This is a genomic window from Mucilaginibacter sp. UYP27 (assembly GCF_040547175.1).
In the GTDB taxonomy this organism is placed as follows: Bacteria; Bacteroidota; Bacteroidia; order Sphingobacteriales; family Sphingobacteriaceae; genus Mucilaginibacter.
The window spans coordinates 1-115,343 of record NZ_JBEPPE010000003.1; the positions used below are offsets into that span (position 1 = coordinate 1).

Consider the following 115,343-nt stretch of genomic DNA (forward strand, 5'->3'; position numbering starts at 1 on the left):
TAGTATTGCTGCTCTCCAATATCTAAATTTCTTAAATAATAAACCCCTTAACCTGATCAAACATGCTCTTGCAGTTTAAACCGCACAACGGGTTAAATCTATAATTCACTAATTGTTATCCGTAAAAATATCATAATGCTTGCTTTTAGTGAAAACAATTTCCATATTTGCTTAACAAAATGAAAGTCCAAATATTAAACAACAATTGGTGGTGGCTTAACGAGAATTCGTAAGGCAACCTCATTTTTTGTTTTTTTATAAAATATACAGAAGGGTTGCCACATGGTAACCCTTTTTTTATGCCTTAATAAATGAAACAGATACTTAATCATCTTTTTGAACATAAGACCTTTACCCGCGAGCAATCGAAAGATATCCTAAAGGATATTGCTTTGGGTAAGTTTAATAACTCGCAAATGGCAGCCTTTATTACGGCCTATTGTATGCGCAGCATTACTGTAAACGAGTTGGAAGGTTTCCGCGATGCAATGCTGGAACTTTGCCTGCCTATCGACCTTGAACAAGGCGAACTGATAGACCTTTGTGGTACCGGTGGTGATGGTAAAGACACCTTCAATATTTCCACCCTTGCATCATTCGTGGTGGCAGGGGCAGGGTATAAGGTGGCTAAACATGGTAACTACGGCGTGTCATCGGGCTGTGGTTCGTCTAACGTGATGGAGCATTTGGGCTATGTATTTACTAACAATACCGACGCGCTAAAACGCAGTGTTGATAAGGCAAATATCTGTTTCCTGCATGCGCCACTTTTTCACCCGGCTATGAAAACCGTTGCACCCATTCGCCGCGAGTTGGGGGTTAAAACATTTTTTAATATGCTTGGCCCTTTGGTGAACCCTGCAAAGCCGCAAAACCAAATGGTTGGCGTGTTTAACCTGGAGCTGGCAAGGATCTATGCATACCTTTACCAAAAATCTAACGTAAAATACACTATCCTGAATGCCCTGGACGGTTATGACGAGATCTCGCTTACCTGCGATTTTAAGACCTTCTCATCCGAAGGAGAAAAAATAAACAGTATTGAGAGCCTTGGCTTTGAGAAACTGGCCGAAGACCAGATAACCGGCGGACATACCGTTGGCGATTCGGCCGAGATATTTATGAGCGTGTTGAACGACGAAGCTACCTTGCCACAAACAAACGTAGTGCTAAGCAACGCCGCAATGGCTATCAAAACCATCCACCCGGAAAAAAGCTTTGCAGATTGTTTTTACGAAGCGGAAGAAGCGCTTGTTAGCAAAAAAGCTTTGCATAGCTTCAAAACTTTGATAGCCAACTAAGCCATGAAGATAAAGGTTTGCGGTTTAAAATACACGGATAACATTAAGGCTGTTGAGGCCTTAAAAGCCGACTATATGGGCTTTATCTGCTATGATAGATCGCCCAGGTTTATTGGGGGGATGGATGATGACGAGTTGGTAAACATCCCAACGGATATCATTAAAGTAGGCGTTTTTGTGGATGAAGATGCTGACAGTATCAGTAAACTGATTTATAAATATAAGTTTGATGCCATACAATTGCACGGAAGCGAAAGCCCCCAGTTTTGCGATATGTACATGCACGAGGTGCAAGTGATAAAAGCGTTTGGGATAGATGAAAAGTTTGATTTTGGACGGTTGGGCGCCTACAAAAATTCAGTTGATTTTTTCCTGTTCGATACTAAAACGCCCATGCATGGTGGTTCGGGCATGGTTTTCGATTGGGCTATACTGGATAGCTACAAACTGGATGTACCGTTCTTTTTATCGGGCGGGTTAAGTTTGGATAATCTGGACGAGGTAAAGCAAATTAAACACGCGGCATTTTACGGCGTAGACCTAAATAGTAAGTTCGAGTTATCGCCGGCTTTAAAAGATATAGATAAATTAAAACAAGCATTTGATAAGGTAAAAGTTGAAGGTTAAAAAGTTGAAATTGTAAAATATTCCTTTCAATCACTATCCCGATAGCTATCGGAACAATAATTTAAATACAATGAAATACGGAGTTAACGAACAAGGATATTACGGGGATTTTGGCGGTGCATACATCCCGGAAATGCTGTACCCTAATGTGGAAGAGCTTAGGCAGGAATATATTAAAATAATGAGCGACCCAGGCTTTATTTCCGAGTTTAACCAACTATTAAAAGATTACGTTGGCCGCCCCTCGCCTTTGTACCGTGCAGACAGGTATTCTGAAAAATATGGCGCTAACATCTTTTTCAAACGCGAAGACCTGAACCACACAGGGTCGCACAAAATAAATAATGCCATAGGGCAGATCTTGCTGGCACAACGTCTTGGCAAAAAGCGCATCATTGCCGAAACAGGCGCAGGTCAGCATGGTGTAGCTACGGCCACCGTTTGTGCCTTAAAAGGTATAGAATGTGTGGTGTACATGGGCGAGATAGATATGGAGCGCCAGGCGCCAAACGTTGCCCGGATGAAAATGCTGGGCGCAACGGTTGTACCGGCAACATCCGGCAGTAAAACACTTAAGGATGCCACCAACGAAGCCATGCGCGACTGGATAGGCAACCCGATAGATACGCATTACATTATCGGCTCGGTAGTGGGCCCGTACCCATACCCGGATATGGTGGCAAAGTTTCAATCCATTATATCCGAAGAAACTAAAAAGCAGCTTTTAGAGCAAACCGGTAACGAAGTACCGCAATATGTAATGGCCTGTGTGGGCGGTGGCAGTAATGCTATGGGTATGTTTTACCATTTCCTTGATGACGAATCTGTAAAACTGGTTGCGGTTGAGGCAGCGGGTAAAGGTGTTGATAGCGGCCACTCGGCGGCTACTACATTTTTAGGCAGGGAAGGTGTACTGCACGGCAGCCGTACCATACTGATGCAAAGCGACGACGGGCAGGTTGTTGAGCCATACTCTATTTCTGCCGGGTTAGATTACCCGGGCATTGGCCCGCAGCACGCACACCTCTACAAAATTAACCGCGCCAGTTACGTGAGCATAACAGATGAAGAAGCCCTTAATGCAGGCCTGCTATGCTCGCAAATGGAGGGCATTATCCCTGCTATTGAAACCGCGCACGCGCTGGCTTATTTAGAAAAAATGACTTTCGAGAAAAACGATAACGTGGTGATCTGTCTATCAGGCAGGGGGGATAAGGACCTGGATACCTATATTAAGCATTTTGGGTTTTGAGTTAATGTCCGAAAGTCAGATGGCCGGAAGTCCGAAAGGTAATCTTTGTCTTTCGGACTTCCGGTCTTTTCGACTGCCATACTCAACTGTATCAATACCGAACACATACTGTTACAGTTACGTACATAGCGTACGCTTTTTTATTTGTATAAACATCTGATAAATAGGTATTTAATACTTTGGTATACGTTTTAACTATTGTTAAGCAAATTACCATCACAATGTTAAAGAACTATTTTAAAATTGCCTGGAGAAACATCATCCGTCATAAGGCACATTCTATTATAAACATATCGGGCTTAAGCGTTGGCATTGGTGCCTGCCTGCTCATATTTGTTATCCTGCAATTCGAGCTTAGCTACAATACTTTTAACAGCAATTTCAAAGACATCTATCACCTCATTACCAAGCAAACTGCCGAGGATGGTGTAAATTACAATCCCGGCGTATCGGTACCGGCCATTGATGCTTTACACTTAGATTTTCCGCAGGTGAAATTTGCCGCTTTAAACAGCAGCTACGGCAGCCAAATGACGGTTCCCGGTGCAGACCCCAATAACGCGGCCGCCGACAAAAAATTCATCGAACCAATTGGTGTGTTTTTTATAGAGCCGCAATTCTTCGATATCTTCCAAACCAAATGGTTAAACGGAACAAAGGATGCACTTTCGCAGCCAAATATGGTCGTCATCAGCAAAGCCATCGCCACCAAATACTATGGCGACTGGAATACCGCCGTTGGTAAAACCATTAAAATGGATAATACCCTAACCCTGCGCGTTGCGGGTGTTGTGGACGATTCGCCAAGTAATAGCGATATCCCTTTGAAAATAATGGTATCATACATCACCTGGAAACAAAGCGGTAAAAGTTATCAGTATAATACTGATTGGGGTTCTATCAGCAGTAACCACCAGGTATTTGCACAGCTGCCTTCAAATCTTAGTCAAAAAAGTTTCGAGTCGCAACTGGTAGGTTTTACCAAAAAGAATTTGAATGAAAAAACACTTTCGGTACGCGAGCATTTGGTACAGCCATTAAGCGCTATGCATTTTGATACCAGGGTGGGCAACACCCTGGGCGACCACCTGACCAGCAAAGCCACTTTAAATACCCTAACATTTATTGCCATTTTAATTATCCTGATGGCATCCATCAACTTCATCAATCTGTCAACTGCGCAATCTGTAGGCCGTTCTAAAGAAGTGGGCATCCGCAAGGTATTAGGCAGCACACGCAAGCAGCTTATAGCACAGGTAATAGGCGAAACAACAATGGTAATCCTGTTCTCGGTAATATTAGCTGTCTCGATGGCAAAAATAGCATTGCCTTATCTTAAAAATATTGCAAGCGTGCCGGATGATATTGCATTATTGAATACAGGCACTGTACTATTCCTTGTTGTTACCATGTTCGCCGTGATACTATTATCTGGTATTTATCCTGCATTGGTCATATCGGGCTTTAAACCGGTTGCCGCGCTTAAAAATAAAATAACTGCCGCCTCTATAGGTGGCATCCCGTTACGCAGGGCCTTGGTTATAGCTCAGTTTGCTATTGCGCAATTACTTATCATCGGTACCATTGTAGCCGTTAACCAGATGAATTTTGTAAATGATGCGGACCTTGGCTTTAATAAAAACGCGGTATTGATTATTCCCGGCTACACTGATAGCCTCAGCCTGAGCAAAATGCAGTCGTTTAAACAGCATGTGTTACAAAACCCGGATGTAAAGTCAATGAGTTTTGCTTCGGATGCGCCATCATCAGACAATAATTGGGGCACTAACTTCTACTATAATAACTCTACTAAGGATGTAACATTTACCACATTTTTAAAATATGGTGATGCCGATTACTTTAAAACGTTTGGGTTGCAATTCGCTGCCGGCCATGGTTACGACCAAAGCGATACTACCCGCCAGGTTGTAGTAAACGAAACCCTGATCCATAAATTGGGTGTGATGAAGGCCGAAGACGCTATTGGTAAAACAATACGCGTTGGTGGCAGAGGGGCATGGGCACCAATAACAGGTGTGGTTAAAGACTTTAAAACCAATTCGTTACGTGACGCGGTTAAACCAATTATAATATCCCCACGCAAGTCGGTACTATCCCAGGCAGCTATCAAGATCCAGACACGTAACCTTACCAAAACAACTAAAGAGATCCAAAAACTTTGGGAAGCTACTTACCCGGAGTATGCTTACAACGGTTTCTTCCTTGATGAAAACATAGCCCAGTTTTACAGGCAGGAAAACCAACTGGCTTTGGTTTACAAGATCTTCGCGTTCATAGCCATTTTTATATCGTGCCTTGGCTTATATGGCCTGGTATCTTTTATGGCGATACAACGCACCAAAGAGGTAGGCGTACGCAAAGTATTAGGCGCGTCGGTATTTAGCATCGTATTCTTGTTCTCTAAAGAGTTTATGATCCTTATCTCCATCGCCTTTGCAATAGCCATGCCGGTAGCATGGTATATGATGTCGGGCTGGTTGCAAAATTTTGCTTACCGAATCCCATTAACAGCCGGGGTGTTTGGGCTGGCGATGGTATCATCAATTGCCATAGCATGGATAACAGTAGGCTATAAAGCCGTGAGGGCCGCATTGGTAAACCCGGTGAAAAGCTTAAGAAGCGAGTAGAAATGAAGATTAGTTGATACATATATTTAATTAACGTTTAAGGACAAGTCCTTAAGCATTAATCGTTGGCTTTAGTATTTACAATTACTATTTAAAACATTATCATGATCAGAAATTACTTTAAAACCGCCTGGCGCAGTTTGATCCGCAATAAGAGTTATACCATTATCAATATCGTAGGATTGGCCGTTGGGATAGCGGCTTGCTTGCTCATCTTTTTGGTGATAAACTTCGAAACAAGCTTTGATAATTATCATGTTAACAAAGATCACATCTATCGCGTATTAGCTAAACGCACTTCATCCGAAGGAGTGAAGTACCGTGCCGGTGTGCCATTCCCAACCAGCAGGGGCATGCGGGTAGATTATTCAAACATCCCGCTTATCGGATCCATATTTGATGATAACAACAAACAATTAAGCATTACAACCAACAACGGCGAAGTAAAGCGCTTTAAGGAAACAGATGTGTTTTTTACCGAACCGCAGCTTATAAAGATGTTTGATTTTGGCTGGCTGGCCGGCGACAAGAAAAATGCACTGGTTGAACCAAATACCATTATCATCAGCAAAAAAGTGGCTGAAAAGTATTTTGGTAAGTGGGTTAACGCAATGGGCAAAACCATCAGGTACAATAACACATTAGACCTAAAGGTTACCGGTGTTATGCAAGACCCGCCAACCAACACCGACTTGCCGATAACCATAGCGGTATCATACAGCACACTTAAAAATACGGAATATAAAAACAACCAGGAAGATTGGGGCAGTACATTCGGCTCACATTCGTGTTTTGTTTTATTGCCCAATAATGTAACTGAAAAAAGCTTTAATCAAAGCCTGGTCGGTTTCATTAAAAAACACAAACCGGATGACGTAAAAAGGGATGCATTCCTGCTACAGCCATTAGCCGCGATGCATTATGATACCCGCGCCGGCCTTTACACCAACCAGGTATTTAGTAAAGACCTTATTAAGGCCTTAAGCCTTATTGGTTTGTTTTTGCTGATAATTGCCTGTGTGAATTTTGTGAACCTGGCTACAGCCCAGGCGGTTAACCGTTCAAAAGAGGTTGGCATCCGTAAGGTTTTGGGTAGCCAGCGCCGGCAGTTGATATTGCAGTTTTTGAGCGAAACATTTATCATCACTTTGTTCTCTATTATCCTGGCTATTGGATTAAGCGAATTAGGACTAACGTCGTTAAATAAACTATTGGAAATACAACTCACCGCTAATTTCATTACCAACCCGGTAATAATCGAGTTCCTAATAGCGGTATTGGTTGGCGTTACCTTGTTATCGGGCATGTATCCAGCATTGATTTTATCGGGCTTTAACCCGATAGCCGCGCTTAAGAATAAGATAACCCGTGGCAAATCAAACGGGATAACCTTAAGGAGAAGCCTGATTGTGTTACAGTTTGGCATTGCGCAGGTGTTGATCATCGGCACCATTGTGATCATCAGCCAGCTCAACCACTTTAAAAACTCAGCTTTGGGTTTTGATAAAGATGCTATTATAACGGTTTCCTTACCAAACGACAGCTTAAGCCGATTGAAACTGAGCGCGCTCAAAAGTGAGATACTCCAGCAACCGGGCGTGAAAAGTTTAAGCTACAGCTTTGCAAGCCCGTCTGACAATATGAACGGGGCAAGCCCTATCAAATACGATAACGCCGAAAAGGAAACAGACTTTAGGGTAAACATGAAATGGGCGGATGCCGATTATTTCGCTCTGTATAATATGAAATTTATTGCCGGCCGCCCGTTCACAAAGGGTGATACTGTAAGAGAATATGTGGTAAACGAAACGCTTTTGAAAAACCTTGGCGTAACCGACCCTAAAGAAGCTATTGGTAAAACTATAAACCTCTGGGACGATAAAAACCTCACACAGAAGATAGTAGGGGTGGTGAAAGACTTTAACGTTTCTTCGTTACGCGAGCAGATCCCACCAGTGTTAATGGGTACGTGGACTGGGCAATATCAAAAGGCAAATATTAAATTAAAACCTGCCAACGTAAAGCAAACGCTTGCCGCGATAGAGAAACTGTGGACAGCCACATTTCCTGAAGAGATTTACGAATACAAGTTTTTGGATGAAAAGATAGCCAGTTTCTATAAAAAGGAAGATCAGTTATCCATCTTGTATAAAATATTCGCGGGCATGGCCATTTTTATCTCCTGCCTGGGCTTATACGGTATGGTATCGTTTATGGCGGTACAGCGCACTAAAGAGGTGGGTATTCGTAAAACTTTGGGCGCATCTGTTGCCAATATTGTGTACTTGTTTTCTAAAGAGTTCACGTTGCTTATCGTGGTCTCATTTGTAATTGCCGCGCCAATTGCATGGTACTTCACGCAGCAGTGGCTGCAGGATTTCACCTACAAAATAAAGCCGGGGATCGGCATTTTCGTTATCTCTATCGGTTCATCTATTATCATTGCTTGGATAACGGTAGGGTACAAAGCCATTACAGCGGCGCTGGTTAACCCTGTAAAAAGTTTAAAAAGCGAATAGAAGAGAGTCAAGACCTTGAGAAGCAAGAATCAAGACAGAATCTGATTTAAAGATAACCTCAGCATCATGATAAAAAATTATTTCAAAATAGGGTGGCGTAACCTTATCAATAACAAGGTTTACAGCGCAATAAACATAATGGGCCTTGCCGCAGGTATGGCCGTAGCCTTGTTGATAGGGTTGTGGGTTACTTACCAATACTCTTATGATAAGTTTTTGCCAAACTTTGGGCAATCCTATCAGGTTAAGCGAAATTTTAATAGCAACGGCGATACGCTAACCTTTACGAGCACGTCGCTGAAGCTTGCAGATGCGCTCCGTACTAAGTTTCCCGAAATTGAATATGTAGCAGAAACCGATGGGGGACGCGGGCACGGCTTAATAGTGGGCAACACAAAGTTGCGCTTAGACGGCAAACAGGCAGGGGCTGATTTTTTAAAGATATTTCGCTTTACATTTTTGCAGGGTAACGCCGATGCACTTAAAGATCCATATTCCATCGTGTTAACCGAAGCAACAGCCAAGGCATTGTTCGGTACAAAAAACGCCCTCAACCAAATGGTTAAGGTAGATAATAAAGACAATTTAAAGGTCACCGGTGTTTTAAAAGACCTGCCTTCAAATTCATCTTTTCATTTCAGCTACATTATCCCGTTTAGCTATTTCGAAATAGCGGATGCGGGTGTAAGGGAAGCGCGTAAACAAAATTTTGGGAGCAATGGATTTGAGCTTTACGCTAAACTTAAAGATGGTATAAAATACAGCCAGATTGCACCAAAGATCAAAAACATGGAGCATTACGAGGATAACGTTAACGCTAAAAACTCTGATGTAATAATGCAGCCCGTACATGACTGGCATTTGTACAGCACATACACAAATGGCAAAGCCCTTAGCGGCTTTATTGAGTATGTGCGTATTTTTAGTATTATTGGTGCATTAGTGCTTATGATCGCTTGTATCAACTTTATTAATCTAACCACCGCCCGGTCAGAAAAACGTGCACGCGAAGTTGGTATCCGTAAGGCAATCGGTTCGCACCGTAAACAATTGATATTGCAATTTTTAACAGAATCAGTTGTGGTTACCTTTATAGCTTTCTTATGTGCAATTGTGCTTGTGCAGCTTACATTACCCTCATTTAATACACTTACAGGCACCGCTATTGTAGTGCCTTATACTAATATTTTATTTTGGGCTATAACACTTGGCTGTACATTCCTTACATCAATACTGGCCGGCAGCAGGCCTGCATTTTACTTATCATCGTTTAACCCGGTGCAGGTACTAAAGGGCACTTTGCAAACAGCCAGATCAGCATCAATATCGCGTAAGGCGCTGGTTGTTTTGCAGTTTAGTTGCTCTATCGTGCTCATTATTAGTACTGTTATTATTTACCAGCAAATACAGCACGCTAAAGACAGGCCTACAGGTTACGCCACTAACAGGTTAGTTACCACCATGACTAATGATGATATTAATAAAAACATGCCAGCATTTAGACAGGAGCTTTTGCAGAGCGGTGCCGTATCAGCCATTACAACGTCATCAAGCCCGGCAACAGGGGTGGACTGGCATGGCGATGTAAGTGATTTCCCCGGCAAAAACGCAGGTGAAACTGTGGAAATGGGACTGATAATGGTATCTGAAAATTATTTCAGGACACTTGGTATGAAACTAAAAGACGGGCACGATTTTATTGGCAACGCAAAAGCTGACAGTACCAACGTGATCTTAAATGAAGCAGCCGTAAAACGTTTGCGGTTAGTTAACCCATTAGGGCAAAGTATCAGGCAATTTGGAAGGCAAATGCATATTATTGGCGTAGTAAAAGATGCGCTAATGGATTCACCTTTCCAGGCAGCAGACCCAAGTATGTTTTTTTTTAATGGTGGCAGCAATATAATTTTCCGGTTATCACCGAATGTTAACACACATGAGGCTATTGAAAAAGTTACCACAATTTTCAATAAATATAGCCCGGCCGATCCCTTTACTTATCGTTTTGTTGATGATGATTACAACCAGAAGTTTAATCTTGAACTGTTAGTAGGAAAACTGGCAGGTGTATTTACTGCGTTGGCGGTATTTATATCTTGCCTTGGCTTATTTGGTTTGGCGGCTTATGTAGCAGAACAACGCACTAAAGAAATAGGCGTCCGTAAAGTTTTGGGTGCATCGGTAGCACAGGTGTGGTGTTTACTATCAAAAGATCTTGTTTTACTTGTGGTGATCAGTTGTGTAATAGCATCGCCAATAGCATTATACTTTTTACAAAACTGGCTTAACAAATACACCTACAGGATAACTATAGGCCCCGGCGTTTTTGTAATATCTGCAATAACTGCAATTACCATAACCATATTAACCATCAGCTTTCAATCCATAAGGGCCGCATTGGCAAACCCGGTGAAAAGTTTACGAAGCGAATAATTAATTGAATTAATAGGATACAACAACCAAACCATGTTAAAAAATCACTTTAAAATCGCCTTAAGAAACCTGTGGAGGCATAGAGTTTTCTCGTTTATAAATATTACAGGATTATCAGTTGGGATAACCGCGTGTTTCTTTATCTCCATGTATGTAATGTTCGAGCTTAGCTATGATCAGTTTCATACCAAGGCAGACCGGATATACCGTGTGGTAACTGATATCAAAACGCCTTCGGAAACGATCAACACCGATGCAACATCGTGGGCGTTCGCACCCAATTTAAAACTCGATTTCCCGGAGATCGAGTCGTTTGTAAGGGTTAGCGGCGGCAGTTATTTGGTAACTAAAGGCAACGTTAAATTTCAAGAAGAAAAAACCCTGTTTGCCGATTCGGCGTTTTTTAAAGTGTTCGACTTTAAACTTATAAAAGGCGACCCTAAAACGGCGTTAAGCGCCCAAGCCAGCGTGGTGTTTTCCGAAACCGCTGCTAAAAAATACTTTGGCAACACCGACCCGGTTGGCCAAACCGTATTGCTAACCGGCGACGCGATTCCCGTTATGGTAACCGGCTTAATGAAAGATCTGCCCGAAAATTCGCAGATAAAGGCAGATATGATCATGTCGATGTCATCACTAACCCAAAAGTTTAGGAAAGGGATAGATGAACAATGGGGTAATTATGGCGCAAACACCTACCTGCTTTTAAAACCGGGTGTAAATTCCAGAGTGCTTCAGTCAAAATTCCCGGCGTTTATCGAGAAACGCAATGGCGAGCAAAGCCGTAAACAACAAATGTTTGCAACCTTAATATTAGAACCCATTAAAGATGTTTACCTGCGTTCTACACATGGTGGTTCGGCAGTAGGCAGCATGAGTAACGTTTACACATTTAGCATTGTAGCCATATTTATATTGCTGATAGCCTGTATCAATTTTATAAACCTAACTACAGCGCGATCTGTTGAGCGCGCCAAAGAGGTTGGGATCCGTAAAGTTGTGGGTGCCGCAAAAGGCGAACTGGCCGCTCAATTTATTGGCGAGAGTGTTGTACTTTGCCTGATAGCATTTGTGATAACCGTGGTGCTATCTGCCTTGTTAATGCCCATGTTTAATCAATTATCTGGTAAGGTGGTTAGCCCCGGCATTTTTTCATCACCATATTACGTGGTTATCTTATTTGGCACATCGGTACTCATTGGTCTTTTGGCCGGCATTTACCCGGCTTTGGTGTTATCGTCGTTTAAACCTATTATGGTTTTAAAGGGCCGGTTTTCATCAGGCACCAAAGGTAACCTGTTAAGAAAAAGCCTTGTGGTAGCACAGTTCAGCATTTCGATAGCGCTTATTATCGGCACCATAATCGTTTATAACCAAATGGACTTTATGCGTAACCGCGACCTTGGTTTTTCTAAAGACCAGATGCTGGTGATGAATACCAACAGCGACCCCGGTAAAGATGCTTTTCAGCAATCGGTAAAAGGCTTGCCCGGCGTTAAAATGGTATCGCAGTCATCAAGCGTGCCAGGTGGGAACAACAGTGGCGCCTACTCAGAAATTGAAAATAAAAAAGGAGACCTACAGGTTGCAAATCTGGACCTGTATTTCGTCGACTTTGATTACCTGAATCAGTTTAAGATCAAGATGGTTGCAGGCAGGCCGTTTTCCCGTGATTTTATTAGCACGGATACATCGCAAGCCATGATACTTAACGAGGAAGCTGTAAAGCTATTCGGTTACAATTCGCCGCAAGAAGCTATAGGCCGCCGTTTTAAGCAGTGGGGGCGCGAAGGTAAAATAGTAGGGGTAATGAAAGATTTTCACTTCCGGTCGTTACAGGAAAAAATAAAACCGCTAAGCATGCGTGTAGAGTTGGGCGGCTTCGACCTGATATCTATTAAAGTTGACGCCAAAAACCTACCTGCAACGCTTGCCGCTATCGAAACTAAGTGGAAAGAGGCTATTCCGAAAAGGCCTTTCAGTTATTACTTTTTAGATGAGTTTTTTGACAGGCAATACCGTGCCGAACAGCGTTTTGGTAAGTTGTTTTTCAACTTCGCTATATTAGCAATCGCCATATCATGCCTTGGCCTACTGGGCCTTGCATCCTACAGTACCTTCCAACGTACCCGCGAAATAGGGATCCGTAAAGTACTGGGTGCATCAACGCCGGGTATTGTAAACATGTTATCATCAGATTTTATAAAGCTGGTAGGGATGTCATTTCTAATAGCCTCGCCGCTTGCCTGGTATTTTATGCACAAATGGCTGCAGGATTTTGCCTATCGCATAGAAATTCAATGGTGGGTATTCGCGGTATCGGGCATATTGGCCATGATAGTAGCCTTGGCAACCATCAGTTTCCAGGCAATAAGGGCTGCGATTGCAAATCCGGTTAAAAGCTTGAGGAGTGAATAGAGAAGCAAGATATCACGAGTAAAGAAACAAGAGAGAGAATCTGTTAAATTATATTAATCATTAAATCTGTAGTAAATGATCAAAAACTATTTAAAAACGGCATGGCGTAATCTGGTTCAAAACAAAACCACATCGCTAATAAGCATGGCAGGGCTGGCAGTGGGGATCTGCTGCTTTCTGTTGCTTACCACTTACCTAATCAACGAGATTAGATACGACCGTTTCCACACAAAGGCCGATAGGATAAGCCGGTTGACCTTCAGTTACAAATCTGCAGACGATGCCGAGGTTAAAACAACCGCGATGACGCCTACAGGGCCTGTGCCTGTTTTTAAGCAGGAGCTTTCTGATATTGAAGATGGCGTACGCGTTGTAAATTATTCAAACCTGCGCGCCGCCGTGGTACAATATGGCGACAAGATATTTAAAGAGAAAAAGATGCTTGCCGCTGATGAATCGTTCTTCAAGATCTTCGACTTTAAGTTTATTTCCGGTGATGCTAAGTCGGCACTGGCAAACTCATCATCTATTGTAATCACAGCATCTACAGCTAAAAAATACTTTGGCGACGACAACCCTATAGGTAAAATATTAATGGTAGATCAAAAGAATAGTATGATGGTAACGGGTGTTATAGAGGACGTGCCCGAATACTCACAGCTCAAGTTCGACCTGATGGCAAGCTATGCGATGATGCCCCGTTCGTTAACCCGCGCGTGGGATTCATCAAACGATTACTCCTACGTACTGTTAAAGCTCCATGCCAACAGGCTGGCAGTTGCTAAACAAATGACCGACTACATCACTAAAGACAGGCCAAAAGCACGCGATAAAATGTGGTTTAACCTGGAACGCCTTACGGATGTGCATTTACGCTCTACCGCGGGTGGTTTAGAGCCTGGTGGCAATATCAAATACATGTACATTTTGGGCTTAGTTGCCATTATATTGCTGACCTTGGCCTGCGTTAACTTCCTGAACCTGGTAACCGCCCGCTCTGCCGAAAGAGCCAAAGAAATTGGTGTGCGCAAGGTAATGGGGGCGATGCGTGGCCAGTTGTTCATCCAATTTATAATGGAGGCAGGGATAATTACGTTGTTTTCGTTGATAGTCGGCTTTGCATTATTAGATGTCGCGTTGCCCGCATTCAGCAATTTTACAGGCCAGCAGCTAAGCCTGCAAACATGGAATTTGTCATGGCTTGCAACCGCATTGGTAGCCTTGTTTGTATTGGTTACATTGTTAGCGGGTACCTATCCGTCACTGTACCTATCGGCCTTTAAGCCCATTATTACGCTTAAGGGCGGCTCGTCTATGCAAGCGGGTGGTAACATGCTGCGTAAATCGTTAGTGGTGTTTCAATTTGTGGTATCGGTATTTTTTATCATTAGCACCTTAATTGCAGGCAACCAGCTACGCTATATGCAAAGTTTAGATACCGGCGTTAACCGCGACCAGGTTTTGGTTTTAGATATGGGCGGTATGCCGTACAGTAAAATTGAAACCTTTAAAACCGAAATAAGCAGGCAAACGGGTGTGTTGGGTTCCACCGCGAGTTACGATTCGCCGGTGAATGTCGGCGGTGGATATTCCATTAACATAGCCGAAGGCAAAAATGCCGACTTTAACCTTTCAGTAACCGCCATCCCGATCGAAAAAAGCTTCACCAAAACATTGGGCATAAAATTAGTTGCGGGCAGCGACCTGGATCTTGGTGACGAACAACAAGTACTGGATACCGCCCAAAGCAAAAGGCGTTTCAGCTTTATACTGAACGAAAAAGCGGTAAAGGCAATGGGTTGGAAACCTGAGCAGGCAATTGGTAAAAAAATTGGGTTGAACGGCCGGATGGGTACTATTAAAGCGGTTGCCAAAGATTTTAACTTTGCATCCTTGCATGAGGAAATTACGCCAATTGTAATGTTCCCCGAGTACGATTGGTTTGGTAAGCTATTGGTGAAAACATCGGGCAAAAACACAGCTAATACCATTGCCGCGATACAGGCCAGCTGGCATAAATTTTATCCAAATGCACCGTTCGAGTACCATTTCCTTGATCAGGAATTTGAGGCCTTGTATAAAACAGATCAGCGTACCGGGTCTATACTTACGGCATTTACCATTGTTACCATATTTATATCGTGCCTTGGTTTGTTTGGTCTGGCGGTATTCTCTACCCGCCAGCGTGTTAAGGAAATTGGCATCCGTAAAGTGTTAGGGGCAGGTGTTTTAAGCATAGTACGTTTGGTATCGTTCGATTTTATCAAACTGGTGCTTATCGCCATTCTAATATCCTCGCCATTGGCCTGGTATGCCATGCATACGTGGCTGCAGGACTTCGCATTCCGTGCCGAGATACATTGGTGGGTGTTTGTCATTGCAGGCGGTGCAGCGGCGCTTATAGCCTTTTTAACAGTTAGCTATCAATCTGTAAAGGCTGCGCTATCAAACCCGGTTAATAGTCTAAGGTCGGAGTAGCTAAAAGAAACAAGATAACAGGAGCCAGGAAGCAGGATGATTTCACCCGCTATCCTGGCTCTTTTCTTTATATCTAATTCCCCCTTTAAAGTTTTCTTCTTGTTTCCTGTTTCTAACTTCTTGGCTCTATCCTTTAAACTGTATCATAACCGAACGCACGCTGTACATAAGCGTACAGTTTTAGCTTTTAGAAATCAATATAATAAACTGATAATAAGCTATTTATAATTTTGGTATATTATTGATACCTGAATACCCAAATCAGTTTGAGAAATTGCAACTCATTTAACTTAATTCATTTAACACAATATTAAACATGTTATCACTTCAGCATATTTCAAAATATTACCAGCTAGGCGGCAACAAAAATTTCGTGATAAACGACATCAGTCTTGATGTTGACCAGGGCGAATTTGTATCTATCATGGGCCCATCAGGTTCGGGCAAATCCACCTTGCTTAACATCATAGGCATGCTTGACGAACCAACCGACGGTTTCCATTACTTTGTTGACCAGCCAGTTCATCAGCTTAAGGAGAAACAACGTGCTGCTTTATATAAACAATATATCGGCTTTGTTTTTCAGGCGTACCATTTGATAGATGAGCTCACCGTTTATGAAAACATCGAAACCCCTTTAATTTACCAGGATGTAAAAGGATCTGAACGTAAGGCCATGGTTGCCGATATGTTGGACCGTTTTAATATCGTAGGTAAAAAAGACCTTTTCCCGGCGCAACTATCCGGTGGGCAGCAGCAGTTGGTGGGGATAGCCCGCGCGCTTATTGCCAAACCAAAAGTAATACTGGCCGATGAGCCTACCGGTAACCTGAACTCTAAACAAGGGGAAGAGATCATGGAGCTTTTCCGTAAGCTGAACAAAGAGGACGGCGTTACCATCATTCAGGTAACACACTCCGAAAAAAACGCCGAGTACGGCACACGTATCATTAACCTGCTGGATGGCAAGGTAGAATCTTCTAAAAAATTCTGAACTACAACATAAAATGCGATACTTTAAATTTTTACTTTTTAGCTTAATGCTTGTACCGGTATTGGCACACAGCCAGGCGGTTGATAGTGTACTTACTTTAAGGCAATGTATTGATATTGCCCTGAAACACAATCTTGATGTACGTAAAAGTGAGCTGACATTACTATCTGCCAGGGTTGATAAAAATCAAGCAAAAGAAAATCTTTTGCCAACTTTAAACGCACAGGTAGACCATGGTATAAATAATGGCCGTAGTGTTAACCTTGTAGATTACAGTTATGTAAACGCATCAACAAAATTTGCCAGTTACAACGCCAATGCCGATTTAGCCTTGTTTAACGGCATGCAAAACCTTAATCGCATCAAACAAACTTCACTTGCCTACAAAGCCGGTGAAATGGACCTGCAACAGGCAAAGGATCTGGTGACTATCAATACCATCACCGCTTACTTACAAGTGCTTAACAATACCGAAGCCTTATCACAGGTGCAAAACCAGGTACAAGTTTCAAAGAAGCAATTGGAGCGGTTACAGATCTTAGAAAACCAGGGTGCCAACAAACAACCTAACGACTTTACCGATCTTAAAGGCACCTATGCAGATAACCAGGTAAGCTACGTAAACCAAAAAGCTACCCTGCAAACATCAAAACTTAATTTGCTACAGATCTTAAATATTCCATACAGGCCTGATATCGTATTCGAAAAAATAACTAACTCAGATATACTTCAGCAAACCGGCACTTCAGAGGACGTTTACCAGACAGCATTAAACCAGTTGGCTTATGTAAAAGCAGCAGTATTGCGCAGGCAAAGTGCCGAGAAGGGGGTGTCGGCAGCAAGAGGTGCTTTATCGCCAACGGTGTCGTTATTTGCCGGTTTAAACACAAATTATTCAAGCGCTACTACCTTAAACGATGGGAGTAATGCTACAATACCTTATGGCAACCAGTTAAAAACCAACTTTAATAACAACTTTGGCGTAAGCGTACGGATCCCGATCCTGAACTATTTCCAGAACCGTAATAAGGTTACGCTTGCCAAAATCGATTTGCAGTCATACAAGTACGTTGAAGAGAACACCAAGATCCAGCTTCGCCAAAATGTAGAGCAGGCATATTTAAATATGAGCAATGCCCTTGAACGTTACAAAGCACTACAAGACCAGGTTAAGGCTTATGCCGAATCTTTCAGAATTGCTGAGATCCGTTTTAACGCAGGGGTACTTAACTCAGTAGAATTTGTACTGGCCAAAAACTACCTGGACAGGGCAAATTTAAATCTGATAAACGCACGTTACGATTGCTTTATTTACAACAAAATATTAGATTATTACCAGGGCAAGTTATCCATATAAGTTGTGATGTTATATCAGAATTATATATCCGGCCCTCGCAATTATGCGGGCCGGATATTTGTCTTTAAAACAAATGCTATATCAATGCGTTAAAACTAAAATCATAAACCATGAAAAAAATCATACTTACTTTAGGCTTATTTATAGCCGTAGCAACCGCAACACAAGCACAGGTTTTACCAAGCGTGCAATTTGGTGTTAAAGGCGGTGTAAATTTATCAAGCTTATCAAATTCAGGAAGTACATTTAGCGCAAGCAACCGTGCGGGTTACCTTGGCGGTATCTGGGCGCGGTTTGGTGCATTAGGTTTTAATTTCCAACCGGAATTATATGTGACCAGTAAAAATGTAAATATCAATTCAAGTAACGGTGCTTCGAGTAATGCAAAATTTACCAGTATAGACGTACCGTTATTATTGGGGACCAAAATTGGAGCATTTGGTTTTGGTGGTAGGTTTTACGCAGGCCCGCTTATGTCTTTTGCAATTAACAGGGATGGTAACTCATTTGGGTCTGCTGCAGGTAATGCCGTAAACCTTCGTTACAAAGACGCAAATTTTGCCGCAACTGTTGGTGCCGGTGTAGATATCAGAAAAATTTCTATCGATCTTCGTTACGAGGCGGGTTTAACTAAACAAGAATACGTAGACGGATCAACAAGCGTTAAAACACGTGTAAGCTTATTTAACCTGAGCTTAGGTTACGCGTTTTTATAAGCGACAAAAATTATTACGAGAGGCCTGTGCAAAATCTGCACAGGCCTCTTTGTTTTATATCGCTTTAAACATTATTAGGTATTTGGTATCACTAAACTTATATTTAGCACAACAAAATGATAACCAATGGCCAAAAGATACCTAAAAGCAACGTTACTAACAGCGTTTTGCTCGTTACAATTCATAGCATCCGCGCAAACTGTAAACATCAGGTTAAACCAGATTGGCTTTTATCCGGATGCACCTAAGATGGCTGTTGTCACAAATGGAAAGCCCGGCAAGTTTTATATCCAAAACAGTAAAGGTAAAACCGTTTTTAACGGCAACTTAAAGCAATCTGTACAGCCGGCTTTTTCAGGCAAATATACTTATGTAGCCAATTTCGGCCTGTTTAACCAACTTGGCCGCTATACGCTTAATATCCCCGGCGTAGGTAGTTCTTACACATTTGAAATTAAGCCGGTTATTTATAAAAACGTTGCTGATGCTGCCATTAAAGCATTTTATTACCAGCGGGCTTCTATCGCTTTAGAAGAGAAATACGCAGGAAAGTGGAAAAGGGCCGAGGGACATCCGGACGATAAGGTGCTTATACATCCATCGGCTGTAAGCGAAAACCGCCCGGCCGGAACAATAATATCCAGCTCTCGCGGGTGGTACGATGCAGGCGATTACAACAAGTACATTGTTAACAGTGGCATCAGTACGGCCACTTTACTTTCGCTTTATGAGGACTTGCCGACCTACATGAAGACTGTAAAACTAAATATACCCGAAAGTAACAACCAATTGCCTGATGTATTAGACGAGGTGCTTTGGAATTTGCGCTGGATGCTTACTATGCAAGACCCGCAAGATGGTGGAGTTTATCATAAACTAACCAATGCCAATTTCGACAAAATGATAATGCCCGACCATGCAACCACTACACGCTACTTAGTGCAAAAAGGCACGGCTGCCACGCTTGATTTTGCAGCGGTGATGGCGCAGGCATCCCGTGTGTTTAAGAATTATCCAGATCAGGTGCCCGGTCTTGCCGATTCGTGCCTGAATGCCGCGGAATACGCTTGGCGATGGGCTATAAACAACCCTGCAGTAGTTTACAATCAAGATGAGCTTAACAAGCATTTTACACCCCAAATTACAACCGGCGCTTATGGCGACAGGCATTTTGATGATGAATGGTTTTGGGCTGCATCCGAGTTATTAGCAACAACCGGTAAAGATGAATATTACAACAACTTGAAAATTGAACAAAACAGTAAGATCAGTATCCCGGCATCATGGGCGCAGGTAAATTTATTAGGTGTTTATACCCTGGCACAGCACGCGGGTCTAAATACTGCTAATTATCCGGCATTAGCAAAAATGAAAGAGTTACTTATAAGCTTTGCGGATTCCATGGTTGAAGACGCCGATGGCAACGCCTACCAAACGGTAATGACCAAAGGCCCTGCCAAGTTTCAATGGGGCAGCAATAGCGATGCCGCGAACCAAGGGGTATTACTGATAAAGGCGTACCAGCTAACGCGCAATAAAAAGTATTTAAATTATGCTTTGGCTAACCTTGACTATATTTTAGGCAGGAACGCTGCGGGTTATTCCTACATAACCGGTTATGGTGCCAAAAGCCCAATGCACCCGCACCACAGGCCGTCGGTTGCCGATAATGTGATCGATCCGGTGCCCGGCTTATTATCAGGAGGTGCGAACCCTGGAATAAAGGATGGGATTAAATTATTTTCAATAGTACCTGATGAAGCTTATATTGACGACGACAGAGCTTACGCAACAAACGAAATTGCCATTAACTGGAACGCACCTATAGCATACCTTGCAAACGCTATTGAGGCCTTACAAAAAGATTTAACTGTTAAATAGTCGACTGGTATTATACCGACGTTATAGCTGTTATTAAAAGGACAATAGCTGCCGATAATCCAAATACCATTGAATACATAAACGATACACCTATCATTTTGCTGATGGTGCGCCAGCGGCTGCGGTTATAAACCACCCGTAACGAGCGATATATGTACCAAATAATAATTAGTGTTGTAGCTGTATTCAAAAGGTTTATAATGGTTTCCCAACTATCGGGTAATAGCAGTTTTAAAATTATTGTAAAAGCCAGAAACGAGAACAGGTAACAATGCAGGTGTATGGCATAAATAATGTGTTCCACGTAAAGTTTATGATTTGTCCAGAATGCTAACTTTAATATCAGCGCGAATAGAGGAAGCAGTAAAAACATCATTTTGGGCACATTGTGCTTAAAGCCTTCCCACAAAATTTCTTTCGCGTTTTTTCCTTTGACTTTCCAGTCGTAATTTTTCTTTATCATATACCGCTTCAGCATATTATCGCGGTCGGCAGCAGGGAGCTTTGCCTGGTAAACTAAATAATCATTATAGGTAACAAATTTGGATAACCTATCATCTCCAAAAGTGAACCCGCCATCTTCATCGTCGTTACGTACTTTCAGTTTAACAGAATCTTTTTCAAGATCGGCATCTATTTCTTTAGCGACCGTATCTGGCACATAGGCTTTAATAGCTTTCGAAAGTTGATCTTTCTGCTTAGCTGTAAGGTTTTTATTATTGCTGATGCCCTTATCAATGGCTGTTTGGGCTTTATCGGCGCTTTTTTGTTCGGTTTGTTTATTAGCTTTTATAGTTTCTTTCTCCTGTTTGTTCCCCTGGAAAAACAAAACAAAAAACACCAAACTGATAAATATGTACATTTTAATCGGGTGCAGGTATTGCGCCCGGCGCCCGGCGAGGTATTCGTTGGTCAACAGCCCGGGCTTCAGGAATAAAGGCCGCATGGTATGAAAAAACTGATAATCGAAATGGAAATAATCGCTCACGGCATGGTTTAGCATGTGGCCAAAGCTTTCCTTCATCTGCAGGTTTTCCTGCCCGCATTTATGACAAAAATTGCCCTCCAAAATGGTTCCGCAATTGAGGCAGTCATTCTCTTTACGGTAGTGTTTTTTCATTGGTTTAGGTTGCTTTTAGGCGTGTTCTATAGCGTGTTTAAGTGCAGCATTATGTTTGTATCTAAACACAAACGGAAATATCACAGCAATAACCAATGCATAAGCTGCAAAAGTTAACCAGATGCTGTGCCAGTCCTTAGTTTGATCGGCATGCGTAAAAAATTTATCAATAAGGTAACCGCTGGCAAAGCTGCCAAACAATGCACCAAAACCGTTTACCATCATCATAAATAACCCTTGTGCGCTGCCGCGGATCTCTGGCGTAGTTTGTGTTTCTACAAATAATGAACCCGAAATATTAAAGAAATCAAACGCCATACCGTAAACTATACATGATAGTATGATCATCCAAAGGCCATTAGCCGGATCGCCGAAAGCGAATAAGCCAAATCTTAATACCCAAGCCAGCATACTAAACAACATCACATACTTGATCCCGAATTTACGCAGGAAGAAAGGTATAGCCAGTATGAACAATGTTTCGGAGATCTGGGAGATAGACATGATAATTGCCGGGTACTTTACCGGGACAAGATCTTTATAAGCAGGGATCTTGGCAAAATCGTGGATATAAGTATCACCATATGCGTTAGTAAGCTGAAGTGCTGCGCCTAATAGCAACGAGAAGGCAAAGAAAATAGCGAACCTTGGTGTTTTAAATAAAGCGAACGCGTTTAACCCCAATAAATTAGCAAATGATTTATTACCCGTGCGCACAGCAAATGGCCTGCACTTGGGTAATGTAAAGGCATATATACCTAAACACAACGATACAGCAGAGGCAATATAAAATTGGTTAGATGATGTTTCGTTGTGTGTTAAACTAACCGCCCATAAGGCTACAATAAAGCCTATGGTGCCCCAGATACGTATTGGTGGATATTCTTTTACAATATCGATATTGTTGTTTTTTAATGCTGAATATGCTACCGTTATAGATAACGACAGGGTTGGCATGTAAAACATCATATTTAATAATATTACCCAAAAAAAAGTATTCGGGTCTTGTACAAGGGGCAAGCAAAATAAGGTTGCGGCGCCAAGTATGTGCATAATACCGTAGAGTTTTTCTGCATTAATAAACCTGTCTGATATGATACCCGTTATGGCCGGCATAAATATGGAAGCGATACCCATCGTAGAAAAAATAGCCCCAAATTGCGCACCTGACCATTGTTTGTTTTGAAACCAGTAAGCCCCGATGGTAAGCAGCCACGCCCCCCATATAAAAAATTGCATAAAATTCATCAGTATTAAGCGAAACTTAATAGTCATACAGCACGGGTTTAAACAATTAATAGTTAAAAAAGCAAAGGCTGAAAATAGTGAAATAAAGCGATATGAGAAAGGTGGTTTTTAAGCGACTTTGAAGTCGTATTTTCATCTAAAAGCTTATCTTCGCCAAACTAAATCTTAATTCATGAATAAATTTTTTACGACCCTTATTGCGGTATGTGCAATTTCTACAGCTGCATTTTCTCAAACAAAAGGTACAACACAATTTGGTATCCAGGTAGGTTACAACGCCACAACGGTTACAGCCAGTGGCTATACCAACACTGACTACCGCAGTGGTTTTAATGCCGGCATCGTGATGGATCACTACTTTTCTGACAGCTGGAGCTTTAAAGCAAAAGCTCTTTACGACCAAAAAGGCTGGAACAATGGTTACGTAATTACACCTGCAGGTACTACTTTTACCAATTTTAAGGTTGATTACGTGAGTATCCCCCTTATGGCTAACTGGCATTTTGGCCGTACCAAAAACTGGTACTTAAACTTTGGCCCGTATGTTGGCGTTTTATTAAACGCTAAAGAAAGTGCCGGCGGCACAGACTTTAAAGATTATTTTAATAGTACCGACGTGGGTTTAGATTTAGGCATCGGTGTAAAATTCCCAGTTACAAATACTACCAGATTCTTTATTGAACTTAACGGCGCCGGCGGGATTACCGATATGGTAAAAAATAACACAGGCCCGGTATTAAGAAACAGTGCATCGTCAGTAAACATTGGTTTCGCATTCTAATAAGAAAATTACCATTTAAAAGAAAAGGAGAATATCGGTTAGATATCCTCCTTTTTTAGTTTTATGACGATTTCCTCTTGGTGAGCTCGTCCCGTATTTTGGCTGCTTTTTCGTAAGCCTCTTCGGATAGTGCCTGTTGCAACATCGTTTTAAGCTCATCCTCACTCAATGTTGTGTAAGTGCCGGTAGCTGATGAATGTGTTTTTTCCTCCGGGGTTTCGCTGATATTTTCCAGGTAAACAAAATCATTTCCTTCTATAACGATGCCGGCTGTAGATAGTATAAACTCGTAAGTGTAAATAGGGCACTCAAACCTTACCGATACCGCAATGGCATCAGAGGTACGCGCATCTATTTCCACCGTTTTTTTACCGTCGAAACATATAAGTTTGGAGTAGAAGATCCCATCTACCAGGTTATAAATAATAATCTCCTGCACAGTAATGTTAAATGCCTGGCCCAAACTCTTGAATAAATCATGGGTTAGGGGGCGGCTTGGCGTCATCTTTTCTATCTCTATGGCTATGGCCTGCGCCTCAAAACTACCTATAATGATAGGCAACCTGCGGCGGCCGCTAATTTCGCCCAATACCAATGCGTATGCGCCCGACTGGGTTTGGCTGTAGGAAAGGCCTACAATATCCAGTTTAATCTTTTTCATGTCGTTACCCATCACAGCGATATCTTATCTTATTTTTTAGGCTGATGCTTTATACTCTTTAACAGCAGCAATTAATTTTGGCAATACTTCAAACGCGTCGCCAACTATACCGTAATCAGCTACCTTAAAAAACGGCGCTTCGGCATCTTTGTTTATCACCACAATAACTTTTGAAGAACTAACCCCGGCAAGGTGCTGAATAGCGCCCGAAATGCCTATCGCAATATACAAATTTGGACTGACAGCTATGCCCGTTTGCCCAACATGTTCGCTATGTGGCCTCCAACCGGAGTCTGATACCGGTTTCGAACAAGCAGTAGCCGCGCCCAACAAATCGGCAAGCTCTTCTATCATCCCCCAGTTCTCGGGGCCTTTCATCCCACGTCCTGCTGATACAACGATCTCCGCATCGGGTAATGATACCTTATCTGTAGAGCGTACAATATCCTTGATCATCTCTTTGAAGTCGGATGCGTTGGCTTCCACATTAAAGTCTTCAACAGGGGCAGCAACGCCACCGTCAACCACTTTGTAAGCGTTTGGTGTAAGAGCGATAACTTTATTGGCCGATGTCAACTCCACAACGGCAAATGCTTTACCTGAGAAGGCTGTTTTTTTAACTGTGAATTTTCCATCTTTCAATTCCGGCAGGGCAACGGCACCATCGGCAACGCCCGCTTGCAGCTTTACACCCAAACGAGGGGCAAGGCCACGGCCGCTGAACGAGTTTGACAGCACCACAATATCGGCACCATTGGCTTTGGCAACCTCGGCAATTACTGATGCGTAAGCCTGGTTGACGAAATTCTTCAACTTATCGTTGCTCACCTTCAATACCTTTTCGGCTCCGTATTTGCCTAAGGCGGCTAATTCGTCGTTAGCAACATTGCCAATAGATATGGCAATTAGGTTGGTGTTATTTTGAGCGGCAATTGCTTTGGCGTATGATACAGCTTCAAAAGTCGATTTTTTGAATTTGCCGGCCGCGTTTTCCGCGTATATTAAAACTGACATAGTGGAATGTTAATGTTAAAACCTTTAATTATATAACCCTTGCTTCGGTATGTAACAAGTCTACCAGTTTGGCGGTGTCATCTGCCGAAACCAAATTCACCTGACCGCGTGGGGCAGGGGTTTCATAACTGATGATCTCTGATAAAGTTTTCACTTCAACAGGCTCTACTACTGTTAGTGGTTTGCTACGGGCACCCATAATACCACGCATATTGGGTATTTTAGGCTCGGCGACTCCTTCGGCACAACCGGCTACAAACGGGAACGGGATGGTCAACACTTCTTTACCGCCTTCAATTTCACGTTCAACTGTTGCTTCGCTATCGGTAGCATCCAGTTTTTTGATTATGGATACCGATGGCAGGTCGAGCATTTCGCCAAGCATACCGGCAACTTTAGAACCATTGTAGTCGATAGACTCGCGGCCTGTCAATATCAGGTCGAAGGGATTTTTCTTCACGTATTCAGCTACCTGGTATGCAACATAAAAGGCATCGTGCGCTTTCGCGTTTATCCGTACCGCATCAGTAGCGCCAATGGCTAATGCCTTGCGGATGGTAGGCTCGGTATTGGCTTCGCCAACGTTGATAACAGTTACGCTGCCTTTGCCGCCGTCGGTTAGTTCAATAGCGCGTGCAAGGGCAATTTCATCGTAAGGGTTTAAAATGAACTGAACACCATTCGTATTAAATTGGGTGTTATTATCAGTAAAGGTTATTTTTGTAGTGGTATCCGGAACATTGCTGATACATACCAGTATTTTGCTCATTATAATTGGTTTATATTTTTACAGGTATTTGTAATTAGGACACTGCAAATTTAAGTTAAAAAAGAGAGAGTTTAAAATGGATACAAGCAGATTAGATAAGCTATTGGCGTTTATACAGAACGAACCCGAAGATGAATTTTTAAAATACGCGCTGGCTACTGAATACCTGCGACTTAACTATAGCGAGAAGGCGCTTAGCTATTACGAAGACCTGGTGAACAACCACCCCGGTTACACCGGCACTTACTATCACCTCGGCAAATTATACGAAGCCCTTAACCGTAAAGATGATGCCATAACCACCTACGAGAAAGGCATGGAGATAACCAAAGCCAAACGAGATATGCACGCCTTTAGCGAATTGCAATCTGTTTACAGATCGGCGAAGGGATTTGAAGAAGACGATGATGATTATTGAGTATAAATAATCAAGATATAAGAATCGAGAGCCAGGAAAAAACAAAAAGCCCGTTTAATAATTAAACGGGCTTTACTGTTATTTAAAGTCTTGGCTCTTGATTCTTTTACACTTTCTTAAAACGGCGGTTCATCCTCCATATCATCCATGCGTGATGGGCGGATAATGAAGTTGCTTGGTTTGGTGTCGAAATCTTGTGAAGGGTTTATACCTGCAAAGGCATTATTGGCAGGTACCGGGAAGCTATCCATTCCCTGGTCAAGATCCGTGAATTTTACATACTTACCAACGAATTTCAACCTGACTTTACCCGTTTCGCCATTACGGTGCTTAGCGATAATGATCTCGCCAACGCCCTGGGTAGGGTTGTTGTCTTCATCCACATCCAGTCCGTAGTACTCTGGGCGGTAAAGGAACAATACCATATCCGCATCCTGCTCGATAGAGCCCGACTCACGTAAATCTGATAACATCGGCCTTTTAGAACCACCCGGCCTGTTCTCTACCGCACGGCTTAACTGCGATAGCGCGATAACCGGTACGTTCAATTCTTTAGCAACGGTTTTAAGCGCACGCGAGATACTACCAATTTCCTGCTCGCGGTTACCGCCACCACCTTTACCTTCGGCCTTGCCCTGCATTAGCTGCAAGTAGTCAATGATAATCAATTGAATATCGTGCTGAGATTTTAAACGGCGGCACTTAGCGCGGAACTCAAAAATATTTAACGACGGGGTATCATCGATGATAAGCGGGGCAGCTTCTAAACGGCCAATTTTAGAGTGGATCTGCTGCCATTCCCATTCTTCCAAAGTACCCTTACGGATCTTCTCCTGCTCTATTTCGGTTTCACCGGATATCAAACGATTAACCAATTGTACCGACGACATTTCCAGCGAGAACACGACTACCGGTTTGTCAAAATCAACCGCGGCATTACGTGCACAGCTTAGTACAAAGGCTGTTTTACCCATTGCGGGGCGGGCAGCTATAATAACCAGGTCGGATTTTTGCCAGCCCGACGTCATACGGTCAAGATCTGTAAAGCCGGATGGAACGCCCGTTAAACCATCTTTTTTGTCTTTCAGTGCTTCAATATCTTTTAATGCCTCATGCACCAAATCGTCCATTTTGCGCGAATCGCGGCGAAGGTTGTTCTGGGCTATCTCAAAAAGGTTTTTCTCGGCCTTGTCAAGCATTTCCAGTACATCACTGGTATCCTCATATGCTGAGTTTATTACATCTGTGGAGATGCGGATCAGCTCGCGCTGAATGTATTTTTGGATAATGATACGCGAGTGGTACTCAATGTTGGCGGCAGATGCTACACGATTGGTTAACTCGGTAATATAGTAGGCCCCGCCAATCATTTCCAGTTCGCCTTGCTGGCGTAACTGCGCGGTAACCGTAAGGATATCTACCGGTGATGTTTTCTCGAACAGTACGGCAATGGCGTTAAATATCTTTTGGTGCTTAACCTCGTAAAAAACCTCGGGTTTTAATACATCTATAACGGATGAAAGGGCGTCTTTTTCAAGCATCAGGGCGCCAAGCACGGCCTCTTCAAGGTCTAACGCTTGTGGCTGTAGCTTGCCATTGCCGGCAAAAGGTTGCGGATTTGTGATCCTGCTTCTACGGTCGGTGTTCAGTTTATAATTAGGGGAGTCGTTCTCAAAATTCATGACGAACAAAAATATATAAAATATGGTCTTAGCTGTTTTTTAAATGATTAACAACAGAGTTATCAACATAACGAAAACATTACCAGTGCTATAAATTTCAACGGTGATAATTAACATCGCATGTGTATAACGTGTTAATATCGTTGTAAGTATCTCATTTACACAGGTGTTGATAAATGTAGCCGCTTGTTAAGTATTGTTAACACTTCAATCGCCCCTTCAACTTAGATAACTATAAAATGAGTTAATATCCCTACTTTTGACGAAATAATTTTATTAAAAATGGCATATAATTCTAAACCTCCGCCACGCGAAGGCAATCAGATGGTTTTTGGTATAAGGGCAGTGATTGAAGCGATATTGGCAGGTAAAGAAATTGAATCGTTATATATACAACGCGGCCTTGGCGGCGGCTTAATAAACGAACTTAAAGACGTACTGAACGAATATCGACTAACTGCGCAGCAGGTACCGGTAGAAAAGCTGAACCGCATCACCATGAAAAACCATCAGGGTGCTATCGCGTTCATTTCGCCCATCATCTATCAAAAGATAGAGAACATTATCCCGGAAGTATTTGAAAGGGGCGAAGTGCCTCTGATTTTGGTACTGGATAGTATTACCGATGTGCGCAACATGGGTGCTATTGCCCGTACAGCAGAATGCGCGGGTGTGCATGCCATCGTTATCCCGGGCAAAGGCTCGGCACAGATAAACCCCGATGCCATCAAGACATCGGCAGGTGCATTGTACAAGATCCCGGTTTGCCGCCATGATAATTTTATGCAGACGGTTAAATTTCTCCAGGAATCGGGCTTGCAGTTGGTTTGCTGTACCGAAAAAACCAACGACTATATCTATACACCGGATTATACCGCGCCAACGGCCATCATTATGGGCTCCGAAGAAGATGGCATCCGTAACGAGATCATCCGCATTAGCGACCATCTTGCCAAGATTCCCATGTTCGGCGAAATAGAATCGCTTAACGTATCTGTATCAACAGGAGTGATACTTTATGAGGCGATTAGGCAGCGCGAAGCACTTAAATAGAATCAAGACGAGACTATAATAAATAAAGAAGCCCGACTATCATTTTAGTCGGGCTTCCTTATTTATTTACTTTTTTCACTTGAATCTTATGTTTTTTTCTCTTGAATCTAACAGTCTTGCTCTCTTCCCTAAATATATTTCGTCCCAAACTTGCTTTTCACATCAGCAACAACTTGTTTGATATTTTGCTCCTGGTCGCGCGGGCAGATCAGGAGGGAGTTATTTGACTCTACCACGATATAATCATGCAGGCCTTGCAATATCACCAGTTTATCGCCGGGTACATTCACCATACAATTGCTGCTATCGTACATAATTACCTTTTCTGACGGTATAACGGCGTTACCTACGTAATCCTTATCGGCAAGCTGATAAATGGATGCCCAGGTACCCAGGTCGCTCCAGCCAAATTCTGACGGCAGTACGTAAACATTTGATGCCTTTTCCATGATGCCATAATCAATAGAAATATTTATACAACGCTGGTAAACCTTATGTACAAATGCTTTTTCCTCGTCGGTATTGTAAACCGAACGGGCTTCAGCGAAAATCTCGTGCATCTCAGGCAGATGGCTATCAAACGATGCTACAATAGCCTTTGCTGACCATACAAAAATACCGGCGTTCCAAAGGAAATCCCCGCTTTGAATAAATGTTTTAGCGATCTCAACAGTTGGTTTCTCAGTAAATGTTTTTACCTTATGGAAATCGTCGTTAAGGGTTTGATCGGTGTATTGGATGTAACCATAACCCGTATCAGGCCTTGATGGTTTAATACCCAGCGTTATAAGGCAATTATTTTCAGTAGCGGTTTTTAAAGATTTTTCAATGGTGGCCACAAAAGCAGCTTCGTCAAGTATCAGGTGATCTGATGGTGCCACCACAATAGCGGCTTCAGGGTTCATGCTTTCAATTTTAAAACAACCGTAAGCCACGCAAGGGGCGGTGTTACGCATAACGGGTTCGGTCAGTATCTGCTGATCTGCCATGCCCGGTAATTGTTCTTTAACAAGGCCTGTATAATTTTCGTTGGTTACAACGTATATATTTTCGGGAGGGCAAACTTTTAGGAAGCGATCATAAGTATTTTGGATAAGCGTTTTGCCGGTTCCCAAAATATCTATGAACTGTTTTGGGTGCGATGTTCTGCTGATTGGCCAAAAACGACTGCCAATTCCGCCTGCCATAATAATGGCGTAGTAATTTTTATTCATTGTGTGTGTTGTAGATTTTAATTTGGCAAATCCGTGCTAAATATGTGCATTAATTTGTAAATTTATTAAAGTGTAAAACTAAAATATTTCTATCCGCATTTTACCAATTTTAAAAGCGATAAATAAACAAATTGTTTTTAATCAAATAATCATTTTAGTATAAAATTTTTAATGAAACCAACCGTTTATTTATAAATTTTTGTTATTTTGAACCATAATTTCCAAAAGTACAAGTAAATAATGATAGAGACTAAGAAGTCGCTTTTTGATAACCTGCAAAATTTTTTCGGGTTTGATAACTTCAAAGGGGAGCAAGAAGCGATCATCACTAATATTTTAGCGGGTAACGATACCTTTGTGATAATGCCTACCGGTGGTGGCAAATCCATGTGTTATCAATTGCCGGCACTCATGAGCGAGGGCACTGCGATTGTGATCTCCCCGCTTATCGCGCTAATGAAAAACCAGGTAGATCAGCTAAGGGCCTTCGGAGGCTCGGACAGTATAGCACATTTTTTAAATTCATCTCTTACCAAGGCAGATATTTTAAGGGTTAAGGACGATGTACTGAGTGGCAAAACAAAGCTGCTTTACGTAGCACCCGAGTCGTTGACCAAGCAAGAGAACGTTGACTTTTTAAGGCTTAACCAAGTATCATTTGTGGCCGTTGATGAGGCGCACTGTATCTCGGAATGGGGGCATGATTTCCGTCCTGAATACCGCAAGATCCGCCAGGTGATCAGCAATATTGGTGACAATATCCCCATTATCGCCCTTACCGCTACGGCAACACCAAAAGTACAGCAGGATATTCAAAAGAACCTGCAAATGAATAACGCCACGGTTTACAAATCATCGTTTAACCGTAATAACCTTTTTTACGAGGTTAGGGCGAAGCGTAACGCTATAAAAGAAATCGTAAAGTTTGTTAAGCAAAACCAGGGCAAATCGGGCATTATCTATTGCCTTAGCCGTAAAAAGGTGGAGGAAGTGGCCGAAGCGCTGAGCCTTAACGGCGTAAAAGCATTACCATACCACGCCGGTTTAGACCCAAAAGTACGTGCCGATACGCAGGACAAATTCCTTATGGAAGATGTTGACGTTATTGTGGCTACGATCGCCTTCGGGATGGGGATCGATAAACCGGATGTGAGGTATGTGATACACCACGATATGCCTAAGAGCATGGAAGGCTACTACCAGGAAACCGGTAGGGCAGGCCGTGATGGCGGCGAGGGTGTTTGCGTGGCTTTTTATTCGGGCAAGGATATTGATAAACTGCAGAAGTTTATGAAGGACAAGCCCGTGGCCGAGCGCGAGATTGGTACACAGATACTGAAAGAAGTTATAGATTATGCCGAATCATCGGTATGCCGCCGTAAGCAGCTACTGCATTACTTTGGCGAGAACTTTAATGAAGCGGGTTGTAATAATATGTGCGATAACTGCTGCGGCCCCAAGGTGCATTTTGATGGCGAGGAGCACCTGCACAGGGCCTTAAGCCTTATCAAACAAATTGGCGAGAAATTCGACGATTGCCACATCATCAATATTTTGATGGGTAAAGACGACGCGCAGGTTAAAAACTACGAGCACGATAAACTGGATTACTTTGGCTCGGGCATAGAGCAGGGCGAGAACCTTTGGAACTCGCTGATGCGCCAGGCTTTACTGAACAACTTCCTGTCGAAAGATATTGACCAATACGGTCTGCTGCATCTTACCAAAACCGGTAACGCGTTCATCGATAACCCGTACAGTATCCGCTTCCTGTTAAACCAGGAAATGGGCCCGACAGATGAAGATGAGGCCGAGGATGGGCCTAAACAAGGTGGCGGCGCATTAGATACTGCGTTATTGCAGATGCTTAAGGACCTGCGTAAAAAGCTGGCCAAACAAAAAGGTTTGCCTCCGTTCGTTATCTTCCAGGATCCGTCGTTAGAGGAGATGTGCACGCACTATCCAATAAACACCGAAGAGCTTAAACAGATCTCGGGCGTAGGAGCGGGCAAGGCAATAAAGTTTGGTGCCCCGTTTGTAGACCTGATCAAAAAATACGTAGAGGATAACGATATTGACCGCCCAATTGATATGGTGATCAAAAGTGCCGCCAATAAATCGGCACTTAAAGTTTTCATTATCCAGAATATTGACCGCCATTTAAATTTGGATGATATAGCGGCATCTAAAGGCTTGACTTACGAGGAGATCCTGAAAGAGGTGGAAACCATTGTAAACTCGGGCACCAAACTTAACCTTAACTATTACATCGACGAGATGATTGATGAGGATAAGCAGGAAGAAGTGTACGACTACTTTAAAACCGCCGAAATAGATTCTATCGACGACGCCCTGGCAGAACTTGGTTCTGACGATTACACTCGCGAAGAAGTGCAGCTTATGCGCATCAAATTTATGTCGGAAATAGGAAATTAGGTTGAAGCATAAAGTTAAAGGTCCAAAGTTTAGGCAGATGATCCGCTTAAAGCTTTGGACTTTTTACTTTCAGCTTATTTAGCTATGATCATAAATTCCGTCCTTCTGTTTAACGCGCGGTTATCTTCTGTTGTATTTGGTGCTATGGGTTGTGCTTCACCGTAGCCTTTATAAACCAGGCGGGTTGCTACAACGCCGTTTGCTGATAGGTATTGATAAACCGAATTGGCGCGTTTCTCTGACAGCGTTACGTTAGCTTGCTCGTTACCAACGTTATCGGTGTAACCTGCAATTTCAATCTTCACCGTTTTGTTTAGCTGTAAAAACTCTACCAGTTTTTGCAACTCGGCTTTTGATTCGGCCTTCAGTTCAAATTTATTGGTATCGAAGAAGATGTTCTTCAAGATCACTTTGTTGCCAACTTCAATAGGAGAGAGGAGCACCGAAATATTAAAGGCTTTTTTATCCTTTAAACCTATTAATGAGAAATTATCAGAGTAAAATAGGTAACCTTCTCTCGAAATATTTAAACCGTAGTTTTTACCAGCACCCAACGTCGCCAAAAACGCTCCACCCTCTGCCGAACTATAATCCTGGAATACAGGAGTGTTTTTTTGCAGGTCGATAATCTCAATGGCCGCCTCTAACGGCGCTTTGGTGTTTTTATCAGCAACCGTGCCTTTTACATACGTAACGATGTTAGGGCGCAGGCTAAGCGGCAATTCAAAGGTATATATGTCATACCCGCCAAAACCCTTTAAGTTGTTTGACGAAAAGAACGCATAAGAGCCATTCGCGGTAAGCGTAAGTCCGTTTTCATCCCCGCTGGAGTTGATAGGGTAACCCAGGTTATCGGGCTTGCCCCATTTACTATCCTTACCTAAGCGGCTCACAAAAAGGTCCTTATTGCCCATACCCGGCCAGCCGTTGCTGCAGAAGTAAAAGGTGCTATCGTCGGGGTGAATAAATGGTGATTGCTCATCATAAGCTGTATTGATCTCGGGGCCCATATTTTCGGGCACGCCCCAGCCTTTATCGCTGAGGGACGATTTCCAGATATCATAACCACCGTATCCACCTTTACGATTGCTCACAAAGTATAACGTGCGGCCATCGGCACTAATAGAGGGTTGTGCCTCCCAACCCGAGGTATTCACGGGGTTTCCCAAGCTGAATGGTTTAGCCCAATCGTCGCCTTTTTTTTGCGAAATGTAAATGTCGCACCTGCCTAAACCATCGGGGCGGTTACAGCCGGTAAAAAATAAGTACTTACCATCCTGAGAGATAGATTGCGCGCCTTCATTATACATAGGCGTATTTATCACGTCGCTCAGGTATTCGGCATTTTGCCAGTTATTATTTAACTTAATACTTTTATAAAAATCTTCGTTATTATCTATCTTACGGGTAAATATCAACGTACCCTCATCCGCGGTAGCAACGGGCAAATATTCGTCGGCAGCGGTATTGATTTCGGCACCCATATTTATCGGCACAAAAGCAACAGGGTGGGTTAACGACTGGATGCCGAACTTGCAATCGGCAACTAATTTCTGCGCATACGCCTGGTTTTGTGCGGTAATATTAGGGTAGGTAAGATATTTTTCTAAATGGTGCTGGGCCGGCTCATACATGGCGCTGGTAATTTCTACCTCCCCAATTTTTAAATATATAGATCGGTTGTACTCAGGGTCTAACTCGATAACTTTCAGGAACTGGGCAATTGCCGGCTTATAAATGCGGCGCATCCGCAACACATCGCCTAATTGGGCATGCGCTTCTACAAATTTAGGGTCGGCCTTAATGGCTTGTTCAAGCTGGGTGATAGCCTCATCATACAAATGCTCATCAATGCTTTGGTTAGCTAAAGCGAAGTATTTAATAGCCTCTTTATCCGTAGTAGAATATGGCCTTTGCTGGGCAGATACGCTTACAGATAACATCACCAATAAAATTAACAGAAGATAGGTTTTGCACATTGGGTACTGATACGATAATCAATACACTAAGTTACAATATTAAGGGATATTTAAGTATTTGTGGGTTTGTAAAGATATTTCCCACTGTGGATTTGCCATTACATATTCCACAATAAGAGGGGTCATCTCGGTGTGTTTAGACCACTCGGGCTGTAAATACAATTTGCAGTTTGGGCCAACAAGCTTCGCATTGTGTTCTGCGAAAGCAAAATCCGATTTATTAAAGATGATGACCTTTAATTCGTGCGCCGCATCGGCAACTACTTGCGTGGGTGCTTTAAATTTCTTTGGCGACAGGCATATCCAGTCCCAGTTACCCGAAAGGGGGTAAGCGCCGGATGTTTCTATAAACGTTTTGATACCTTTTTGCTGCAGATTTTGAGTAAGATAACTTAGGTTGTAGATCAGCGGCTCTCCACCTGTTACTACTACCGCTTTAGACGGGAATTTAGTTGCATTATTTACGATGGTGTCAGAGTGGGTAAGCGGGTGTAGTTCGGCATCCCAGCTTTCTTTAACATCGCACCAATGGCAGCCCACATCACAGCCGCCAAGGCGGATAAAATAGGCTGCTTTGCCGGTATTGTATCCCTCTCCCTGTATCGTATAAAACTCTTCCATTAAAGGAAGCAATGTGCCATCTTCCGGAACCTGGTGTGCCATAATAAGGCGCAAAGGTAATCTTTTTGAGGTTAAAGGTAAATGGCATGGGGTAAATGGTGGGAATTGTGAGATTGAACAGATAATAAGGATGTAGTAACATTGTTTGATTTTTCACGCTTTCGCCCTCACCCTTGCGTTTCAACCATATTAACTTTTTGGTTTTCAAGTAAATTAACTAATATTACCTAAATTCTAACGCATGAAGAAAATATACTTACCTGTTGTATTTTTCACCTTCTTTTGCCTTACCTCATGCGTTGACATTGAGGAGCGCTATAATTTTAATCCCGACGGCTCCTGCACCGTTGCCTATGGTTTTGATATGAGCAGGGCGCTCTCGGTTTTAAACGTTTTAATTTCGGATTCGGTGAGGGCAACGCCGCAGTTTAGCCTGGCAAAAGACACCTCCCTAAACTACTTTAGCACCCTGCCAGATAGCATTGTGCGTAAAATGAGTGCCGATGATATCAAAACGGCTAAGAACAGCTCGCTCCATATTGATATGGACCTTACCAAAAATAAGATGAAGGTAAACCTGGATTACCTTGCCAAAACCCCGGCAGAATTGATTTATTACCTGCACCACGTTTCGGCATTTTCGGTAAAAGTGCCGCAACAGGCAGCATTTGCAGGCCCTAATAAAAAAGTGGTTTTGCAACCAGGTGATCTAAAGGATAACAAAAGCGAATATAAAAGTGAACTTTTATTAGGAGGGCAGGATTATTACACTTATGAAATAACCGACCATAAGTTTTCGCGTATCATCAATAAAACCAAATTTAATAATTTCCTGAAAGGGGCGGGTTCTCGATTGGCAATGGCTAAAGCGATGCTGATAGATATGCCTTACAAAATGGTGTTACGTTTTGCCAAGCCTGTAAAAAAGATAAATAACTCAAAAGCGATCCTATCTGCCGACAGGAGACAGGTAACCTTAATTACCAGTATGGACGAGGTAATCAAAAACCCGGCCTTAATGAACTTGCGAATAGATTTCTAAACATACCAATGAAGTGGTACTCAATTCCCGGCATCGAACTTAATGGCCTTCCATTCATTAAAAAAGCAAAAGCGAGTGGTAAGGATATCCTCATCATCGGGTACGAAAACGAACTGTATGCACTTGGCGCAACCTGCCCGCATGCCGGTGCCGAATTAAGTGGCGGCTGGTGTAAGGATGGCAAATTGATTTGCCCGTTCCATAGGTATAATTATGATCTGAAAACTGGCAAAGGCAACCCCGGTCAAAACGATTACATAGATAGCTATGCCATTGAAATCAGAGCGGGAGAGGTATATGTAGGGATCGAAACTTTTTGGGACAAGGTGTTTAACAGTAAGTAAAGCTTCTTACCAATTAACCTAATAAACTACTCACTAAAAATTACGAATAAACTTCTTTATTAGCCGAAGCCAAAGTGTTTTTTAGTAGACCAATGATGGTCATCAAACCTACGCCACCCGGTACGGGGGTTATCCATGATGCTTTTTGTGATACGCCTTCAAAATCAACATCGCCATAAAGCTTATAGCCGGATTTAGTTATGGTTGATGTTTCCCGGTTCATACCAACGTCGATAACTACAACGCCATCTTTCACCATATCGGCAGTAATAAAATTCTTTTTACCGATGGCAACAATCAGGATGTCAGCATCAAGCGTAAACTTTTTAATATCGGGCGTGCGGCTGTGGCAAATGGTTACGGTACAGTTACCCGGAGTAGTATTACGCGCCATCAGGATACTCATTGGCGAGCCCACAATGTTACTGCGGCCAACAACCACGCAATGTTTACCCGCGGTTTCCACGCCATACTCTTTTAGCATCAGGGTGATACCGTAGGGGGTAGCAGGGATAAACGAAGGCAGGTTGCGTTGCATACGGCCCAAATTAACGGGGTGGAAACCATCCACGTCTTTCTTAGGGTCGATGCACTCGGTTACTTTCTCAGGATCGATATGTTTTGGGAGCGGAAGTTGTACGATGATACCGTCGATATCCGCATCAGCATTTAACTCCGCTACTTTTGTAAGCAGTTCATCCTCGCTAACATTATCTTCATAACGTACCAGGGTAGATTTGAAGCCTACCTTTTCGCAGTTCTTCATCTTGCTGGCAACATAAGTTTCGCTGCCCCCATCATGGCCTACCAAAACGGCAACCAAATGTGGTTTGCGGCCCGTGCGCGCTAAAATTTTAGCCGCTTCTTCGGCAATTTCACCTTTAAGTTTTTCTGATACGTATTTTCCGTCGAGTAACTGCATTTTTTATAAAGTCAAGAGTCAGGATAGAGGAGTCAGGAAATAACCGGATCGGTCTTGGTTCCTGGCTCTTGTTTCTCAATTCTAATAATTAATCAAGTTTCAAAACCGCCATGAACGCGCTTTGTGGTATCTCTACGTTACCAACCTGGCGCATGCGTTTTTTACCGGCCTTTTGTTTTTCTAACAATTTACGCTTACGGGATATATCACCACCGTAACATTTGGCGGTAACGTCTTTACGCATCGCCTTAACCGTTTCGCGGGCAATAATTTTTGCACCGATAGACGCCTGTATGATGATTTCAAATTGCTGGCGAGGTAAAAGTTCTTTTAGCTTTTCACAGATCTTTTTACCAAAATCGTATGAGTTGCCGCGGAATATCAACGATGATAAAGCATCAACCGGTTCAGAATTTAGTTTAATATCCAAACGGACAAGATCACTCTGGCGGTAGCCTATCTGGTGGTAATCAAAAGAGGCATAACCTTTTGATATGGTTTTAAGTTTATCGTAAAAATCGAATACGATCTCGCCCATTGGCATCTCGAATACAAGTTCTACACGATCAGAAGTCAGGTACGATTGATTTTTAATAAATCCACGTTTTTGAATACAAAGCGACATTACCGGGCCTACAAATTCGGCTTTGGTAATAATGGTTGCCTTGATGTACGGCTCTTCCACAAAATCTATCCTGCTTGGGTCAGGCAAATCTGAAGGATTATTTACTATTACAGGCTCGCCTTTGGTGCTGTGGGCAATGTATGAAACGTTGGGAACGGTGGTAATAACCGTCATATCAAACTCTCGCTCCAAACGTTCCTGAATGATCTCCATGTGCAGCATACCCAGGAAACCACAACGGAAACCAAAGCCTAATGCTGCCGATGATTCCGGTTCAAAAACCAATGAAGCATCGTTAAGCTGTAATTTGGCCATCGATTCGCGCAGTTCTTCGTAATCCTCGGTATCAACCGGGTAAATACCCGCGAATACCATTGGTTTTACTTCCTCAAAACCCTGAATCCCACCTTCGCAGGGGCGGGCTATGGTAGTAATGGTATCACCAACCTTAACCTCGCGGGATTCTTTTATACCCGAAATAATGTAACCTACATCACCTGTTTTAATAACGTCTTTAGGTTGTTGTTTCAGCTTAAGCGTACCCACTTCTTCAGCAATGTACTGCTTTTCGGTAGCAAAAAATTTTACTTTATCGCCCTTGCGGATCTCGCCATTCACAACTTTAAAGTAAGCCACGATACCGCGGAACGAGTTATAAACCGAATCAAAGATCAAAGCTTGCAAAGGCGCATCCGGGTCGCCTACAGGGGCAGGTACGCGCTCTATAACGGCACGCAGGATGTCAAATACCCCCATCCCGGTTTTACCCGAGGCGGCAAGGATATCTTCGCGTTTGCAACCTATCAGTTCAACTATCTGGTCTTTAACCTCCTCGGGCATGGCGCCGGGCAGGTCCATTTTGTTTAGTACGGGGATAATTTCCAGGTCATTTTCTAACGCTAAGTAAAGGTTAGAAATGGTTTGCGCCTGGATGCCCTGTGCCGCATCTATAATAAGCAATGCGCCCTCGCAGGCTGCTATAGAACGCGATACTTCGTATGAAAAATCTACGTGGCCGGGGGTATCAATTAGGTTCAGGACGTATTTTTGTCCGTCCAGCTCATAATCCATCTGGATGGCATGGCTTTTTATGGTGATGCCACGCTCGCGCTCCAGGTCCATATCATCAAGCAGTTGGGCCTGGCTTTCGCGCTGGGTGATGGTGCCGGTATATTCTAATAACCTATCGGCAAGGGTACTTTTACCGTGGTCAATATGGGCTATTATACAAAAATTACGTATGTGCTTCATTCAGGCGCAAAAATAACTTTTTAAGCGGATAAATTCGTATCTACTTATCAATTATGCGTGGAAAGGGTGGTAGGGGCATAATTAAGGGTAAAAGGCACTGCTTTAAGTTTACTGTCCCACTTTTTGTTACTAACAGCGAGGCAAAGATTTAACACCCTAATTATCAATTGCTTATAAATTTTCGTTTTATTAATTTACCTAAAGTAAAATATTAAATAGTTTATTCATTTATATAATAATCAAAGAGTTGTGTGGTTTTGGCAGGTGTCCCATTTTGACAAAAAACGGTACAGTGTGGGACAGGGTGAGACATCTCATAAAGGGCTATTTAATACCGCCTGCACAAACACGGGCGTTTCGCTTACCTTTACTTTTAACTTGCCATTTACCGTATTCGCTTGCTTGCTTTCCATTGCATCCGCGCCAACTTTTAAGGTATAAATAACACCTTTTTCAGCTCCTTTAAGATCCAGGCTATACTCCGTTTTACGGCCTGCCTGGTCGGGAATGGTTAGTACATAAATGGTATTCGCGCCGCTTTGGTATTTATCAACCAATGGGTCGGCGTTTATGGTGCCTTTGTAAATGTAATTACCCATCAGCTTATTGGTTTGCAAAATATAGTCTGCGGCGGGGCGGCGTTTGGGGCTTACGGCAAGGCCGGATGTAGCGTATTGCTCGGGGTTATTGGGCGTAGCATCAAACAACTGGTAAAAGAAAAGCCGCTGAACCCCGTGGCGCGCGTAGAGCAACGACGAGCGCAAAGTCCAGTCGGCTTGCGTTATTAAGGCAGGTTTATTACCTACTGCAGGCGCTTGCTGATAACTTTCCCGGTTAATGTCGTAACCTGTTTCGGTAACCCAAACCGGTAGTTTTAAACGCTTACCTAATCTAACGAAACCATCGGCCACCTTGCCCGATCCCGAAAGCTCGGGCGCTACACCCGTTGTAGAGGGTTGATGTGTAAATACGCTGCCATCGTTACTGTACAGGTGGTAATTGAGCACATCAAAGCACAGGTTTACGCTACCATCGGCCTTTAAACCCCTGTTGGTTTTGCACCAGGCTACCATCCGCTCAACGTATTTTACATCGGCGGTAGCCAAACCTCCCATTACAACTAACATATTTGGGTCGGCAGTTTTTACCCCGGCGTTATTGCCCAGTGTGCCCCTGTGCCCGTCATAAAAAGCGGATAGGTTTGCGGCATATTCCTCCGGCGACTGGGTGGCTTTATCTCCCTTCCACCAGCGGTCGGGTTCGTTGCCGCACTCTATATACTTGATCAGCCCAAGTCCAATCTTTACCGCATTTACCGGGTCGTTTGTCCAACGTGGGCGGTTATCAACCTTTACAAGTGCTGGGTCTATTTTTGTATTATACCCGTATCGCGCGGCAAACTGAAACGCGGTACGTGCCTGTACTACATAAGATACCGGAAAGCCACGATTAGCGCCAAACGTAACGGGAACATTCTCGTCGTCGCGCTCGTCGGCAGGGTAGGTGTCCATCATCCAAACGGGTAAGTTCTTCAAGTCGGCCAACACCAAAATACTGTCCTGCTTGCAGCGGGCGTACATCACATCATAATACCAGCTGCCGTTATTGGTGGGGTTATAGGTATAGTTACCCCGGGTGTTCTCCAGCTTGTTCCAGTTAAGGTAATGCCTTACCGCGCTAAAGCTTTTGATGAGCGACATATTAGCCTCGTAGATCCGGCTATGATCTTTCTTATTAGCAGGATCCTCCAAAAAATTCCACTCGTAGCTGTTTACGCCAAACATGTTTTTAAAGGGCGTTTGGTTGTTGTCCGCAGTGGATGTATCGCCGGGTTTAAGTAATTGAACAGTATCTTGCACAGCCACGAATCTCTCGCGCGGTTTTAAGTGGCATTTAGAAAGCCCAAGCACCGCGATCATTACCGTACATACTATTTTCACCATATCCGTTGTGCTATTACGCAAAGCGAACAAGATACGCATTAGGTACAAAAAAAGCCATCCCGAGTGACCGGGATGGCTTTTTAGATAAATTTCTCTTCGGTTTAGAAAAGCATTTCTGGCGGCGGGGTGGCACCTTTTAAACGCAGGTAAATGGTGGTTTGGCCGCGGTGATGTGTTTGGTGCTCAAACGCTTTTGATAGCAATAAGCCACGGGTCGACTTCATTTTACCCATCGATGCTTCTTCTTTAAACTGAGCATCCGTCATGCTTTTGATGCTGGCAATAGCAAAATCGTAGCTATCTAAAACCGCTTTGGTGGTAGCCTCTTTGGTTTGGGCTACGGTTTTTTCTAACGATACATCCTTAGCCAACGGGGGCACTTTGCCTGTTGCTGTGGCGATGAAAAAGTAGTTGGCATCGGCAAGGTGAAGCATCTGGCCTGCAAAGGTGCGTACCTCGGGCGTTGCTTTAAAGGTGTAACCATCGGCAGGCATAGCATCTAAATAAGCTTTGGTGTAAGCTTTTGCGCGGGTCCACTCGGCAGCGGTTTCGTCTTTGGTTATCTGTGCAAAAACCGAGGTGCAGGCAAGCGCCATAACGGCTAACAGGAATGATAATTTTTTCATAATAAGGTTAATTTTAGTTTTCGTGATAAAGGTAAATCTTTAGGTGTTAGCTAACAAGCGATTAGAGTTTTTAAAACTAAATGGCGATGCTGCTGTTTAGTGGTGGAAATGTTAACCAACACATTTAGCCCGACCGCCTTATATGAAAAAACTACTCTTTTGCCTTTTTATGCTATCTGCAGGGGCAACCTTTGGCCAGGACGCGCAGATCATTAAAAAAGACTTTGAAACCATCGTTACTTACACCCATCAAAAAAATATGGATAAGGTAATAGACATGACCTATCCGCGCATTTTTACCGTGATGCCCAAAGCACAGATGAAAGCCATGGCAAACGGCATGCTTGATGGTATGGGTATCAAAACCATTTTTGAAGAAGTGCCACTGATGCTACAGCTGAGCCCTGTTAAAAAACTTGCTAATGCTAATATTTGCCTTGGTAAGTACAACCAAAGCATGGTATTAGAATTTAAAAACCCGGCATTGATAGATATGATGACCAAAACCCAAATGCAGGGCACCAGGATTGAAAAGATAAGCGCCAACAAAGTGCGTATGAAAGGCACCCAATACCTGCTTGCCATTAAAGACAGCTACACTGGCAACACCTGGAAATACCTGCGTTACGATGATGAAGATGCAGCTACCAACAGCAAAATCTTATCAAAAGAGATAATAGCCGCAGCCACTCAGCTAAAAACCGCCCTTAAAACCATTAAGTAATATGAAAAAATCTATTTACGCGCTAATGATAATGGCCACAATGGCATCATGCAAAAGCAAAACAAATGATAACGCAGGTACCGATACCGCGAAGAACAAAGCGGAAGAAAGCAAAACATCACCCGATGCCGTGGCTAATAATACGCCTGTAGCCGTAGCGCCGTTTGACATTAATACGATACCTGTTAGCGATAAAGATCCGGGAAAATTCCCGTATGTAGGCCTGCCTGCCAAATATACCTTCGATTATAAGGCCGAAGCCCCGGCCGAAAACATCAATGCTATGGATAAGGAATATTTCGCCGTAAATGGCAAACTGATACCGCAGGAGGGTAAAACCTTTAAAACGCATATCCAGGTACCAAGTGCCGATGGAAAATTTAGCAGCCTAACGGTTGGTAAATACTATGATGAAGCCATTAAGGCCTTAGGTGGCGTGCAGGTAAACAATGTATCTATACCTAAAACGCAGATAGATAGCATTGGCAATAAAGAACTGATTGACAAACACTACGGCCACTCTATCGACTACAACTTATTAGACGATGTAAAGACCTACGTTATCCGAACCAAAGAAAAACAAATTTGGATCCAGATGACGCTAATGAACGGCGAAAGCGGTAATCTGACGGTTTTGGAGAAAACGAATTAATCTATATAGGCTACTTTTGTCATGCTGAACGTAGTGAAGCATCTATTCTACACCCTGCATTTTGCGATTGCAAATTCAATAATAGATCTTCGCTATCGCTCAGGATGACCAGTAGGCGGTAGATCGATCTATACCGATACGTCAATCTTTATCTTCCTGCCTTTTATCTTTTCGTTTTTCACTAATGCTACGGTGCGTTCTATCAGGTGGCGTTTTACAGCCGCGTAGGATGAGTGGTCTAAAACTTCTATCAGGCCAAGGTCTTCTTTTGCCAGTTCGCCTTTTTTAAGCAGCAGGCCTACAATATCAACCTTGTTTATTTTATCTTTTTTACCTGCGGCGATATAAACCGTTGCCCATGGCGATAGCTTCGGTATTACCGTTTTTTCGGGCAGTACCTCTTCTTCGGGGATAGTATCTAAGTAGTCGGGCTTTTCGCCGGGGGCAAGTAATAAGTAGGAGGTACCCGTGGCGTGCATCCGGGCCGTACGGCCGTTGCGGTGAATAAACGCCTCCTGGTTATGCGGCAACTGATAATGCACCACATGCTCTATTTCGGGGATATCCAACCCGCGCGAGGCAAGGTCTGTAGTAACCAAAATATGGTGACTGCCGTTCCTAAATTTTAAGAGCGCACGTTCGCGGTCGTCCTGTTCCATGCCACCGTGGAAAATATCATGCGGCAGGCCCATATCATACAGCAGGTCGCAAATGCGGTCTACCGCTTCGCGGTGGTTACAAAACACAAGGGTAGGCTTATCACTTATCTTACATACTAAAGCAAACAGGGCGTCGAGCCTGTCGGCAGGTTCGCATATCACCACTTTTTGTTTTAGGTCGGGGGTAGATGCGGCGTTGGTCAGGTAATCCAGCTTGGCGGGTCGGTTAACGCCCGTGAACGAAGGGATGGCGTCCATCTGCGTAGCCGATGTAAGAATGCGCTTTTTAAGGTTAGGCAATTCCTTGATGATGTATGACATATCTGTCTGGAAACCAAACTCTAATGATTTATCAAACTCATCCAGTATCAGCGTAGTTATGGTGCTTGTATCAAACGTTTTACGGCGGATGTGATGGCCGATGCGGCCCGGTGTGCCAACTATCACTGCAGGCGGCTGCGACAGGCTGTTCAACTCTATTTTGAGCGGGTGCCCGCCATAAAAGCAATTAATTTTAAACCCGCTGCCCATAGTTCGAAATACCTGCTCAATTTGCAAAGCCAACTCGCGCGATGGCACCATGATCATCACCTGTACGGTATTAATGTTTGCATCCAGCAAATCCAGCAGCGGCAGCAGAAACCCCAGCGTTTTACCCGACCCGGTAGGCGAAAGCAGTATCACGTCGCCTTTTTTAGCGGCGGCAATGGCAGCCTCCTGCATGGGGTTAAGGGCATTTATTTTGAGGTTGGTAAGTGCTTGCTGTATCATAAGCCGCAAAGATACGCTAAACCTGCTATTTAATTATCCTCACCGGTTTCTTGTGCTCATCTATCGCTACAAAGGTAAAGCTGCCATGTATGGCAAGGTCGCGGTCTTCGGCGTACATTTGCTCCACATAGATCTCTACAGCAACCTTCAGGCTGGTATTGCCCACATGGCTTACGCGGCCTATCAGTTCTACAATGGTACCTGCGGGGATGGGTTTCTTGAAATCTATTTTATCGCTGCTTACCGTCACCATTACCTGGCGGCTAAAGCGGGTGGCGGTTATAAAGGCCACCTCGTCCATCATGTGCATGGCGGTGCCGCCAAACAGGGTATCGTAATGGTTGGTGGTATTCGGGAAAACTGCCTTGAAAATGCGCGTTTCTGATGCTTCGATTCTTTCGTCTGTTGTCATAGTTCAAATATAAAAGCCTCACCAAAGCCCTCTCCATAAGAGAGGGCTTAAGCTTGGTAGTTGCTTAAGTTAGTGCAGGCTCTGCAACGGCAGCGCGCATTTCTTTGGCGGCGGCTACCATTTCTATCAGTGCCTTTTTGGTTTCGTCCCATCCGCGGGTTTTGAGGCCGCAATCCGGGTTTACCCAAAGCTGTGCATCGGGGATAACCGCCCGTGCTTTTTTAAGCAGGTGGGTCATCTCATCCCGGTTTGGTACGCGTGGCGAGTGGATATCATATACGCCCGGGCCTATCTCGTTCGGATATTTATAATCGGCAAATACATCCAGTAACTCCATTTGCGAGCGCGATGTTTCAATGGTGATCACATCGGCATCCATAGCGGCAATGTTCTGTATAATATCGTTAAATTCCGAATAGCACATGTGCGTGTGGATCTGCGTATCGTCCTGCACACCGCTTGCCGAAATGCGGAACGCTTTTACCGCCCAGTCCAGATAATCTACCCAATTTGCCTTGCGCAAAGGTAAGCCTTCGCGGATGGCCGGTTCATCTATCTGGATAATTTTTATGCCGGCAGTTTCCAGGTCGCAAACTTCATCACGGATGGCCAAAGCTATCTGCGTACAGGTCTCAGATCGTGGTTGATCGTTCCGCACAAACGACCATTGCAGGATGGTAACGGGGCCTGTAAGCATGCCCTTCATCCATTTATCAGTAAGCGACTGCGCATATCCCGACCATTTAACCGTCATCGGTTTAGGGCGCGATACGTCACCATAAATAATAGGGGGCTTTACACAACGGCTGCCATAGCTTTGCACCCAACCGTTTTGCGTAAAGGTAAAACCCTGCAACTGCTCGCCAAAATACTCCACCATGTCGTTACGCTCAAACTCGCCGTGTACCAGTACATCCAGGTCGATATCTTCCTGCCACTTAACGGCCCGTTCAGTTTCGTCGGCAATGTGAAGGTCGTATTGTGCCTGGGTAATAGCCCCTTTTTTAAGCTGTGCGCGCCAGCTACGCACCTCTGCAGTTTGCGGGAACGAACCAATTGTGGTTGTGGTGTACAATGGAAGGTTTAACAACACCTGTTGTTTTTTCTTACGCGATGCAAAGTCACTTATCCGCTGCGAATCACTTTCGGTTATCTTTGCAACACGTTCTTTAACAGTATTATTATGTATAAGTGCTGAAGTTTTACGTGAACCGATATCATGCTGGTTTTCGGCCAGTTTGTATTGTGTACCAACACCTGTTTCATCAGACGACAACACTTTTATAAGCGCTATCTCGGTTACTTTCTGGCGGGCAAAGGCAAGCCACTGTTTTATCTCGGGCGTAAGCACTTCGGGGTTATGCTCATTCCGCAGATCAACCGGCGCGTGGATCAACGAACAGGACGGTGCTATCCAAACACGATCATCGCCAAGCTTATCTTTTGCTTTTTTGATGATGGCGAGTGATGCCTCAAAATCATTCTTCCAGATATTGCGGCCATCAACCACACCTAAGGACAGGATGGTTTTAGCGGGCAGCAAGTTCAGCACTTCATCCAATTGCTGCGGTGCGCGTACCAGATCGATATGCAGGGCATCAACAGGCAGAGAGGTAACCAGTTCGGCATTGCTACCCAGTTTTTCAAAATAGGTGGTCAGCACAAACTTTAAGCGCGGGAAATCTTTACGCAGTTGTTTGTAGGCATCGCGGTAAGCCTGTTGTTCCTTCTCCGTCAAATCAAGCGCCAGGAAGGGCTCATCAAACTGGATCCATTCGGCGCCAAGGTCCTGCAGTTTAGTGAGGATCTCGGTATAAACCTTAAGCAGATTTTTAAGCAAGTCTATCTTTTCAAAACCGGCTTCTTTTTCCTTACCCAAAAGCAAGTAGGTAATAGGGCCTATCAACACCGGTTTAGTGATGATGCCTAACTGTTTTGCCTCGTAAAACTCGTTAGTGATCTTGGTAGAAAATAATCTGAACTGCTGATCCTTATAAAACTCGGGCACTATGTAGTGGTAGTTGGTATCAAACCACTTGGTCATCTCCATGGCTACTACGTCCAGCCCGTCCTTTTGGTAACCGCGGGCCATAGCGAAGTATAGGTCGAGTTCTTCCTTGCCTTGTTTCAGGATTACCTCGTTATAGCGTTTTGGGATAGCGCCAAACATCAGGGAATGATCCAGCACGTGGTCGTAATACGAAAAATCGTTCGAGGGAATCAGGTCGATCCCGGCTTCTTTTTGCATCAGCCAGTTATCGTGGCGGATGGTTTTACCTACGGTAAGCACATTTTTGTGCCCCGTTTTGCCTGCCCAGTAACCCTCGCAGACCTTTTTCAATTCGCGTTGGCCACCAATGCGCGGGTAGCCTAAATTTTGCGTTAGCATTGCTTTAATTGATTAAATAAATAAATCGGTTAAAAGCCCTTTTAGCTAAACTTCGCAATGCGTTTGTTGGAATGGATTGGCGGAAAAGTATGGATATAGCGCGCCCTTGCATAAAAATACAGGTTGTAACGAAAACTATATCAAACACCCGACCATTGCCCCATACCGCGGAAGCATTGTCAATTCGGTATGGCAGGTCTCCTGACTTGTAACATTTTTGCCGCCCTTCCCGACCGTTTTTGGACAATCAGTGGACATATATTCTGGCAAAAACCTTTTTGTGTTACTTACAGTTGCGCGACAGTTAGTGATTTGCACACTATTCCCTATTAATCTACAATTAAGTAAAACCTATACCGGTTGATGAAGGAAAGTAAAGAACTTACATCGGCCCAAATGTAAGTAATAAGGATGAGGAAAAGGAGAATTAGCTGCCTTCCCTTAATTTTTTGATCTTTTCAAGGGCGTCAACATCTATCTGATCTTTGGGGCGATTGACAACTTTCTTATTTTCGATAAGCTGATTGATATGTAAAAATGGAACATTAACATTTTCTATATCTGCTATAGAAGCCAGTTGAAGGCACTCGGCAAAAGTATACTGCTCAAGACCTTTCATAACAGTAAGTACATCTAACCGAAGGCCATTATTCAAAATAAATTCAGTCCAACCAGGAAGAAATTCCATATACTCAATCATCGGATAGTCACCCATGGCGGAATCAACAAGAGCATTTCTGAAAGCTTTTCTATTTTCAAGCGTGTCATTTAACCAAATGTCCAAATCGCCGGTAAAGCGTTGAAAACCGTGTAGATTAATGGCATAACCGCCAATCATAATATATTGTACTTGATTGTCCTGAAGTGCTTTCCAGAAACTTAGAATATTTTCATCAAAGATATCCACAGATTATTTACCGATAAAAGGTTTGTGAGTTACTACAGCCTTATTCATAGTTTGCTGTATTTTGTAAAGGCGAGTTGCCATTTCAAAACGTTCCTTATAGCTTCGTTTTAGACCTGCTTTTAAAAGTTCTAATTCGGCTTCGTCAAACGTTTTTTCTTTTTTATCCATGAGTTACTCCAATCAAATTTAAACAAAAAGAGCGTTATAATCAAAACTTATTCCGTATGGAAAACCTCCTGCATATCACTCCAGATCTTGCCTTTAGCGGCGGCATCGGAAAGGGGAATTTGGGTTGGGTCGGTACGTTTCCACCATTTTTGGGTGTTGGGGTCGGCCGCCATTTTTTGCATATCGGCGTTAAAGTCATCGCCCACATATTCAAAATAGCTGAACAAGTAAGGGCTGCCATCTATCTGTTTTATATAGATGGAATAATTGCGGATGTTGCACTCCTTTAATTTTTTTAAGACGGCAGGCCACGCATGGGCATGCAACTCTTTATAAACCTGTACACTATCTGGCTTTAAACCTGTGATACTTCCGTAGCGCTTAATATTTGGCACAACGGCTGGTTTTGAATTAACCAAACAGCCAATACCTATCAAACAGATCACAAATAATATTGTCAATGCAACTTTCATCTAAGGTTTTATTACCGGAATATCTTCCGCGTTTTGGTTAATTTCTAACACCACCACGTTATCGTTTGCATCGGGCAGGGTGGCAGGTAGGGTAAGCTGGATTTCGCTCGCGCTTTGCTTGGCTTGCACCGCGGTATTGTTAAATAAATAGGCTTTACTGATCGTAACGTTAGGAATAGCAGGGATAGTTAGGGCATTTCCCTGCTGTTTAAATACATGTATGTATATCTTATTGCCCTTGCGTGTGCTGGCGAAGTTATCATTGGGTGCATAGGGGCCACCTTTGGTATTGTAAATACTTGTGCCGTAGAACTTCATCCAGTCGCCGATCTCTTTTAAGCGGTTAATCTGGCGGGTTTCTACGCGGCCATCCGGCATAGGGCCAACATTAAACAACAAATTACCATTGCCTCCCGCCGTTTTCACCAACGTTTGGATGCAGTCTTTAAGCGACTTCATTTTATCGTTTGGTTTCCATGCCCATTGGTCGCAAATGGTGATGCAACTTTCCCAGGGTTCTTTCATGTTCAGTTGACCGATGCGTTGCTCCGGCGTCAAATAATCCCCCACCGATTTATCGTTAAGCACCTCGCTTGTTTTGCCCAGGCGGTTATTCACCAATACTTTTGGGTTGATGCTTTTGATGTAATCGTAGATTTCGCGGCCGTACTCATCCTTCCATGGCTTTTCCCAATAGCCGTCAAACCAAAGCAGGTAGGGGTCATATTTGGTAATGAGTTCTTTTAACTCATCTTTCATGGTTTGTTTAAAGGCGAGCATATCGCCTTTAACGTTTTGGGTGCTATCATTAGGATTGTGGATGGGGTAGTTCTTATCATGCCAGTCCAGCACTGTAAAGTAGATCCCGAACGTAATGCCCTGCTTTTTGCAAGCCTTAGCCAGTTCGCCAACGATGTCGCGTTTGTAGGGCGAGTTCATGATATTATAGTCCGAAAATTTTGTGGGCCAAAGGCAAAAGCCATCGTGGTGCTTGGCGGTGATAACCAAGTACTTCATACCCGCATCTTTGGCGATCCGGACCCAGGCATCGGCATTAAACAAAACCGGATTAAACTCGCGGTAAAGGCTGTCATAATCTGCCTGGGCTACTTCTTTATTCCTGCTCCAGCCAATCTCCGTACCGCGCAAAGTTATAGGCCCAAAGTGGATGAACATACCAAAGCGTTTATCCATAAAATCGGGAAGGTTGGCTTTACGTACAGTTTGCGCATGGCTAAACGTAGAAATGATAAACAAGAAAACAGCGATACAGTATCTCCAGGCAGTCATAGACTTTCGTTAAAGTAGTAATTGGTTACGCTAAATTATACAGCCTGCGTTGCCCTGTAAATGGATTATCCGAATAAGATAATGGATTATGCTTTGGGATCAGGCCCGATCAATGGCTTTATACTTACGTGCAAAGTAAAGGGCAGAGAAAAAGGTAAGCAACAAACCTACCGCCGATAAACCAATCACGCTGTTAGAGAAAAATGTGACCCAGTTTAGTTTTACTTTAAAGATCTCTTTAGAAAGCAGCACGCTAACGCTACCCACATACCCAAAAGAATCGGCCAGGTATATCAGGAACCCTACATTGCCGGCATACCTAAACGTTGCAATTAACCGCTCAAAAAACACGGCGTTGAAGGGAATGTAAACCATATACAACCCGAGGCCTACGATCGTCATCCACCAAACAGGTTCTAAACTATCGGCAATAAACAGCACGGTGGAGATACCGGCCAATAAAAATCCTATGCCAATAAATACATGGGCCGTCATCAATGCTTTGTAGCTGTTGCGGATCATCACCATGCTGCCTATCAATACCAGAATAATCAGAGTTATCGGTGTTTCTGTTTTAGAAAATATGGCGGGCTGATTAAAGAAACCCATTTCCTTCCACATTTCCGCGCCAAAATTATCACGGATATCCCTGAAGATGGTGGCAAATGTGTAGATGAGGATGCAAGCCGCAAGCCCCGGTAAAAGGCCGCGCACAAATGCCCTGCGTTGTATTTTGCTCATTGGCGTGCGCTCCATCCGGTCGGCAATGTCGGCATCATCAGGCGGGGGGATCTTTTCCATCAGGTAAACGAACAGCAGGAGCGGGGCGGCAAATAAAAGCCCGGTGAAGAACGGCACCCAAAACTCCGTAACGCCAAACTCAAGCATGAGCCAGCCGCCTGCAGACCGCACAAACCCCGAAGCGAAAATGAAACTTACAGCCAGCGTGGCGCCAATAAAATCGGTACCGCGGCGGCCTTCGATATAAGAAAAAACCACTCCCCAAAGCATCCCCAGCGGGAAACCGTTTATAAACAAAAAAATAATATTGTAAGGCACCGGCACCAACGCGAAGCCCAGCCAGCTAAACCATGCGATGCCCGTAAGTAAAATAATAACAGCCCCAAGGCCGCTGCGTTTAAGTTCGGCAATGTATTTTACGCCGTAGAATTTTGCCAGCATATAGCCCAAAACCTGGCTGATAACTAATAACGTTTTATAACTGTAACCGGCCACGGTAATACCATCAAATGTAGCTACGGTAAACGATTTACGGAAACCAAATATCATGGTGTAAGCCAAAAATACCGTAACTGCAGCGTAGATGTTTACCTGCAAACGTGTACCTGTAATCTTATTTGGCTTTAGCAGCATGGCAATAGGGTAATGTAATTCATGTAAAGGGCAATGGTGTAACCATTGTAAATATAGGTAAGTTTAACAAGCCCCAAACAACTACTTTGGGTTTAAATTGAGGCTGATATAAAACTTGCAGGGGCTTTTTACGTATGTAATTACATGCCAGTTGATAACCAACAGTTTTACACCGACTTGCCACCAAATAGGATGTTTTTGGGTGATCTGTTGACGGACGACAAACTGTTCCACGATATCCCTGCCGACTGGCATGTTATCATCACCGATATCAAAGGATCTACCAACGCTGTTTTTGGCGGCCGGCACGAGGATGTAAACCTTATAGCTACCGGCAGCATTGTTACGGTACTAAACATTGCTTTTGACCATAACGTTACTATCCCGTTCTTTTTTGGGGGCGATGGGGCTACTTTTATAGTACCACCAATTTTAATAGATAAATTGATGAAAGCCCTGGCGCTATATCGCACCAATACGCTCAATAATTTCAATCTTGAAATTCGTACAGGGACGGTATCGGTAAAGGAGATCTATGCTAAGGGGTATCATATGCTTATCGCTAAGTTCAGCAGCTCGCGGTCGTTTTTTATCCCCGTACTGTTAGGTAACGGGCTTAATTATGCCGAAAAATTAATTAAGGGAGATGACGCGCTATTGTCAGATCATCCTGCTCAAACCGGAGAGCTTGACCTTACCGGAATGCAATGCCGATGGGATAGGATTGCCCCGCCCGATGATAAGGAAGAAGTTGTTACCCTGCTGGTTGTGGCAACCGAAGGTAATAAGCAATCGGCGGCGTTTAGTAAGGTGATGAATAAGATAGATGAGTTATACGGCCCGCCCCGGAACCGCCAGCCTATATCGGTTAAACAATTAAAACTTAAAACAACTTTTAGCAGCCTGGGCGAAGAAATGCGTTTTAGGCTGGGGCAGATAAAATGGTGGGAGTTGGTTAAAACCTGGCTTACTACGCTTTACGGATATATTTATTTCCGCACGCAAAGCGGTAAAAAATACCTGAAGAGCCTGGTGGAAATGTCAGACACGCTGGTTATAGACGGGAAAATAAATACTGTAATATCCGGCACTATCATGCAACGCAAAGCCTTAGAAAATGCCCTGAGCCAACTTGAGCGGGAGGGGGCTATCAAATACGGCCTGCACATCAGCAGCGCGTCTATCATGTCCTGCTACGTACGCGACCTGGAAGACGGCCATATCCATTTCGTAGATGGATCTGAAGGTGGATACACGCAGGCGGCTAAGATGCTGAAGGAAAAATTATAAAAAAATATCATATTAAATACCGTAATGCGGTATTACAGGCGGCAAATTGGTAAATTGCGGCAACTTCACCATTGATGAAAAATATAGTTTACGTTAGCACCGCTGTCACGTTGATGCACGAAAATCAATTGTTTGACATTTTACATAATTCCAGGATCCATAACGCGGCGCTGAATATATCGGGCGTGTTGCTTTATTCTGAAGGTATTTTTATACAGGTATTAGAAGGCAAAGACGGTATGATAAACGCGCTGTATGCCAGGATAGAGGCAGACTCGCGCCATAAAAACATCATTAAATTGATTGATGAGCCAATTGCCGAAAAAAGCTTTGCGCAATGGCTTATGGGCTTTGCAACTGCAGATAAAGAAAAAACCGAAAAGCTGGTTGGCTATTTAAGATCTGTTAAGGAGTTGGACCTTAACCGCAGCAACAGCGCCGCTATTGACGCTATAAAAGCCTTTATAGAAACTAATGAACTTGCTGTGAAGTATTAAAGCTGTAATAAATATTTCACTACAGCCGGTGCCTTTTGCAGCAGGCACTGAACTCTTTTTTTTTAAATAGCCGTCCCGCTATTCTGATAATTACTATCTTCCGTTGGTTTTAAGTGGCGACACTTTTCGCCATAAAACCAACCAATCACATTGTTAAATGGTAGACAACGCTATTGATTGCAGAAATTGCAGCACTTTAATAACCGATAAATTTTGCCCGGCTTGCGGCCAGCCCAAAACCATTAAAAGGGTAGATGCGCATTACGTATCACACGAGATCCAGCACCTGCTCCATTTCGAAAAGGGCATTTTATTTACCATTAAGGAACTGATGATCCGCCCGGGTTTACGCGTGCGGGAATATATCACCTATAACCGGAGCCGCCTTGTAAAGCCTATCGTATTTATCATTATTACATCGCTGGTATATTCTACCGTTAATCATTTTTTCCATATAGAGGAAGGGTACGTCAATTATCAGGGCGATAAAAATTCTGCATTAACACAAATATTTACCTGGGTAGAAAACCATTACGGTTATGCCAACATTATTATGGGGGTATTTATAGCGCTGTGGATTAAAATATTCTTCAGGAAACAGCAATACAACTTTTTTGAAATATTGATCCTGTTGTGTTTTGTAATGGGGATGGGCATGCTGATCTATTCTGTATTTACAATTGCATCAGGTTTGCTAAAAGTTAGCTTGATGAAAGTTGCCGGGGCTGTGGGCATAATTTATTGTTCATGGGCTATCGCTCAATTTTTCAACGCTAAAAAAGTATCCGGTTACATAAAGTCAATTGCTGCCTACTTGCTTGGCGTGTTAAGTTTTACAATAGCGGCCATGGTGCTGGGGGCTTTAATAGATGCGTTTGTGCGACATTAAAGTTAATTATTACATTTGCCCCTGCAAAACGTTCTATCGCTCCCGGCTTGTTCGGGTGAGGAAAGTCCGGGCAACATAGAGCATCCTGCTTCCTAACGGGAAGGCGCCCGCAGCGGGCGACAGCCAGTGCCACAGAGAATATACCGCCTGCAAAGGTAAGGGTGAAAACGTGAGGTAAGAGCTCACGGCTTTTCCGGGCGACCGGGATCGCGGTAAACCTCAGGAGTTGAAAAACCAAATAGGTTCTGAAAGCGGTGCTGCTCGCATCCACGTCTGGTAACAGAATGTCAGAATGGGTAGGTTGATTGAACTTGCCGGCAACGGCAAGGCCAGATTAATGATAGAAGCCCCCGCAAGGGAGTACAAAACCCGGCTTACAGATTTGCTGCTGTGAAAATCCCCTCTTCGGAGGGGTTTTTCTGTTTTAAACGGCGTCAATTACGAGGTACCAAGCAATCTCTTTAGGACAATTAACGCCTAAAAAAACAGATTTGCTTCAAGAGATTACGACGCTATCGCCCGCACTGACGCATGGTTAAAAAACTGCTCATAATACTATACATTTTTATATATTAGCCGCAAACATTACCACCTGTTTTAAGTTTAAATAACACATGGCAAAAATTTTAATAATTGACGACGAACGGGCTATCCGCAGCACCCTTCGTGAGATATTGGAGTATGAAGACTATCTTGTTGAAGATATAGATAATGGCGTTGACGGCCTTGAGCTGATCCGCAAGAACGATTATGACCTGGTACTGTGCGATATAAAAATGAACCGCATGGATGGTATGGAAGTACTTACCGAAGGTTTAAACATAAAACCCGATCTTCCTTTCATCATGATATCCGGACACGGCACGGTAGAAACCGCTGTTGAAGCCAGTAAAAAAGGCGCGTTCGATTTTATCTCGAAACCGCCCGATCTAAACCGCTTATTAATTACCGTACGTAATGCGCTGGACCGCGGGAGCCTGGTTGTTGAAACCAAAGTTTTAAAGCGCAAGGTATCAAAGGTGCGCCCTATCCTTGGCGAATCGCAGGCTATTGTTCGTATCAAGGAAACTATTGACCGTGTTGGCCCTACTGATGCCCGTGTGTTGGTTACGGGTGCTAACGGTAGTGGTAAAGAACTTGTAGCCCGCTGGCTGCACGAAAAATCTAACCGCTCTAACGGCCCAATCATCGAAGTAAACTGCGCTGCTATCCCTTCTGAATTAATTGAAAGCGAATTATTCGGACACGAAAAGGGTTCGTTTACATCAGCTATAAAACAACGCATAGGTAAATTTGAAAGCGCCAACGGCGGTACCCTTTTCCTGGATGAGATAGGCGACATGAGCCAATCTGCACAGGCAAAAGTTTTGCGTGCCTTGCAGGAAAGCAAAATTACCCGTGTAGGTGGCGAAAAGGAAATTGATGTTGATGTACGCGTAGTAGCGGCAACCAACAAGGACCTGCTTAAAGAAATTGAGGCCGGTAACTTCCGGATGGATTTATACCACCGCCTAAGCGTTATCCTGATCCACGTACCGCCGCTGACCGAACGCCGCGACGATATTACCCTGCTTACCCAGAGTTTCCTGGAAGAGATCTGCAATGATTATGGTATGCCGGTTAAAAAGGCATCTGATGCCGCGCTTGAAGCCCTTAAAGCTTTACCGTGGACGGGTAACATCCGTGAGTTGCGCAACATGGTAGAGCGTTTGATTATCCTGAGTGATAAAACCATTACCGACGGCGATGTAAAGGCATTTGCCAACCCATCTGGCCCGGTAAGTGCCGATGCAGGTGCTGCAACAGCCGCCGCCGCGCCGCAAACCGATTTTGACAGGTTCACCAACTTCCAGGAGTACAAAGATTACGCCGAACGCGAGTACATCAAGTTCAAGCTGGAAAAAAACAACTGGAACGTATCAAAAACCGCCGACGATATCGATATCCAACGCAGCCACCTTTACAGCAAGATTGAGAAATTTGGTTTGAAAAGAGGCGAATAAGGTTACTATACTGCTACAAATTGAAGCCCGATATGAGAATATCGGGCTTCGTTAGTTTATAAAATAACCCAATTTTATTTGATGACGGTATCATGAACCATTATCCATCAACCAATAACTACTTACACTTCGCCAGATCCCCAGCCACCTCATCTACCAATATCGTCCCCATTTTGTTGCCGAACGAGTTGCCTACGTAAGTAAGCACCTTGGCAATATCAATGGCGGGGAGGTCTACATTGGCAGGCATTGCACCTTCGTAGGCTTTACCCTTAACGGTGATGATGGTTTCTTTAATACCGTATTTTACAAAGCAGCCCAGTTGGTGGCGATTTTTGTTCAGGTAGGCCGTATCGGTAAGCGGGGGGATCAGGCTCGATAAACCTTCGCCGCTTGCGCCATGGCAGTTTTGGCAATTGGTCTTATAGATAGCCGCGCCGCCTGTATAGTAGCGTTTAAATTCCTGCTCGGCATCGCTTTGGCAGGATGCAATTGCGACAGCCATCAGCGCGACGATGAAACCAATTACCTTTAACTTCATTACTGGGCAATTTCGGTATTAACTTCAGCACGTAGGGTCTTGATATCTTCTATCATTTTGGCAACCTGTTTTTCCTCGGTACCATCGTAATATCCGCGGATGCGTTTCTGTTTATCAACCAATACAAACCAGCCCTGGTGTACATAGCCGCCGGGGGTACCGTCGTCTTGTTTTACCGCAACCAGGTAATTTTTTTGGCCAAGGTCATAAGTTTTCTCTTTATCGCCTTGCAAAAGCCACCAACTGTTGCCGCTGATGCCCAGTTTATCTGCGTATTTTTTCATTACGGCAACGCTATCATGTTTTGGGTCGATGGTGTGCGATATGATCTTAAAATCGGGCACGCTCTTAAACTCGTTGTACACCTTTAACATATTGCGGTGCATAATAGGGCAGATAGAAGGGCAAGTGGTGAAAAAGAAATCGGCCACGTAAATATCTCCCTTTAGGTTCTTCTGGGTGATGCTATCGCCATACTGGTTCACAAACTTAAAATCGGGGATGGTTTGGTAAACCGTATCAACAACCTCTTTACCATTAACCATTTTAGTTACGGCATCGCGGTTACCCATAATAGGCAGGGTAAGCTTATCGTTATTAAATTTACAGGCGGTTACAGATAATGCTAAAAGGGCCAATGCCGCTAATTTTCTCATTTGGTGATTTTATTTTGCTTGATAAATTTTGCCGCCGCGGCAACCGTAACATTAAAGCTGCTGTCGATAGCGTCTATCTGTTTCTTCTGATCTGTAAGGTAAGTCATGATCTGGTCGTGGCTTTTACCTTTATTTTCCGCGTCGAAGTTGTGCATCCAGTTCTCCATACGGGTATCGGCACTATCAAGGGCCTTGCTATGCATTGCCGCGGTAGCACTTATATCGGCAGATATACTGTCTTTTATCAAAGTATCCAGCTGCATTTTATTGATCATGATCAGCTCTTCTTTACCCATCACACGGTCGTGCACCTTTATTACATCGTTAAACAGATCTTTTTCTTGTTTTTTAGTATCGGTACAGCTAAATATGACAAAGCTTAATAATATAGCGGCAATCAATTTCTTCATAATATTTAGACAGTTTGGTTTAAGTTTCTGATGTAAAGTACGTAATCAAGCATAGGTAAGGTTTCCCCGTCTATTTTTAAAAGTGTGCCAATTTGCGCCCTGTGATGGGTGCCGTGGTTTATTAAATGGGTAAGTATATCGCTCACACTGTTCTCACAATAGCCAACGGAATTTGTATAGGCTATCACCCGGTCAAAATCGTTCGGTTGCAGGGAATCGAAATAGGCCAGCAGTTCCAGGTAATTGGCATTTACGATGGGCATAATTTCTTCGGCGGTTGCCTCAGGCCAAAGGGGCTTTAATGGGGCAGGTAACCCTTTAAGGCGTTTTACCCAAATTTGCTGCGCAGCAAGTAGGTGGGCCATCAATTCTACAGGTTTACCCGTAGCAGCCCGCTCCATTAACAGTTCTGCAATTTTGGTATTGGCAAAAAGATCGTAATTAAGCAGGCGGATAAAATGGCTTTTCATCGGTAGTAAAAGTAAACATCATCGGCTAAATACAAATGATGCGGGCAAAATATTACTTTAACAGGAAGGTCAGATCAAACTTTTATCGATCAACGGTTTCAATTTTTCTACATCCAGGTTGCCCGAGTAGATAACAACACCCTTTTTATCAAGCAAAACTACTTGTGGAAACGCAGTTACGCCATAGTTTTTGTTAACCGTAGGGTCATCGCCGTACATAACCGGGAACTTTACCTCGTGTGTGGTAATAAAGGTAGTAATTGCTTTTTCACTGTCCTCGGTATTGATCGCTAAAACTTTAAAGTTGCTTTTACTGTAAAAATCATTAAGCTTATTTAATGGTGCTACCGCTTCAATGCAATGCCCGCAATTTTTTATCCAAAATTCCATTAAAACTACATTGCCACTGTATTGGCTTAAGCCTTCCTTTGCCTTGCCGTTAAAATTGGTCAAACTCCATTCCGGGGCGTTTTGCCCGGTGGCGATGAGGTTTACAGGCGCACCTTTCGTGGTTAAAGCATAGATATTTAAATAGCTCGAGTAATACCAGGATTGCTCGGCAACCGCGGGGGGCGCGCTTAGGTAGGCAAAATCAGTACGGTTAAGGTCCTTGCTGCCTATTTTAGTTTGCAAAACAGTTACAGGCAAGCCGGTAGTTTTATCGGTAATAATTTTATATACAAAGGTTATATCAATGGTAGTACCGGTAAAGCCCGTACCTATGTAGTTTACCAATTTATTGTGTAATACAAACTGCAAAAGGTTGTATGGCTTGCGGTTTATTAGTGTGTCGGCAATTGTTTTAGGAATGGTATTGTCGGCGATAATTATCGGCAATATATTTCTTAACGTAATAACAGAATTAAACAAAGCCGATTTGCCCTCCAACTGCTCCGCTTTAACCTTTGGCGTTACTTTCAACTTTTTGTCTTTGATGTTCCCGTCAAAAGTCTCCGTGTTGTTAAAAATAGAAAAGCCTTCGGCAGAAAAATATTGAAACCTGAAACCCGCGACATCATTTTCCTTTCCAAACTCAATGTACATATCACCTTCAGCCTTACTCACATAATCTTCAGCAGGGTAGTTAAACTCACGGCTGTAATGGTATTTTATTTTTTTTAGCGCGGCAAGCTGTGCCGATGTACGGTTAAACGCTTTTAGTGCTTTAGCGTCTTCAGGAGGTTTTGCGCTGGTTAATAAGACAGCTGCAAAGATCAATAAGGTAGTAGCCGCTATATTTATGATTTTCATTGTGCCGGTTTTAAACAAAGATATTTTTTTTGTCTGTCAATATCCCTTAACAATTTAATAATCTTGTGCTTATTGTAACTACACACTGCCGCGTTACATTTGAGTAAACAATAAATAACAGCACCATGAAGACCATCACAAAATTAGCAGCTATAGTAAGCGACCTGCGCGAGTGGTTGTTCCTTAAAAGCATGCGTTCATCATTTATGCACTAAGTTTTTTAACATAGCGCTTTATTTATAAAATAATAATGTACATTTTGGGCTTAGCATCAGCTCAAATCAATGGATACCGAGAACCTGGATACACCACTTTCTAAACAACTTTTTGGCGACGATTTTGCCTGGGGAGTTTCTACCGCCGCGCTTCAGATAGAAGGTTCGTGCGATGCCGATGGCAAAGGCCCCTCTATTTGGGATACCTATAGCAACCGCAAAGGCAAGATCTTAAATGGTGATAAGCCGAGTATAGCCTGCGATTTTTATAACAGGTACCGCGAGGATGTTGACCTCATCAAACAACTTAATATCCCAAATTTCCGGTTCTCGATAGCATGGAGCCGCGTTTTGCCAAATGGTACAGGCGAATTTAACCAGGCAGGGATAGATCACTACAATAAACTTATTAATTATTGCCTTGAGCAGGGTGTAGAACCCTGGGTAACCATTTATCATTGGGACCTGCCGCAGGCACTCGAGGATAAAGGCGGCTGGACAAACCGCGAAATGGTGAGCTGGTTCAGCGAATTTGCCACCATTTGCGCAAAGGCTTTTGGCGACCGCGTAAAGAACTGGATGGTGATGAACGAGCCTGCCGTATTTACAGGCGCAGGCTACTTTTTAGGCATCCATGCACCGGGGCGTACGGGATTACGCAATTTTTTGCCGGCTATCCATCACGTGGTATTAAGCATAGTAGCCGGTGGCAGGATCTTGAGGGAGTTAGTGCCCGGCGCTAACATTGGCAATACCTTTTCCTGCTCGTATATCGAACCTTATGCCGATAGCCCCAGGCACAATCAGGCCGCTAAACGTGCCGACGCGCTCATCAACCGTTTATACATCGAGCCATTATTAGGTTTGGGGTACCCTACAGACGAGGTTACCGCCTTAAAAGGCATCAACAAATATATATTGCCCGGCGATGAAGCAAACATGAGTTTCGACTTTGATTTTATCGGCATCCAAAACTACACGCGTGAAATTGTCAAGTACTCGTTCTTTACCCCATACATCGGTGCAAGCCTGGTAAAGGCCGAGAAAAGGGGAGTAGAGCTTACCGATATGAAGTGGGAGGTATATCCGCAGGCCATTTACCACATGCTTAAAAAGTTTGATGCTTATCCGCAGATAAAAAAACTCATCGTTACCGAAAACGGAGCGGCTTTTCCTGATACGGTTTTTGATGGCAAGGTAGACGATAAACGGCGTGTTATATACCTGCAAAACCACATAGCACAGGTTTTAAAAGCCAAACAGGAGGGATGCAAGGTAGATGGTTATTTTGTTTGGACGCTTACCGATAATTTTGAATGGGCCGAAGGTTATCACCCACGGTTTGGGCTCATACACGTTAACTTTGACACGCAGGAGCGCATTATCAAATCATCAGGCCATTGGTTCGCTAACCTGCTCAGGTAAATCGGTAGGGATGCTGCGCGATATGATTGGCAGGCTGATAAAGAAGGTACTGCCGATATTAGGCTCGCTCTCAAACCAGATTTTACCGTGATGCTTTTCCATTATCTGACGACAGATAGACAGGCCCAACCCAAACGATTTCTCGCCCGATGTGCCCGGCCTTTGCGCGCTGGTAAACATATTAAACACTTCATCTTTTAACTTATCGGGGATGCCAATACCGTGGTCTTGCACAGCAATGATGATCTTGCCGTTCACCTCCGCAACCTTTACATGGATCTCGCCGTTACCCGGGCTAAATTTGATAGCGTTGCTGATAAGGTTGCTGATAACCCTCCAGATCTTTTCCCGGCTGATGTACAGTTCCTGTGCCTTGGGTAAGGTATCCAGCAAGATTGTCTGGCCTTTTTCGGCAGCTTTAAACCGCAATAATTCAACGCTGTTGTTCACCAATGAGTTAATTTCCACCCGTTCTAAATTAAGCGCTACCGAGTTCAAGTTGGTAGCCTCCAGGATCTCGTTGATCAGTTCAAGGGAATTGAATGATGTTTCTTTAAGCAGGTTTATCAGTTCCTTTTGCTCGTCTGTATAGTCGTCATCGGCCATCATAGTGGTAAGAGATGCTATACCGCCAATAGGATTACGCAAGTCATGCGCTACGGTGCGTAGTATTCGGTCCTTTTCCTGGCTGCTGGTGTTTAACTCGCTAAGCGCTTTTTCTAATACGTAGTTCTGCTCGTTTATTTGGCCGTTAAGCACATTAACGGTTTGCAGGTCCCGCTTGCTGCGTTTCCAGTTGCGATACACCAGCAATACAATGATCAATGCCATCACCGCGAAAAATACACTTACATATAGATAGATAACCTGTAGTTTATTTTCGTTGTTAAGGATATCTATTTCGTGCTGTTTCTCGTAATTGGATAGTTGCTGGTTTACATCACTCTCCATTAGTAAACTGGCTTTTTGTGAGATAGAATCCTTTAATATATTATACCGCTGTATGTGGTTTACAGCCAGTTGCAGGTTGTTTTGTTTAATATAATAATTACCCAGAAGCCGGTTCCAGTCCGCTTCGGCGTCCGGATTTTTGACGGTATCCAGTTGGTTACGAAGGTTATCAACCAATTTTTTTAATGGTTCCAATTGGCCTGTTTCTAAATAGATCTGTCCAAGCTTAGTTTCAGATAGTTCCGCGTCGGCGTTGTCATATCCCTTTTGCAGGTTTATAGCAATACTTTTTTTAAGTAATGCTGCTGCTTTAGTATAGTTTTTCCGGGTTATATAAATATCGGCCATATTGCCGTAAACCACGCCACGGGCCGAATTGAAAAGTAAAGCCTGCTCTTTAAATTCCGCCTGGTTTTGATTAAGCATATTAAGCGTTGCATTGAAGTAATGCAATGCACTATCATTTTGCCCGCTGTGGCGGTAACTTAGGCCAATGTTATCTAAAAGTTCCTGTTTCCTGAAAAAATTAGGGAAATCGTTTTTAATGTTTACGTTTTGGTTATAGCTATCTTTAAAATAATTCGCTGCACGACTATAATGCCCTTTTTTATACATGATCATCCCCATTCGGTAGGTATAATCGCTCATGGCGAGATTATTTAAATATTTTTTACCGGTAAGGTAGCCGTTATAATAATATTGATAGGCATCGTTAAACTGTTTCAGTTCGAAGTAAGCGTCACCCTTTGCAAAGTTGGCCTCTGCAAAATTTGCCGCATATTGCTTTTTGGTTTCGCTTAGTTTTGCTATTTGCAGCATGCTATCTGCATAAAGAAGCCCCTGTTGGTATTGGTGCTTTACTTTTTTATGATAAATAAACAGGTAAGAGTAATACCTGAACCGATCATTAAGGGTTGGATAGGTAAGCGTTTTATAAGCTGAATCAAGGTACTTTACACCTTGATCAACTTTACCTGTATCATAAAGCTTATTAACCCTGTTAAAAATAGGAATAAACTCATCGGAGTATTCGCCATTATCAACCTTCTTTTGGCTGCAGGATATTAAAATGAGCAGAAGTATATACAGCCATGCATGCCTGGTTAAAATTGAGGCATATCTGTCTTTAGTAAAGGTCACAATAGTAATGTATAAATGGGTACACAAATATAATATTCGCGGGGCATTTTCACTACTTAAGGCTATATTTTCTTATAAGTTTATTTGAAAGCGTTTTCGCCTGTAACATCCATACCTGTAATTAACAAGTGGATATCATGTGTACCTTCATAAGTAATTACCGACTCAAGGTTCATCATATGGCGCATTATTGGATATTCGCCTGTAATACCCATACCGCCAAGCATCTGGCGTGCTTCGCGCGCTATATTTATAGCTATTTCTACACTGTTACGCTTAGCCATAGAGATTTGCGCGGCAGTAGCGCGGCCTTCATTTTTTAGTGTCGCCAAACGCCAAACCAACAGTTGCCCTTTAGTGATCTCGGTTATCATTTCGGCCAGTTTTTTCTGTTGAAGTTGGAAACCGCCAATTGGCCTGCCAAACTGTACACGCTCTTTTGAGTAGCGCAGGGCGGTATCGTAACAATCCATGGCGGCACCTAAAGCGCCCCAGGCAATGCCATAACGTGCCTGGTTCAAACAACCAAGGGGGCCTTTCAAACCTGATACATTTGGCAATACATTGTCCTTCGGGATCTTTACGTTATCAAAAACCAGTTCGCCGGTGGCAGATGCACGCAGCGACCATTTGTTATGCGTCTCCGGCGTGGTAAAGCCGTCCATACCGCGCTCTGCTATCAGGCCGCGAATTTTACCTTCTTCGTCCTTTGCCCAAACAATGGCAACATCCGCAAAAGGTGAGTTAGAGATCCACATTTTGGCACCGTTAAGGATATAATGGTCGCCGGCATCTTTAATATTGGTAACCATACCGCTTGGGTTCGAGCCATGGTCAGGCTCGGTAAGGCCGAAACAGCCCATCAGTTCGCCGCTGGCCAGTTTAGGCAGGTATTTGTGTTTCTGCTCTTCGCTGCCGTAAGCAAAAATAGGATACATCACCAATGATCCCTGCACAGATGCTGTTGACCGGATGCCCGAATCGCCACGCTCAATTTCCTGCATAATAATACCGTATGCCATATAATCCAAACCCGCCCCGCCGTATTCTTCGGGAATGGTTGGGCCAAACGCGCCAACCCCGGCCAAACCTTTTAATAAATGCTTAGGGAACTCCGCACGTTGGGCATAGTCCTCAATTACGGGGCTCACTTCTTTCTTAACCCATTCGCGTACGCTGGCGCGGATCAATTTATGTTCATCAGTTAAAAGTTCGTCTAAAAGATAGTAATCCGGTGCTTCGTACAGGTCGTTCTTAGCCATAGCATTATAAATTGGTTGGTCAAATATAGGGCATTAAGCGCGAGTTAAACAAAGCCCAAATCGTTGTTTTTGAATACCACAAGGCGCTTTATGCCAAAAAGTAGGTTTAAACGGTTTAAACATATTTTTTGGTGAAAAACTATTTTTAAGAATTTTACTCACCCGGGCATTGCTTCGCTCGACCACCCTTTCTTCGCTGCGCGGAAAGAGGGTAATAAAAGGCACTTTGATCGTTATTATCCCGGCCTGATAGGTATCGGTATTGCTACCCTGGTCATCCTTCTCTGCTTCGCAAAACAAGTAAGATATATATTCCTTACCCTCTTTCCGCGCGGCGAAGAGAGGGCCGCGCACGTAGTGCCGCGGGGGTGAGTAAACTGGGTGCCAAGCAAATTTTAAACCTCCAAATATTCCATTACTTTTGAAATATGATAAAAGTAGCTTTAGAAGGCGCCGAGTTTTATGCTTACCATGGTTTTTACCCCCAGGAGCAGGTGATAGGAACTCATTTTTTGGTTGATGTACAGGTTGGTTTCTATGCTGAAATTTATGTGGACGAGGATAACCTGCATAACACGGTAAACTACGAGGTACTGTATGCTATTATCGAAGAAGAGATGAGCCATACCCGTAAAGTTTTAGAAACTGTTGCGCAAAGCATACTTAACCGCGTTAAAACCGAGTTTACTTTTATAGAAACTGCCGAAGTAACCATCCGCAAGCAAAGGCCACCGTTCCGCGGGCCGCTTAAACAATCGGTTATTACGCTTAGTTATCATAAATAATACATTTCATGAATTACAATAAAATTACAGCCGGGATACTAAGCCAGCTTACCGCTATAGCTGGCGATAACAATATACTCACTACCCAAGCCGAAATAGAGAATTATAGCCACGACGAAACCGAAGACCTGGTTTATTACCCCGAGGTTGTAGCTACGCCGGAAACCGTTGAGCAGGTTTCTTTTTTAATGAAGGTGTGTAACGAGAACGTGATTCCCGTTACGCCGCGTGGTGCAGGTACGGGCCTTGCCGGTGGCGCATTGGCCATAAACGGCGGGTTAATGATCTCGATGGAACGTTTCAATAACATCCTGGACATTGACGAGCAGAACCTGCAGGCGACCGTTGAGCCCGGCGTTATTACCGAAATATTTATAAACGCCGTTGCTGAAAAGGGCTTGCTTTACCCGGTAGACCCCGCCAGTAAAGGCAGCTGTTTTATTGGCGGCAATGTAGCCAATTGCAGTGGTGGCCCAAGGGTGGTAAAATATGGCACCATCCGCGAGTACGTGCTTAACCTCGAAGTTGTTTTGCCTAACGGAGATATCATCTGGACGGGCGCAAATACCCTTAAATATGCATCGGGCTATAACCTAACCCAATTGCTGATAGGCAGCGAAGGTACTTTAGGAATCGTTACCAAAATTGTTACCAAACTAATCCCAAAACCAACGCTTGACGCGTTAATGCTGGCATCATTCGCTACCAACGAGGATGCCTGCGCGGCGGTATCGGCGATATTCAGGGCGGGGGTAATACCATCGGCGGTAGAATTTATGGAACGCCGCGGCATGGAGTGGGTGATAGAACATGATGGCATCGCATTCGACCTTAAAGATGGGATAGGGGCTTTCCTGCTGATAGAGGCTGATGGTACCAACCAGGATGTGATATTTGCCGACTGCGAAAAGATAAATGAGGTTTTAGAGCAGCACAATTGCCAGGAGGTGCTGTTCGCAGATTCATCAGCACAAAAAGAAGAACTATGGCGTATCAGGCGTACCATGGCGGTATCGGTAAAATCAAATTCTATTTATAAGGAAGAAGATACCGTTGTACCCCGTGCCGCTTTGCCGCAACTGATAAAAGGCATCAAAGAAATAGGCGCTAAATATGGTTTCGAATCGGTTTGTTACGGCCATGCCGGCGATGGCAACCTGCATGTGAACATCGTGAAGGCCGGCATGAGCGATGCCGACTGGAATAGCAAACTAAAAGACGGTATTACCGAGGTGTTCGAACTAACAGTCGCCCTCGGAGGCACCCTGTCTGGTGAGCATGGCATAGGCCTGGTACAAAAGGATTACATGGCGTTGAAATACACACCAATGCATTTCGCGATCTGGAAAGGCATTAAACAAGTATTTGACCCTAACGGAATATTGAACCCGGGTAAAATTTTTAATTAAACGCGCAAATATAATATCCCTTCATTTGAGCGTAGCGCGGCAACCCTAAATAATAAAATCGGTTAACAAGCAAGTCGGTGATTCTCACTTTGCTATCGTTCTTCACAACGGCGCAGGGATAAATGTATCTGCACATTCGCACATCTGAATCTGCGCATTGGGTTTTAATTCGTATTCAATATTAACCTTGGCTCATCGTAATCTATCATTTTTTTGCGGCCGGCTTTATCTATCGCGATAGATTTATTGGTATCATAATCGTAACTGATGCATACCGTTTTGCAGGTTGTACAGATCTCTTCGCCCCTTTCGGTCACCTTAGCAAGCACGTGCATCACATCAAAGCTGCTGTTGCCAATTCTTACCACCCGTACGTAGCAAACCAGCTTATCGTCAATGGTAACTGGTTTTAAATAATGGATCTCTGACCGCCCCACTACTATACCTATTTCTTTCAGGTCCCAGTGGGCAACATCTCGCCAGTAGTTGAAACGGGCTACTTCAAAATAGGTGAGGTATACCGCATTGTTTACATGGCCGCGCGCATCTATATCCGAAAAGCGAATGGCTATGTCGGTTTTATACTTGTAATCTGTTAATTTTTCAGCCATTGTAAGACATTTTGTCGCTAATAAATAAATATGTAAGACATTTTGTCTTGCAATAATCGCTTAATACTTGTTGGTATAACAGTTGATTGATTGGTTACGAAGTTAACAAAAACAAAAACTTAATTAAATAAGACCATGACATTAGTAAAATTTAACAACGGACTAAAAAATAACGCGCATCCTTTCTTTAACGACGTTTTCGATTCTTTATTGAACGATTCGTTCATCAGCGATAAATTAGTTGCACGCGTACCTGCTGTGAACATCGCCGAAAATGATAATGAGTTCCATATCGAATTAGCGGTACCGGGCCTAAAGAAGGAAGATTTTAAGATCAACCTGGATAAAAATATTCTTACCGTATCTGCCGAAAAGAAAGCGGAAGCAAACGCCGAAGCTAAAAAATACAGCAAGCGCGAATACAGTTACAACTCATTCGTAAGGTCGTTCACCTTGCCTGAGTCTGTTGACCATTCAAAAATTGAAGCAGATTATGCAGACGGCATCTTAAGATTAACCGTAGCAAAAAGAGAAGAAGCTAAATTTCAAACAAGAGAAATAGCGATCAAATAAGTTTAAAGTAAAAAGTGTAAAATAACACAAAGAGTGTTTTCATAAGTTGGTTTAGTAAAAGGCCGCTCTGTAAAAAGAAGCGGCCTTTTGATTTTAGGGTGTTTTTATAAACTTTTGTGTGTTACAAAGTGTTTATTCAGATAGTTACCATTCAAAATCCCCAGTATGGATCAGCAACTATTAAAACAGATCAGATTTTTAAAGTATTACTCGGCAGCGTTAACATTAGTTGTAATTACCGGCTTCTGCTTCGCATTTACAACAGCAAATAAAAAACCAAGGTTTAAAGAGATAGATGTAGAACGCATAAACGTTGTAGAGAAAAGCGGCAAGCTAAAAATGGTGATCAGTAACGATGAGTTGCAGCACCCCGGTATAATAGATGGCAAACCGTTACCCAAACGCGGGCGTTCTGCAGGGATCGTTTTTTTTAATACCGATGGCGACGAGTGTGGCGGTTTATTGTATGACGGAACTAAAAAATCTGCAGGGTTGGTGTTATCGGTAGATAAGTATAAAAATGACCAGATCATGCAGCTGCAATATAACGATGATGGTAGCACCGGAAAACCAAGAACCAGCTATGGCTTAAAACTATGGGACAGGCCCGCTAACTTTACCGTGGGGCAGCAGATGGCTAAGTATGATTCGTTATTAAAAACAAAGGATAAGCAAATTTTGGAGGATGGGCTGCAAAAAATGCGGCAACAAGGCTTATTGGGTTATGGCAGGCTTTTTATTGGTAAAAATCAACAGAACGAGGTAGGGCTTTTTATAAAGGATAAGCAAGGTAAACCACGCATTAACCTATATGTTGATGATAATAATCGGGTTATTATGCAAGCCTTAAATGAAAAGGGGGACATAGTCCCCTTCAAATAAGTCCTTTTGCATTTAGACGGCAATTTCTTCTCCGTATGCAAAGGTGAGGATTGGGAAGAGGCCCTAGTTCCTCATATTAATATATTGCAGCGGCTGGCCAAAATCTTCGGTGCGGCACAGGCTAATAACATCTTGCAAATCGTCTATCTTTTTGGCGGTAACGCGTACCTGGTCGTCCATTATGGCGGCTTGTACTTTAAGGCCGCTGTCTTTGATTTTTTTGACAACTTTTTTGGCGGCTTCTTTATCAAGGCCTTCCTTTATCTTAATTTCCTTGCGGATCATGCTGCCCGATGCGTACTGCTCTTTACCAAAATCAAGCGCTTTTGAATCCAGGCCTTGCTTGATCATGCGGCTGATGATGGCATCTGTAATCGCTTTAAGGCGCATATCATCCTCGGTAACGATGGTAATTTCGTTGGTTTTTTTATCCAGATCGATAGTGCTTTTAGATCCGTTAAAGTCGTAACGGTTCAATATTTCCTTTTTGGCTACGTTTATGGCGTTGTCTAAAGTTTGTCCGTCAATCTTGCTTACTATATCAAATGAAGGCATAATAATGGTTTTGTTATCGCTGCAAAGCTAAGTAACATTTGCATACGCAGCATATTATTGCCGCGGATTATTAAATTTAATATTGAAAACATCTACTTATGCAGATAAGTTAATATTAACTTAACAAATAAATGAGCAGTTTTGTTGCTATCACAGTATGGATACTAAGAACATTCCGTTAATAAATAGAGAGATAAGCTGGTTATACTTTAACGACAGGGTTTTACAGGAAGCTGCCGACCCTACCGTGCCGCTTATTGAGAGGATAAAGTTCCTGGCCATATTTTCATCAAACCTCGATGAATTTTACCGTGTTAGGGTAGCCACTTTAACCCGTTTAGCCAACCTGAACGAAAAGGCTAAGGAGATACTGGGCTATAACCCAAAAAAGATCCTCGGTCAAATAAAAACCACCGTTGTAAAGCAGGAAAGAAAATTCAACAACCTTTACGAGAACATTATTGTAAAGCAGCTTGCCGAAGAAAAGATCTTTATCCTGAACGATAAACAACTGAATGTTACCCGTGGCGAGTTTGTGAAAAGCTTTTTCAGGGATAAACTGTTATCTACGTTGGTGCCCATCATGCTGGATGACAGCCTGCCGCTGCCCGAACTGCGCGACCGTGCCATCTACTTTTTTGTAAGGCTTACCAAAAATAAAAAATCGCGCTACGCGCTTATCGAGTTCCCGGATAACCTTTCGAGGTTTTTGGTACTGCCGGAAACCAATAACCTAAAGTTTATTATCCTTTTGGATGATATTATCCGCTATAGTTTAGAGGACATCTTCTTCATTTTCGACCATGATTCGATAGAAGCATACTCGCTACAGCTAACCCGCGATGCCGAGCTTGACCTGGATAAGGAAGTAAGCGTTAAGTTTGTGGATGCCCTGAGCAAAAGCCTGCTTAAACGCCGCAAAGGCAAGCCGATGCGTTTATTGTATGATAGCGAAATGCCGCTGGATATGGTAAACTACCTGGTCAAGAAAATGAAACTGGATAAGGGCAGCCTTATCCCCGGTAACCGCTACCATAATTTTAAAAATTTCATCTCGTTCCCCAACGTTGGCCGGCCCGACCTGGAGTATAAAAAGAACGCCGCATTGCCCGTTCCCGATCTTTCCTTTGGGAAGAGTTTGATGGGGATGATCGCCAAAAAGGATTTCCTGATCAGCACGCCATATCAATCGTTCGATTATGTGATCCACTTTTTGCGCGAGGCCGCTATCGATCCAAAAGTTAAAGAGATCAGCATAACGGTTTATCGTTTGGCCGAGAACTCAAAGATAGTTCATGCCCTTATAAACGCTGCAAAAAACGGTAAAAAGGTAACCTGTTTGGTAGAGCTGCGCGCCCGTTTTGATGAACAGAACAATATCTACTGGAGCAACAAGCTGGAAGAAGAAGGCGTGAATGTGCTTTACGGAATAGACGGTTATAAGGTACACTCAAAAATCTGCCTCGTTACCCGCATGGAAAAAGGCAAACCTTTCCACTACGCTTGTTTATCTACGGGTAACTTTAATGAGAAAACGGCCAGCATCTACGCCGATCATACGATACTTACAGCCGATAAAAAGATAACCACCGACCTGGTGGCTATCTTCAAATCACTAAGCAGAAATGTATTGCCAAAAGGTTTAAAAACACTTATGGTATCGCCTATAGATTCGCGCATGGCTATTTATAAGTTGATAGATAATGAGGTAAGGTTTGCCAAAGCAGGTAAAGAAGCCTACATGATTTTCAAGATGAACAGCCTTGCAGATGAACAGCTGATAAATAAACTTTACCAGGCCAGCACTGCAGGGGTAAGTATAAAACTTATTGTGCGTGGTATGTGCTGTTTAATACCGGGTGTAAAGGGCTTTAGCGAGAACATCGAAGTGATAAGCATTGTGGATAAATACCTGGAGCACGCCCGTGTACATATTTACGGCAACGGCGGCAAGGAACTCGTTTACCTTACAAGCGCCGATTTTATGACCCGTAATATTGATAACCGTGTAGAGGTTGGCTTCCCGGTGTCGGATGATGATCTGCGCCGCGAGGTGAGGGATATTATCGAGATACAGTTACAGGATAACACCAAAGCGCGCGATATAAGCGGGAACGCAGTTAACAGGTACCACAAAACAAAATCGGAGGTACTAACGCGCGCCCAGATAGACATTTACACCTACCTAAAAAATAAAAACACAAATTGAGATACGCAGCCATAGATGTTGGGTCTAACGCCGTCAGGATGCTGATCGCGGAGATCATCGAGAATAACGAATCGATATCCTTCAAAAAAATTACGCTGATCCGCGTACCCGTAAGGCTTGGGGACGATGCCTTTTTAAACAAAGAAATTTCTGAAAAGAAAACCATCGACCTGATCAAATCTATGCAGGCTTTCCGCAACCTGATGGATGTTTACCGGGTAACCGATTATATGGCCTGTGCCACATCCGCCATGCGCGAAGCCGTGAACGGGCAGGCAGTAGCCGATAAAATTATGGCCGAGGCAGGCATCAACCTGCAAATTGTACACGGCGAAAGCGAAGCCAAGATCATTTACAACAGCCACGCCGAGATCAACATAGATAAAAGCAAAAACTACTTGTACATTGATGTGGGTGGTGGCAGTACCGAATTGTCGTTATTCAGCGATGGACATATCTTAGCATCTCAATCATTTAACCTGGGTACCATCCGCATCCTGGATAACCAGGACAAGGACGAAACCTGGACAGAGATGAAGGATTTTATCCGTGAGCATACCAAGGGCTTAAAAAATATTTATGGCATTGGTACAGGTGGTAACATCAACAAACTTTACAAATTATCGCAGGAAAAAGACGGCGCAGCGTTAAGTTATCTAAAACTTAGGGCACTGTACAATTACCTGGATAGTTTTTCGCTGAAAGACCGTATAAATGTTTTGGGATTGAACCATGATAGGGCAGACGTTATTATCCCGGCCTGCGAGATTTATCTTACCGTGTTAAAATGCGCCAATATCAAGAGCATTTATGTGCCTACAGTGGGTATGGTAGACGGGATTATCCAAACTTTAATTGAAAAGAATTATCCCTCAGTACATTAAATTTATTTTAAGAAATTGTTTAATAAATAAGAAACTGTTATTATATTTGTGATGCCCGCTCAAAGGGCATGTTTTTCATAGGTAGATGTAGGGTCGGGTACGAGTTATTCGACCCTTTTTTGTGCCTGTAACTTTTCTTCCGTTTATTTGTACCATATATCATGATTAAGAAGAAAATTGTTGTCGCGGTTACCGGTGCAAGCGGTTCTATTTACGCCAAGTTACTGCTCGATAAATTACAGCTGCTACAAAACCAGGTAGCCGAGGTTGCCATTGTAATGAGCGACAATGCCAAACAGGTTTGGGAGTTTGAGCTGGATGATAAAGCCCACGGCAACTACCCCTTTAAATATTACACCAAAAACGATTTTATGGCGCCCTTTGCATCGGGCTCGGCCAGGTTTGATACCATGGTGGTAGTGCCATGCTCTATGGGTACACTGGGCCGCATAGCCTCCGGCGTATCCGACGACCTTATAACCCGCGCTGCCGATGTAATACTAAAAGAGCGCCGACGGCTGATACTTGTTGCGAGGGACACCCCTTTAAACCTCATCCACATCCGCAATATGCAAACCGTTACCGAAGCCGGCGGTATCATTTGCCCCGCCATCCCATCGTACTACAGCAAACCCAAAACCATCGAAGAACTTGCCATGACGGTTGTAAACCGTGTGATAGACCTGATCGGTTTGGAAAACGAAAGCTACAGGTGGGAGGGGATATAATTATTTAGTTATTAGAATTGCCTAATTGTTGGATTGTTTTATTGCTTCATGGTGAGGCTATCGAACCACGCCCGCCGTTGTTGGTGTCGTATCGCCATTGTTTGTGTTGTCACCAACAATATTTAGGACAGTTTTGAAATGGAATGCTATAATGCATAGCAGCTTGTTGGTGACAACACCAACAAGCGCGAAGAAAATAGATTATTTATCTTCTGCAGCAATATTAATGTATCGAAAGATTAAACTTATATGAAGAAATTTATAGTTTTCTGCTTGTTGTTTTTTATAGTTACATGCGCTTCTGCGCAAAAGGTTTGTAATTGCAGCGCTAATAAAAATTGGTCTGAGGGTATCAGTTGTAAGGATATTATTCTAAAAAACAAATCGAAATTATATTGGCAATTCAACTGTGACTCATCTTGGCTTACATTTCAAAACAAGCTTGGGGAAAAGAAAATTATATATTCTTTGGAGTTAGTTGGGTATACAGGTCGCCTCGGCTATAGCTATGCAACTGAGTATAAGGCTGGATTTCTAATACAAAACAATTTAATTTCGGGTTGTTGCACTCCGCCTGAGTATATCTTGTATAGTAAAATGACAGGTAAAGAGATTATAAATTTGGGCCCGTTGATTTATTATAGCGTTCGCTATAACGATCCGTTAATAGTATCTTATAATACAGATGCTTTGGTTGTATACAATATCGAAACAAAAAAGCGAATGAAAATCGATTTACCTAAGGGAGTTGTCGCTTGGACTTTAAAGGCCGGTGAATTGCCAGAACCTGAATATTTATTTGATGCAAAACTCATCGGCAGCGTGCTAATAATTAAATATCGCTATTTAAAAATAAAAACTAAAGATACTTGGCTAAACACCATTGTGAAAATAGATCTCACAAAATACAAAAGTTAATTCAGCCAGTGTTTAAAGCCAGATTTTCAAAGTCAACCTGCCAATACACGATTTTCCCGCCGTTGTTGGTGTTGTAACCAACAAAATTAGCGCAGTTTTGAATTGAAATGCTCTAACGCAGCTTACAACACCAACAAGGGCGAAACAAATATATAGACATGAAAAAATCCTTATTATTCATCCTGTTCATTTCAGCAATAACCGGCTCCGCATCCGCGCAGCTCAAAAAAGCTTTCGTTAAAGACCTTGCCTTTATGGCCGGTACCTGGACGCTTAAACATGAGTGGGTGATATGGAAGAATTTTGGGGGCCGCCGATGGGCGACAACATCGTGAGCACCTTCCGCTGTGTAAAAGATGGAAAGATCGTGTTTTATGAATTTATGGCGATAGAACAATCTGAAGCCGGACCGGTCATGAAACTCCGCCATTTTAATAAAGGCAGCATAGGCTGGGAGGATAAAGATAAACCTTACCTGATGCCCGCTATAAAGATCTCTAAAAACGAAGTGACGTTTCAATCGCTTGATAAGTTAGTTTTGATTACCTATAAACGCATAGGCCCGCTAAAAATGGATTGCATTTTGGATGAGAAGGGTAAGGATGGGAAATGGAAGAAAGATGTATTCGCCTACAGGTTAAAGAAATAAAAAGGCTTTCATCTCGAACTATTGGCAAGGCCCTTAGGTTCGACAAGCTCAGACTGACAATTCCGCGTCATATCAATTCGCTATTTTATTCACCCGATCATTGCTTCGCCCGACCACCCTCTCTTCGCCTGCGGCGGAAAGAGGGTTAAGCCCCATTTTATTCTCACCCTCTTTGCGTAGCAGAGAGGGTCGCCAGCGAAGCGAAGCGCGGTGAGTAACCTATTCAACAAGTGGCCATGCAAGTCGGCTACTTACTTCAACAACAAGATTTATCGCCGTCGTGCATCCTCGTTAATCAAGTTCTATAATAGATCCTTCACTATCGTTCAGGACGACAAATTGGAAAGCCGCGCCACCCAATTTTACACCCCATTAACAACCAATCTCTAACCTGTAATCAACTAATCTCTAAAAATCTTATCTTTGCGCTTTGGAAATGAATAAGAAAGTCGCTTTTTATACGCTTGGTTGTAAACTGAATTACTCGGAGACCTCGTCTATTGGCCGCATGTTTAACAATGCCGGTTTCGATACGGTCGATTTTACGGATACGCCGGATGTGTATGTTGTAAACACCTGTTCGGTAACCGATAATGCGGATAAGAAGTGTAAAAAGATAGTTAAAGAGGCCCTAAGGATCAACCCTAACGCCTTTGTTACCATTGTAGGCTGCTACGCGCAGCTTAAACCAAAAGAGATAGCCGAGATCCCCGGCGTTGATATGGTTTTGGGCGCTGCCGAGAAGTTCCAGCTGGTAGATCATATTACCGACCTTACTAAAAATCCAAAAGCAGTCATTTTAAACCAGCCTGTTAGTCACGCTAACGAGTTTGTGCCCTCATACTCCTTTGGCGACCGTACCCGTACGTTTTTAAAAGTGCAGGATGGCTGCGATTATTCTTGTACGTTTTGCACCATACCGCTTGCCCGTGGCAGCAGCAGGAGCGATACCATCGAGAATGTAATTAAGCAGGCGCACGAAATAGCCGCATCCGGCGTTAAAGAAATCGTATTGACAGGGGTAAACCTTGGCGATTTCGGTATCCGCGAGGGTAAACGTGAAGACCGCTTCCTTGACCTTGTGATGGCGCTTGACGAGGTTGAAGGCATCGAACGCATCAGAATATCGTCTATAGAACCAAACCTGCTTAACGACCAGGTAATAGCCTTTGTGGTCACCTCAAAAAGGTTTGTGCCGCATTTCCATATCCCGCTGCAATCTGGCTCCGATAAAATTTTGGGGTTAATGCGCCGCAGGTACAAGAGAGAACTTTACGCTAATCGCGTAGCAAAAATAAAACAGCTAATGCCCGATTGTTGCATCGGTGTGGATGTTATAGTAGGCTTCCCCGGCGAAACCCGCGAGGATTTTGTGGATACCTACAATTTCCTGAATGATCTTGAGGTTTCTTACCTCCACGTGTTCACCTATTCGGAAAGGGAGAATACCCCGGCAGCCGAAATGAGTGGGGTAGTCCCCGGCTCTACCCGTGCCGACCGCAGTAAGATGCTGCACATCCTGTCTGACAAAAAACGCCGCGCCTTTTACGATACCCAGATAGGTAAAACCTACGAAGTGCTGTTTGAGGCCGATCTGAAAGATGGCATTATGCACGGTTTTACCAGGAATTACGTTAAGGTAAAAACCAAGTACGACCCTATACTGGTTAACGAATTACGTACCGTGCAATTAACAGCGATTTCACCGGATGGTGATGTTGAAATAACAGAAAGCGAAGAAATATTAGTTCATTAACTATTATATTCGCACCAAACTTAGCATTTACCAATGTTTCCAAATCTCTATTACCTCATCCAATATTTTACCGGTGCCAATATTGAATTTTTCAAGATAGTACAAACGTTCGGTTTTTTTGTGGCGATAGCTTTTATGGCCGCATACTGGGCGTTTACGCAAGAATTTAAGAGAAGGGAACAACTTGGGTACATCCACCCGTTTGAGAAAACCATTACCATTGGCGCTCAAATTTCCTGGGTAGAATTACTAAGCAACGGCGTTTTTGGCTTTGTGCTTTTCTACAAATTGGTGTATGCGGCCATGCACTTTGCTGAACTTACCGATAACACCCAAACGGTGCTATTATCAACCAACGGCAACTGGCCAGCAGGCATTTTGGGCGCGATTATCTTCGCGTACTGGGCTTATTACGAAAACAAAAAACAGGTATTACCAAAACCCGAGCAACGCCGCGTAACTGTGCATACGCACGAGTTAATGGGCAGCATATTGCTGTGGGCGGCTATTTGCGGCTTTGCAGGCGCCAAACTATTTAATGCCTTAGAGAACTGGGGCGATTTTATGCACGACCCTGTAGGCATGCTGGTAGGCTTTAGCGGCTTAACTTTTTACGGTGGCTTGATTTGCGGTGGCGCGGCCGTACTTTACATTGCGGGCCAGCACAAAATAAAACCGTTAACCATGCTGGATATTGGCGGGCCGGGTATGATGCTGGCTTATGGCGTTGGGCGTGTTGGCTGCCAAATGAGCGGCGACGGCGATTGGGGCATCCCCAACCTGAACCCAAAACCAAGCTTTTTAAGCTGGGCGCCGGATTGGATGTGGAGTTTTAAATTCCCGCATAACGTGGATATGAGCGACCGTGACAATATTATCCCTAACTGCGTTGGCAGGTTTTGTAACGAGTTGAAATTACCGGTATATCCAACCTCGTTTTATGAGTCGGTAATATGCATATTGCTGTTCCTGGTACTATGGCAATTGCGCCATAAATTTAAAGCACCGGGCGTATTGTTTGGTGTGTACATGATCATGGCAGGTGTAGAGCGTTTTTGCATCGAGTTGATTCGTGTAAATACCAAGTATGTGGTTGCCGGTATCTCGTTCACCCAGGCAGAAATGATCTCGGTAGTGATGGTATTGGGCGGCGCGGCATTAGTTTACTTTGGCACCAGCAGATTCAAAAAAACGGGCGCTACCAACGCGTAATTTTCCATTCTAAATAAAGTACCAGATGCAGTTGAACCAAATAATAGGGCAGGTTATTGATGTATCTAAAGAGGCCGGCGCGTTTATCCGTACCGAGCGTAAAACCTTTAACGCTGATAAAATAGAGTATAAAGGCCTAAACGACCTGGTATCTTACGTGGATAAAACCGCCGAGCAAAAGATAGTTGCCGGGCTGGAACTGATACTGCCCGAGGCCGGTTTTATAACCGAAGAAAAAACAAGCACCAAAATAGGCGAACGTTACAATTGGATCATCGACCCGTTGGATGGCACCACCAACTTTATACATGGCTTGCCAACCTATTCGGTAAGTATTGCCCTGCAAGATGCCGAAGAGCTTGTATTAGGCGTAGTTTATGAAGTGAATCAGGACGAATGCTTTTATGCTCATAAAGATGCACCTGCGTACTTAAATGGTGCCGAAATAAAGGTAAGCAACAAACCAAGCATTGCCGATAGCCTGATAGCAACCGGTTTCCCATACTACGATTTTAGCTACCAGGAACGCTATATCAAACTCTTTACCGAACTGATGCGCAATTGCCACGGCCTGCGCCGAATAGGCTCTGCCGCTGTGGACCTGGCTTATACCGCCTGTGGCCGTTTCGAAGCTTTTTACGAGTATAACCTTAACCCCTGGGATATTGCCGCGGGCATTGTAATAGTACAACAAGCCGGGGGCGAAATAGTGAACTTTACGGGCGGTTCGGAAGTGCTGAAATCCCGCGAATTGCTGGCAACAAACGGTAAAATAACAGGCGGGATGCTGGAGTATTTGGAGAAGTATTTTAACATCTAAGAAAGCACAATTCCCTACTTATTATAGCCGTTAGCAGGTGTCTCACCCTGTACCACCCTGTCTCACTGTGGAACAGTCCCTTAAAATACTTAAGTAACTTATTACTAAATAAATAATCTTAAATTGTTAAATAAATGGTTTAAGTGAAATCAAACGTCTAAATTTTTCAAGTATCTAAATATCAGCACTTTAATAAGTGTCTCATTTGTTATGTCATAAATAGTGGGACACCTGCATTATTGCACAAAAAAGCCGATTGAATCTCAATCGGCTTTTTAATATCTAATCGATGTAATCCTAACGATTATAGCGCTTCAGAAACCACTTCGGTAACTTCAGGAACCATACGTTTGAGCAAGTTTTCAATCCCCGATTTAAGGGTTACGGTAGATGAAGGGCAACCACTGCATGAGCCACGAAGCTCAACGGTAACTACACCTTTTTCATCAAACGAACGGTAGGTGATAGCACCACCATCCTGCTCAACAGCCGGGCGTACGTAATCGTTCAATATCTGCTGGATCTTTATTTCGGTTTCGGTACCTTCAAAAGCAACATCGGTTTCCTGCTCAACTTCCTGCACTTTAAGTTCAGATTCAACAGCACCTTTCACAAACTCTTTTAATATCGGTTGGATATCGTCCCAGTCGCTGCCTTCAGTTTTAGTAACTGTTACAAAGTTGCTGGCAAAAAACACGCCGTTAACAAAACTGAATTTGTATAATTCCTTTGCAAATGGTGCTTTTTCGGCACTTTCCCTTGTAGCATAATCCACGCTTCCGTTGACAAGCAACTTGTTTACAATAAACTTCATTGTTGCCGGGTTGGGGGTGGCTTCGGTATATACGCTGATATTCATGGATGTTAAATTTAATATAGTAAACAAATGTAATCAGGTTTTTCATTTAAACACCCTCTAAAAAGTGATTTGACCTGTTGATGACTTAGCTTTCCACCACGTCATTGCGAGGTACGAAGCAATTTCTTTGCTCTACAGAGCGGCTCTGCCTAAGTAGAGATTGCTTCGTACCTCGCAATGACGCGTGTTTTTATACTATATCCCTGTATAATTCTGCGGTGTTATCGCTTTTATCTCGTTCTTTACGCTATCACTCACTTGTAAGCCATCTACAAACTCCGCAATAGTTCGGGCGTTAACCTGCGTATTAGTACGGGTAAGCTCTTTTAATGCCTCGTAAGGGTTTGGGTATGCCTCTCGGCGTAATATGGTTTGTATCGCCTCTGCAACAACAGCCCAATTAGCTTCCAGGCTGGCGTTTATGGCAACCTCGTTAAGCAGTAATTTATTCAGTCCTTTTACGGTAAATTTCATGGCGATCAGCGTATGCGCAACCGGCACACCTATATTACGAAGAACTGTAGAATCAGTAAGGTCGCGCTGCAAGCGGGAGATAGGTAGTTTAGCGGCCAGGTGTTCATATAAAGCGTTGGCAATACCAAGGTTACCCTCGCTGTTCTCAAAATCGATGGGGTTCACCTTATGCGGCATAGCCGAGGAACCTATTTCGCCGGCCTTTATTTTCTGTTTAAAGAAGTTCATAGATATGTAGGTCCACATATCGCGGTCAAGGTCGATCAGGATATTATTGATGCGTTTCAAGGCATCGCACTGTGCAGCAAAGTTATCGTAATGCTCTATCTGGGTGGTGTACTGCGAACGGTGCAAACCCAGTATGTCGTCTACAAAATGGTTCCCGAATGCTTTCCAATCTATCTGAGGATAGGCTACATGGTGTGCATTAAAATTACCTGTAGCACCGCCAAACTTTGCAGAGTATGGTACAGATTTTAAATGCACCAATTGTTTTTGCAAGCGCTCTACAAACACGCTGATCTCTTTACCCAAACGCGTAGGTGATGCAGGTTGGCCATGGGTATGGGCAAGCATCGGGATAGCATCCCAGTCATTAGCAAAACCTTTCAGTTGCTCAACCAAATTGGTTATCTCAGGGTAGTAAACTTCTGTTAATGCAAGTTTAAAAGTCAGCGGAATAGCGGTATTGTTGATATCCTGACTGGTTAAACCAAAGTGAATGAACTCTTTGTATTCCTCTAATCCACCCAAATCATCAAATTTTTTCTTGATGAAATATTCGACGGCCTTAACATCGTGGTTGGTCGTTTTCTCTATCTCTTTTATACTCTCGGCATCAGTTTCAGTAAAATTTCGGTAGATATCGCGTAACTTTTCGGTATAAGTTTTATCAAAAGTACTTAACTGGGGCAGCGGATGCTCGCAAAGTGCTATAAAATACTCTATCTCTATATAAACCCTATATTTAATAAGGGCGTATTCAGAAAAGTAAGCAGCTAATGGTGCTGTTGTATTACGGTATCGGCCGTCGATAGGGGAAATGGCGGTTAGGGAATTCAATTCCATTGAAAGGGTTTTTTTGCAAAGATATACAATTGTGGAAAATGAGTGATTGTCAGTTAGAAGTAATTTCAAACGGAAACTTTGAAATCTAAAAATGTTTCCTTAGTTTTGACTAATAATGTCAAACAGTCAAACAGATAGAATAATTTTAGGTGCCGAAGAACTGTTTTTAACAGGCGGCATCAAAAGCGTTACCATGGACGATATAGCCAGGCACTTGGGGATGTCAAAAAAAACCATCTATCATTCTTTTAGTGACAAGAATGAACTTGTAATTGCCCTGGTTGAAAAGAAATTGAAGGAAGACGAGTGCCAGATTGCTGTCATCATCAATACATCATCAAATGTGATAGAAGAAATGATCAATATGATGAAGTGTTCTGAAGAGATCTTTGGGCGGATAAATCCCATTGTAATTCACGATATGCAGAAATATCACCCGGATGCATGGGTAAAGTTCCAGGATTTTAAAGCCGATGTGATCATTAAAACATTGGAAGAATTGTTGATAAAAGGTATTGCACAGGGTTTTATCCGCGAAGATGTGGATGTAAAGATCTTAGCTAAGATGCGCGTTAACCAGGTAGAAATGGGCTTTAATACACTCATATTCCCGGTTTCGCAATTTAGCCCCTGGAAAGTTCAGTATCAATTGCTTGAGCATTTCAACTACGGTATATGTACATTAAAGGGACACGAGTTACTGGATAAATATAAAACAGAACATCTTGAAAAAATAAATTAAGAGTTGAGCACTGCTGACATACCGCTGTCAATAAAAACATTTGCTTTGCCCCATAACAATAAAAAACAAACAATAATCTACCATATACACATCACTCACAAATGAAACGAATACTCACCCTACTATTACTACTAACGGCTGCCTCGCGTGGGTTCTCGCAAACGCAGCCGGCGCCGCAGGCGTACAGTTTTTCGGTACAGGAAGCTATTAACTATGCCTATGAACACCAGGATTCGGTTGTTAACGCCGGGCTTGATGTTGTTAGCGCTAATTATAAAGTTAAAGAAACCATTTCACAAGGCTTGCCACAATTAGCCGGTGCGGTAACTTTTCAGGATTACTTAAAAATCCCCAAGATTTTATTCCCTGATGGTAAAGGCGGGTTTCAATCTGTAAGTATCTATCAAAAGTACAGCAATAACGCGGGTCTTACCCTAAATCAACTACTTTTTGACGGAAGTTACCTTGTTGGATTAAAAGCCAGGAGCACATATAAAGAACTTTATAACCGTAGCTTGGTAAGATCAAAAATACAGGCTAACGTAAATGTAACCAAGGCCTATTACCAGGTGCTTGTTAGCGATGAACAGGTAAAGTTACTTGACGCTAATATAAACCAGTTAAAGCAACAACTTGACCAAACGGTAGCTCAAAACAAACAGGGTTTTGTAGAAAAAATTGATGTTGACAGGATAACGGTTCAATACAACAATTTAACTACAACAAAAGAAAACACCATTAGGTTGCTTGCATTAAATTACGCTTTATTAAAATTCCAGATGGGGATGCCTATAGAGTATGAACTTACTTTAAGGGACAAATTAGCTGATATTAATCTGAACAGTAACGTATCTGATATTGCAAATACCGATACCACGGTTTATCGTAACCGTATCGAATATGGTTTATTAGAAACTAATTTGAAGCTAAGCCAGTATGATGTTAAACGTAAAAAGTCGGCGTATTTGCCATCATTGGCATTTAACGCGAATACGGCCATACTATTTCAAAACAATAGCTTTAGCCAGTTATATAACATGAATTTCCCGTCAACCTATATCGGCTTAAGTTTAAATATTCCCATTTACAGCGGTGGTTTACGTTCAAGCCAGCTAAAGCAATCGCAAATAGTTGTGTTAAAAAATCAAAATGATCTTATTAATGCCAAAAATGGCCTTGCATTACAAGCCAGCCAGGCAAGAATAGTTTACTATAATGGCCTGCAATCTTTAAACAATCAAAAACGTAACCAGGAACTGGCACGCGAGGTGCTCAGGGTATCTAAGATCAAATACCAGCAGGGGGTAGGCTCAAGTATAGAGGTCACCCAGGCACAAACAGCTTTAGAAGATGCTGATAATAAGTATATACAAGGCCTTTACGATGCTTTAGTTAGCAAGGTAGATCTTGATCACGCTTACGGCCGAATCCAATAAAACATACTCAAACTACACATATACAATCACTCAAATGAAAAAATTAATATACATATCGGCATTGTTGTTACTGGCAGCGTGCTCAAGCAAACCAAAAGATAAAAAAGCAGAACTTGCTGATCTGCAAAAACAACAATCTGAAATTAACGCTAAAATAACCAAGCTACAATCTGAAGTTGGCGATTCTACCAAAGCTATTGAAGTTGGTGTTGCCGAAGTTAAAACCGGCGCGTTTACCAACTATGTACAAATACAAGGTAAGATCGACGCGCAGGATAACATTACGGCTTATCCGCAATCCCCAGGTACTATTACAGCAATTTACGTAAAACCGGGCCAGCATGTTAGCAAAGGCCAGTTGCTTGTACAGTTAGACAACAGTGTATTGCAGCAAAACATCGCGCAATCGCAAGCGCAGATCGATCTTAACCAGCAGTTATACAACCGTCAGAAAAACCTTTGGGATCAAAAAATTGGTACCGAAGTGCAGTTTTTACAAGCGCAAACTACTTTGCAGGCAAGTAAAAAAGGCTTATCAGGCTTGCGTTCACAAGCTAACTTATACCGTATTGTGTCGCCAATAAGTGGCACCATCGACCAAATGGACCTTAAACTTGGGCAGGTTGCACAACCGGGCACAAATGGCATTCGCATTGTAAATGCCGATATGCTAAAAGTAAAGGCTGATGTTCCGGAAAGCTATGCAGGTAGTGTAGGTACAGGTAACGAAGTTTTGATTTTAGTACCAGATGCTAAAGACTCTTTAAAAACCAAGGTGACTTTTGCTGCTAAAGCTATAGACCCAACCTCACGGAGTTTCGCGGTTGAGATAAAATTACCGGTACGTAAAACGCTTCGCCCAAACATGACAGCTATTATCAAAATAGCCGATTATTCTAAACAAAATGCTGTTATAATACCTGTTAAGGCTATCCAGAAAGCAGAAGACGGCGATTACGTTTTTGTAAACGAAAATGGCATCGCTAAACGCAAAACGATTAAAGTAGGTATAACTTACGGTGGCCAGTCAGAAATATTATCTGGTTTAAAGGCTGGGGAACAACTGGTTACCGAAGGTGCTGCCGATATTGAAGACGGCGACAAAGTAAAAGTGTTACAATCTGCGATCTAATTTAACAACCACACACTGATCTACTAAATATATGAAAGATCTTAAAAAAGAATTTGGCCCCTCAAGTTGGGCCATTGATAACAAAACCGCTATATACGTACTCATATTTATGATCACGGTACTGGGTTTGGTTAGCTACAACAACCTGCCGAAAGAAAACTTCCCGGATATCGCTGTACCAAAAATTTTCATCACCACACAGTTTTTGGGCCAGTCACCACAAAATGTTGAGAATTTGGTTACCAGGCAACTGGAGAAAAAGCTTAAATCGCTTAAAGGTTTAAAAAAGGTTACCTCAAACTCCGTACAAAACGTATCTATAATTACAGCTGAATTTAACGCCAACGTTAAAACAAAGGATGCTAAAATAGATGTAAAAGATGCGGTTGATAAAGCCAAACAGGATTTGCCGCAAAACGATAACAACTTTAAAGAGCCTGTTATATCTGATGTTAACGTTGCCGATCTGCCGATCCTTTACATTAATATATCAGGGGATTATGACCTGAAACGATTAAAGGAATATGCCGACATTTTAAAGGATGAGATAGAAAGCTATAAAGAGATCTCGAAAGTGGATGAAGTTGGTGCCTTAACGCCCGAGATACAGGTGAATGTCGACATGAATAAAATGGCAGCAGCACAAATAAGCTTCAATGACATTACTCAGGCTATCGGTAACGAAAACATACTTTCATCAGCCGGTACCATTAAAACCGATGGGGTACGCCGCAGTGTGGATATCAAACAGGATTTTAAAAATGCCGACCAGGTAGCTGCAATGGCTATCCGTAACCCTAAGGGGCAGGCAGTTTACCTGCGCGATATTGCCGAGATAAAAGATGCTTTTTTAGAACAGGAGAGTTACGCGCGTTTAAAAACCCCAGAGCAATCTAAATTTAAAAATGTAATAACGCTTAACGTTAGTAAAAGAACAGGGGAGAACTTAATCGAGGCATCTGACAAGATAAACGCTTTGATCAAAGAGAAACAAAAAACATCGTTCCCTAAAGGTTTAAATGTTACCGTAACCGGCGATCAATCAGATAAAACACGTACTACGCTTAACGACCTTATCAATACCATCATTATTGGTTTTATACTGGTAACTGTTATCCTGATGTTTTTTATGGGTACTACCAACGCCATATTTGTGGCGCTATCGGTACCGTTATCCTGTTTTATCGCCTTTATTGTGATGCCATGGATAGGCTTTACGCTAAACATGATCGTGCTGTTCTCCTTCCTGCTCGCATTGGGTATTGTGGTGGATGATGCGATCGTTGTTATCGAGAACACGCACCGTATTTTCGCGAACGGTAAAGTACCCATTAAAGAGGCGGCTAAAATGGCTGCCGGCGAGGTATTCCTTCCGGTATTTTCCGGTACCATGACAACGCTTGCACCATTCGTACCGTTAGCATTCTGGAATAGTATTATTGGTGAGTTTATGTTCTTTTTGCCTATAACACTTATCATTACTTTGCTTGCATCATTGGTTGTAGCTTATATCATGAACCCGGTGTTCGCGGTAGACTTTATGGAAGCGCACCATCCTGGCGAACACGATAACCCTAAATTTGATAAAAAAACAAATCGCACTTTGCTTTACATGGCCGGCGCTGCCGTTGTGGGTTATTTGATCAACTTTGGTATAGGTAACCTGATTGTGCTGTTTATGGTATTGTACCTGTTAAACCACTTTGTATTGTTAAGGGTGATAGACAGGTTTCAGAATAACGCCTGGCCTAAGTTCCAAAATTGGTATGCCAAATGGCTGGAAAAAGCAGTACAAAGGCCAATAACCATGCTTGTAGGCACATTTGGGTTATTTGTTTTGTCTATTGTGCTACTAATGACTATCGGTAAAACACCGGAGTTTTTCCCATCCGGCGACCCTAACTTTGCCTATGTATATATAACTATGCCAATAGGTACCGACCAGGCTACGACAAACGAAATAACCAGGAAAATAGAAAAACGCGTTGCCGAAGTTGTTGAGCCTAATAAGGATATTGTATCGTCTATCATATCTAACGTAACCAAAGGCGTTACCGACCCGCAGGATGAAGATCAGGGAGATTATCAAAATAAGAGTAAGGTAACCGTAGCCTTTGTTGAATTTGGCGAGCGTGATGGTAAGGATACTAAAGAAGTTTTAGCAAAGATCCGTAAAGCTGTACAAGGTTTTCCGGGTGTTAAAATTGCAGTAGCGCAAGAGGCCAGTGGCCCGCCGGTACAAAAAGATATCAGCATAGAGATCATCGGTGACAACTTAGATTCGCTGGTAAAAACAGGCAGCCGTTTAAAAACCTACCTGGATAAGCAAAACATTGCCGGTATAGAAAACCTGGTTGCCGATGTGCAGAATGACAAGCCGGATATTGTTTTCGACATCGACCGCGAACGCGCAAACCGCGAGGGTATAACCAGCGCACAGGTAAACCAAAACTTAGGTACAGCAATATTCGGTGCAAAGGCAGCAGATTTCCGTAATACCAAAGAGGATGATTACCAGATAAAGGTTAGGGCGATGGAAGAGCAACGCAGTAATATTGATGAGTTGCGCAACTTGAAAATTACCTATCGCGATCTGGCAACAGGCGGCGCGATACGCCAGGTGCCTATTTCTGCCTTTACCGATATCCGTTATACCAATACCTTTAGTAACATTAAACGTAAACAACAGCGCAGGGTGCTTACATTAGGCTCAAGCGTTATTAAGCCTTATAATGCCAACGAGGTAAACGCCAATATTTTAAGGGCCGTAGGTAACTTTAAAAAGGACGAGAACATTACCATAAGGCAAGGTGGTGGCCAAGAAGACCAGATGGAAGCTGTGACGTTCCTTGGTGGTGCAATGGGAACTTCATTCGGGTTGATCCTGATCATCCTGATGATCCAGTTTAACTCGATAGGTAAAACGTTCATCATCATCAGCGAGATCTTCTTCAGTATCATCGGGGTGTTCCTTGGTGTAAGTATCTTCGGGATGACCATGGCCATTGTAATGACGGGTATAGGTATCATAGCCCTTGCGGGTGTAGTGGTACGTAACGGGATCTTGCTGGTAGAGTTTACCGATATGCTGATAGACCAGGGCGCAAACCTGCACGACGCAGTGGTAGAAGCCGGGCATACCCGTATGACGCCGGTATTATTAACTGCGACCGCAGCCATACTTGGTTTAATACCATTAGCCGTAGGTTTCAATATCGATTTTGTGGGCTTGTTCACTCACGGTGCGCCGCACATCCACTTCGGTGGTGATAACGTTGCCTTCTGGGGCCCGTTAGCGTGGACAATGATCTTCGGTCTTGGTTTCGCTACAATTATTACGTTGATACTTGTACCATGTATGTACATTATCCGCGTAAACATGAAAAACTATTTCTTCGGTGATAAAAAGAAGAAAGCCGAGAAACCAAAACTCGAAATAGCAGAGGCATAATTCAAATAAATTTATAAATACAAAGAGCCGCATAGTACAATTGTGCGGCTCTTTTTTATTGCAGATGTTTGTTATTTAAAACGCTGCTTTATGCCTTTTAAGGACGCCAAAATCTTACGTACTTTTCTTTCACGCCTGCTTCCGGCATCAAGTGCGTCATAAACCAGGCCTGCTGTTATAGCATAAATGCCATGGTGCAAAATATCAATGGCAATTTCCTGAGGTTTCTGCTGGTTTATTGGTTTAGAAGCATCATGCTTAGGCAGCATAACCAAAGCCGTGCCCCAAACCGCTCCAAAATGTACCAGTGAAGCTGAGAAACCTTTCAAGCCTGTAAGCCCAATTAAGCCACGTGCTACGCCCCAGGCAGTACCATAACTCCAGTGGATCTCTTGCGATAGTAGTTGCTTGTCCTCCTTGCTTGCAGGCTTAAACCCGGCTATATCTTCAGCAACTTTAAGTGTGGCGTCGCTGGGTTCGCGTTTGGTTATTTTCATTTCGATCATTTGCGATAATGTCATAGCGGCAGTTGCAACAACGCCGGCTATTAAGCCTTTGCCAATGGCAGCACCTATTGTGCCAGTTGGATTATCTTCGTGTAGTTTCATAGTTAGTTTAGTTTTGTTAAGAGACAACAACCTATTTTACTTATTGATTTACATTTTGTAACTGAACCTACAACTACATGTTGGTTAATATTTAGGAATGGTTATTGCACAACTGAAGCATACAATACATTAACATATGGATCGTAAAACAATAGAAGCCGTTAGCCAGGCAGCGGCACTGGGTGCAATTGCAGGCATGCGTACATTTTCGGCAGCCGTAGTGGTTAGTCATGCATACAGCAGGCATCCTTCAAAAAATATAAAAAATACGCCATTAGCATTTATGCAGAACATGGCCACTTCAAAAGTTTTTAAGGTTTTAGGAGCAGGGGAGTTGGTTGGTGATAAATTGCCATTTGCGCCAAAACGTACAGCGGCGGGTGGTTTAATAGGTCGTTTTGTTTCAGGCGCGCTATGTGGTGCAACCGTTTTTAAGGCAAATCACAAACTACCAATTATAGGTGGATTGATAGGAGGGGCGGCAGCAATCGGTTCAGCATTTGGTTGTATGTTTTTACGCTTGAGCCTCGGCAAACGCACAAGGATACCCGATGCCGCAATTGGTGCTTTAGAAGATATTATCGTAATAAGTGCCGGAACCGCGCTGGCAAAACAACTGTAACAATTTCATGTGAAATTCATCTTTCTCTTAAGGTTTGATATCTTGGCTGGTAATTTGATAGTTTTGTTAAAAAAGTCAGGAAGACAACTTTAAATAAAATGAGCGCAGCTAACGACCAGCAAGATATTAAACGCGAAAAAATATTAGAAGCATCGCACCAGCGGTTTCTTCATTACGGTTATTCTAAAACCACTATGAATGAGATAGCAGGCGATCTTTCGATGTCGAAAGCATTGTTATACTATTACTTCCCGGATAAGAGCGAACTGTATATGGCCGTTATGCGCAAGTTGGCTTCCGATTATCTTAAACAACTGGAAAATAAGGTTGGCCATTTTGATGACCTGCGCGATGCTTTTCTTTTTCAGGTGAATACCCACCACGATTTCATCATCAACAATTATAACTTTTTCGATTATTTCCGCCTGAACGAACAAAACCTGCCCGATACTATATGGGAAACGGTGAATCATATCCGTAACGCCGAGATCACGTTATTAGCTAACGCGATACAAACCGAAACAGAAAAAGGCAATATAACTCCGGTATCAAACCCAGTAGAGGTGGTAGAGGTATTTTTAGATGCATTACATGGTATTAAGGTAGGCGGTGCTGTTCCGCAGAAAAAATTAAACTTCCCTCAACGCGAACAACTGGATGAGATCCACAACAAACGCCTGTTACTGATAGATATTTTTGTTAAAGGCCTGCGTTAGGCTCGGTTCAAACTGTCTTGATCGCAATATTCCCCGCCAGTATTTTATGAATAGGGCAGGCATCGGCAATAGTGATGAGCCTTTTATGAGCTAACTATAAAGTATGAAATTGTTGATTTAATAGAAATCGTAACAACGGCTTGCACCATAAAATTTACGTTCACCGTCTGAGCGGGACGGCAGGGTAGTTTCGTACCCGATGCTTCCCTCGGTTGTGCCACTTGTATTGCTATAATTTAAGCCTCCTGCTGGTACGTCATGGCTTACGCCGAAACGCAACTTCTCGCCGCCTTCTTTATTAATAAACAGATCAAAGATCAACGAAACCACAAACGCACTTGGCCCGCCTGCACCGCCGCTACGATACCATGCACCTACATTTATACTGCGGCGTTTGTATTGCATACCCGCGCTGATAGATTGTGCCTGCGCCTGTTTATAAAACACTACCGATGGGATGATATACGATTTATCCTCGTCATCAAGGTTATCGTCACGGGTGAGGTTATATCTGAAGCTGGCATGTAAAGTACCCCGCATGGGTAGCTTTGATGGCGTACCGGTAAACGATTCGTTAGGGCGGTTAATGTGTTGTGCGGCGCCACCTATGTTAAAGTTTTTAAGCGTAAGGTTTATACCGGCACCGGCGTCAAAAAAGAACTTATTATTAAAATCGGGTTTTGCTGCGCCGGTTATTACGCTTGGGTCGTAACCTAAACGGGGGTCTATCTGGTCGCCAAAGGCAAGTTTGCTAAAATCAACCGAACGATTAGTTACACCCGCTTGCAAACCAAAAGACAGCACAAAATCCTCAGACCCTACGCTATAAGAATAAATACCGGCAATGTTGTTTTTATTTAAATAGGCGGATCCTTCGCTGCTACGGGTAAATATCAAACCTAAACCACCGCCAAACTCGGGCACTTTATAATCAATAGAGGCCGACAAGTAAGAAAGGCCGCCAGGGATCGATGTATATTGATTACGATAGATGAGGTTCATGCGCAAATCGCCTTGAAACTGGCCATTTAAAGCCGGGTTAAGGTAAATAGGCGAGTTAAAAAACTGCGAATACATATGATCTTGTGCCGACGCATTAAAGCACCCTGCCAAAGCCATGGTTAAAAGTAAAAGGTAATATTTTATCGGTCCCTTCATTCTCCTTTATCTTAATAAATGTATATAGCCGCTACGTTTAGGTAGCGATCCGTTGTATGACATTCCCTTCCACTCGGTGCCATTAATAAATGTGGCCGAAGCCTGCCATATGTAAACGCCTTGCTGCAAGGGTGCGCCTTTAAATGTGCCATCCCAACCTTCTGTAGGCTCGCCATTGGCACCTAAGGCCGTTGTTTGCCATATTAACTGGCCCCAATTGTTAAATATTTGAAGTTGCCATTTAGCAACGCCCGATCCTTTGGCTGTAAACTTTTGCAGATCTACTGTAGGGCCACTCGGTTGGAACGCGTTTGGTAAGTAAAGGAAGCCCGGTATGCCGGTTATTTGTACTTGCTGACTAAATGTGCTATCGCAGCCATTAATATCAGTGGCTTTAAGCGTTACCACATATTTGCCGGTATCTGCATAAGTATGGCTGGCGTTTTGCGATTGTAAACCACTGCCATCACCAAAATTCCATACAAAGGTTTTAGGGCTGCCGATAGTACGGTCAATAAATTCAAAGTGATAATTTGGAAGATTTGTTATCAATCCCGGCTTTACTTCGAAGTTAGTACCTGGGGGCTCCGTGATATTTATATAATCCGTATGGATTTTTTGGGCTGTACAACTTGTTGCAGGTATAGTGGCAGTAAGCGTAACGGTGTAAGGCGTATTACGAGCTGCATATTTATGCGGTGGCGGGGAAAAACCTGAAACCGTAGGGCTGCCGTCACCAAAATCCCAGATATAACTCATAGATGATGCTTGGGTGGTAGGATCATCAAGCGTTTTATTGGTAAAGGTTACGACAAGTTCCCTGCAGGCTGAGGTAAAATCGGCGATAAAATCCGGCCTTGGGTTATTGTGTACAATAAATTGCAGAACATTAGATATTTTATTATCACATGTATTTTGCGTGCTAAGGGTAACATAATAGATACCTGGTGCCGGGAAAGTATAGCTAAAGGCACCTAAGCCGGCCGACTTTGTATCATTAAAATTACCGTTAGAATTTGTTATAAAATAGGTATACGTATTTCCGGGTGTTGAATTATTGAATATTTGCGCCGCGAATGCACCCTGGCATCCTTCTAAAGGCCCTGTTGCAAATATTTGTGAATCGAAAGAAGCCGCGTCTATTTTTATTGGGATATGCACCGTTTCGCCGATAGAGTTGCAATATCCTTTTATCCTCATAAACAAAGTATAGTTACCCGGGTCTGATATCGGGCCAATATTTACGGGATCTTTACTCGTAGTTATGATAGGGTTAAACACCAGGGTGCTATCCGTTTTATCGGCGTTATTATACTTATAAAAATAATAAGTATAATCTATGTTGGTGCCCGGCGAATCGTTTTTCACGCTTAAGGTTACAGGAGTACAAGCTGTGACCGTTGGCGGAATAATATGCGCCACCGGCAACAAAGGCCTTATAGTAATGGTTTGTATGCTTGATGTTGCAATACCGCAAGGGCTGGTTATAGTTAGTTTAACATTGTATACAGCATCGCTTCCGTCATTATTTGGCCGGAAGAGATTAGACGGATTTGCTAATGTTGAGGATGTAATAGTGCCGTTTTTTTCAAACTCCCATTTAAATGTACTGCCGCTCATAGGTGCAGATGTATCGGTAAATTGTACCAAAGTATTACCGCACCCTGCGCTACCGGGCAGGTCATGGGTAAAATTTGCAACCGGTGTTTTTGGCCCTACGCTTACAGTAAGTACAAAGATATTTGTTGTACATGAACCATTTGTGGCGGTGATATTATAAGTAACTACCGCACTGTTGTTTATATCACTGTTTACTAAAACATCATTAATAACGTTCCCGCTGCCTGATGCCGCATAGCCACTTATGGTTGTGGATGTGTTCGCAGCGTCAACCGTCCAATTAAAGGTGCTTGCCGCAAGCAATGAAGTAATGTTATAGCCCAGCGCCGCACCTGAGCATGTGTAAAACTTATTAGTGCTGGTGATAGAATTATCGGGCTGGAAACTTATCGTGATATTATCGGGTATCTCATTACAAGGCGCGCTAAGGCTGGTCAAACCCGTCAGTGTAAGCGTTACTGTCCCGGCGGCGTATTCTGCTGCTGTAGGGGTATAAGTACTTGTAAGGCTGTTACGGTTACTAAATGCACCAGCTCCGCCGCTCCATTGTACACTATTTACCGTGCCGTTGGTAATTATGCCTTGCAACGCCACAGGGTTACCAATACATACAGGCGGGCTTGTACCCGCGTCAATTACCGGTGCTGATTGAAATGTTAACACCTGCGAATCTGTAGCAGGAGAACCGCAGGCACTTTTTGAACTGACACTTATGGTATAAGCCGCCGCATCTTTAAATAGTATTTGAGGATATCTCGAACTTGCCGATGTACCGCCGGTAAACTGGAAGGCGCCGCCGGTCACCGTCCAGGTATAATCGCCGGGGCCGGGTTGAGAGCTGCCGCTAACTATAGATTGAGTAGGGCCGGGATCGCCATTAAACGTATAGGTTTGGTTAATACCACAAATGTTTTTATTTGCTGATAGCTGCGCTACGGGCGGGCCGTCAACAACGATTGTCTCGATATTAGGCGCGGATACAGTACCGCAGCTTTCTGTTTTTACTTCCAGTTTTACCGTATAAACCCCGGGCTGGTCAAATAAAAACTGCGGGGTTACACTTGTCGCATTAGTACCGCTATTGTATTTAACAGGTGCAGGTCCGTTCACCGTCCATTTAAAACTATTAGTAGGGTTACAGTCGGCATGAACTATGGATGTGTTATTAGGGGTGAGGCTTAATGGCAAACAACCCGAATTTACCGGTACGGTGTACTTAGGTTCGGGTGCTTCCTGAATACATATGTCATATTCCTTTTCAAGCACTCCGCATCCACCAACACCATTTTGTAGCTTTAATTTTACCTTATAAGTGCCAACAGCATTAAAAGTATACTTAAAAGTTTTGGTTAGGGGTTGATTTGCTATAATTTGTACGCCATTAATAAACCAGGTATAAAGCGCGTCGAGGTTCTTACAGTCGGATGTGTTGTTGTTAGGGTCCTGGCCTGGGTCGGAAATGTTGGGATTAAAGGTAACCTGACTACCCAGGCAAGCGGCTATGGGGTGTGTAAAATCGGTATTGGCAGGCGTAACAACCCTTATGTATGCTACACCTGGCAATACAGAGGTGCTGCCACAATAATCATTAAAAGATGTAAGCTCTACCCTGAACACGTTTTTTAAAGCGCCCACATTGTTACCGCATGATGCCTTGGTGAAAACATGGCTGATAGCATTGCCATTGGCAATAATGTCGCAATAACGGTAAGTAGTTGAGGTGCCATCGCCCCAAGTAACCTTATAGGTGAGGCCGGGGTAGTTATATTTAAAACCATTGCCCTGCCCGTCATCGATAACTAACGGGAATACCGCCGGGCTGCCATTTGCGCAGGGTGTAGCATTGTCGGCATTACCTATAGAACGGTATATATCATTATTTATAAGCGTGTAACATTTAGTACCAATTACGCCGCCTTTTGCAGCCGTTACGGTAATTGTATAGTTTGCCGCATTTGCGGTGAAGCTACCCGGCACAGTGCGTGGGGTGCCTTCTGTAGCCTGTGTTATTTCGTTAAAGAAACTGGCGGTTGCGGTGGCGCCCGACGTAGAAGTACTTGAAAAGGTATAAGGCGAACTGCTGGAACCCGAGCATGAGCCAAAAACATCAGGGTTGCCCGAACTAATGGATTGCGAAGCAATACCCGCTAAAACTCCTGCACTGCCGTTAATTGTAAATGCGGAAGACGTGCCAACTATACCAACCGGCGATGTAGATATAACCCTGACTTTATAACCTGTACCAGCAGGTGTACCTCCAGGTATGATGCCGTTTACAAATGTCGCATAAAAACCGTTAGTTAAACCAATTTGTATTTGTGATGCAAAACTGCCCGAAGCATCAGAAAGATATAATCGGTAAACGTTATTTGTGGAAAAACAGCCTCCGCCATTGTTCACATTTATAGGTACACCAATAGATGATCCCCCTCCGTACGGCCCCGGATCTATTGCACCCACGGTAATAGTTTGTGCCGAAGCAGTTGCTATTGCAAACAGGGATATTAAAACAAGAAATAAACGTTTAGTAAAAATTACACACATCACACTATTCAAAATCAATTCATACAGATCACGTCGATAACTAAAACGTCAAACGCGTGAATACTTTATGCTTGTAAACTGAAGTTTACTGCACCTTTGTACGTAATTAAATTTGCTGTGTTACAACAGAATCGATTATAATTAAACCGGAAAGGGGGCTTCCGGCTATTGTTTAGCCAAAAAACAAATACGAGATCAAGATGGCTGCTACCACGCCTGCAAAATCGGCCAGCAAACCTGCCGGGATAGCATAGCGTGACCTTTTAATACCTACCGAACCAAAATATAGGGCTACAATGTAGAACGTGGTATCGGCCGAGCCGTTGAATACAGAACCCAAACGGCCCGCAAAACTATCAGGCCCGTAAGTTTGCATTACGTTTATCATCATCGCTTTAGATCCCGAGCCACTTAAAGGTTTCATGTAAGCAACCGGCATCGCATCTACAAAGCGGGTATCCAAGTGGGCCTGGGTAACCGCCCAGCGTACGCCGCTGTTAACGTACTCTAAAGCGCCGCTGTTGCGAAAAACGCTGATAGCAACTAACATTGCAACCAGGTAGGGGATTATCTTTACAGATACCTCAAAACCACCTTTAGCACCATCAATAAAACTTTCGAACACGTTTACTTTTTTATAAAGTGCCCCTAAAATAAATATAGTAGGTATTAAATAGATAAGAAGATTGCTTGACACTTTCGACACTGTGGTGATTTGCTCTTTATCCAGGTACTGCGTGAAGTACCAAACCAGCGCAAGTATAAAGGCCGTCATCCCGCCAAGCCAGCTGAGGATAACTTTATCGAACAGGTTTATTTTTTGTTTAATGGCAACCGCTACCATCCCCACAATAGTGGCCACATAAGTAGCTATGATACAAGGAATTAAAACATCAGCAGGATCTTTGGCATGAAGTATAAAGCGCTGTGCTATAATGGTTACCGGCAGCAATTGCAGGCCCGATGTATGCAGCACCAAAAACATGATCTGCGCGTTTGAGGCGGTTTCTTTATTAGGATTGAGTTCCTGCAAGCTACCCATTGCTTTTAGCCCGAGCGGGGTAGCGGCGTTATCCAAACCCAATAGATTGGCCGAAAAGTTCATCATCATTTGCCCTGTCGCAGGGTGCTTTTTAGGTACTTCGGGAAATAAGCGGCTCAGAAAGGGGCCGACAATACGGGCCAGGAAATTCATGGCACCGGCTTTTTCGCCAATATTAAGGATGCCTAACCACAACACCATATTACCGGCAAGAGGCAGGGCAATATCCATCACCGACGCTTTGGAGCTATCAAACATACCATCAACCAGAAGTTTAAACGCTTCTGTATCACCCAAAAACACCAGTTTACAAAACGCTATTACAAAAGCGATAAGGAAAAAGGCGATCCAGATGTAGTTTAAGGCCATAGAGAATGTTTGAGGCCATGAAGTTAATTTTTTTTCAATAATTTACCACGATCAGGCCTGTTTTAAAATCAAATATTTGCTTCGCGATAAAAGAAACAGCCTTTAAATTGCAACACCACTTAAACCATCGCGTTAATTATAAGCAGTGATCCATTTATCGGCCACTATCCTAAACGTATACTCGCGGCGGATGGGGTTGTAGGGTACTGCATCGTTAACCATAATATAGATAGTGCCAAGATCTTTAACTACAATCGTTTGTACATCGGGCGTACTGCTTTCTTTATTAATGTATTGCGATACCGAGTTATAGATCATATTATATTGCCCCAATTCGTTGGTTTCCATTTCGATATACATGCGCCTGCCATCAACACGGATGCTGTTGGTAACATAAGTGCCGCCGGGGATCTTAAGGTCGTATTTGCGGGTGTTCTTTTTCTCGTCTTTTTTGGTGAGCGTGTAACCCTTTGCCATAAAAAAGGTATCGGCCTTGTTGATGTTGTTATGTAACAGATAGCTTAGATCATCATAAGAGATCAGGTTGGTTTGCGCGAAACCTGCCGTTGCGAAGCAAAAGAAAATAACGGAGAACAGTAGCTTTTTCATATAGTAGTAGTACTTTGGGTATTTAACGTGAATATAGCATTTTGGTATTTTATTATGCGGCCAAAAACCTAACTTAGCATAATTATTACACTGCTTATGCCTACTATAAACTTATCCCGCGTTAGCGGCGAATATGGCTTTGAAGCCACCGACGAATACGGGCACACCGTACGTATGGACAGCAGCACCGAAAGCGGCGGCCAAAACTTTGGTGTGCGCCCAATGCAAATGCTTTTAATGGGTTTGGGCGGATGCTCGGCCATTGATGTTATTGCTATCTTAAAAAAACAACGCCAGGACGTTACCGACTATAAAATGGTGATTGCAGGGGAACGCGAAGCAGGTAAGGAGCCTTCGCTATGGCAGAATATCACGCTCGAGTTTCATATTTATGGCAATGTTGACGAAGATAAAGCCAATAAAGCGGTAGAATTATCGCTTAACAAATATTGCTCTGTAGCCGCGACGCTCTATAAAGCCGCTGCTGACATTCAATGGAAGGTAATTATCCATCCTGCCGGGTAACCGCTGTAATGGAACCTGCGATACCTATACCGACACTGCACTTATTTCCCATACTGGATAAGATGCTGATAGAATTGCTTGCGTCCTTAAGTTCCGAAGAATGGCACAAATCTACCATTGCGCGCTTGTGGATAGTTAAAGATATTGCCGCGCACCTGCTTGATGGCAACGTGCGCGGCATTGCTATTTTAAATGGGCACGAAGCGCCGCCGCCAGCCAAGCCAATAAATAATTACCAGGACCTGGTAGAATTTCTGAACCAGCTTAACGCTTCCTGGGTTAATGCCATGAAAAGGATGAGCCCACAAATGCTTACGCAACAACTGGAAGATACCGGCAAACTATACACGGAATATCTAAAAAGTTTAAAACCGTTTGAGCAGGCAAAGTTTTCAGTTCTCTGGGCAGGAGAGGAAACATCGTTAAACTGGTTCCATATAGCGCGCGAGTACACGGAGAAATGGCACCACCAGCAACAGATACGCGATGCAGTTGGCAGGCCGGGCATTATTACAAAGGAATTGTTTTTACCCTGTATGGATACCTTTATGTATGCCCTGCCATTTACCTACCGTGATATCAAGGCTGATGCAGGAACAATGATAGAAATCACCATAAGTGGTGATGTTGGCGGCAATTGGTACCTGCAAAAAACATCTTACGGATGGCAATTATCTAAAGAGGCTTTATTAACCAACATAACATCAGAAGTTATTTTATCGCCCGACACCGCCTGGAAGTTATTTACAAAAGCCATCAGCCCGCAAATTGCAATGGGCCTTTCCACTATCAAAGGTAATACCAGCCTTGCCAAAACTGTATTTAATACCATAGCGGTAATGGCTTAATAAGGCGGTATTGTATCTTTTTGGGGTCACCCGGTTATTTCATGCAACCTTTGTCGACAATCATTTTGACCATATTATTTAATAGGTCAGTATTTTAGTATAATTTGCTATAAATTAAGATTTTACTTGCTGTTTATTAAAAATTAATGCTGTTATAAACTATAGTTAATAAAACTAAAAATGCTTACTGGCATCAATGTTGGTATGTGGGATATGTTCGTTCATCCATTTTAACGGACACCCCAAAATTGAAATAACATGAAAACAAATTTAAAAAAAGCATCCTTACTACTTACCGGATTGTTGGCAGGTAGCACTCTATTCGCACAAACCGATTCGGTTAATACAACAAACTATGTAAAGCCTTTTTCAGGCGGCCCGGTTAAAACATGGTCTATTGGTATCCATGGTGGTTTATTAACCCCCTTCACAATTTTCGGCGCTAATGGCCGTCAGGATTTCCGCCAGCCACAATCAGAACTTGGTTACGGCGGTTACATTAAGAAACAATTTACACCAACGTTTGGCTTACAAGCTGATTTCCTTCGTGGTGAAGTTAGTGGTCAAAGGGGCCAGGTAGGTGGTGTTACTGATCCTACCAGCTTTAACACAAAACTAAGCTGGTCTGGTGCATTAAGCACAAACATCACGCTTGGAAACATTAGCTGGTTTCATGCAAAATCATCTATTCAACCGTATTTAACAGCTGGTGCAGGTTACATGGGTTACAAGACAACCACTACTGATGCAACAGGTAACACAACTGCTTACACCAACGGCGCAGGTGAAAATTCAATAAAAGAATTTTTCATCCCAGTTGGTTTAGGTTTCAAAATAAACTTAGGTAGCAACGTAAATTTAGATTTAGGTTACCAGGTTAACTTTGTACAATCTGACAACTTTGATGGTTATAATGCAGGTAACACTAACGACAGGTTCTCATATGCCCACGCTGGTTTAGAATTTTTGTTAGGTAGTTCAAAAACTCCTAATATGTCAACTTACAACCCGGTAAACTCAATGCGTACCGAGTATGTATGGCAGAATGCACAAACAAAAGCTTTATTACAGGCTCAAATTGATGCAGAAAAAGCTAAAAACGACCAGTTACGTAACGACCTGAACACTACTAACGCTAACTTAGCTAAGTTAACTGTTGATAGCGATGGTGACGGTGTATTAGACATTAACGATAAATGCCCTAACACACCGGCAGGTACTAAGGTAGATGGTTCTGGTTGCCCATTGGCTAAACCGGTTGTTTACATCACTGAAGAAGACAAACGTGTTGTTAAAGATGCGATCAACAATCTTGAATTTGATTTGGGTAAAGCAACTATCCGCGAAAAATCATTCCCAAGTTTAGACCGTGTTGCTAAGTTGCTAACTGAGAAAAACTTCAGCTTAAAATTAGCAGGCCACACAGACAACACCGGTTCTGATGCCTTAAACTTAAGGTTATCTAAAGACCGTGCAGAGTCTATCAAAACTTACCTTGTAAGCAAAGGTGCTAACGCATCACGTGTTGAGGCTACCGGTTACGGTGAAAGCCAGCCAATTGCTACTAACAAAACAGCAGCAGGCCGTCAGCAAAACCGTCGTGTAGAGTTTACTTTATACTAAGGGATAGATTCACGACCTTAAGAGTCAGGAATTAAAATTTCTTAAAATAAGAAGAGCCGCTCCAAAATTGGGGCGGCTCTTTCTTTGTATAGGTATTTTCTTATTCTGTCTTGATTCTTGCTGATTATTATTGTCTCGGCTCTGTCTTACTATCCTAAGGCAAAGAAATCGGCAAGGTTACCAAAATAGCTATCATCCCAACCCTCGGCAATATCGTTAAAATCATCCTCGGGGATATTGGTATGCCTAAGTTCGATAGAAGAACCGTGCTTATCGGGGTGAATCTTGATAGTTACGATAGATTCTTCACTTTGCCCGTCGAAATACCATTGCTGTATAATCTTTTTATTCTCTTCAAATTCGATATTCTTACCTACGATACTGCCTTCCCATAGTGAGAATTCAGAATCGGGCTCCGTACTCATTTCTGCTTTTTCGCCCGTCCACAACTCCAGGGTTAGCGGGTTTGTAAGTGCCGTGTACACCTCTTCTGGCGTAGCCAATAACAAATAATATTTTTTTAGATCTTTCACCTGCGCAATTTAGCAGAAATAATTGAGAGCCTCGCCAAAGGTGAAGACTTTATAATATACGTTAATTTTATGCCTTCCCCTTTGGATCATGGGCCGGGGGCAGGTTACTTCACCGTTCCAATAGGCATTACTTCCCGGCCGTAAACTTCGTTCAAAACGCCCGCAATACCTGTATAAACGGCCGATAACCCGCAGATGATACCTTCGTAACCTGCAAGGTGTTTAATACTTTCGTTACCAGTAGCATCGCCCCAAACTAATAAGCCAAACAATATAGTTAACGAGCCGAATACAAATTGTAGGGCGCGGTTCAATTTTAGCGTACCAAAAAAAAGGCAAAACGTGAAGAAACCCCACATACCCAGGTAAGCACACATAGCACCTTCTGATGCTTTAGGTGCCCAGCCCAGTTTAGGCATTACAATTAAACCTACCAGCGATAGCCAAAAGAAACCGTAGGAGGTAAAGGCTGTTAAGCCGAATGTGTTATTCTTTTTTGCTTCGATAATACCGGCAATAACTTGCGCCAGCCCGCCGTAAAAGATACCCATAGCAAGTATCATGGCATTAAGCTCAAAAAAGCCGGCATTGTGAACGTTCAGTAAAACGGTTGTCATGCCGAAAGCGCAAAGGCCAAGCGGTGCAGGGTTGGCAATGCCATCCTTTACAACCATAGGTGTAGGAGTGGGAGGTATCATAATAAAGTCTAAATTTGGTTTATAAAATGCAATCTAAATCTTATAAATCGAATTAGCAATAGTTTTTTAAACTCAAATGGCGATTGCGTGTTAAACTATCAGTTATGCAAAAATTAGTGTTGATACGCCACGGCGAGAGCGTTTGGAACCAGGAGAACCGCTTTACCGGCTGGGCCGATGTCGATCTTTCTGACGAAGGTTTCAACCAAGCCATCCGTGCAGGGCAGTTGCTTGCCAAACATGGCTACACCTTTGACATGGGATTTACTTCTGTTTTAAAACGTAGCATCAAAACCATGCACTTTGTGTTGGAGCAAATGGATGCGTTGTGGATTCCGGTGCATAAATCCTGGCGATTGAACGAACGATTTTATGGGGCGTTACAGGGACTAAATAAAGACGAAACAATAGCGAAATACGGCGAAGATCAGGTGCAAAAATGGCGCCGCGATCCGCATGAAAAACCGCCCGCCATAACAGAGCTGGACGAACGCTTCCCCGGGCATTATTTAAGATATAACGATCTTACTTACCGTGAGCTCCCGCTAACAGAGAACCTGAGCGAGACCATGGACAGGGCCTTGCCTTTTTGGCATGAAAGCATCGTTCCCGCCATTCGCGAAAATAAAAAAGTAATCATCTGCGCACACGGTAACAGCCTGCGCGCCCTCATCCAATACATCGAAAACCTAAGCGACGAGGAAGTAACAAAACTGGATATCCCCACCGCAACACCCTGGGTTTACGAGCTGGATGATAGGTTGAATTGTATTAAGCATTATTATTTAAAGTAAGGTGAATAGAGAAGGGTGAATGGTTGCGTTGTGTTTATCTGACAATTCAACCATCCACCACTTAACTGTTCACTGCTCACCACCGAAACCAAATCCCCAGTCTTTTCCCTTATCAACAGCAGGCACTCCTTTATCAAGCCATACCGGCATTGGGCCGCCTTTCAAGAAATGGTCAAAAAATTGTGCTTCGCGGATGCTAATGTCTTTACGGTTTTGGCGTTTTACAAGATTGTGGGCTTCGTCGTTATACTGTAACAACCAAACTGGTTTACCCAATCTGCGCAGGGCCGTAAACATCTCTATGCCCTGGTACCATGGCACGGCGCCATCAGCATCATTGCTCATGATAACTACCGGGGTTTTTACTTTAGGTAATTGAAACAGAGGAGAGTTCTCGATGTATAAATTTGGTTTATCCCAAAGGCTTGCACCGATACGGCTTTGCGTTTTCTCATATTGAGATTGACGGTTAATACCGCTTTCCCAACGAATACCACCGTAAGCCGATGTCATATTTACAACTGGGGCACCCGCCCAGGCAGCCGCGTACATATTAGTTTGTGTAATTAGGTATGCTACCTGGTAGCCGCCCCAGCTTTGGCCCTGGATGCCAATATGTTGCCCATCAACCCAAGAATTTTTCTTTAACGCTTCCACACCCGAATTTACGTACTCCACAGCCGAGGCACCGGGGTGGCCGGTTTCATAACTAATATCCGGCGCGAATACCAAATAACCGTTACTTACAAACCAAGAGATTGGCAGGCGAGATGGCGTAGGGGAAGGGGGCACGTAATTATACAATCCATCAGATAGCTTTTCATAAAAATAAGCAATCATTGGGTACTTCTTAGTTGGGTCAAAGTTTTCGGGTTTATACAAGATGCCTTTAGATTTGTAACCTTTGGGCGTTGTCCATTTAATTAATTCGGCAGTGCCCCAGTTATATTCGGCTTGCTGCGGGTTGATAGCGCTTAGCTTTGTTTCCTTTACCAGATCTGTTGATACATACAGATCTGGCGATTGCGTGTAGTTGTATTTAGTAAAAATAAACTCGTTTGCATATTTTGCTTTTTGCAGTCCGCTGAAGCCCATTTGCGCCATTACCACCTTTTTAGGGGCATAATCGCTGGCCAACTCCTTTTTATAATAGCCCCATTGTTTGTTCTCATCGTTTTGTACGATCATCCATAACGATTTTTTAGATGGAATGAATTTCTCCTCGGGATCGGTATTGTTGTAACGGAAATCCAGTTTATACCTGCGGCCCATGCCATTGGTAAAATTGGTAGCATGGCCTGTTGCAGGGTCTATAGCCCAAATATCGTAACGGTCATAGATCAGCACACGCCTGTCGTTTTCCTCCCAGTCTGCCACGCCGTATGCCGACGGATCATCTGGTACGTCATTATCTTCCACACCAAATTTCACCCCAAGCCGTTGGGTAATGTTTATTTTTTTACCGGTAGCGATGTTATAAGTATGCCAGTTTTGATCTTTCGAGTCGAACCAAAGCACATAGCTGCCGTTTGGCGAAATGCTGTAACGGCCTTTAATACGGTCGTTTATGCGCAGCCGTTCACCGGTTTTGGTATTAATAAGATATGCCGCCTGTTGCGAGCCGCCTTCCCATTGGGCTTGTACGCGCGCACCGGTATCGGTTAAACCTAATACAAATGGGGCGTCGTTATTAACTGATATCAAGGTCTCGGCGATGCCCGGGTCACCTAATTGAATCAATTTCTTCATACCATCCGCCGGGCGAATAACTGCCTGGTAGCTGCGTTTGAGTTCGCGCTGCAGGTTTTTCAATTGTTGCGGTTGAAGGTAATCGTCTTTATAATTCCAGATATCTACACGGGCGTTTTCAAAATCAACCAAGGTGGTGTCGGCTGGTTTTGGGATAGGGGCAGTACCAAAAAAGAGGTTATTCCCGCTTTTACTGAACGACACCTTGCCATCTCCGCTAACAGCCCATTTTATAGGCATACCTTCAGAACCGGGGCCGGCAATTACCATAGCGCTATCTTTAAATGCGGTGTAATAATAATACAACTTAAATGGTTTTACCGTAGCCTTCTCCGGGTTCTTTTCGGCGGTAAAAGCCAATTGCTTGCCGGCATCATCAAAGGTTATGTTTTTATAATTGCCGCGCCCGGTGCTTACTGTTTTAAGCGAATCGTGCTCTACATCGTACACAAATAATCCCGACTTAACTGTTTTGTTCTTCTTTGGTGCTGTAACCGAAAATGCAAGCCATTTGCCATTTTTAGTAAGTTGGTAATCGCTCACATAATTAAAGCTGCGGGTTTTGCCGTTAGTCATTTGCTGAATAGTAAGTTCTGCCCCGTCTTTAATTGGTGGTGCAATGGTAGTGGCAATAGCTTTTTTTGAAGTGTCTGATGCCTCGGGCTTTTTTAATGTATCAGCGGTAGAAAGATAAGCGACAACTGCTGCTTTATCTGCTATTTTAAAAGTTCGTATCGAAGGTATTTTCTTAACGATATTTTTACCGATGGTAAGGATGCCTAATGTATCCCTGGGGAACTCTGATTGCTTTTTCTTTTCGATTTTAGCCTGGCGAATATCCTTATAAAACGGCCTGATCAGGAACACGGCGTATTTAGAATCGGGTGTAAAGCGTACCGTATCTGCACGTGGAATGGTTAATTTATTTTTCCCTTTAACATCTAACACCGAAAGATTGGCATCGCCCTCTTGTGGCTTTACCACGTAAACTATCCATTTACCATCGTTGCTAATTCGCTCGTTGGTTATACTCTGCCAACCATCGTAAACGGTCTGATCGAGCGGTTTTTTGGATACCTTTTGTGCGCTAACACATAAACTGAAGAGCAAAAACGCGGGCAGTAAAATTATTTTCATAAAGCGGAATGGTGTAACCAGCCCTAATATCTTAAATTTAACGCTTTGCAGGGGAATGAAATGAAAAAGTTACAACCAGTCGAATATCAACGGGAGACAGGTTGCAAGTGCGCTACCGAGTAATTGTTGAACAGATTATTAAAAAATGCCTTTATTTTATCAACGAAACTTTGGTGGATTTTCGCAGGTTGCTTCATCAGATCTTGGTAACCAGAATTGTTATCCAGGTTATCTTCACCTTCCATTTCCTCCAGCACAAACTGTCTCACACCTGCGTCACGGTTAATGATCTCGTCCATTTCGGTTAGGTCGCGTAGGGTAGCCTCGCCGTTCCCGCGCTTTTTCCAAAGAATTTCAAAGCGCTCCTGCGAAAGTGTGCGCCTGATAATAAACTTACCGTTTTTACTCATAACACTGCAATTGGCATAACCTGCTACAAAGCAAATGCCATTGTCATAAATAACTGATATGCAATAAATTAAAGCGTCAGTATTGAACTAAGCCGGGCGGTTTTATTACACAAAGTGTTCGGTTGCGTGCAATATTGAGTTAATTTATCGCCCTTAGAACCCTGTTCCAACGTACCTGGTTCAATGCGCTTTGTGTGCTGTCGATACTCATCCAGGTTATCATGGCTTTACCTACAATATGGTCTTCCGGTACAAAGCCCCAAAAGCGCGAATCTTCCGAATTATGACGGTTATCGCCCATCATCCAGTAATAATTCATTTTAAAAGTATAGGTAGCGGCCTTTTTACCATTGATGACAACGGCGGCTCCATCGCGGCTTACTTTATTAAGTTCGTGAACCTCTATAGCGCGGCCGTAAAGGGCCAAGGTAGAATCGTTAAGCTGAATGGTAGTACCGCGTTTTGGGATCAGTAACGGACCAAAATTATCTTCGTTCCATTTAAATTTTTCGTTATGCGGGAAAATCTGCGGACTGTATTCGCCTTTGGCTTCAATAACTTCTTTTACATTTACAATATTAGAGTAACCTTTAAACTCGCTTAAACTGGCAGGAGGGATGATCATCTCGTAGCTGTTAGGCGCATATTGGTACCTCACATCTATCTTAAGGTTGCTTATCATTTCTGGATTAAGATCGGCACCTGTGGTAGTTACCATGTAGGATGCCTGTGCCTTTGAAGCATTTTTAACTACTTTGCCATTGGCGTAAACCTGTGAATCTTTAATTTCTATAACATCGCCGGGGGTGCCAACACAGCGCTTTATAAAGTGGGTGCGCATATCAACCGGGCGGTCTGGGCCTTCGGCAGGATAATTAAACACAACCGGGTCACCTTTTTGAACCTCACCTAAACCCGGCAGGCGATAGTACGGCAATTGTAAACCGTCCCAATAGGTTTTAATTTTAGCGCCTGTAACGGTAGATTCTAAAAACGGAATTGATATCGGGGTAATAGGCATCCTTGCGCCATAAGCCATTTTACTCACAAACAAATAATCGCCGGTTAGCAGGCTGCCTTCCATAGATGCTGAAGGAATAGCATACGCTGAAAATAGCAAACCGCGAATGATGGTAGAAGCTATCAGCGCGAACAATATAGCATCGAGCCACTCACGTGCCGCACTTTTTTTCGGTTTGCTCTCGTCTTTCTTTTTGCGTGATAAAAATTTCCAGTTCATGTCGGTGAGGTTTATATTTAAAGCGTTTTGATATTTGACTACCTATCAAACAGTTTGTTACATCAATTATTCCACTGTTATTTCATCGGCAAAGATGTACGACGGACTGCCTTTGCTCTCGTGCCATTCGGGCAATGCGCCAAACTGTTTAGCTATCACTTTAATATACCTCGTTTTTTTATTTATCGGCCCGGTATATTGCTGGGTTTGTGGTTCAAGTTCTTTTACCTCAATTTTACTGTTTACGGTGGCGGCCAGTTTGTAATTTTTGCCATCCTCAGATAACCAGTATTCCACTTTACTCGGAAAAACTATCCATGAACGGGTATCTTGCAAAGCGCCTATGCTAACCTGTTTAACAGGCTTTACCTGGCCTAAGTCGATTATGGCTTCCAAATCTTTGCCCTGATAGCCCTGCCAATTGCCCAATCGCCAGTTGGCTGTGCCGTGGATGCCGTTTATCAGCGTTTCATCGCCCTGTGCCGAGTAATTTGACAGGTATTTGTTGGTAAGTGTAAGTTTGATATCACCGCGTATTTTGGTGAAGGAAGCAACATCGACAAAACTGCTTTTACCATTCCGTATAGCTATTGCTTTTACAGTGGTATTCACCAATATGTTAATGGGTTTGCTGTATTGCGTAGATGTAACGGTAGGCGTACTGCCATCAAGCGTGTAGTAAATTTTGGCGGCGTTATCGGCACAACCTATCTCTGCCGTTATAGCATTTTTAAACGTTTTAGTGCCCGATGTAACGTATGGGTTGGGCACTATCAATTCATCGTTGATAGCAGAGGTTGGCCTTTCCAGTTCCTGCATAAACAATTTGTTAGCTAATGAACCTGTAAAAACTTCAAAATCACCGCCTTTTGCCACGTCCTCATAATTCAAGAATAGTTTGTTATATGGCTTTCTATCAAGGTTCATACCCTGCACATAAAAATTACCGCGGCCAACGGTTGCACCCGGGTTGCTGATGGTGAACTTTTTACCATTCTCCAGGTTAATAATGATCTTTGCGAATTGCGGTGCGGTTATTTGGTACTGCTGCTGCCCCGGCGCAATGTTATATAACCCAAGCGAACTCATGATATACCATGCCGACATCTGCCCGCAATCTTCATTACCTGATAAACCATCGGGATTGGCACTGTACTGCTCACGCAAGATCTTGTTCACATAATATTGCGTTTTATCGGGCGAGTTGGTGAAGTTGTACAAATACGCGATGTGGTGGCTCGGCTCGTTGCCGTGCGCGTATTGGCCTATTAGCCCGGTAACATCATCCTGCTGGCGGCCGCTAAGTTTGGCGTTTGTGCTAAACAATTCATCAAGTTTGGTCTCAAGCGCCTGCTTGCCCCCAAGACTTTTTGCCAGTCCTTCAACATCCTGCGGCACAAAGAAGCTATACTGCCAGGCATTGCCCTCGGTATAGTTATTATTGATCTCGGTAGGTTCGAAAGGGGTGTACCAACCGCCGTTATCCCGCGCCTGCATAAAGCCGTTTTGGTTATTATGGACGTTCTTCCAGTATTGCGCGCGTTTAATATATTCGGCATATTCCTGTGGCTTATTCAACATTTTAGCCATCTGCGCTATACACCAATCATCAATGGCATAATCCAACGTTTTTGCTACCGACTCATGCTCCACATCGGCATTTACAGCCCCGGTAGCGCGATAATTATCTAACCCGAACTGGTTGCGGTTAACGGCAGCCTTCATGGCGGTGAAGGCTTCCTCGGCATCAAAGCCCCGGATACCCTTAGCGTAGGCATCTACAATGACCGGGATGGAATGGTTGCCAACCATACAGTAGGTTTCGGTAGTAGCCAATGGCCATATTGGTAACAAACCACCTTGCTCATAAACGGCAAGGAAAGTTTTTATAAAATCAAGCGTGCGTTTACGGTCGATGATGTTCAGTAATGGGTTTTCGGCGCGATAGGTATCCCAAAGAGAAAATGCCGTGTAGTAGTTAAACCCATTGGCGGTGTGGATTTTTTGGTCTATACCGCGGTACTGCCCGTCAACATCGTTATAAATACTTGGTGCTACAAAGCAATGGTACAATGCCGAGTAAAACATTACTTGTTTTTGCTTTGCATAATCAAGAACCTCCGCCTTTCTATTTCCTTTACCGCGCGCGGCAGGCGAATTATAACCGTAAGGGTTATAAACTGAGTTGGCCTCCTGCTGCTGCGAAAGGGCAGGAGCGCCGCCCTCCACCTGAATCTTTGATAACTCTTCATTCCACGCAAGTTTTGCCGCCTTAACAACCTTTTTAAAATCAAAATCCGGCATTTCTGCATCCAGGTTTTTCACTGCGCCATCGGCACTTACCGATGAGATTCCCACTTTTGACAGCACCACACCCGGGTCATCAAATTGGATGTACATCTTCACATTTTTCCCATGCACCTTCTTTTGCCCTTGCTGTAGTTCGTCGTTTAGTGCTATACCATATGTTTTAAAGGGCTTAGAGAACTTAGCGTAGAAGAATAAGTGCTGATCTGTAGCCCATGATTTTGAACGGCGAAACCCGCGGATCTCATGGTCATTAACAACCTCTATCCAGCTATCGAGCACTTCATCCCGGTGTTGCAAGTCGATGATAATATTGCCTTGTTTGGCGTCCTTGTAATCGTATTTGTGCAAGCCTGCACGCGTGGTGGCAGTAAGTTGTACACCAATGTTGTATTTGTCAAGTAGTGTAGTGTAAAGGCCGGGGGATGCTGTTTCGTTCTTCTTTTGAAAACCCGAACGGTAGTCTGTATTTTTTAGTTGAGGTTGGCCGGTGGTTGGCATAAAAAGCACATCGCAAAGATCGGCGATGCCGGTACCGCTCAGGTGGGTAAGCGAAAATCCGTAAACAACTGTATCAGTATAATGATAGCCCGAAACGCCATCCCAACCCTCTAAACGTGTATCCGGACTTAACTGTACCATACCAAAAGGGGCCACCGCGCCGGGATAAGTATGCCCGTGGCCACCCGTACCTATAAACGGATCAACAAATTGGGTAAGGTCCTTTTTTTTCTTTTGGGCCGATGCAGTAAACACGGCAAACAAGGACAATACAATTAAAACACCACGAACGATCAATCTCATCTACAAAACGGTTTTTAGCTTACCGCAAAATAGCAAGATTAGTATAGAAATAAAAGGTCTTTATTATTTTGTCATGCGGAGGTACGAAGAATCTAATCGTCGGCATGCGTAAAGTACAATAGATCTTTCACTATCGTTCAGGTATGACAAAACGCACAGTAAAGTAAAGTCAAATTAATCCTCTATCTTAAACCTGTCCGCATCCTTTAGGAAAGGCAAAGCACGGCGGGCTTTATTAACTTCGTCGCCAATGATAGAGAAAGTATAAACATCTTCTTCATCGCGTTTGTAATAAACCACGTTACCATTAGGGTCGATACAGGTGGAGTCGCCGGAGTGGTAAACTTCGTTACCATCGTGGCCAACACGGTTAACACCTATAACATATGCCTGATTCTCTACCGCACGTGCTGGGATAAGCGTACGCCAGTGCAGGGCGCGTTTCTCGGGCCAGTTGGCTACTATCATCAGCATGTCGTAATCCTCATCTACATTGCGCAACCAAACCGGGAAACGCAGGTCGTAGCAGATAGCAGGGCAGATTTTCCAGCCGTTAAGTTCAACTATTAGTTTTTTAACGCCGGGCGTGTAAACGGTATGTTCTTTACCCAAAGCGAAAAGGTGACGTTTGTCGTAATGTTCGTGGCTGCCATCGGGGCGTACCCAAAGCAGGCGGTTGTAAAACTTGCCGTCCTCTTTTATTATAATGCTACCTGTAACCACCGCTTCGTACTTTTGCGCGGTTTTTTGCATCCATTGCATGGTTTTACCGTCCATTGTTTCGCCAAGTGCTTCCGCATTCATGGTGAAACCTGTGTTAAACATCTCGGGCAGGATGATGAGGTTGGTTTTTTCGCGTATTCCGGATAATCGCAACGAAATATTTTGCAGGTTCTTATCTGTGTTTTCCCAAAATAAATACCCCTGGTATACCGTAATTTTCAGATTATCCATATATGCATTGCTTTTTATAGGTACCGGCAAATAATTAATATGTAAATATTGCTGTAAGATTAAACCTTAATTAATCTATCAACGGCTTTATTAAGCGTTTCTTGCCTTTTGGCAAAACAAAATCTTAGTACGTGCCGGTCTGTCCCTTTCCTATAAAACGCCGAAACAGGGATCGCCGCCACCCCGATCTCTTTGGTTAAACGTATAGCAAAATCGGTATCTTTCTCATCGGTAATGGCATTGTACGTAACCGACTGAAAGTATGAACCCGAACATGGCAACAATTCAAACCTGCTATTTTCTAATCCTATACGGAAATGATCGCGCTTTTGCTGGAAAAAATCCGGCAGGTTAAGGTAGGTGTTTTCGTCCTTTAAATATTCGGCAATGGCGTATTGTAACGGCGTATTTACGCTAAACACCAAAAACTGGTGTATTTTCCTGAACTCGGCCATTAGATAAGCAGGAGCGAGGCAATAACCCATTTTCCAACCCGTGGCGTGGAAGGTTTTACCGAACGATGCCACTATCATGCTTCGCTGCTGCAATTCGGGGTAGCGGGCCATGCTGTGGTGTTCCTGCCCGTCAAATACAAGGTGTTCATAAACTTCGTCGCTCAGTATCAATATATCCTGGTTTTTTACCAGGGCGCTTAACTCGTCTATATCCTCACGGCTCAAAATAGTAGCGGTGGGGTTATGCGGCGAATTAAGGATGATCATTTTTGTTTTATTGTTGATAAGCCTCTTCACCATATCCCACGCAATGCGGTAGTCTGGTGGTTCAAGCTCAAGAGATTTTACCACACCGCCCATCAGTTTAATAGCAGGGGCGTAGCAATCGTAAGCAGGCTCAAACATGATCACCTCATCGTTTGGGTGTATAACCGCGCTGATGGCTGTGAACACAGCTTGTGTGCCGCCCGCGGTAATGGTTATTTCACTTTCAGGGTTATATTGCGCGCCGTAAAGCTTTTCTGTCTTGATAGCAATTTGCTCGCGCAGCGCCATAACACCCGCCATTGGGGCATATTGGTTATGGCCGTTTTGCATTGCCTTGTGCACAAGCTCAACCAGTTTGGGTGAGCAATCATAATCCGGGAAACCCTGCGATAAATTTATCGCGCCATATTCGGCAGCCAGTGCCGACATGGTGGTAAATATGTTGGTTCCTGTTTGGGGTAATTTTGAAATAATAGGTATCATTCAGGGGCTAAATTAACCAATAAACGCTATTATCCTTTAAATGTTTAAAATGAACAGCTTGTTTTACTTACCAACTTTCCAAAAAGCATCGGCATTGTTGGTGCGGTAACGCTCAATAGTAAGGTTAGTGTTTTTATTGGTATCTACGCTTTTGTCGGGGCTTTATTTGAAGTATAAGGTAAGTTTAGCTTCATAAAGGTTGTTAGGGTAAAAAATATAAGCGAATAACGCATTTAAGACGGTTGTACGTATCAAAACGTTGCATTTTAATGTTTTCTTTTGTGGGTTGATTATCTACCTTAGTATCATGAAATTTCTGCGGATCCTATCCTTAATTGTTTCGGCTATCATCATCACATCCTGCTCATCATCAACTAAAAACAATATCCCAGTTGTGGGTTTTGTGGATGCCTTTGAGGATGCTACCATATCGCAAGCGAAAAAGGGCTTTATTGATGCATTGAAAAAAAATGGTTTCAGCGAAGAGCAAAAAACGGTGAAGATAGAATATCGCAATGCCCAGGGCAGCATCCCTACACTTACCCAGATCGTGAATTATTTTGTGTCTGAAAAAGTAGACCTGCTGGCAACTTCCACCACATTATCCACCGTTGCGGCTATTCAAAAAACTAAAACCATCCCCATCTTCCAGATGGTATCGCCTACTCCCGAGCGGATGAAAGTAGCCGATGCTAAAGGCAACGGCCCGGCAAACCTTTTTGGCACCATGGAAGAGTTGAATTACATAGACACCTCGTTCGCTATTATCCCGAAATTGCTAAAACCCAAAGGCGCGCAATTGACCATCGGAATGATCTACAACCAATCGGAGCCACAATCTGCAGATGCCCTGCAACGGATCCAGGGGTTGGCGGCTAAGTTGAACGTTAAGGTCATCGCCCTGCCGTTAAATTCATCTGCCGACGCGCAGTTGGTTACGCAGGCATTATTGGATAAAAACATCGACGCGTTTTTCGCTAACCCGGATAATACGGTGTTTGCGGCATTTGAAACCATTCGAAAAAGCTGCGACCAAAAGCACGTGCCAATATTTACCAGCGAGGCCGGCTTAGTACAACGTGGTGCAGTAGCTGCCTTTGGTGCCGATATTTACCAATGGGGTTACCAATCTGGCTTGCAAGCTGCCCAATACCTTAAAACACATAAAACTGATGGCTTAAAGCTGGAGATGGTGAAGATACGAAAGCGTGTTTACAACCCTGCCGTCGCTACAAAATATAATATTAGTATCCCGGCCGATTTTGAAGCTGTAAAATAATGGACTTTTACCTAACCGCTTTATTGCAGGGGCTTTGCTTCGCGGGGATAGCCTTCGGGATCTATATCTCCATGAAGATCTTTAACATCCCGGATATTACTACCGATGGCAGTTACACCCTTGGCGGCGTAGTAACAGGGGCGATGCTTACGCATAACTTACCGGCTTACCTTATCTTGCCGACCGTACTTTTAGCCGGGGCATTGGCCGGGGCGTTGACGGGTATCATCCACACCAAACTAAAAATAAACGCTCTACTTGCCGGTATTTTGGTAATGACGGCGTTGTACTCGGTCAACCTAACTGTCCTTGGCCGTTCCAACCTGCCGCTGTTGAGCATGCCTACATTATTCAGCGCGGTAAACATTAGCACAAACCCTAACCTGAACGCGCTTTATATATTATCCACTTTTATTATTATTGTTACGCTAATCATCGGTTACCTGCTCAAAACAGATTTCGGTATAGCCATGCGTGCTACAGGTAACAGTGAACCGATGATCCGTGCCCTTGGCGTAAATACCGACAGGATGAAAATTACAGGTTTAGCTATCGCGAACGCATTGACAGCCCTAAGTGGTTACCTGATTGTGCAGTTGCAGGGCTTTGCAGATATTAATATGGGGATAGGTATCGTGATAGTTGGTTTAGGCTCGGTTATCATTGCCGAAACCATTATCAACTGGCTGCGGATTACATCCGTATGGTTGAGTTTAGTTTTGGTGATGGCGGGCGCAGTGATCTTTCAGTTTGTGCTGGCCCTCACACTCAACATAGGTGTAGATGCCAACTTGCTTAAATTGATTACCGCTGGATTTGTATTATTGATCGTCGGCTTGCCGCGTTTAACGGGGAGGCAGGCATGATCCAATTGAGCAACATCCATAAAACATTTAACACCGGCAAGCCTAACGAGGTAATAGCAGTAAACAACATCAACCTGCAAATAAATGACGGCGAGTTTGTGGTGATAGTTGGCAGCAATGGCTCTGGCAAAACTACGCTGCTAAATCTACTTGCGGGCAACACCCTGCCCAGTAAAGGCACCATTAGCATAGATGGTAACAACGTTACCCGCATGCCCGAATACAAACGCAGCAAGTGGATAGCCCGCATTTTTCAGAACCCTTTATTGGGTACCGCCGCCGACCTAAGCATTATAGATAACTTCCGTTTAGCCGCTCTGCGCACGCAGCCCAAAGGTTTATTTATAGGTAAGAACGAGGCCTTTAAAAAGCATGTGCATGATAAGGTTGCAACTTTAGGTATGGGGCTGGAGGATAAAATAGAGCAACCCATCGGCACACTCTCCGGCGGGCAACGCCAGGCGCTTACTTTGTTGATGAGCGTAATGGATAGCTGTAAGATCCTGCTGCTTGATGAACCTACCGCCGCGCTCGACCCACGATCTGCCGAGCATGTTTTACGCATTGCTGACGGTTTAATAAAGGAATATCAACTTACTGCCATATTGGTTACGCATAATTTAAAAGACGCAGGAAACTTTGGTTCGCGCATTATCCAAATGGGCGAGGGGGAGGTTTTAAAGGACATATCGGGCGAAGAAAAATACAGTTTAAAGCAAACTGACCTTTATAATTGGT

General features: G+C 43.3%; 97 protein-coding genes, 1 other RNA gene and 1 riboswitch (1 of these 99 running past the window's edge). Of the genes, 52 read left to right on the forward strand and 46 right to left on the reverse strand.

Annotated features, from left to right (window positions below; all coding sequences use genetic code 11):
• Positions 1-311: 311 nt before the first annotated feature.
• The 12 genes from trpD (at position 312) to ABIB39_RS11700 (ending at position 20,624) form a co-directional block, all read left to right on the forward strand.
• Positions 312-1,301 (forward strand): anthranilate phosphoribosyltransferase, encoded by a 990-nt coding sequence (trpD, locus tag ABIB39_RS11645; protein ID WP_354430133.1) that lies wholly within the window; start codon positions 312-314, stop codon positions 1,299-1,301.
• 3 nt (positions 1,302-1,304) lie between these two features.
• Positions 1,305-1,928, forward strand: a complete 624-nt coding sequence (locus ABIB39_RS11650; protein ID WP_354430135.1) for a phosphoribosylanthranilate isomerase — start codon at positions 1,305-1,307, stop codon at positions 1,926-1,928.
• Between the two features lie 70 nt (positions 1,929-1,998).
• A complete protein-coding gene (gene trpB / locus ABIB39_RS11655) occupies positions 1,999-3,180 on the forward strand; it encodes a tryptophan synthase subunit beta (protein ID WP_354430137.1) in 1,182 nt (393 codons plus the stop codon).
• Between the two features lie 221 nt (positions 3,181-3,401).
• Positions 3,402-5,828: an ABC transporter permease gene (locus ABIB39_RS11660; RefSeq protein WP_354430138.1), complete on the forward strand. Its 2,427-nt coding sequence runs from the start codon at positions 3,402-3,404 to the stop codon at positions 5,826-5,828.
• Between the two features lie 104 nt (positions 5,829-5,932).
• Positions 5,933-8,347: an ABC transporter permease gene (locus ABIB39_RS11665; protein WP_354430139.1), complete on the forward strand. Its 2,415-nt coding sequence runs from the start codon at positions 5,933-5,935 to the stop codon at positions 8,345-8,347.
• Positions 8,348-8,413: 66 nt separating this feature from the next.
• Complete coding sequence (locus ABIB39_RS11670; RefSeq protein ID WP_354430140.1) at positions 8,414-10,780, forward strand: ABC transporter permease; 2,367 nt, start codon at positions 8,414-8,416, stop codon at positions 10,778-10,780.
• A gap of 33 nt (positions 10,781-10,813) precedes the next feature.
• Positions 10,814-13,198, forward strand: a complete 2,385-nt coding sequence (locus ABIB39_RS11675) for an ABC transporter permease (protein WP_354430142.1) — start codon at positions 10,814-10,816, stop codon at positions 13,196-13,198.
• Positions 13,199-13,273: 75 nt separating this feature from the next.
• On the forward strand, positions 13,274-15,676 hold the full coding sequence (locus ABIB39_RS11680) for an ABC transporter permease (RefSeq protein WP_354430144.1): 2,403 nt from the start codon (positions 13,274-13,276) through the stop codon (positions 15,674-15,676).
• A 316-nt stretch (positions 15,677-15,992) separates the two neighbouring features.
• A complete protein-coding gene (locus ABIB39_RS11685) occupies positions 15,993-16,670 on the forward strand; it encodes an ABC transporter ATP-binding protein (protein WP_354430145.1) in 678 nt (225 codons plus the stop codon).
• Positions 16,671-16,716: 46 nt separating this feature from the next.
• Positions 16,717-18,027 (forward strand): TolC family protein, encoded by a 1,311-nt coding sequence (locus tag ABIB39_RS11690; protein WP_354430147.1) that lies wholly within the window; start codon positions 16,717-16,719, stop codon positions 18,025-18,027.
• A 110-nt stretch (positions 18,028-18,137) separates the two neighbouring features.
• Positions 18,138-18,743, forward strand: coding sequence for an outer membrane beta-barrel protein (locus ABIB39_RS11695; protein WP_354430149.1), 606 nt, complete (start codon positions 18,138-18,140; stop codon positions 18,741-18,743).
• Between the two features lie 126 nt (positions 18,744-18,869).
• Complete coding sequence (locus tag ABIB39_RS11700) at positions 18,870-20,624, forward strand: glycoside hydrolase family 9 protein (RefSeq protein ID WP_354430151.1); 1,755 nt, start codon at positions 18,870-18,872, stop codon at positions 20,622-20,624.
• A 10-nt stretch (positions 20,625-20,634) separates the two neighbouring features.
• On the opposite strand, the gene ABIB39_RS11705 is transcribed toward ABIB39_RS11700, so the two are convergent.
• Together ABIB39_RS11705 and ABIB39_RS11710 are read right to left on the reverse strand one after the other, a co-directional pair.
• Positions 20,635-21,744, reverse strand: a complete 1,110-nt coding sequence (locus tag ABIB39_RS11705; RefSeq protein ID WP_354430152.1) for a DUF3667 domain-containing protein — start codon at positions 21,742-21,744, stop codon at positions 20,635-20,637.
• Between the two features lie 15 nt (positions 21,745-21,759).
• Entirely contained in the window at positions 21,760-23,019 is a 1,260-nt protein-coding gene (locus ABIB39_RS11710; protein WP_354430154.1) for a nucleoside permease, read from the reverse strand.
• A 145-nt stretch (positions 23,020-23,164) separates the two neighbouring features.
• Here ABIB39_RS11710 and ABIB39_RS11715 point away from each other — a divergent pair, with 145 nt between their 5' ends.
• Positions 23,165-23,773 carry a porin family protein gene (locus tag ABIB39_RS11715; protein WP_354430156.1) on the forward strand — a complete coding sequence of 203 codons (609 nt, stop codon included), beginning with the start codon at positions 23,165-23,167 and terminating at the stop codon, positions 23,771-23,773.
• A gap of 61 nt (positions 23,774-23,834) precedes the next feature.
• Here the strand turns inward: ABIB39_RS11715 and ABIB39_RS11720 are convergent, their stop codons facing one another.
• From ABIB39_RS11720 to ABIB39_RS11730, 3 genes are read right to left on the reverse strand one after another with little or no spacing between them, the layout of a single operon-like run.
• Positions 23,835-24,434, reverse strand: coding sequence for a bifunctional nuclease family protein (locus ABIB39_RS11720; protein WP_354430158.1), 600 nt, complete (start codon positions 24,432-24,434; stop codon positions 23,835-23,837).
• A 36-nt stretch (positions 24,435-24,470) separates the two neighbouring features.
• Positions 24,471-25,448 (reverse strand): electron transfer flavoprotein subunit alpha/FixB family protein, encoded by a 978-nt coding sequence (locus ABIB39_RS11725; protein ID WP_354430161.1) that lies wholly within the window; start codon positions 25,446-25,448, stop codon positions 24,471-24,473.
• A gap of 28 nt (positions 25,449-25,476) precedes the next feature.
• Complete coding sequence (locus ABIB39_RS11730; RefSeq protein ID WP_354430163.1) at positions 25,477-26,217, reverse strand: electron transfer flavoprotein subunit beta/FixA family protein; 741 nt, start codon at positions 26,215-26,217, stop codon at positions 25,477-25,479.
• 76 nt (positions 26,218-26,293) lie between these two features.
• Here ABIB39_RS11730 and ABIB39_RS11735 point away from each other — a divergent pair, with 76 nt between their 5' ends.
• Positions 26,294-26,635 (forward strand): tetratricopeptide repeat protein, encoded by a 342-nt coding sequence (locus ABIB39_RS11735; RefSeq protein ID WP_354430165.1) that lies wholly within the window; start codon positions 26,294-26,296, stop codon positions 26,633-26,635.
• Positions 26,636-26,751: 116 nt separating this feature from the next.
• On the opposite strand, the gene dnaB is transcribed toward ABIB39_RS11735, so the two are convergent.
• On the reverse strand, positions 26,752-28,317 hold the full coding sequence (gene dnaB / locus ABIB39_RS11740) for a replicative DNA helicase (protein ID WP_354430167.1): 1,566 nt from the start codon (positions 28,315-28,317) through the stop codon (positions 26,752-26,754).
• A 282-nt stretch (positions 28,318-28,599) separates the two neighbouring features.
• Here dnaB and rlmB point away from each other — a divergent pair, with 282 nt between their 5' ends.
• Entirely contained in the window at positions 28,600-29,370 is a 771-nt protein-coding gene (gene rlmB / locus ABIB39_RS11745) for a 23S rRNA (guanosine(2251)-2'-O)-methyltransferase RlmB (protein ID WP_354430169.1), read from the forward strand.
• 128 nt (positions 29,371-29,498) lie between these two features.
• Here rlmB and ABIB39_RS11750 read toward each other — a convergent pair whose 3' ends face one another.
• On the reverse strand, positions 29,499-30,584 hold the full coding sequence (locus tag ABIB39_RS11750; RefSeq protein WP_354430171.1) for a mannose-1-phosphate guanylyltransferase: 1,086 nt from the start codon (positions 30,582-30,584) through the stop codon (positions 29,499-29,501).
• A gap of 243 nt (positions 30,585-30,827) precedes the next feature.
• On the opposite strand from ABIB39_RS11750, the gene recQ reads away from it, so the two are divergent.
• Positions 30,828-33,020, forward strand: a complete 2,193-nt coding sequence (gene recQ, locus ABIB39_RS11755; RefSeq protein ID WP_354430807.1) for a DNA helicase RecQ — start codon at positions 30,828-30,830, stop codon at positions 33,018-33,020.
• 74 nt (positions 33,021-33,094) lie between these two features.
• On the opposite strand, the gene ABIB39_RS11760 is transcribed toward recQ, so the two are convergent.
• Entirely contained in the window at positions 33,095-34,963 is a 1,869-nt protein-coding gene (locus ABIB39_RS11760; protein ID WP_354430173.1) for an OmpA family protein, read from the reverse strand.
• Between the two features lie 75 nt (positions 34,964-35,038).
• Positions 35,039-35,662, reverse strand: coding sequence for a 7-carboxy-7-deazaguanine synthase QueE (locus ABIB39_RS11765; protein ID WP_354430175.1), 624 nt, complete (start codon positions 35,660-35,662; stop codon positions 35,039-35,041).
• 199 nt (positions 35,663-35,861) lie between these two features.
• Here ABIB39_RS11765 and ABIB39_RS11770 point away from each other — a divergent pair, with 199 nt between their 5' ends.
• Together ABIB39_RS11770 and ABIB39_RS11775 are read left to right on the forward strand one after the other, a co-directional pair.
• Entirely contained in the window at positions 35,862-36,662 is an 801-nt protein-coding gene (locus ABIB39_RS11770) for a hypothetical protein (protein WP_354430177.1), read from the forward strand.
• An 8-nt stretch (positions 36,663-36,670) separates the two neighbouring features.
• On the forward strand, positions 36,671-37,006 hold the full coding sequence (locus ABIB39_RS11775; protein WP_354430179.1) for a Rieske (2Fe-2S) protein: 336 nt from the start codon (positions 36,671-36,673) through the stop codon (positions 37,004-37,006).
• A 40-nt stretch (positions 37,007-37,046) separates the two neighbouring features.
• Here ABIB39_RS11775 and ABIB39_RS11780 read toward each other — a convergent pair whose 3' ends face one another.
• The 4 genes from ABIB39_RS11780 to ABIB39_RS11795 form a co-directional block, all read right to left on the reverse strand.
• Positions 37,047-37,928, reverse strand: a complete 882-nt coding sequence (locus tag ABIB39_RS11780; RefSeq protein WP_354430181.1) for a bifunctional 5,10-methylenetetrahydrofolate dehydrogenase/5,10-methenyltetrahydrofolate cyclohydrolase — start codon at positions 37,926-37,928, stop codon at positions 37,047-37,049.
• Between the two features lie 88 nt (positions 37,929-38,016).
• Complete coding sequence (gene lepA / locus ABIB39_RS11785) at positions 38,017-39,804, reverse strand: translation elongation factor 4 (protein WP_354430183.1); 1,788 nt, start codon at positions 39,802-39,804, stop codon at positions 38,017-38,019.
• Positions 39,805-40,118: 314 nt separating this feature from the next.
• Complete coding sequence (locus ABIB39_RS11790) at positions 40,119-41,747, reverse strand: hypothetical protein (RefSeq protein ID WP_354430185.1); 1,629 nt, start codon at positions 41,745-41,747, stop codon at positions 40,119-40,121.
• Positions 41,748-41,848: 101 nt separating this feature from the next.
• A complete protein-coding gene (locus ABIB39_RS11795) occupies positions 41,849-42,373 on the reverse strand; it encodes a DinB family protein (RefSeq protein ID WP_354430187.1) in 525 nt (174 codons plus the stop codon).
• 142 nt (positions 42,374-42,515) lie between these two features.
• On the opposite strand from ABIB39_RS11795, the gene ABIB39_RS11800 reads away from it, so the two are divergent.
• Positions 42,516-43,097: a hypothetical protein gene (locus tag ABIB39_RS11800; RefSeq protein ID WP_354430189.1), complete on the forward strand. Its 582-nt coding sequence runs from the start codon at positions 42,516-42,518 to the stop codon at positions 43,095-43,097.
• 1 nt (position 43,098) lies between these two features.
• Complete coding sequence (locus ABIB39_RS11805; RefSeq protein WP_354430191.1) at positions 43,099-43,749, forward strand: hypothetical protein; 651 nt, start codon at positions 43,099-43,101, stop codon at positions 43,747-43,749.
• A 128-nt stretch (positions 43,750-43,877) separates the two neighbouring features.
• Here the strand turns inward: ABIB39_RS11805 and ABIB39_RS11810 are convergent, their stop codons facing one another.
• The 8 genes from ABIB39_RS11810 to ABIB39_RS11845 form a co-directional block, all read right to left on the reverse strand.
• A complete protein-coding gene (locus tag ABIB39_RS11810) occupies positions 43,878-45,179 on the reverse strand; it encodes a DEAD/DEAH box helicase (protein ID WP_354430193.1) in 1,302 nt (433 codons plus the stop codon).
• A 25-nt stretch (positions 45,180-45,204) separates the two neighbouring features.
• Positions 45,205-45,591, reverse strand: a complete 387-nt coding sequence (locus tag ABIB39_RS11815) for an acyl-CoA thioesterase (RefSeq protein WP_354430195.1) — start codon at positions 45,589-45,591, stop codon at positions 45,205-45,207.
• Between the two features lie 64 nt (positions 45,592-45,655).
• On the reverse strand, positions 45,656-47,980 hold the full coding sequence (metE, locus tag ABIB39_RS11820) for a 5-methyltetrahydropteroyltriglutamate--homocysteine S-methyltransferase (RefSeq protein WP_354430198.1): 2,325 nt from the start codon (positions 47,978-47,980) through the stop codon (positions 45,656-45,658).
• Positions 47,981-48,155: 175 nt separating this feature from the next.
• A riboswitch (cobalamin riboswitch) is annotated at positions 48,156-48,350 on the reverse strand.
• Between the two features lie 57 nt (positions 48,351-48,407).
• Complete coding sequence (locus ABIB39_RS11825; RefSeq protein ID WP_354430200.1) at positions 48,408-48,887, reverse strand: hypothetical protein; 480 nt, start codon at positions 48,885-48,887, stop codon at positions 48,408-48,410.
• Positions 48,888-48,890: 3 nt separating this feature from the next.
• Positions 48,891-49,055, reverse strand: a complete 165-nt coding sequence (locus ABIB39_RS11830) for a hypothetical protein (RefSeq protein WP_354430202.1) — start codon at positions 49,053-49,055, stop codon at positions 48,891-48,893.
• Between the two features lie 47 nt (positions 49,056-49,102).
• Positions 49,103-49,528: an L-rhamnose mutarotase gene (locus ABIB39_RS11835; protein WP_354430204.1), complete on the reverse strand. Its 426-nt coding sequence runs from the start codon at positions 49,526-49,528 to the stop codon at positions 49,103-49,105.
• Positions 49,529-50,818: an alpha-L-fucosidase gene (locus ABIB39_RS11840; protein ID WP_354430206.1), complete on the reverse strand. Its 1,290-nt coding sequence runs from the start codon at positions 50,816-50,818 to the stop codon at positions 49,529-49,531.
• A gap of 99 nt (positions 50,819-50,917) precedes the next feature.
• A complete protein-coding gene (locus ABIB39_RS11845; RefSeq protein WP_354430208.1) occupies positions 50,918-52,192 on the reverse strand; it encodes a DUF5690 family protein in 1,275 nt (424 codons plus the stop codon).
• A gap of 144 nt (positions 52,193-52,336) precedes the next feature.
• Here ABIB39_RS11845 and ABIB39_RS11850 point away from each other — a divergent pair, with 144 nt between their 5' ends.
• The 5 genes from ABIB39_RS11850 to ABIB39_RS11870 all read left to right on the forward strand — a co-directional run bounded on the left by ABIB39_RS11850 (position 52,337) and on the right by ABIB39_RS11870 (position 56,871).
• Complete coding sequence (locus tag ABIB39_RS11850) at positions 52,337-53,482, forward strand: DUF3095 domain-containing protein (protein WP_354430210.1); 1,146 nt, start codon at positions 52,337-52,339, stop codon at positions 53,480-53,482.
• A 74-nt stretch (positions 53,483-53,556) separates the two neighbouring features.
• The gene (locus tag ABIB39_RS11855; protein ID WP_354430212.1) at positions 53,557-53,979 is read left to right on the forward strand and encodes a BLUF domain-containing protein; all 423 of its coding nucleotides are present in this window, start codon (positions 53,557-53,559) and stop codon (positions 53,977-53,979) included.
• A 157-nt stretch (positions 53,980-54,136) separates the two neighbouring features.
• Positions 54,137-54,868, forward strand: coding sequence for a DUF3667 domain-containing protein (locus ABIB39_RS11860; RefSeq protein ID WP_354430214.1), 732 nt, complete (start codon positions 54,137-54,139; stop codon positions 54,866-54,868).
• Between the two features lie 20 nt (positions 54,869-54,888).
• Positions 54,889-55,261: RNase P RNA component class A (gene rnpB, locus ABIB39_RS11865), an RNA gene on the forward strand.
• 221 nt (positions 55,262-55,482) lie between these two features.
• Positions 55,483-56,871 carry a sigma-54-dependent transcriptional regulator gene (locus ABIB39_RS11870; RefSeq protein ID WP_354430216.1) on the forward strand — a complete coding sequence of 463 codons (1,389 nt, stop codon included), beginning with the start codon at positions 55,483-55,485 and terminating at the stop codon, positions 56,869-56,871.
• A 118-nt stretch (positions 56,872-56,989) separates the two neighbouring features.
• On the opposite strand, the gene ABIB39_RS11875 is transcribed toward ABIB39_RS11870, so the two are convergent.
• The 5 genes from ABIB39_RS11875 to ABIB39_RS11895 form a co-directional block, all read right to left on the reverse strand.
• Positions 56,990-57,412: a c-type cytochrome gene (locus ABIB39_RS11875; RefSeq protein ID WP_354430218.1), complete on the reverse strand. Its 423-nt coding sequence runs from the start codon at positions 57,410-57,412 to the stop codon at positions 56,990-56,992.
• Positions 57,412-58,068, reverse strand: a complete 657-nt coding sequence (locus tag ABIB39_RS11880; RefSeq protein WP_354430220.1) for an SCO family protein — start codon at positions 58,066-58,068, stop codon at positions 57,412-57,414. The genes ABIB39_RS11875 and ABIB39_RS11880 overlap by 1 nt, the downstream gene beginning before the upstream one ends.
• The gene (locus ABIB39_RS11885; protein ID WP_354430222.1) at positions 58,065-58,478 is read right to left on the reverse strand and encodes a hypothetical protein; all 414 of its coding nucleotides are present in this window, start codon (positions 58,476-58,478) and stop codon (positions 58,065-58,067) included. The genes ABIB39_RS11880 and ABIB39_RS11885 overlap by 4 nt, the downstream gene beginning before the upstream one ends.
• A gap of 5 nt (positions 58,479-58,483) precedes the next feature.
• Entirely contained in the window at positions 58,484-58,948 is a 465-nt protein-coding gene (locus tag ABIB39_RS11890) for a DinB family protein (RefSeq protein WP_354430224.1), read from the reverse strand.
• A 69-nt stretch (positions 58,949-59,017) separates the two neighbouring features.
• A complete protein-coding gene (locus ABIB39_RS11895) occupies positions 59,018-60,199 on the reverse strand; it encodes a TlpA family protein disulfide reductase (RefSeq protein ID WP_354430226.1) in 1,182 nt (393 codons plus the stop codon).
• A 284-nt stretch (positions 60,200-60,483) separates the two neighbouring features.
• Between ABIB39_RS11895 and ABIB39_RS11900 the strand changes: the two genes are divergently transcribed.
• A complete protein-coding gene (locus ABIB39_RS11900) occupies positions 60,484-61,839 on the forward strand; it encodes a GH1 family beta-glucosidase (protein WP_354430228.1) in 1,356 nt (451 codons plus the stop codon).
• Here ABIB39_RS11900 and ABIB39_RS11905 read toward each other — a convergent pair.
• The 3 genes from ABIB39_RS11905 to ABIB39_RS11915 all read right to left on the reverse strand — a co-directional run bounded on the left by ABIB39_RS11905 (position 61,807) and on the right by ABIB39_RS11915 (position 65,492).
• Complete coding sequence (locus ABIB39_RS11905) at positions 61,807-63,930, reverse strand: ATP-binding protein (protein WP_354430230.1); 2,124 nt, start codon at positions 63,928-63,930, stop codon at positions 61,807-61,809. The two genes, ABIB39_RS11900 and ABIB39_RS11905, sit on opposite strands and share 33 nt — an antisense overlap.
• An 80-nt stretch (positions 63,931-64,010) precedes the next feature.
• The gene (locus ABIB39_RS11910; RefSeq protein WP_354430232.1) at positions 64,011-65,192 is read right to left on the reverse strand and encodes an acyl-CoA dehydrogenase family protein; all 1,182 of its coding nucleotides are present in this window, start codon (positions 65,190-65,192) and stop codon (positions 64,011-64,013) included.
• A 33-nt stretch (positions 65,193-65,225) separates the two neighbouring features.
• Positions 65,226-65,492, reverse strand: a complete 267-nt coding sequence (locus ABIB39_RS11915) for a hypothetical protein (RefSeq protein WP_354430234.1) — start codon at positions 65,490-65,492, stop codon at positions 65,226-65,228.
• A 128-nt stretch (positions 65,493-65,620) separates the two neighbouring features.
• Between ABIB39_RS11915 and folB the strand changes: the two genes are divergently transcribed.
• Together folB and ABIB39_RS11925 are read left to right on the forward strand one after the other, a co-directional pair.
• Positions 65,621-65,977, forward strand: coding sequence for a dihydroneopterin aldolase (gene folB / locus ABIB39_RS11920; RefSeq protein ID WP_354430236.1), 357 nt, complete (start codon positions 65,621-65,623; stop codon positions 65,975-65,977).
• 8 nt (positions 65,978-65,985) lie between these two features.
• The gene (locus tag ABIB39_RS11925) at positions 65,986-67,386 is read left to right on the forward strand and encodes an FAD-binding oxidoreductase (protein ID WP_354430238.1); all 1,401 of its coding nucleotides are present in this window, start codon (positions 65,986-65,988) and stop codon (positions 67,384-67,386) included.
• A 164-nt stretch (positions 67,387-67,550) separates the two neighbouring features.
• Here ABIB39_RS11925 and ABIB39_RS11930 read toward each other — a convergent pair whose 3' ends face one another.
• On the reverse strand, positions 67,551-67,997 hold the full coding sequence (locus tag ABIB39_RS11930) for an acyl-CoA thioesterase (RefSeq protein WP_354430240.1): 447 nt from the start codon (positions 67,995-67,997) through the stop codon (positions 67,551-67,553).
• A gap of 135 nt (positions 67,998-68,132) precedes the next feature.
• On the opposite strand from ABIB39_RS11930, the gene ABIB39_RS11935 reads away from it, so the two are divergent.
• Positions 68,133-68,570, forward strand: a complete 438-nt coding sequence (locus ABIB39_RS11935; protein WP_354430242.1) for an Hsp20/alpha crystallin family protein — start codon at positions 68,133-68,135, stop codon at positions 68,568-68,570.
• Positions 68,571-68,735: 165 nt separating this feature from the next.
• Entirely contained in the window at positions 68,736-69,452 is a 717-nt protein-coding gene (locus ABIB39_RS11940) for a hypothetical protein (RefSeq protein ID WP_354430244.1), read from the forward strand.
• 63 nt (positions 69,453-69,515) lie between these two features.
• Here the strand turns inward: ABIB39_RS11940 and ABIB39_RS11945 are convergent, their stop codons facing one another.
• Complete coding sequence (locus ABIB39_RS11945) at positions 69,516-70,007, reverse strand: YajQ family cyclic di-GMP-binding protein (protein WP_354430246.1); 492 nt, start codon at positions 70,005-70,007, stop codon at positions 69,516-69,518.
• Between the two features lie 157 nt (positions 70,008-70,164).
• Here ABIB39_RS11945 and ppk1 point away from each other — a divergent pair, with 157 nt between their 5' ends.
• From ppk1 to ABIB39_RS11990, 9 genes are all read left to right on the forward strand, one after another.
• Positions 70,165-72,216, forward strand: a complete 2,052-nt coding sequence (gene ppk1, locus ABIB39_RS11950; protein WP_354430248.1) for a polyphosphate kinase 1 — start codon at positions 70,165-70,167, stop codon at positions 72,214-72,216.
• On the forward strand, positions 72,213-73,100 hold the full coding sequence (locus ABIB39_RS11955) for a Ppx/GppA phosphatase family protein (protein WP_354430250.1): 888 nt from the start codon (positions 72,213-72,215) through the stop codon (positions 73,098-73,100). The genes ppk1 and ABIB39_RS11955 overlap by 4 nt, the downstream gene beginning before the upstream one ends.
• A 161-nt stretch (positions 73,101-73,261) precedes the next feature.
• On the forward strand, positions 73,262-73,828 hold the full coding sequence (locus ABIB39_RS11960) for a UbiX family flavin prenyltransferase (RefSeq protein ID WP_354430252.1): 567 nt from the start codon (positions 73,262-73,264) through the stop codon (positions 73,826-73,828).
• A gap of 249 nt (positions 73,829-74,077) precedes the next feature.
• Positions 74,078-74,746 (forward strand): hypothetical protein, encoded by a 669-nt coding sequence (locus tag ABIB39_RS11965; protein ID WP_354430254.1) that lies wholly within the window; start codon positions 74,078-74,080, stop codon positions 74,744-74,746.
• 158 nt (positions 74,747-74,904) lie between these two features.
• Entirely contained in the window at positions 74,905-75,081 is a 177-nt protein-coding gene (locus ABIB39_RS11970) for a hypothetical protein (protein ID WP_354430256.1), read from the forward strand.
• A complete protein-coding gene (locus ABIB39_RS11975; protein ID WP_354430258.1) occupies positions 75,039-75,395 on the forward strand; it encodes a DUF6265 family protein in 357 nt (118 codons plus the stop codon). Before ABIB39_RS11970 ends, ABIB39_RS11975 begins: the two co-directional genes overlap by 43 nt.
• A gap of 436 nt (positions 75,396-75,831) precedes the next feature.
• Positions 75,832-77,151: a tRNA (N(6)-L-threonylcarbamoyladenosine(37)-C(2))-methylthiotransferase MtaB gene (mtaB, locus tag ABIB39_RS11980; RefSeq protein ID WP_354430260.1), complete on the forward strand. Its 1,320-nt coding sequence runs from the start codon at positions 75,832-75,834 to the stop codon at positions 77,149-77,151.
• 33 nt (positions 77,152-77,184) lie between these two features.
• The gene (locus ABIB39_RS11985) at positions 77,185-78,363 is read left to right on the forward strand and encodes a prolipoprotein diacylglyceryl transferase (protein WP_354430262.1); all 1,179 of its coding nucleotides are present in this window, start codon (positions 77,185-77,187) and stop codon (positions 78,361-78,363) included.
• A gap of 25 nt (positions 78,364-78,388) precedes the next feature.
• A complete protein-coding gene (locus ABIB39_RS11990) occupies positions 78,389-79,183 on the forward strand; it encodes an inositol monophosphatase family protein (protein WP_354430264.1) in 795 nt (264 codons plus the stop codon).
• A gap of 304 nt (positions 79,184-79,487) precedes the next feature.
• Here the strand turns inward: ABIB39_RS11990 and ABIB39_RS11995 are convergent, their stop codons facing one another.
• Positions 79,488-80,042, reverse strand: coding sequence for a NifU family protein (locus ABIB39_RS11995; RefSeq protein WP_354430266.1), 555 nt, complete (start codon positions 80,040-80,042; stop codon positions 79,488-79,490).
• A gap of 195 nt (positions 80,043-80,237) precedes the next feature.
• Positions 80,238-81,584, reverse strand: a complete 1,347-nt coding sequence (purB, locus tag ABIB39_RS12000) for an adenylosuccinate lyase (RefSeq protein ID WP_354430268.1) — start codon at positions 81,582-81,584, stop codon at positions 80,238-80,240.
• Positions 81,585-81,699: 115 nt separating this feature from the next.
• On the opposite strand from purB, the gene ABIB39_RS12005 reads away from it, so the two are divergent.
• From ABIB39_RS12005 to ABIB39_RS12020, 4 genes are all read left to right on the forward strand, one after another.
• Complete coding sequence (locus ABIB39_RS12005) at positions 81,700-82,326, forward strand: TetR/AcrR family transcriptional regulator (protein ID WP_354430270.1); 627 nt, start codon at positions 81,700-81,702, stop codon at positions 82,324-82,326.
• 101 nt (positions 82,327-82,427) lie between these two features.
• The gene (locus ABIB39_RS12010) at positions 82,428-83,762 is read left to right on the forward strand and encodes a TolC family protein (RefSeq protein ID WP_354430272.1); all 1,335 of its coding nucleotides are present in this window, start codon (positions 82,428-82,430) and stop codon (positions 83,760-83,762) included.
• Positions 83,763-83,796: 34 nt separating this feature from the next.
• Entirely contained in the window at positions 83,797-84,894 is a 1,098-nt protein-coding gene (locus ABIB39_RS12015; protein ID WP_354430274.1) for an efflux RND transporter periplasmic adaptor subunit, read from the forward strand.
• Positions 84,895-84,925: 31 nt separating this feature from the next.
• Positions 84,926-88,345: an efflux RND transporter permease subunit gene (locus tag ABIB39_RS12020; RefSeq protein WP_354430276.1), complete on the forward strand. Its 3,420-nt coding sequence runs from the start codon at positions 84,926-84,928 to the stop codon at positions 88,343-88,345.
• A gap of 71 nt (positions 88,346-88,416) precedes the next feature.
• On the opposite strand, the gene ABIB39_RS12025 is transcribed toward ABIB39_RS12020, so the two are convergent.
• The gene (locus ABIB39_RS12025; protein ID WP_354430278.1) at positions 88,417-88,953 is read right to left on the reverse strand and encodes a hypothetical protein; all 537 of its coding nucleotides are present in this window, start codon (positions 88,951-88,953) and stop codon (positions 88,417-88,419) included.
• 136 nt (positions 88,954-89,089) lie between these two features.
• On the opposite strand from ABIB39_RS12025, the gene ABIB39_RS12030 reads away from it, so the two are divergent.
• Together ABIB39_RS12030 and ABIB39_RS12035 are read left to right on the forward strand one after the other, a co-directional pair.
• Entirely contained in the window at positions 89,090-89,575 is a 486-nt protein-coding gene (locus tag ABIB39_RS12030; RefSeq protein ID WP_354430280.1) for a DUF4126 family protein, read from the forward strand.
• Between the two features lie 98 nt (positions 89,576-89,673).
• Positions 89,674-90,291, forward strand: coding sequence for a TetR/AcrR family transcriptional regulator (locus ABIB39_RS12035; protein WP_354430282.1), 618 nt, complete (start codon positions 89,674-89,676; stop codon positions 90,289-90,291).
• Between the two features lie 117 nt (positions 90,292-90,408).
• Here the strand turns inward: ABIB39_RS12035 and ABIB39_RS12040 are convergent, their stop codons facing one another.
• The 4 genes from ABIB39_RS12040 to ABIB39_RS12055 all read right to left on the reverse strand — a co-directional run bounded on the left by ABIB39_RS12040 (position 90,409) and on the right by ABIB39_RS12055 (position 97,633).
• A complete protein-coding gene (locus ABIB39_RS12040; protein ID WP_354430284.1) occupies positions 90,409-91,449 on the reverse strand; it encodes a PorP/SprF family type IX secretion system membrane protein in 1,041 nt (346 codons plus the stop codon).
• Positions 91,450-91,455: 6 nt separating this feature from the next.
• On the reverse strand, positions 91,456-95,529 hold the full coding sequence (locus ABIB39_RS12045) for a PKD domain-containing protein (RefSeq protein WP_354430286.1): 4,074 nt from the start codon (positions 95,527-95,529) through the stop codon (positions 91,456-91,458).
• 256 nt (positions 95,530-95,785) lie between these two features.
• Complete coding sequence (locus ABIB39_RS12050) at positions 95,786-97,024, reverse strand: spore maturation protein (RefSeq protein WP_354430288.1); 1,239 nt, start codon at positions 97,022-97,024, stop codon at positions 95,786-95,788.
• A gap of 132 nt (positions 97,025-97,156) precedes the next feature.
• Entirely contained in the window at positions 97,157-97,633 is a 477-nt protein-coding gene (locus ABIB39_RS12055) for a hypothetical protein (protein WP_354430290.1), read from the reverse strand.
• A gap of 96 nt (positions 97,634-97,729) precedes the next feature.
• On the opposite strand from ABIB39_RS12055, the gene ABIB39_RS12060 reads away from it, so the two are divergent.
• The 3 genes from ABIB39_RS12060 to ABIB39_RS12070 all read left to right on the forward strand — a co-directional run bounded on the left by ABIB39_RS12060 (position 97,730) and on the right by ABIB39_RS12070 (position 100,629).
• Entirely contained in the window at positions 97,730-98,158 is a 429-nt protein-coding gene (locus tag ABIB39_RS12060; protein WP_354430292.1) for an OsmC family protein, read from the forward strand.
• A gap of 8 nt (positions 98,159-98,166) precedes the next feature.
• Entirely contained in the window at positions 98,167-99,006 is an 840-nt protein-coding gene (locus tag ABIB39_RS12065; RefSeq protein WP_354430294.1) for a maleylpyruvate isomerase N-terminal domain-containing protein, read from the forward strand.
• Positions 99,007-99,264: 258 nt separating this feature from the next.
• The gene (locus tag ABIB39_RS12070; RefSeq protein WP_354430296.1) at positions 99,265-100,629 is read left to right on the forward strand and encodes an OmpA family protein; all 1,365 of its coding nucleotides are present in this window, start codon (positions 99,265-99,267) and stop codon (positions 100,627-100,629) included.
• Between the two features lie 149 nt (positions 100,630-100,778).
• Here ABIB39_RS12070 and ABIB39_RS12075 read toward each other — a convergent pair whose 3' ends face one another.
• Together ABIB39_RS12075 and ABIB39_RS12080 are read right to left on the reverse strand one after the other, a co-directional pair.
• The gene (locus ABIB39_RS12075) at positions 100,779-101,162 is read right to left on the reverse strand and encodes an SRPBCC domain-containing protein (protein WP_354430298.1); all 384 of its coding nucleotides are present in this window, start codon (positions 101,160-101,162) and stop codon (positions 100,779-100,781) included.
• A gap of 104 nt (positions 101,163-101,266) precedes the next feature.
• Positions 101,267-101,860, reverse strand: coding sequence for an acetate uptake transporter (locus ABIB39_RS12080; protein WP_354430300.1), 594 nt, complete (start codon positions 101,858-101,860; stop codon positions 101,267-101,269).
• Positions 101,861-101,964: 104 nt separating this feature from the next.
• Between ABIB39_RS12080 and gpmA the strand changes: the two genes are divergently transcribed.
• Positions 101,965-102,654, forward strand: a complete 690-nt coding sequence (gene gpmA, locus ABIB39_RS12085) for a 2,3-diphosphoglycerate-dependent phosphoglycerate mutase (protein ID WP_354430302.1) — start codon at positions 101,965-101,967, stop codon at positions 102,652-102,654.
• 69 nt (positions 102,655-102,723) lie between these two features.
• Here the strand turns inward: gpmA and ABIB39_RS12090 are convergent, their stop codons facing one another.
• The 6 genes from ABIB39_RS12090 to ABIB39_RS12115 form a co-directional block, all read right to left on the reverse strand.
• Positions 102,724-105,540, reverse strand: coding sequence for a S9 family peptidase (locus tag ABIB39_RS12090; RefSeq protein WP_354430304.1), 2,817 nt, complete (start codon positions 105,538-105,540; stop codon positions 102,724-102,726).
• Between the two features lie 86 nt (positions 105,541-105,626).
• Positions 105,627-105,950, reverse strand: coding sequence for a hypothetical protein (locus tag ABIB39_RS12095; RefSeq protein ID WP_354430306.1), 324 nt, complete (start codon positions 105,948-105,950; stop codon positions 105,627-105,629).
• 139 nt (positions 105,951-106,089) lie between these two features.
• Complete coding sequence (lepB, locus tag ABIB39_RS12100; protein ID WP_354430308.1) at positions 106,090-107,190, reverse strand: signal peptidase I; 1,101 nt, start codon at positions 107,188-107,190, stop codon at positions 106,090-106,092.
• 66 nt (positions 107,191-107,256) lie between these two features.
• Positions 107,257-110,301, reverse strand: coding sequence for a GH92 family glycosyl hydrolase (locus ABIB39_RS12105; RefSeq protein WP_354430310.1), 3,045 nt, complete (start codon positions 110,299-110,301; stop codon positions 107,257-107,259).
• A 174-nt stretch (positions 110,302-110,475) separates the two neighbouring features.
• Entirely contained in the window at positions 110,476-111,255 is a 780-nt protein-coding gene (locus ABIB39_RS12110; RefSeq protein WP_354430312.1) for an amidohydrolase, read from the reverse strand.
• A gap of 59 nt (positions 111,256-111,314) precedes the next feature.
• Complete coding sequence (locus ABIB39_RS12115; RefSeq protein WP_354430314.1) at positions 111,315-112,460, reverse strand: methionine aminotransferase; 1,146 nt, start codon at positions 112,458-112,460, stop codon at positions 111,315-111,317.
• A gap of 307 nt (positions 112,461-112,767) precedes the next feature.
• On the opposite strand from ABIB39_RS12115, the gene ABIB39_RS12120 reads away from it, so the two are divergent.
• The 3 genes in view from ABIB39_RS12120 to ABIB39_RS12130 are tightly spaced (each overlapping or abutting the next) and all read left to right on the forward strand, a layout consistent with a single transcriptional unit that may run on beyond the window.
• Positions 112,768-113,739, forward strand: coding sequence for an ABC transporter substrate-binding protein (locus ABIB39_RS12120; protein ID WP_354430316.1), 972 nt, complete (start codon positions 112,768-112,770; stop codon positions 113,737-113,739).
• Complete coding sequence (locus ABIB39_RS12125) at positions 113,739-114,605, forward strand: ABC transporter permease (protein WP_354430318.1); 867 nt, start codon at positions 113,739-113,741, stop codon at positions 114,603-114,605. Before ABIB39_RS12120 ends, ABIB39_RS12125 begins: the two co-directional genes overlap by 1 nt.
• Positions 114,602-115,343, forward strand: the 5' portion of a protein-coding gene (locus ABIB39_RS12130) for an ABC transporter ATP-binding protein (protein WP_354430320.1). The gene runs 8 nt beyond the window's last position; only the first 742 of its 750 coding nucleotides appear in the window; the start codon lies at positions 114,602-114,604; its stop codon lies beyond the right edge, outside the window. Before ABIB39_RS12125 ends, ABIB39_RS12130 begins: the two co-directional genes overlap by 4 nt.

Excerpts from the sequence above, each read along its gene's own strand:
- trpB (WP_354430137.1), top strand. The coding sequence starts at position 1,999 with ATGAAATACGGAGTTAACGAACAAGGATATTACGGGGATTTTGGCGGT.
- ABIB39_RS11940 (WP_354430244.1), top strand. The coding sequence starts at position 68,736 with ATGGATCAGCAACTATTAAAACAGATCAGATTTTTAAAGTATTACTCG.
- ABIB39_RS11735 (WP_354430165.1), top strand. The coding sequence starts at position 26,294 with ATGGATACAAGCAGATTAGATAAGCTATTGGCGTTTATACAGAACGAA.
- ABIB39_RS11800 (WP_354430189.1), top strand. The coding sequence starts at position 42,516 with ATGAAAAAACTACTCTTTTGCCTTTTTATGCTATCTGCAGGGGCAACC.
- ABIB39_RS11860 (WP_354430214.1), top strand. The coding sequence starts at position 54,137 with ATGGTAGACAACGCTATTGATTGCAGAAATTGCAGCACTTTAATAACC.
- ABIB39_RS12095 (WP_354430306.1), bottom strand. The coding sequence starts at position 105,950 with ATGAGTAAAAACGGTAAGTTTATTATCAGGCGCACACTTTCGCAGGAG.
- ABIB39_RS11960 (WP_354430252.1), top strand. The coding sequence starts at position 73,262 with ATGATTAAGAAGAAAATTGTTGTCGCGGTTACCGGTGCAAGCGGTTCT.
- ABIB39_RS11885 (WP_354430222.1), bottom strand. The coding sequence starts at position 58,478 with ATGAAGAAATTGATTGCCGCTATATTATTAAGCTTTGTCATATTTAGC.
- ABIB39_RS11790 (WP_354430185.1), bottom strand. The coding sequence starts at position 41,747 with ATGGTGAAAATAGTATGTACGGTAATGATCGCGGTGCTTGGGCTTTCT.
- folB (WP_354430236.1), top strand. The coding sequence starts at position 65,621 with ATGATAAAAGTAGCTTTAGAAGGCGCCGAGTTTTATGCTTACCATGGT.
- ABIB39_RS11965 (WP_354430254.1), top strand. The coding sequence starts at position 74,078 with ATGAAGAAATTTATAGTTTTCTGCTTGTTGTTTTTTATAGTTACATGC.
- ABIB39_RS11780 (WP_354430181.1), bottom strand. The coding sequence starts at position 37,928 with ATGCAGTTACTCGACGGAAAATACGTATCAGAAAAACTTAAAGGTGAA.
- mtaB (WP_354430260.1), top strand. The coding sequence starts at position 75,832 with ATGAATAAGAAAGTCGCTTTTTATACGCTTGGTTGTAAACTGAATTAC.
- ABIB39_RS11770 (WP_354430177.1), top strand. The coding sequence starts at position 35,862 with ATGAAGAAAATATACTTACCTGTTGTATTTTTCACCTTCTTTTGCCTT.
- ABIB39_RS11710 (WP_354430154.1), bottom strand. The coding sequence starts at position 23,019 with ATGACTATTAAGTTTCGCTTAATACTGATGAATTTTATGCAATTTTTT.
- ABIB39_RS12020 (WP_354430276.1), top strand. The coding sequence starts at position 84,926 with ATGAAAGATCTTAAAAAAGAATTTGGCCCCTCAAGTTGGGCCATTGAT.
- metE (WP_354430198.1), bottom strand. The coding sequence starts at position 47,980 with ATGCTAACGCAAAATTTAGGCTACCCGCGCATTGGTGGCCAACGCGAA.
- ABIB39_RS11985 (WP_354430262.1), top strand. The coding sequence starts at position 77,185 with ATGTTTCCAAATCTCTATTACCTCATCCAATATTTTACCGGTGCCAAT.
- ABIB39_RS11685 (WP_354430145.1), top strand. The coding sequence starts at position 15,993 with ATGTTATCACTTCAGCATATTTCAAAATATTACCAGCTAGGCGGCAAC.
- ABIB39_RS11875 (WP_354430218.1), bottom strand. The coding sequence starts at position 57,412 with ATGAAGTTAAAGGTAATTGGTTTCATCGTCGCGCTGATGGCTGTCGCA.
- ABIB39_RS12050 (WP_354430288.1), bottom strand. The coding sequence starts at position 97,024 with ATGGCCTTAAACTACATCTGGATCGCCTTTTTCCTTATCGCTTTTGTA.
- ABIB39_RS11930 (WP_354430240.1), bottom strand. The coding sequence starts at position 67,997 with ATGGCTGAAAAATTAACAGATTACAAGTATAAAACCGACATAGCCATT.
- ABIB39_RS11895 (WP_354430226.1), bottom strand. The coding sequence starts at position 60,199 with ATGAAAATCATAAATATAGCGGCTACTACCTTATTGATCTTTGCAGCT.
- ABIB39_RS11925 (WP_354430238.1), top strand. The coding sequence starts at position 65,986 with ATGAATTACAATAAAATTACAGCCGGGATACTAAGCCAGCTTACCGCT.
- ABIB39_RS12025 (WP_354430278.1), bottom strand. The coding sequence starts at position 88,953 with ATGAAACTACACGAAGATAATCCAACTGGCACAATAGGTGCTGCCATT.
- ABIB39_RS12005 (WP_354430270.1), top strand. The coding sequence starts at position 81,700 with ATGTCAAACAGTCAAACAGATAGAATAATTTTAGGTGCCGAAGAACTG.
- trpD (WP_354430133.1), top strand. The coding sequence starts at position 312 with ATGAAACAGATACTTAATCATCTTTTTGAACATAAGACCTTTACCCGC.
- ABIB39_RS11660 (WP_354430138.1), top strand. The coding sequence starts at position 3,402 with ATGTTAAAGAACTATTTTAAAATTGCCTGGAGAAACATCATCCGTCAT.
- ABIB39_RS11730 (WP_354430163.1), bottom strand. The coding sequence starts at position 26,217 with ATGAGCAAAATACTGGTATGTATCAGCAATGTTCCGGATACCACTACA.
- ABIB39_RS12030 (WP_354430280.1), top strand. The coding sequence starts at position 89,090 with ATGGATCGTAAAACAATAGAAGCCGTTAGCCAGGCAGCGGCACTGGGT.
- dnaB (WP_354430167.1), bottom strand. The coding sequence starts at position 28,317 with ATGAATTTTGAGAACGACTCCCCTAATTATAAACTGAACACCGACCGT.
- ABIB39_RS12010 (WP_354430272.1), top strand. The coding sequence starts at position 82,428 with ATGAAACGAATACTCACCCTACTATTACTACTAACGGCTGCCTCGCGT.
- ABIB39_RS12035 (WP_354430282.1), top strand. The coding sequence starts at position 89,674 with ATGAGCGCAGCTAACGACCAGCAAGATATTAAACGCGAAAAAATATTA.
- ABIB39_RS11715 (WP_354430156.1), top strand. The coding sequence starts at position 23,165 with ATGAATAAATTTTTTACGACCCTTATTGCGGTATGTGCAATTTCTACA.
- ABIB39_RS11805 (WP_354430191.1), top strand. The coding sequence starts at position 43,099 with ATGAAAAAATCTATTTACGCGCTAATGATAATGGCCACAATGGCATCA.
- ABIB39_RS11675 (WP_354430142.1), top strand. The coding sequence starts at position 10,814 with ATGTTAAAAAATCACTTTAAAATCGCCTTAAGAAACCTGTGGAGGCAT.
- ABIB39_RS11700 (WP_354430151.1), top strand. The coding sequence starts at position 18,870 with ATGGCCAAAAGATACCTAAAAGCAACGTTACTAACAGCGTTTTGCTCG.
- lepA (WP_354430183.1), bottom strand. The coding sequence starts at position 39,804 with ATGAAGCACATACGTAATTTTTGTATAATAGCCCATATTGACCACGGT.
- ABIB39_RS11760 (WP_354430173.1), bottom strand. The coding sequence starts at position 34,963 with ATGTTATCTGTAAGCGTATCTGCCCAGCAAAGGCCATATTCTACTACG.
- ABIB39_RS12080 (WP_354430300.1), bottom strand. The coding sequence starts at position 101,860 with ATGATACCTCCCACTCCTACACCTATGGTTGTAAAGGATGGCATTGCC.
- ABIB39_RS11725 (WP_354430161.1), bottom strand. The coding sequence starts at position 25,448 with ATGTCAGTTTTAATATACGCGGAAAACGCGGCCGGCAAATTCAAAAAA.
- ABIB39_RS11650 (WP_354430135.1), top strand. The coding sequence starts at position 1,305 with ATGAAGATAAAGGTTTGCGGTTTAAAATACACGGATAACATTAAGGCT.
- ABIB39_RS11815 (WP_354430195.1), bottom strand. The coding sequence starts at position 45,591 with ATGACAACAGACGAAAGAATCGAAGCATCAGAAACGCGCATTTTCAAG.
- ABIB39_RS11970 (WP_354430256.1), top strand. The coding sequence starts at position 74,905 with ATGAAAAAATCCTTATTATTCATCCTGTTCATTTCAGCAATAACCGGC.
- ABIB39_RS12055 (WP_354430290.1), bottom strand. The coding sequence starts at position 97,633 with ATGAAAAAGCTACTGTTCTCCGTTATTTTCTTTTGCTTCGCAACGGCA.
- ABIB39_RS11990 (WP_354430264.1), top strand. The coding sequence starts at position 78,389 with ATGCAGTTGAACCAAATAATAGGGCAGGTTATTGATGTATCTAAAGAG.
- ABIB39_RS12090 (WP_354430304.1), bottom strand. The coding sequence starts at position 105,540 with ATGAAAATAATTTTACTGCCCGCGTTTTTGCTCTTCAGTTTATGTGTT.
- ABIB39_RS11975 (WP_354430258.1), top strand. The coding sequence starts at position 75,039 with ATGGAAGAATTTTGGGGGCCGCCGATGGGCGACAACATCGTGAGCACC.
- ABIB39_RS12125 (WP_354430318.1), top strand. The coding sequence starts at position 113,739 with ATGGACTTTTACCTAACCGCTTTATTGCAGGGGCTTTGCTTCGCGGGG.
- ABIB39_RS11810 (WP_354430193.1), bottom strand. The coding sequence starts at position 45,179 with ATGATACAGCAAGCACTTACCAACCTCAAAATAAATGCCCTTAACCCC.
- rlmB (WP_354430169.1), top strand. The coding sequence starts at position 28,600 with ATGGCATATAATTCTAAACCTCCGCCACGCGAAGGCAATCAGATGGTT.
- ABIB39_RS12070 (WP_354430296.1), top strand. The coding sequence starts at position 99,265 with ATGAAAACAAATTTAAAAAAAGCATCCTTACTACTTACCGGATTGTTG.
- ABIB39_RS11945 (WP_354430246.1), bottom strand. The coding sequence starts at position 70,007 with ATGCCTTCATTTGATATAGTAAGCAAGATTGACGGACAAACTTTAGAC.
- ABIB39_RS11705 (WP_354430152.1), bottom strand. The coding sequence starts at position 21,744 with ATGAAAAAACACTACCGTAAAGAGAATGACTGCCTCAATTGCGGAACC.
- ABIB39_RS11665 (WP_354430139.1), top strand. The coding sequence starts at position 5,933 with ATGATCAGAAATTACTTTAAAACCGCCTGGCGCAGTTTGATCCGCAAT.
- ABIB39_RS11840 (WP_354430206.1), bottom strand. The coding sequence starts at position 50,818 with ATGACTGCCTGGAGATACTGTATCGCTGTTTTCTTGTTTATCATTTCT.
- ABIB39_RS11720 (WP_354430158.1), bottom strand. The coding sequence starts at position 24,434 with ATGAAAAAGATTAAACTGGATATTGTAGGCCTTTCCTACAGCCAAACC.
- ABIB39_RS12040 (WP_354430284.1), bottom strand. The coding sequence starts at position 91,449 with ATGAAGGGACCGATAAAATATTACCTTTTACTTTTAACCATGGCTTTG.
- ABIB39_RS11795 (WP_354430187.1), bottom strand. The coding sequence starts at position 42,373 with ATGAAAAAATTATCATTCCTGTTAGCCGTTATGGCGCTTGCCTGCACC.
- ABIB39_RS12110 (WP_354430312.1), bottom strand. The coding sequence starts at position 111,255 with ATGGATAATCTGAAAATTACGGTATACCAGGGGTATTTATTTTGGGAA.
- ABIB39_RS11935 (WP_354430242.1), top strand. The coding sequence starts at position 68,133 with ATGACATTAGTAAAATTTAACAACGGACTAAAAAATAACGCGCATCCT.
- ABIB39_RS12065 (WP_354430294.1), top strand. The coding sequence starts at position 98,167 with ATGGAACCTGCGATACCTATACCGACACTGCACTTATTTCCCATACTG.
- ABIB39_RS12115 (WP_354430314.1), bottom strand. The coding sequence starts at position 112,460 with ATGATACCTATTATTTCAAAATTACCCCAAACAGGAACCAACATATTT.
- purB (WP_354430268.1), bottom strand. The coding sequence starts at position 81,584 with ATGGAATTGAATTCCCTAACCGCCATTTCCCCTATCGACGGCCGATAC.
- ABIB39_RS11890 (WP_354430224.1), bottom strand. The coding sequence starts at position 58,948 with ATGAAAAGCCATTTTATCCGCCTGCTTAATTACGATCTTTTTGCCAAT.
- ABIB39_RS11690 (WP_354430147.1), top strand. The coding sequence starts at position 16,717 with ATGCTTGTACCGGTATTGGCACACAGCCAGGCGGTTGATAGTGTACTT.
- ABIB39_RS11870 (WP_354430216.1), top strand. The coding sequence starts at position 55,483 with ATGGCAAAAATTTTAATAATTGACGACGAACGGGCTATCCGCAGCACC.
- ABIB39_RS11855 (WP_354430212.1), top strand. The coding sequence starts at position 53,557 with ATGAAAAATATAGTTTACGTTAGCACCGCTGTCACGTTGATGCACGAA.
- ABIB39_RS12060 (WP_354430292.1), top strand. The coding sequence starts at position 97,730 with ATGCCTACTATAAACTTATCCCGCGTTAGCGGCGAATATGGCTTTGAA.
- ABIB39_RS11775 (WP_354430179.1), top strand. The coding sequence starts at position 36,671 with ATGAAGTGGTACTCAATTCCCGGCATCGAACTTAATGGCCTTCCATTC.
- ABIB39_RS11900 (WP_354430228.1), top strand. The coding sequence starts at position 60,484 with ATGGATACCGAGAACCTGGATACACCACTTTCTAAACAACTTTTTGGC.
- ABIB39_RS11850 (WP_354430210.1), top strand. The coding sequence starts at position 52,337 with ATGCCAGTTGATAACCAACAGTTTTACACCGACTTGCCACCAAATAGG.
- ABIB39_RS11680 (WP_354430144.1), top strand. The coding sequence starts at position 13,274 with ATGATCAAAAACTATTTAAAAACGGCATGGCGTAATCTGGTTCAAAAC.
- ABIB39_RS12015 (WP_354430274.1), top strand. The coding sequence starts at position 83,797 with ATGAAAAAATTAATATACATATCGGCATTGTTGTTACTGGCAGCGTGC.
- ABIB39_RS12105 (WP_354430310.1), bottom strand. The coding sequence starts at position 110,301 with ATGAGATTGATCGTTCGTGGTGTTTTAATTGTATTGTCCTTGTTTGCC.
- ABIB39_RS11845 (WP_354430208.1), bottom strand. The coding sequence starts at position 52,192 with ATGCTGCTAAAGCCAAATAAGATTACAGGTACACGTTTGCAGGTAAAC.
- ABIB39_RS11750 (WP_354430171.1), bottom strand. The coding sequence starts at position 30,584 with ATGAATAAAAATTACTACGCCATTATTATGGCAGGCGGAATTGGCAGT.
- lepB (WP_354430308.1), bottom strand. The coding sequence starts at position 107,190 with ATGAACTGGAAATTTTTATCACGCAAAAAGAAAGACGAGAGCAAACCG.
- ABIB39_RS12120 (WP_354430316.1), top strand. The coding sequence starts at position 112,768 with ATGAAATTTCTGCGGATCCTATCCTTAATTGTTTCGGCTATCATCATC.
- ppk1 (WP_354430248.1), top strand. The coding sequence starts at position 70,165 with ATGGATACTAAGAACATTCCGTTAATAAATAGAGAGATAAGCTGGTTA.
- ABIB39_RS11835 (WP_354430204.1), bottom strand. The coding sequence starts at position 49,528 with ATGAAAGTTGCATTGACAATATTATTTGTGATCTGTTTGATAGGTATT.
- ABIB39_RS11670 (WP_354430140.1), top strand. The coding sequence starts at position 8,414 with ATGATAAAAAATTATTTCAAAATAGGGTGGCGTAACCTTATCAATAAC.
- gpmA (WP_354430302.1), top strand. The coding sequence starts at position 101,965 with ATGCAAAAATTAGTGTTGATACGCCACGGCGAGAGCGTTTGGAACCAG.
- ABIB39_RS11695 (WP_354430149.1), top strand. The coding sequence starts at position 18,138 with ATGAAAAAAATCATACTTACTTTAGGCTTATTTATAGCCGTAGCAACC.
- ABIB39_RS11880 (WP_354430220.1), bottom strand. The coding sequence starts at position 58,068 with ATGAGAAAATTAGCGGCATTGGCCCTTTTAGCATTATCTGTAACCGCC.
- ABIB39_RS11765 (WP_354430175.1), bottom strand. The coding sequence starts at position 35,662 with ATGGCACACCAGGTTCCGGAAGATGGCACATTGCTTCCTTTAATGGAA.
- ABIB39_RS11995 (WP_354430266.1), bottom strand. The coding sequence starts at position 80,042 with ATGAATATCAGCGTATATACCGAAGCCACCCCCAACCCGGCAACAATG.
- ABIB39_RS11910 (WP_354430232.1), bottom strand. The coding sequence starts at position 65,192 with ATGGCTAAGAACGACCTGTACGAAGCACCGGATTACTATCTTTTAGAC.
- ABIB39_RS11830 (WP_354430202.1), bottom strand. The coding sequence starts at position 49,055 with ATGGATAAAAAAGAAAAAACGTTTGACGAAGCCGAATTAGAACTTTTA.